The organism is Herbiconiux liukaitaii, from assembly GCF_041927495.1.
GTDB classification, from domain to species: domain Bacteria; phylum Actinomycetota; class Actinomycetes; order Actinomycetales; family Microbacteriaceae; genus Herbiconiux; species Herbiconiux liukaitaii.
The window spans coordinates 167,339-280,240 of record NZ_JBHFHG010000008.1 but is presented as its reverse complement, the minus strand read 5'-3'; the positions used below and the strand labels follow the sequence as shown (position 1 = coordinate 280,240).

The 112,902-nt window shown below is 66.3% G+C and carries 107 protein-coding genes (2 of these 107 only partly in view); 53 read left to right on the top strand and 54 right to left on the bottom strand.

The window, feature by feature from the left end:
- On the top strand, positions 1-774 hold the 3' portion of the coding sequence (aztD, locus tag ACEXQC_RS17870) for a zinc metallochaperone AztD (RefSeq protein WP_374825462.1). Its footprint begins 474 nt before the window's first position; only the last 774 of its 1,248 coding nucleotides appear in the window; the start codon falls outside the window, past its left edge; it ends in the stop codon at positions 772-774.
- Between the two features lie 73 nt (positions 775-847).
- On the opposite strand, the gene ACEXQC_RS17865 is transcribed toward aztD, so the two are convergent.
- Both ACEXQC_RS17865 and nirD read right to left on the bottom strand, forming a co-directional pair.
- Positions 848-1,633, bottom strand: coding sequence for a sirohydrochlorin chelatase (locus tag ACEXQC_RS17865; RefSeq protein WP_374825460.1), 786 nt, complete (start codon positions 1,631-1,633; stop codon positions 848-850).
- Positions 1,630-2,034 (bottom strand): nitrite reductase small subunit NirD, encoded by a 405-nt coding sequence (nirD, locus tag ACEXQC_RS17860; protein WP_374825727.1) that lies wholly within the window; start codon positions 2,032-2,034, stop codon positions 1,630-1,632. Before nirD ends, ACEXQC_RS17865 begins: the two co-directional genes overlap by 4 nt.
- 183 nt (positions 2,035-2,217) lie before the next feature.
- On the opposite strand from nirD, the gene nirB reads away from it, so the two are divergent.
- The 3 genes from nirB to ACEXQC_RS17845 are packed head-to-tail and all read left to right on the top strand — an operon-like array spanning position 2,218 to position 6,786.
- Positions 2,218-4,848, top strand: coding sequence for a nitrite reductase large subunit NirB (nirB, locus tag ACEXQC_RS17855; RefSeq protein ID WP_374825458.1), 2,631 nt, complete (start codon positions 2,218-2,220; stop codon positions 4,846-4,848).
- A complete protein-coding gene (gene cobA, locus ACEXQC_RS17850; protein ID WP_374825456.1) occupies positions 4,845-5,642 on the top strand; it encodes a uroporphyrinogen-III C-methyltransferase in 798 nt (265 codons plus the stop codon). The genes nirB and cobA overlap by 4 nt, the downstream gene beginning before the upstream one ends.
- Before the next feature lies 1 nt (position 5,643).
- On the top strand, positions 5,644-6,786 hold the full coding sequence (locus tag ACEXQC_RS17845; protein ID WP_374825454.1) for a uroporphyrinogen-III synthase: 1,143 nt from the start codon (positions 5,644-5,646) through the stop codon (positions 6,784-6,786).
- 46 nt (positions 6,787-6,832) lie between these two features.
- On the opposite strand, the gene ACEXQC_RS17840 is transcribed toward ACEXQC_RS17845, so the two are convergent.
- Positions 6,833-7,771: a formate/nitrite transporter family protein gene (locus ACEXQC_RS17840; protein ID WP_374825452.1), complete on the bottom strand. Its 939-nt coding sequence runs from the start codon at positions 7,769-7,771 to the stop codon at positions 6,833-6,835.
- Positions 7,772-7,974: 203 nt separating this feature from the next.
- On the opposite strand from ACEXQC_RS17840, the gene ACEXQC_RS17835 reads away from it, so the two are divergent.
- A complete protein-coding gene (locus tag ACEXQC_RS17835; RefSeq protein ID WP_374825450.1) occupies positions 7,975-8,550 on the top strand; it encodes a Chromate resistance protein ChrB in 576 nt (191 codons plus the stop codon).
- Between the two features lie 75 nt (positions 8,551-8,625).
- Here ACEXQC_RS17835 and ACEXQC_RS17830 read toward each other — a convergent pair whose 3' ends face one another.
- The 3 genes from ACEXQC_RS17830 to ACEXQC_RS17820 all read right to left on the bottom strand — a co-directional run bounded on the left by ACEXQC_RS17830 (position 8,626) and on the right by ACEXQC_RS17820 (position 15,475).
- Entirely contained in the window at positions 8,626-13,458 is a 4,833-nt protein-coding gene (locus ACEXQC_RS17830) for a glycoside hydrolase family 3 N-terminal domain-containing protein (protein WP_374825448.1), read from the bottom strand.
- Between the two features lie 92 nt (positions 13,459-13,550).
- Positions 13,551-14,774 (bottom strand): ROK family transcriptional regulator, encoded by a 1,224-nt coding sequence (locus tag ACEXQC_RS17825; RefSeq protein ID WP_374825446.1) that lies wholly within the window; start codon positions 14,772-14,774, stop codon positions 13,551-13,553.
- A gap of 98 nt (positions 14,775-14,872) precedes the next feature.
- A complete protein-coding gene (locus ACEXQC_RS17820) occupies positions 14,873-15,475 on the bottom strand; it encodes a TetR/AcrR family transcriptional regulator (RefSeq protein WP_374825444.1) in 603 nt (200 codons plus the stop codon).
- Between the two features lie 58 nt (positions 15,476-15,533).
- On the opposite strand from ACEXQC_RS17820, the gene ACEXQC_RS17815 reads away from it, so the two are divergent.
- The 4 genes from ACEXQC_RS17815 to ACEXQC_RS17800 are packed head-to-tail and all read left to right on the top strand — an operon-like array spanning position 15,534 to position 17,431.
- The gene (locus ACEXQC_RS17815; protein ID WP_374825442.1) at positions 15,534-16,262 is read left to right on the top strand and encodes a CPBP family intramembrane glutamic endopeptidase; all 729 of its coding nucleotides are present in this window, start codon (positions 15,534-15,536) and stop codon (positions 16,260-16,262) included.
- A 39-nt stretch (positions 16,263-16,301) separates the two neighbouring features.
- Positions 16,302-16,613, top strand: a complete 312-nt coding sequence (locus tag ACEXQC_RS17810) for a hypothetical protein (protein ID WP_374825440.1) — start codon at positions 16,302-16,304, stop codon at positions 16,611-16,613.
- Between the two features lie 47 nt (positions 16,614-16,660).
- The gene (locus tag ACEXQC_RS17805; protein ID WP_374825438.1) at positions 16,661-17,008 is read left to right on the top strand and encodes a hypothetical protein; all 348 of its coding nucleotides are present in this window, start codon (positions 16,661-16,663) and stop codon (positions 17,006-17,008) included.
- Between the two features lie 9 nt (positions 17,009-17,017).
- Positions 17,018-17,431 (top strand): hypothetical protein, encoded by a 414-nt coding sequence (locus ACEXQC_RS17800; protein ID WP_374825436.1) that lies wholly within the window; start codon positions 17,018-17,020, stop codon positions 17,429-17,431.
- A 27-nt stretch (positions 17,432-17,458) separates the two neighbouring features.
- On the opposite strand, the gene ACEXQC_RS17795 is transcribed toward ACEXQC_RS17800, so the two are convergent.
- Positions 17,459-18,367: an alpha/beta hydrolase gene (locus ACEXQC_RS17795; RefSeq protein WP_374825434.1), complete on the bottom strand. Its 909-nt coding sequence runs from the start codon at positions 18,365-18,367 to the stop codon at positions 17,459-17,461.
- Positions 18,368-18,553: 186 nt separating this feature from the next.
- On the opposite strand from ACEXQC_RS17795, the gene ACEXQC_RS17790 reads away from it, so the two are divergent.
- Positions 18,554-18,955 (top strand): hypothetical protein, encoded by a 402-nt coding sequence (locus ACEXQC_RS17790; protein WP_374825432.1) that lies wholly within the window; start codon positions 18,554-18,556, stop codon positions 18,953-18,955.
- Here ACEXQC_RS17790 and ACEXQC_RS17785 read toward each other — a convergent pair.
- Together ACEXQC_RS17785 and ACEXQC_RS17780 are read right to left on the bottom strand one after the other, a co-directional pair.
- Complete coding sequence (locus tag ACEXQC_RS17785) at positions 18,925-19,545, bottom strand: CPBP family intramembrane glutamic endopeptidase (protein ID WP_374825430.1); 621 nt, start codon at positions 19,543-19,545, stop codon at positions 18,925-18,927. The two genes, ACEXQC_RS17790 and ACEXQC_RS17785, sit on opposite strands and share 31 nt — an antisense overlap.
- Positions 19,542-20,090 (bottom strand): TetR/AcrR family transcriptional regulator, encoded by a 549-nt coding sequence (locus tag ACEXQC_RS17780; protein WP_374825428.1) that lies wholly within the window; start codon positions 20,088-20,090, stop codon positions 19,542-19,544. The genes ACEXQC_RS17785 and ACEXQC_RS17780 overlap by 4 nt, the downstream gene beginning before the upstream one ends.
- 215 nt (positions 20,091-20,305) lie before the next feature.
- On the opposite strand from ACEXQC_RS17780, the gene ACEXQC_RS17775 reads away from it, so the two are divergent.
- Together ACEXQC_RS17775 and ACEXQC_RS17770 are read left to right on the top strand one after the other, a co-directional pair.
- Positions 20,306-20,818 (top strand): cupin domain-containing protein, encoded by a 513-nt coding sequence (locus ACEXQC_RS17775; protein ID WP_374825426.1) that lies wholly within the window; start codon positions 20,306-20,308, stop codon positions 20,816-20,818.
- The gene (locus ACEXQC_RS17770) at positions 20,815-21,567 is read left to right on the top strand and encodes an alpha/beta hydrolase family protein (RefSeq protein WP_374825424.1); all 753 of its coding nucleotides are present in this window, start codon (positions 20,815-20,817) and stop codon (positions 21,565-21,567) included. The genes ACEXQC_RS17775 and ACEXQC_RS17770 overlap by 4 nt, the downstream gene beginning before the upstream one ends.
- A gap of 14 nt (positions 21,568-21,581) precedes the next feature.
- Here the strand turns inward: ACEXQC_RS17770 and ACEXQC_RS17765 are convergent, their stop codons facing one another.
- Positions 21,582-22,250 carry a TetR/AcrR family transcriptional regulator gene (locus tag ACEXQC_RS17765; protein ID WP_374825422.1) on the bottom strand — a complete coding sequence of 223 codons (669 nt, stop codon included), beginning with the start codon at positions 22,248-22,250 and terminating at the stop codon, positions 21,582-21,584.
- 119 nt (positions 22,251-22,369) lie between these two features.
- On the opposite strand from ACEXQC_RS17765, the gene ACEXQC_RS17760 reads away from it, so the two are divergent.
- Positions 22,370-23,872 carry a DHA2 family efflux MFS transporter permease subunit gene (locus ACEXQC_RS17760; protein WP_374825420.1) on the top strand — a complete coding sequence of 501 codons (1,503 nt, stop codon included), beginning with the start codon at positions 22,370-22,372 and terminating at the stop codon, positions 23,870-23,872.
- A 16-nt stretch (positions 23,873-23,888) separates the two neighbouring features.
- On the opposite strand, the gene ACEXQC_RS17755 is transcribed toward ACEXQC_RS17760, so the two are convergent.
- From ACEXQC_RS17755 to ACEXQC_RS17720, 8 genes are all read right to left on the bottom strand, one after another.
- Entirely contained in the window at positions 23,889-24,842 is a 954-nt protein-coding gene (locus tag ACEXQC_RS17755; protein WP_374825418.1) for a MerR family transcriptional regulator, read from the bottom strand.
- Positions 24,843-25,022: 180 nt separating this feature from the next.
- Positions 25,023-26,312 carry an ROK family transcriptional regulator gene (locus ACEXQC_RS17750; RefSeq protein WP_374825416.1) on the bottom strand — a complete coding sequence of 430 codons (1,290 nt, stop codon included), beginning with the start codon at positions 26,310-26,312 and terminating at the stop codon, positions 25,023-25,025.
- A complete protein-coding gene (locus ACEXQC_RS17745) occupies positions 26,309-27,739 on the bottom strand; it encodes a glycoside hydrolase family 5 protein (protein WP_374825414.1) in 1,431 nt (476 codons plus the stop codon). The genes ACEXQC_RS17750 and ACEXQC_RS17745 overlap by 4 nt, the downstream gene beginning before the upstream one ends.
- Before the next feature lie 10 nt (positions 27,740-27,749).
- A complete protein-coding gene (locus ACEXQC_RS17740) occupies positions 27,750-28,649 on the bottom strand; it encodes a carbohydrate ABC transporter permease (protein WP_374825412.1) in 900 nt (299 codons plus the stop codon).
- The gene (locus ACEXQC_RS17735; protein WP_374825410.1) at positions 28,636-29,514 is read right to left on the bottom strand and encodes a carbohydrate ABC transporter permease; all 879 of its coding nucleotides are present in this window, start codon (positions 29,512-29,514) and stop codon (positions 28,636-28,638) included. The genes ACEXQC_RS17740 and ACEXQC_RS17735 overlap by 14 nt, the downstream gene beginning before the upstream one ends.
- 64 nt (positions 29,515-29,578) lie before the next feature.
- Positions 29,579-30,826, bottom strand: coding sequence for an extracellular solute-binding protein (locus ACEXQC_RS17730; protein ID WP_374825408.1), 1,248 nt, complete (start codon positions 30,824-30,826; stop codon positions 29,579-29,581).
- 28 nt (positions 30,827-30,854) lie between these two features.
- Positions 30,855-32,249 carry a GH1 family beta-glucosidase gene (locus ACEXQC_RS17725; protein ID WP_374825406.1) on the bottom strand — a complete coding sequence of 465 codons (1,395 nt, stop codon included), beginning with the start codon at positions 32,247-32,249 and terminating at the stop codon, positions 30,855-30,857.
- A gap of 86 nt (positions 32,250-32,335) precedes the next feature.
- Entirely contained in the window at positions 32,336-35,173 is a 2,838-nt protein-coding gene (locus tag ACEXQC_RS17720; protein ID WP_374825404.1) for a discoidin domain-containing protein, read from the bottom strand.
- Between the two features lie 184 nt (positions 35,174-35,357).
- Here ACEXQC_RS17720 and ACEXQC_RS17715 point away from each other — a divergent pair, with 184 nt between their 5' ends.
- Positions 35,358-35,756: a TetR/AcrR family transcriptional regulator gene (locus ACEXQC_RS17715; RefSeq protein WP_374825402.1), complete on the top strand. Its 399-nt coding sequence runs from the start codon at positions 35,358-35,360 to the stop codon at positions 35,754-35,756.
- Positions 35,753-36,109, top strand: a complete 357-nt coding sequence (locus ACEXQC_RS17710; RefSeq protein WP_374825400.1) for a hypothetical protein — start codon at positions 35,753-35,755, stop codon at positions 36,107-36,109. The genes ACEXQC_RS17715 and ACEXQC_RS17710 overlap by 4 nt, the downstream gene beginning before the upstream one ends.
- A 21-nt stretch (positions 36,110-36,130) precedes the next feature.
- Here ACEXQC_RS17710 and ACEXQC_RS17705 read toward each other — a convergent pair whose 3' ends face one another.
- Positions 36,131-36,826: an EAL domain-containing protein gene (locus tag ACEXQC_RS17705; RefSeq protein WP_374825398.1), complete on the bottom strand. Its 696-nt coding sequence runs from the start codon at positions 36,824-36,826 to the stop codon at positions 36,131-36,133.
- A 184-nt stretch (positions 36,827-37,010) separates the two neighbouring features.
- Here ACEXQC_RS17705 and ACEXQC_RS17700 point away from each other — a divergent pair, with 184 nt between their 5' ends.
- The 4 genes from ACEXQC_RS17700 to ACEXQC_RS17685 all read left to right on the top strand — a co-directional run bounded on the left by ACEXQC_RS17700 (position 37,011) and on the right by ACEXQC_RS17685 (position 38,682).
- Positions 37,011-37,469 (top strand): hypothetical protein, encoded by a 459-nt coding sequence (locus ACEXQC_RS17700; RefSeq protein WP_374825396.1) that lies wholly within the window; start codon positions 37,011-37,013, stop codon positions 37,467-37,469.
- Positions 37,459-37,800, top strand: coding sequence for a transcriptional regulator (locus tag ACEXQC_RS17695; protein ID WP_374825394.1), 342 nt, complete (start codon positions 37,459-37,461; stop codon positions 37,798-37,800). The genes ACEXQC_RS17700 and ACEXQC_RS17695 overlap by 11 nt, the downstream gene beginning before the upstream one ends.
- A gap of 248 nt (positions 37,801-38,048) precedes the next feature.
- On the top strand, positions 38,049-38,258 hold the full coding sequence (locus ACEXQC_RS17690) for a type II toxin-antitoxin system HicA family toxin (protein WP_374825392.1): 210 nt from the start codon (positions 38,049-38,051) through the stop codon (positions 38,256-38,258).
- Positions 38,259-38,274: 16 nt separating this feature from the next.
- Positions 38,275-38,682 carry a hypothetical protein gene (locus ACEXQC_RS17685; protein ID WP_374825390.1) on the top strand — a complete coding sequence of 136 codons (408 nt, stop codon included), beginning with the start codon at positions 38,275-38,277 and terminating at the stop codon, positions 38,680-38,682.
- Between the two features lie 55 nt (positions 38,683-38,737).
- On the opposite strand, the gene ACEXQC_RS17680 is transcribed toward ACEXQC_RS17685, so the two are convergent.
- A complete protein-coding gene (locus ACEXQC_RS17680; RefSeq protein ID WP_374825388.1) occupies positions 38,738-39,661 on the bottom strand; it encodes a phosphotriesterase family protein in 924 nt (307 codons plus the stop codon).
- On the bottom strand, positions 39,658-40,077 hold the full coding sequence (locus tag ACEXQC_RS17675; RefSeq protein ID WP_374825386.1) for a carboxymuconolactone decarboxylase family protein: 420 nt from the start codon (positions 40,075-40,077) through the stop codon (positions 39,658-39,660). Before ACEXQC_RS17675 ends, ACEXQC_RS17680 begins: the two co-directional genes overlap by 4 nt.
- A gap of 50 nt (positions 40,078-40,127) precedes the next feature.
- Between ACEXQC_RS17675 and ACEXQC_RS17670 the strand changes: the two genes are divergently transcribed.
- Positions 40,128-40,712, top strand: a complete 585-nt coding sequence (locus ACEXQC_RS17670; protein WP_374825384.1) for a CGNR zinc finger domain-containing protein — start codon at positions 40,128-40,130, stop codon at positions 40,710-40,712.
- Positions 40,713-40,719: 7 nt separating this feature from the next.
- Here the strand turns inward: ACEXQC_RS17670 and ACEXQC_RS17665 are convergent, their stop codons facing one another.
- Positions 40,720-41,034 carry an immunity protein CdiI family protein gene (locus ACEXQC_RS17665; protein WP_374825382.1) on the bottom strand — a complete coding sequence of 105 codons (315 nt, stop codon included), beginning with the start codon at positions 41,032-41,034 and terminating at the stop codon, positions 40,720-40,722.
- 59 nt (positions 41,035-41,093) lie between these two features.
- Positions 41,094-41,912, bottom strand: a complete 819-nt coding sequence (locus ACEXQC_RS17660; protein ID WP_374825380.1) for an alpha/beta hydrolase — start codon at positions 41,910-41,912, stop codon at positions 41,094-41,096.
- Positions 41,913-42,039: 127 nt separating this feature from the next.
- Between ACEXQC_RS17660 and ACEXQC_RS17655 the strand changes: the two genes are divergently transcribed.
- The gene (locus ACEXQC_RS17655) at positions 42,040-42,861 is read left to right on the top strand and encodes a hypothetical protein (RefSeq protein WP_374825378.1); all 822 of its coding nucleotides are present in this window, start codon (positions 42,040-42,042) and stop codon (positions 42,859-42,861) included.
- An 80-nt stretch (positions 42,862-42,941) separates the two neighbouring features.
- Here the strand turns inward: ACEXQC_RS17655 and ACEXQC_RS17650 are convergent, their stop codons facing one another.
- The 3 genes from ACEXQC_RS17650 to ACEXQC_RS17640 all read right to left on the bottom strand — a co-directional run bounded on the left by ACEXQC_RS17650 (position 42,942) and on the right by ACEXQC_RS17640 (position 44,188).
- The gene (locus ACEXQC_RS17650; protein WP_374825376.1) at positions 42,942-43,157 is read right to left on the bottom strand and encodes a hypothetical protein; all 216 of its coding nucleotides are present in this window, start codon (positions 43,155-43,157) and stop codon (positions 42,942-42,944) included.
- A 67-nt stretch (positions 43,158-43,224) separates the two neighbouring features.
- Positions 43,225-43,476 carry a hypothetical protein gene (locus ACEXQC_RS17645; RefSeq protein WP_374825374.1) on the bottom strand — a complete coding sequence of 84 codons (252 nt, stop codon included), beginning with the start codon at positions 43,474-43,476 and terminating at the stop codon, positions 43,225-43,227.
- 148 nt (positions 43,477-43,624) lie between these two features.
- A complete protein-coding gene (locus tag ACEXQC_RS17640) occupies positions 43,625-44,188 on the bottom strand; it encodes a TetR/AcrR family transcriptional regulator (protein WP_374825372.1) in 564 nt (187 codons plus the stop codon).
- An 80-nt stretch (positions 44,189-44,268) separates the two neighbouring features.
- On the opposite strand from ACEXQC_RS17640, the gene ACEXQC_RS17635 reads away from it, so the two are divergent.
- Positions 44,269-45,069 (top strand): alpha/beta fold hydrolase, encoded by an 801-nt coding sequence (locus ACEXQC_RS17635; protein ID WP_374825370.1) that lies wholly within the window; start codon positions 44,269-44,271, stop codon positions 45,067-45,069.
- A 178-nt stretch (positions 45,070-45,247) separates the two neighbouring features.
- Here the strand turns inward: ACEXQC_RS17635 and ACEXQC_RS17630 are convergent, their stop codons facing one another.
- The 6 genes from ACEXQC_RS17630 to ACEXQC_RS17605 all read right to left on the bottom strand — a co-directional run bounded on the left by ACEXQC_RS17630 (position 45,248) and on the right by ACEXQC_RS17605 (position 50,810).
- Positions 45,248-45,706, bottom strand: coding sequence for a putative immunity protein (locus ACEXQC_RS17630; RefSeq protein WP_374825368.1), 459 nt, complete (start codon positions 45,704-45,706; stop codon positions 45,248-45,250).
- Positions 45,669-47,372 (bottom strand): ABC-F family ATP-binding cassette domain-containing protein, encoded by a 1,704-nt coding sequence (locus ACEXQC_RS17625; protein WP_374825366.1) that lies wholly within the window; start codon positions 47,370-47,372, stop codon positions 45,669-45,671. Before ACEXQC_RS17625 ends, ACEXQC_RS17630 begins: the two co-directional genes overlap by 38 nt.
- A gap of 320 nt (positions 47,373-47,692) precedes the next feature.
- A complete protein-coding gene (locus ACEXQC_RS17620; RefSeq protein ID WP_374825364.1) occupies positions 47,693-48,358 on the bottom strand; it encodes a PIN domain-containing protein in 666 nt (221 codons plus the stop codon).
- A gap of 47 nt (positions 48,359-48,405) precedes the next feature.
- Positions 48,406-48,843 (bottom strand): helix-turn-helix domain-containing protein, encoded by a 438-nt coding sequence (locus ACEXQC_RS17615; RefSeq protein ID WP_374825362.1) that lies wholly within the window; start codon positions 48,841-48,843, stop codon positions 48,406-48,408.
- 160 nt (positions 48,844-49,003) lie between these two features.
- On the bottom strand, positions 49,004-49,729 hold the full coding sequence (locus ACEXQC_RS17610) for a hypothetical protein (RefSeq protein WP_374825360.1): 726 nt from the start codon (positions 49,727-49,729) through the stop codon (positions 49,004-49,006).
- 73 nt (positions 49,730-49,802) lie between these two features.
- Positions 49,803-50,810, bottom strand: a complete 1,008-nt coding sequence (locus ACEXQC_RS17605) for an endonuclease/exonuclease/phosphatase family protein (protein WP_374825358.1) — start codon at positions 50,808-50,810, stop codon at positions 49,803-49,805.
- Positions 50,811-51,116: 306 nt separating this feature from the next.
- On the opposite strand from ACEXQC_RS17605, the gene ACEXQC_RS17600 reads away from it, so the two are divergent.
- Positions 51,117-51,542, top strand: a complete 426-nt coding sequence (locus ACEXQC_RS17600; RefSeq protein ID WP_374825356.1) for a hypothetical protein — start codon at positions 51,117-51,119, stop codon at positions 51,540-51,542.
- 297 nt (positions 51,543-51,839) lie between these two features.
- On the opposite strand, the gene ACEXQC_RS17595 is transcribed toward ACEXQC_RS17600, so the two are convergent.
- Positions 51,840-52,043 carry a hypothetical protein gene (locus tag ACEXQC_RS17595; protein ID WP_374825354.1) on the bottom strand — a complete coding sequence of 68 codons (204 nt, stop codon included), beginning with the start codon at positions 52,041-52,043 and terminating at the stop codon, positions 51,840-51,842.
- 582 nt (positions 52,044-52,625) lie between these two features.
- Between ACEXQC_RS17595 and ACEXQC_RS17590 the strand changes: the two genes are divergently transcribed.
- The 3 genes from ACEXQC_RS17590 to ACEXQC_RS17580 all read left to right on the top strand — a co-directional run bounded on the left by ACEXQC_RS17590 (position 52,626) and on the right by ACEXQC_RS17580 (position 53,814).
- The gene (locus tag ACEXQC_RS17590) at positions 52,626-52,838 is read left to right on the top strand and encodes a hypothetical protein (RefSeq protein ID WP_374825352.1); all 213 of its coding nucleotides are present in this window, start codon (positions 52,626-52,628) and stop codon (positions 52,836-52,838) included.
- Entirely contained in the window at positions 52,835-53,170 is a 336-nt protein-coding gene (locus tag ACEXQC_RS17585; protein WP_374825350.1) for a hypothetical protein, read from the top strand. Before ACEXQC_RS17590 ends, ACEXQC_RS17585 begins: the two co-directional genes overlap by 4 nt.
- Positions 53,171-53,322: 152 nt before the next feature.
- A complete protein-coding gene (locus ACEXQC_RS17580) occupies positions 53,323-53,814 on the top strand; it encodes a hypothetical protein (protein ID WP_374825348.1) in 492 nt (163 codons plus the stop codon).
- Positions 53,815-53,915: 101 nt separating this feature from the next.
- Here ACEXQC_RS17580 and ACEXQC_RS17575 read toward each other — a convergent pair whose 3' ends face one another.
- The 5 genes from ACEXQC_RS17575 to ACEXQC_RS17555 all read right to left on the bottom strand — a co-directional run bounded on the left by ACEXQC_RS17575 (position 53,916) and on the right by ACEXQC_RS17555 (position 59,047).
- Positions 53,916-54,767, bottom strand: a complete 852-nt coding sequence (locus ACEXQC_RS17575; protein WP_374825346.1) for a GGDEF domain-containing protein — start codon at positions 54,765-54,767, stop codon at positions 53,916-53,918.
- An 80-nt stretch (positions 54,768-54,847) separates the two neighbouring features.
- Complete coding sequence (locus ACEXQC_RS17570) at positions 54,848-55,513, bottom strand: hypothetical protein (RefSeq protein WP_374825344.1); 666 nt, start codon at positions 55,511-55,513, stop codon at positions 54,848-54,850.
- A 455-nt stretch (positions 55,514-55,968) separates the two neighbouring features.
- Positions 55,969-56,250 carry a helix-turn-helix transcriptional regulator gene (locus tag ACEXQC_RS17565; protein WP_374825725.1) on the bottom strand — a complete coding sequence of 94 codons (282 nt, stop codon included), beginning with the start codon at positions 56,248-56,250 and terminating at the stop codon, positions 55,969-55,971.
- 407 nt (positions 56,251-56,657) lie between these two features.
- Positions 56,658-57,203 (bottom strand): LPXTG cell wall anchor domain-containing protein, encoded by a 546-nt coding sequence (locus tag ACEXQC_RS17560; RefSeq protein ID WP_374825342.1) that lies wholly within the window; start codon positions 57,201-57,203, stop codon positions 56,658-56,660.
- 104 nt (positions 57,204-57,307) lie between these two features.
- Positions 57,308-59,047 (bottom strand): DUF4012 domain-containing protein, encoded by a 1,740-nt coding sequence (locus ACEXQC_RS17555; protein ID WP_374825340.1) that lies wholly within the window; start codon positions 59,045-59,047, stop codon positions 57,308-57,310.
- 37 nt (positions 59,048-59,084) lie between these two features.
- Between ACEXQC_RS17555 and ACEXQC_RS17550 the strand changes: the two genes are divergently transcribed.
- Complete coding sequence (locus tag ACEXQC_RS17550; protein WP_374825338.1) at positions 59,085-59,426, top strand: hypothetical protein; 342 nt, start codon at positions 59,085-59,087, stop codon at positions 59,424-59,426.
- Between the two features lie 3 nt (positions 59,427-59,429).
- Here ACEXQC_RS17550 and ACEXQC_RS17545 read toward each other — a convergent pair whose 3' ends face one another.
- The gene (locus tag ACEXQC_RS17545) at positions 59,430-60,743 is read right to left on the bottom strand and encodes a UDP-glucose dehydrogenase family protein (RefSeq protein ID WP_374825336.1); all 1,314 of its coding nucleotides are present in this window, start codon (positions 60,741-60,743) and stop codon (positions 59,430-59,432) included.
- 402 nt (positions 60,744-61,145) lie between these two features.
- Between ACEXQC_RS17545 and ACEXQC_RS17540 the strand changes: the two genes are divergently transcribed.
- The 8 genes from ACEXQC_RS17540 (at position 61,146) to ACEXQC_RS17505 (ending at position 71,507) form a co-directional block, all read left to right on the top strand.
- Positions 61,146-62,624 carry a lipopolysaccharide biosynthesis protein gene (locus tag ACEXQC_RS17540; RefSeq protein WP_374825334.1) on the top strand — a complete coding sequence of 493 codons (1,479 nt, stop codon included), beginning with the start codon at positions 61,146-61,148 and terminating at the stop codon, positions 62,622-62,624.
- Between the two features lie 198 nt (positions 62,625-62,822).
- On the top strand, positions 62,823-64,109 hold the full coding sequence (locus tag ACEXQC_RS17535) for an O-antigen ligase family protein (protein WP_374825332.1): 1,287 nt from the start codon (positions 62,823-62,825) through the stop codon (positions 64,107-64,109).
- A complete protein-coding gene (locus ACEXQC_RS17530) occupies positions 64,106-65,080 on the top strand; it encodes a glycosyltransferase (protein ID WP_374825330.1) in 975 nt (324 codons plus the stop codon). The genes ACEXQC_RS17535 and ACEXQC_RS17530 overlap by 4 nt, the downstream gene beginning before the upstream one ends.
- Entirely contained in the window at positions 65,080-66,198 is a 1,119-nt protein-coding gene (locus ACEXQC_RS17525; RefSeq protein WP_374825328.1) for a glycosyltransferase, read from the top strand. The genes ACEXQC_RS17530 and ACEXQC_RS17525 overlap by 1 nt, the downstream gene beginning before the upstream one ends.
- Before the next feature lie 19 nt (positions 66,199-66,217).
- On the top strand, positions 66,218-67,180 hold the full coding sequence (locus tag ACEXQC_RS17520; protein ID WP_374825326.1) for an NAD-dependent epimerase/dehydratase family protein: 963 nt from the start codon (positions 66,218-66,220) through the stop codon (positions 67,178-67,180).
- Positions 67,173-68,039 (top strand): glycosyltransferase family 2 protein, encoded by an 867-nt coding sequence (locus ACEXQC_RS17515; protein WP_374825324.1) that lies wholly within the window; start codon positions 67,173-67,175, stop codon positions 68,037-68,039. Before ACEXQC_RS17520 ends, ACEXQC_RS17515 begins: the two co-directional genes overlap by 8 nt.
- Positions 68,036-70,096 carry a glycosyltransferase gene (locus ACEXQC_RS17510; protein ID WP_374825322.1) on the top strand — a complete coding sequence of 687 codons (2,061 nt, stop codon included), beginning with the start codon at positions 68,036-68,038 and terminating at the stop codon, positions 70,094-70,096. Before ACEXQC_RS17515 ends, ACEXQC_RS17510 begins: the two co-directional genes overlap by 4 nt.
- 10 nt (positions 70,097-70,106) lie before the next feature.
- Positions 70,107-71,507 carry a right-handed parallel beta-helix repeat-containing protein gene (locus ACEXQC_RS17505; RefSeq protein ID WP_374825320.1) on the top strand — a complete coding sequence of 467 codons (1,401 nt, stop codon included), beginning with the start codon at positions 70,107-70,109 and terminating at the stop codon, positions 71,505-71,507.
- A gap of 13 nt (positions 71,508-71,520) precedes the next feature.
- Here the strand turns inward: ACEXQC_RS17505 and ACEXQC_RS17500 are convergent, their stop codons facing one another.
- The 3 genes from ACEXQC_RS17500 to ACEXQC_RS17490 form a co-directional block, all read right to left on the bottom strand.
- A complete protein-coding gene (locus ACEXQC_RS17500; protein ID WP_374825318.1) occupies positions 71,521-73,014 on the bottom strand; it encodes a sugar transferase in 1,494 nt (497 codons plus the stop codon).
- Positions 73,015-74,027: 1,013 nt separating this feature from the next.
- Positions 74,028-75,449, bottom strand: a complete 1,422-nt coding sequence (locus ACEXQC_RS17495; RefSeq protein ID WP_374825316.1) for a tyrosine-protein kinase domain-containing protein — start codon at positions 75,447-75,449, stop codon at positions 74,028-74,030.
- Between the two features lie 139 nt (positions 75,450-75,588).
- Entirely contained in the window at positions 75,589-76,656 is a 1,068-nt protein-coding gene (locus ACEXQC_RS17490) for a polysaccharide pyruvyl transferase family protein (RefSeq protein ID WP_374825314.1), read from the bottom strand.
- A gap of 733 nt (positions 76,657-77,389) precedes the next feature.
- Between ACEXQC_RS17490 and ACEXQC_RS17485 the strand changes: the two genes are divergently transcribed.
- Together ACEXQC_RS17485 and ACEXQC_RS17480 are read left to right on the top strand one after the other, a co-directional pair.
- A complete protein-coding gene (locus ACEXQC_RS17485) occupies positions 77,390-78,547 on the top strand; it encodes a Coenzyme F420 hydrogenase/dehydrogenase, beta subunit C-terminal domain (RefSeq protein ID WP_374825312.1) in 1,158 nt (385 codons plus the stop codon).
- A 194-nt stretch (positions 78,548-78,741) separates the two neighbouring features.
- Positions 78,742-81,129, top strand: a complete 2,388-nt coding sequence (locus tag ACEXQC_RS17480; RefSeq protein ID WP_374825310.1) for a cell wall-binding repeat-containing protein — start codon at positions 78,742-78,744, stop codon at positions 81,127-81,129.
- 173 nt (positions 81,130-81,302) lie between these two features.
- Here the strand turns inward: ACEXQC_RS17480 and ACEXQC_RS17475 are convergent, their stop codons facing one another.
- The 4 genes from ACEXQC_RS17475 to ACEXQC_RS17460 all read right to left on the bottom strand — a co-directional run bounded on the left by ACEXQC_RS17475 (position 81,303) and on the right by ACEXQC_RS17460 (position 87,721).
- Complete coding sequence (locus tag ACEXQC_RS17475) at positions 81,303-82,460, bottom strand: acyltransferase family protein (protein WP_374825308.1); 1,158 nt, start codon at positions 82,458-82,460, stop codon at positions 81,303-81,305.
- Between the two features lie 261 nt (positions 82,461-82,721).
- Positions 82,722-83,765, bottom strand: a complete 1,044-nt coding sequence (locus ACEXQC_RS17470; protein WP_374825306.1) for an acyltransferase family protein — start codon at positions 83,763-83,765, stop codon at positions 82,722-82,724.
- Between the two features lie 212 nt (positions 83,766-83,977).
- Positions 83,978-86,167 (bottom strand): acyltransferase family protein, encoded by a 2,190-nt coding sequence (locus ACEXQC_RS17465; RefSeq protein WP_374825304.1) that lies wholly within the window; start codon positions 86,165-86,167, stop codon positions 83,978-83,980.
- 963 nt (positions 86,168-87,130) lie between these two features.
- Positions 87,131-87,721: a gamma carbonic anhydrase family protein gene (locus tag ACEXQC_RS17460; RefSeq protein ID WP_374825302.1), complete on the bottom strand. Its 591-nt coding sequence runs from the start codon at positions 87,719-87,721 to the stop codon at positions 87,131-87,133.
- Positions 87,722-88,002: 281 nt separating this feature from the next.
- Between ACEXQC_RS17460 and ACEXQC_RS17455 the strand changes: the two genes are divergently transcribed.
- The 4 genes from ACEXQC_RS17455 (at position 88,003) to ACEXQC_RS17440 (ending at position 93,891) form a co-directional block, all read left to right on the top strand.
- Positions 88,003-89,820 carry an O-antigen ligase family protein gene (locus ACEXQC_RS17455; RefSeq protein ID WP_374825300.1) on the top strand — a complete coding sequence of 606 codons (1,818 nt, stop codon included), beginning with the start codon at positions 88,003-88,005 and terminating at the stop codon, positions 89,818-89,820.
- A gap of 143 nt (positions 89,821-89,963) precedes the next feature.
- Positions 89,964-91,037: a cell wall-binding repeat-containing protein gene (locus ACEXQC_RS17450; protein ID WP_374825298.1), complete on the top strand. Its 1,074-nt coding sequence runs from the start codon at positions 89,964-89,966 to the stop codon at positions 91,035-91,037.
- Between the two features lie 167 nt (positions 91,038-91,204).
- The gene (locus ACEXQC_RS17445) at positions 91,205-93,412 is read left to right on the top strand and encodes a cell wall-binding repeat-containing protein (RefSeq protein WP_374825296.1); all 2,208 of its coding nucleotides are present in this window, start codon (positions 91,205-91,207) and stop codon (positions 93,410-93,412) included.
- Positions 93,413-93,528: 116 nt separating this feature from the next.
- On the top strand, positions 93,529-93,891 hold the full coding sequence (locus ACEXQC_RS17440; RefSeq protein WP_374825294.1) for an SMI1/KNR4 family protein: 363 nt from the start codon (positions 93,529-93,531) through the stop codon (positions 93,889-93,891).
- Positions 93,892-94,029: 138 nt separating this feature from the next.
- On the opposite strand, the gene ACEXQC_RS17435 is transcribed toward ACEXQC_RS17440, so the two are convergent.
- Both ACEXQC_RS17435 and ACEXQC_RS17430 read right to left on the bottom strand, forming a co-directional pair.
- Complete coding sequence (locus ACEXQC_RS17435) at positions 94,030-94,671, bottom strand: hypothetical protein (protein WP_374825292.1); 642 nt, start codon at positions 94,669-94,671, stop codon at positions 94,030-94,032.
- A gap of 175 nt (positions 94,672-94,846) precedes the next feature.
- Positions 94,847-95,347, bottom strand: coding sequence for a GNAT family N-acetyltransferase (locus ACEXQC_RS17430; RefSeq protein WP_374825290.1), 501 nt, complete (start codon positions 95,345-95,347; stop codon positions 94,847-94,849).
- Positions 95,348-95,409: 62 nt separating this feature from the next.
- Between ACEXQC_RS17430 and ACEXQC_RS17425 the strand changes: the two genes are divergently transcribed.
- The gene (locus ACEXQC_RS17425; RefSeq protein ID WP_374825288.1) at positions 95,410-98,388 is read left to right on the top strand and encodes a DUF2207 domain-containing protein; all 2,979 of its coding nucleotides are present in this window, start codon (positions 95,410-95,412) and stop codon (positions 98,386-98,388) included.
- Here the strand turns inward: ACEXQC_RS17425 and ACEXQC_RS17420 are convergent.
- Together ACEXQC_RS17420 and ACEXQC_RS17415 are read right to left on the bottom strand one after the other, a co-directional pair.
- Positions 98,385-98,819, bottom strand: a complete 435-nt coding sequence (locus ACEXQC_RS17420; RefSeq protein ID WP_374825286.1) for a hypothetical protein — start codon at positions 98,817-98,819, stop codon at positions 98,385-98,387. The genes ACEXQC_RS17425 and ACEXQC_RS17420 overlap by 4 nt on opposite strands.
- Positions 98,820-98,954: 135 nt before the next feature.
- On the bottom strand, positions 98,955-99,155 hold the full coding sequence (locus tag ACEXQC_RS17415; protein WP_374825284.1) for a hypothetical protein: 201 nt from the start codon (positions 99,153-99,155) through the stop codon (positions 98,955-98,957).
- 128 nt (positions 99,156-99,283) lie between these two features.
- Between ACEXQC_RS17415 and ACEXQC_RS17410 the strand changes: the two genes are divergently transcribed.
- From ACEXQC_RS17410 to ACEXQC_RS17400, 3 genes are all read left to right on the top strand, one after another.
- Positions 99,284-99,727, top strand: coding sequence for a DUF805 domain-containing protein (locus ACEXQC_RS17410; protein WP_374825282.1), 444 nt, complete (start codon positions 99,284-99,286; stop codon positions 99,725-99,727).
- A gap of 206 nt (positions 99,728-99,933) precedes the next feature.
- Positions 99,934-100,218 carry a hypothetical protein gene (locus ACEXQC_RS17405; protein WP_374825280.1) on the top strand — a complete coding sequence of 95 codons (285 nt, stop codon included), beginning with the start codon at positions 99,934-99,936 and terminating at the stop codon, positions 100,216-100,218.
- 271 nt (positions 100,219-100,489) lie between these two features.
- Positions 100,490-102,010, top strand: a complete 1,521-nt coding sequence (locus ACEXQC_RS17400) for a cell wall-binding repeat-containing protein (protein ID WP_374825278.1) — start codon at positions 100,490-100,492, stop codon at positions 102,008-102,010.
- A 120-nt stretch (positions 102,011-102,130) separates the two neighbouring features.
- Here ACEXQC_RS17400 and add read toward each other — a convergent pair whose 3' ends face one another.
- A complete protein-coding gene (gene add, locus ACEXQC_RS17395) occupies positions 102,131-103,090 on the bottom strand; it encodes an adenosine deaminase (protein ID WP_374825276.1) in 960 nt (319 codons plus the stop codon).
- A gap of 240 nt (positions 103,091-103,330) precedes the next feature.
- On the opposite strand from add, the gene ACEXQC_RS17390 reads away from it, so the two are divergent.
- The 5 genes from ACEXQC_RS17390 (at position 103,331) to ACEXQC_RS17370 (ending at position 106,288) form a co-directional block, all read left to right on the top strand.
- Entirely contained in the window at positions 103,331-103,666 is a 336-nt protein-coding gene (locus ACEXQC_RS17390) for a PadR family transcriptional regulator (protein WP_374825274.1), read from the top strand.
- Positions 103,663-104,292 (top strand): HAAS signaling domain-containing protein, encoded by a 630-nt coding sequence (locus tag ACEXQC_RS17385; RefSeq protein ID WP_374825272.1) that lies wholly within the window; start codon positions 103,663-103,665, stop codon positions 104,290-104,292. Before ACEXQC_RS17390 ends, ACEXQC_RS17385 begins: the two co-directional genes overlap by 4 nt.
- A complete protein-coding gene (locus ACEXQC_RS17380; protein ID WP_374825270.1) occupies positions 104,289-104,744 on the top strand; it encodes a nuclear transport factor 2 family protein in 456 nt (151 codons plus the stop codon). Before ACEXQC_RS17385 ends, ACEXQC_RS17380 begins: the two co-directional genes overlap by 4 nt.
- Before the next feature lie 207 nt (positions 104,745-104,951).
- Positions 104,952-105,947, top strand: a complete 996-nt coding sequence (locus tag ACEXQC_RS17375) for an acyltransferase family protein (protein WP_374825268.1) — start codon at positions 104,952-104,954, stop codon at positions 105,945-105,947.
- Between the two features lie 152 nt (positions 105,948-106,099).
- A complete protein-coding gene (locus ACEXQC_RS17370) occupies positions 106,100-106,288 on the top strand; it encodes a hypothetical protein (protein WP_374825266.1) in 189 nt (62 codons plus the stop codon).
- A 10-nt stretch (positions 106,289-106,298) separates the two neighbouring features.
- On the opposite strand, the gene ACEXQC_RS17365 is transcribed toward ACEXQC_RS17370, so the two are convergent.
- The 3 genes from ACEXQC_RS17365 to ACEXQC_RS17355 all read right to left on the bottom strand — a co-directional run bounded on the left by ACEXQC_RS17365 (position 106,299) and on the right by ACEXQC_RS17355 (position 110,109).
- Entirely contained in the window at positions 106,299-106,667 is a 369-nt protein-coding gene (locus ACEXQC_RS17365) for a hypothetical protein (RefSeq protein WP_374825264.1), read from the bottom strand.
- 82 nt (positions 106,668-106,749) lie between these two features.
- Entirely contained in the window at positions 106,750-107,247 is a 498-nt protein-coding gene (locus ACEXQC_RS17360; RefSeq protein ID WP_374825262.1) for a helix-turn-helix domain-containing protein, read from the bottom strand.
- A gap of 156 nt (positions 107,248-107,403) precedes the next feature.
- Positions 107,404-110,109 carry an Ig domain-containing protein gene (locus ACEXQC_RS17355; RefSeq protein WP_374825260.1) on the bottom strand — a complete coding sequence of 902 codons (2,706 nt, stop codon included), beginning with the start codon at positions 110,107-110,109 and terminating at the stop codon, positions 107,404-107,406.
- Positions 110,110-110,430: 321 nt separating this feature from the next.
- Here ACEXQC_RS17355 and ACEXQC_RS17350 point away from each other — a divergent pair, with 321 nt between their 5' ends.
- The 3 genes in view from ACEXQC_RS17350 to ACEXQC_RS17340 are tightly spaced (each overlapping or abutting the next) and all read left to right on the top strand, a layout consistent with a single transcriptional unit that may run on beyond the window.
- Entirely contained in the window at positions 110,431-111,837 is a 1,407-nt protein-coding gene (locus tag ACEXQC_RS17350) for an MFS transporter (RefSeq protein ID WP_374825258.1), read from the top strand.
- Positions 111,834-112,856, top strand: coding sequence for a LacI family DNA-binding transcriptional regulator (locus tag ACEXQC_RS17345; protein ID WP_374825256.1), 1,023 nt, complete (start codon positions 111,834-111,836; stop codon positions 112,854-112,856). Before ACEXQC_RS17350 ends, ACEXQC_RS17345 begins: the two co-directional genes overlap by 4 nt.
- On the top strand, positions 112,853-112,902 hold the 5' end (the start) of the coding sequence (locus ACEXQC_RS17340; protein ID WP_374825254.1) for a nucleoside hydrolase. 988 nt of this gene lie beyond the right edge of the window; the window shows 50 of its 1,038 coding nt (coding positions 1-50); its start codon is at positions 112,853-112,855; the stop codon falls past the right edge of the window. Before ACEXQC_RS17345 ends, ACEXQC_RS17340 begins: the two co-directional genes overlap by 4 nt.

The window sequence follows — 112,902 nt, the reverse complement described above, 5'->3', positions numbered from 1 at the left end:
GCGGCCGATCTCACTGCGGCCGGCGGGTTGCCCGACGTGCAGACCATCAAGGGTGTCGAGGCGCACCACGGCGTCTCGGTGGTGCTCGAGGACGGCACCTTCCTCACCACCGTGGGCGACGCCGACGGCCGCACCGGCATCTCGGTGCAGGATGCCTCGGGCGCTGAGATCACCCGCAGCGACGACTGCCCCGGCGTGCACGGCGAGGGCACCGCCGAGAACGAGGCGGTCGTGTTCGGCTGCGAGAACGGCGCGCTCGTCTACAGCGACGGCGAGATCACCAAGCTCGATGCGCCCGACCAGCCCTACGGCCGCATGGGCAACGCCTACGTGAGCGAGACCAGCCCGATCGTCGTCGGCGACTACAAGAACGACCCCGACGCCGAGGGCTACCTGCTCGACGCCGTCACGCTCATCGACACCGCCGCGAAGACCCTCGAGGTGGTGCAGCTGCCCGAGGGTGTCGAGTACACCTTCCGCGACGTCGCTCGCGGCCCCGGCGACCTCGCCTACATCATCGGCACCGACGGCGCGATCCACGTGCTCGACCCCGCGACGGGTGAGATCACCGAGAGCTTCCCGGTGATCGAGGCGTGGGAGGGCCCCGTCGAGTGGCAGGATGCGCACCCCGCCATCGTGGTCGCGGGCGACATCGCATACGTCACCGAGCCCGCGGCGAACAGCATCCACGCGGTCGACCTCACCACGGGCGACATCGTGACCACGGGAGACCTCGAGGTCACCCCCAACGAGATCGCCGTCGCAAGCGACTAGTGATCCGCGAGGGGTCGCCCGATGCCGGGCGACCCCTCGCGCTCCGACCCCTCCGCGGGGCGCCCCTCCTGGTTCAGCGGTGCGCTGTCGCGGGCAGACCCTCCGGCGCCGACTCCGCTCGCACCCCGGCGGGCACGATCGAGAACGACCAGCTGCGACGTTGATCGAGATACCTGTCGACGACGATCTCGACGAGTTCGGACGCCGCGGCCTCGCCGTCCAGGAGAGGACGTGTGGTGCGGTCCCCCCCTGCCGCCTCCACCCGGTCACTGAAGTGCCCAGGGGCGAGGAGGTAGTTGGCCACGATCACCCGGCCCCGGGGACGCAGCTCGCGCCGAGCTGCGTCTACCGCTGACCCAAGCTCCGGGTGCGCAGCCGAGACGAAGCCGAGCGTCACCGGGTTGGCGATCTCAGCGGCCAGGAGCCGGCGCATCCGCTCGCAGTCGGCGACCGCGCGGGGGTCGGTCGACCCGGCTGCCGCCAGCACGACGCTGTCGGCCCGTGTCAACCCGACTTCGGCGAGTCGGCGTGCGAGCAGCACCGCGAGCCGCACGTCGGGTCCGAGAGCCGGCGTCGCAGCGGCGGGGATGCGCGACCGGACATCGGCGACCGCCTCGGCGAGGTCGACGTACACGTGGAAGCCTGCGGAGAGCAGCAAGGGCACGACGATCGCCGCGGAGTCGTCGGCGATGCGGTCGAGAGTGGTGGCGACATCCGGATCCTGCACGTCGACGTGGCAGCCGAGCACGCTCACCCGGGGCAGAGCCTCGGCCACGCTCGCCACCAGCTGTGCGACGGCGGCCTGCCCGAGGGGCGAGGAGGTGCCGTGCGACGCCAGCACGAGGTGCGGTGCATTCACACCTCGACCTCGATGAAACCGCCCACGATGCGCGTGCGATAGGTGCCGAGAGTGAGGCCGGGGTGACTGAAGCACTCCCCCGTGCCGAGGTCGTAGACCTGCTTGTGCAGCGGTGAGGCGATGGTGGGGCGATCGCCCTTCGACCCCACGATGCCGCGGGCCATCACATACGAGCCGGTGTCGGGGTCCCGGTGGGCCACCGCGTAGATCTCCCGCGCAGAGAGCAGCACCAGGGCGATCTGCTTCGTGCGGAGCAGCACGGCCTCGCCCCACGAGGGCTCGAGGTCACCGACCGAGCAGGCTCGCTGCCACGCGGGAGCCGAGGTACCGGCGGTGTCGGCGGTGTCGGCGGCACGGTCTGGCTCCGCGGCTTCGACGCCGGTGCTTCGTTCGATCAACATGCTCATGGCATCTCTCCCTCGTCTCCTCCGACGCTAGGAACCGGATGTTTCGCCCGCCGCAATCCTGTGTTTCCACCTCGTGAAACCTCCCTCACACCTGTTGACGACGCGTGTGCGGTGGATGTAACCGGCTGTTACACACGGGTAATCGCGACGAAATCGCGGCTGCCTAGGCTCGGTCCCATGACGTCGACACCTGTCTCCCCTCGCCGCCGCGTCGTCGTGATCGGCGGAGGACCGGCCGCCCATCGGCTCGTCGACTCGATCATGGCGCGCGACGGCGGCCGCACCATCGAGCTCGTGGTGGTCTCCGAGGAGCAGCACCTCCCCTACGACCGGGTGGCACTGACCCGCCGTCTCGACGACCCGGCCGATACGCTCGTGCTCCAGCCGACGTCGCACTGGGCGGCGGAGTCGGTCGTGCTGCGGCGCAACGAGCGTGCTGCAGCGATCGACACCGCGGCCAGGAGCATCACGCTGGCCGACGGCGAGCAGCTGCCCTACGATCAGCTCGTCCTGGCGACCGGATCGAGCGCGCCTGTCCCCGCCATCCCCGGCAGCGAGCACGTGCGCGTCTACCGCACCATCGACGACGTCGATGCGCTGCGCGCCGAGGTGGCGATGCTGACCGAGCGATTGGGTCGGGCGCCCAAGGCCGTGGTCGCAGGCGGCGGATTGCTCGGCCTCGAAGCGGCGGGAGGGCTGCAGCGTCTCGGCGCCGAAGCGACCGTGGTGCACTCCGGATCGTGGCTGATGTCGGCGCAGCTCGACGAGGGGGCAGGGCAGGCGCTGGGACGTCTCATCGCGGCCCAGCACATCGCACTCGAGCTCGGAACACGCCCGCGCGCCATCACGGTGGAGCGCGGCGGGGTCGAGGGCGTCACTCTGGCCAACGGTCGGAAGCTCCCTGCCGACCTGGTGGTCTTCGCCATCGGCATCACGCCGCGCGACGAGCTGGCTCGCGACGCCCGGCTCGAGCTCGGGCCGCGCGGAGGTGTGGCCGTCGACGCCGCATGCCGTTCCAGCGATCCCGACATCTTCGCCATCGGCGAGGTCGCGGCGGTCGACGGCCGCTGCGTGGGCCTCGTGGCCCCCGCCAATGCGATGGCCGAGACGGTCGCCGATCGGCTCCTCGGCGGCGTCGCCGAGTTCACCGCGGTCGACGATGCCACCAAGCTCAAGCTCTCCGGCGTCGAGGTCGCGGCCTTCGGCGATGCGATGGCCACGGGCGAGGGCGCGCTCGAGATCGTCTACGCCGATCCGGCTCGCGGGCTCTACCAGAAGATCGTCGTGAGCGACGACGCGCGCACACTGCTCGGCGGCATGTTCGTCGGCGATGCGAGCCCGTACTCCTCCCTCCGCCCACTCGTCGGCCGCACTCTCGACGCCGAGCCGGCCGCCTACCTCTCCGCGGCGGGGGCCGAACCCCCGGCCGGCAACGGCCTGCCCGACGATGCCCTCATCTGCTCGTGCAACAACGTGACTGCCGGCAGCGTGCGCGCTGCCGTGCGCGGCGACGACCACACGCCAGGATGCACCGAGCTCGGCGCCCTCAAGACCTGCACTCGCGCCGGCACCCAGTGCGGCTCCTGCGTTCCTCTGGTCAAGAAGATCCTCGAGACCGAGCTCGAGAAGAGCGGCATCTCGGTCTCGCGGGCCCTCTGCGAGCACTTCCCCGTCTCCCGGCAGGAGCTCTTCGACTCGGTGCGCGTACTGGGGCTCTCGAGCTTCGACGAGATCGTGTCCCGCTTCGGCACGGGCCGCGGCTGCGACGTCTGCAAACCGGTGGTGGCGTCGGTGCTGGCCAGTCAGCGCGGCGAATACGTGCTCGACGCCGGTCGCGGAACCCTGCAGGACACGAACGACCGGGCCCTCGCGAACATGCAGAAGGACGGCACCTACTCGGTCGTACCGCGCATCCCGGGCGGTGAGATCACCCCTGAGAAGCTCGGTGTGATCGCTCGGGTCGCCAGCGAGTACAAGCTCTACACGAAGATCACCGGCGGGCAGCGCATCGATCTGTTCGGGGCCCGCCTCGAGCAGTTGCCCGAGATCTGGCGGCAGCTCGTCGATGCCGGGTTCGAGTCCGGCCAGGCGTACGGCAAGTCGCTCCGCACCGTGAAGAGCTGCGTCGGATCGACCTGGTGCCGGTTCGGGGTGCAGGACTCGGTGGGCATGGCCGTGCAGCTCGAGCTCCGCTACCGGGGTCTCCGAGCCCCGCACAAGTTCAAGCTGGGGGTCTCCGGCTGCGCTCGAGAGTGCGCCGAAGCGCGGAGCAAGGACGTGGGCATCATCGCGACCGACCAGGGCTGGAACCTCTACGTGGGAGGCAACGGCGGCTTCCAGCCGGCGCACGCGCAGCTGCTCGCGAGTGATCTGGACGACGACACGCTCATCCGCTACATCGACCGCTACCTCATGTACTACATCCGCACCGCCGACAGGCTGCAACGCACGGCACGCTGGATGGACGAGCTCGACGGCGGGCTCGATCACGTGCGGGAGGTCGTGGTGGAGGACTCCCTTGGGCTCGCCGACGAGCTCGAAGCCGCGATGGCGAGGCACGTCGACGGCTACGAGGACGAATGGGCGGCCACCCTCGCCGACCCCGACCGGCTGCGGCGGTTCCGCTCGTTCGTGAACGCCCCGGACGAGGGCGACCCCTCCCTCGCCCGGGTGGAGGAGCGCGGGCAGCTGCGCCCCGCCACCGACGCCGAGAGGGCGGCGGGCACCGTGCTCGTGGCGGGCACGCGCATACCCGTGGGGCAGCCGACGGGCCATCCAGCAATCCACCGACCGGAGGAGATCGTATGACCAGGGCACGAGCACTCAAGACCTGCACCGGACATGTCGCGATCGTGGGCGGTGGCCCCGGCGACGAAGAGCTGCTCACCCTCGCCGCCGTTCGAGAACTGGAGCGGGCCGACGTCGTGCTCTACGACCGCCTCGCGCCGCACGCGAACCTCGATCGGTTGGCGCCGCACGCCCTGCTGATCGACGTGGGCAAGCGCCCCCACCACCACCCTGTGAGCCAGACCGAGATCGAGCAGCTGATGGTCGACCACGCGCTGGCGGGTCGGCGCGTGGTGCGCCTGAAGGGCGGCGATCCCTTCGTCTTCGGCCGCGGCGGCGAAGAGCTGCTGGCCTGCCGCCGCGCGGGGGTCCCGGCCCTGGTGGTGCCGGGCGTCTCGAGCGCGCTGGCCGTGCCCGCCTCTGCCGGCATCCCGCTCACCCATCGCGGCATCAGCCACGCCTTCACCGTGATCTCGGGTCACGCACCGTTCACCGAGATCGAGTTCGAGCACCTCGCCGGTCTCGGGGGGACCATCGTGGTGCTCATGGGCGTCACGAACCTGCCCTCGATCACCGCGGGCCTGATGCGGCACGGGATGCGCACCGACATGCCGGTCGCCGCGATCGAGCGCGGTTTCAGCCCAAGCTCGCGCACGACGGTGAGCTCGCTCGAGGACATCCTGCACGACTCGCACACGGTGGGCATCACCTCGCCCGCGGTGCTCGTCATCGGCGAGGTCGTGACCGTCGCTCAAGCCTGCGGCGACGCGGCCCTCGCGCACATCGACTCGCTCGCGGCGCTGACCGGCGTCTGAGGTGGGAGACGACAGGGCGCACGACCGGGCGGACGTGCCGGGGTTCCGACCCACCCAGCTGACCGGCTTCCGGATCGGGGTGACGAGCGATCGCCGCTCGCAGGATCTGATCGACGCGTTCGAGCGCCGCGGAGCCGCGGTCGTGCACGCCCCCACGATCCGCATCACCCACTCCCCGCACGACGAGGTGATCATCGTCGACACCCGCGCCATCATCGCCGCGCGCCCAGCGCTCCTGCTCGCCACGACGAGCTACGGGCTGCGGCGCTGGTTCGAGATCGCGGATTCGACCGGGCTCGGCCAGCCGCTGCTGGACACGCTGGAGGCCGCCGACATCCTCGTGCGGGGTCCGAAGGCGCGAGGCGCCATCCGGGCCGCCGATCTCGACGACGCGGGCATGAGCGACGAGGAGACCACGGCATCCCTCGTCTCGAAAGTGCTCGACGAGCATCCGCCGGGCATCACCGTGGCCGTGCAGCTGCACGGCTCCACCGACGAGCAGCAGCTCGACCGCTTGCGGGATGCCGGCTACACCGTGCTCACGGTGGCGCCTTACCAGTGGTCGGCCCCGAAGAACGACGACCACCGGGTGACCCGCCTGATCGACGCGATCTGCGCCGGCCAGCTGGACTGCGTGACCTTCACGAGCGCCCCCGCGGTCGACGCGCTGCTCGGCGCCGCGGAGGTGCTCGGTCAGCTGGAGCCATTGCTCGCGGCTTTCCGCGGCCCGGTCGTGGCCGCGGTGGTGGGTCCGGTGACCGCGGCCCCGCTGCTCGCGCACGGCGTGCAACCCATTCAGCCTCATCGCTTCAGGATGGGTGCGCTCATCCGGCTCGTCTGCGAGTGGCTCGAGCAGAACCAGGTGGCACGGGTCGAGACCAGGCACGGCCTCGTCGAGCTGCGCGGCAGCACGGCCTCGGTGAACGGCGAGTCCGTCACCCTGCCACCGACCGCGCTGGCACTGCTCCGTTCGCTCGTCTCGGCGAAGGGCGCTGTGGTGTCGCGGGCGACTCTCGCCGAGACGCTCGCCGCGGGCGGCGACGAGCACGCCCTCGAGATGGCGCTCAGCCGGCTGCGACAGGCGCTGCCCGTTCCCAAGATCGTGGCCACCGTGGTGAAGCGGGGCTACCGTCTCGACGTGTAGCCCCGCTCCGCCTGTCGTGCTCGAGATCACTCGACCCTCCCGGTCGTCACTCGGTCGCGAGGGCCGCGTCGTTGGTGAGCACCGCATCCTGCGAACGCACCACCGACCGGCGACGTGAGGCCACGGGGCGACGGGTGCCGGTGGCGGCCTTCCCTGCGGCGATCAGTCGTCGATCGCCGGGTGTGCGCGGGGACTTCGTGCGCGCATAGGTGAGGTAGAGCGGGATGGCAGTGAAGACCAGGCCACCCACCAGGTTGCCGAGCACCGTGGGGATCTCGTTCCAGATCAGATAATCGGCGATCGTGAAGTCGCCCCCGAGCAGGAGACCCGCCGGGAACAGGAACATGTTCACGATGGAGTGCTCGAAGCCCATGAAGAAGAACAGCATGATCGGCATCCACATGGCGATCACCTTGCCGGGCACATCCTTGGCGATCATCGACATCGCGATGCCGGTCGACACCATCCAGTTGCACAGCACGCCCCGGATGAAGAGGGTGAGCATTCCGGCCGCGCCGTGCTCCGCGTACCCGACCGTGCGGCCTTCGCCGATGTGGCCGATGGCCTCGCCGACCTCGTTCGGCGGCACCGAGAACCCGTAGGTCACGACGATCGCCATCAGCAGCGCCACGGTGAACGCACCGATGAAGTTGCCGACGAAGACGAGCCCCCAGTTGCGCAGCACACCCCCGATCGTGACGCCCGGTCGCTTGTCGAGCCAGGCCAGCGGCCCCAGCACGAAGACCCCCGTGAGCAGGTCGTAGCCGAGCAGGTACAGCATGATGAACCCCACAGGGAAGAGCACCGCCCCGAGAAGCGGCACGCCCGTGCTGACGCTCACCGTGATCGCGAACGCCGCGGCGATGGTGAGGAGCGCCCCACCCATGATGGAACGGACGATCGTGTCGCGGGTCGAGAGGAAGATCTTCGTCTCCCCCGCATCGATCATGGTCGAGACGAGCTCGACGGGCTTGACGTAGGACATGGAACGGCCTCCCCATTCGCGTGCAACGGATCCCGCCCGCGGCGGGTGTCTTCGACGCTATTCGGCTGCCGTTTCACCGCCGTGTCGGCTCGTGTGCAGTTGCGTTACCGTCCACTCACAGGCGCGGCGCAGCATTGTGAGGTCAGCGCAGAGGATTTCGGCCTGTGTTACATCTCGACTGTGACATCTGTTACATTCAGGATGTGACTGACTCGAAGATGTTCTCCTGGTTGCTGCTCGTCCCTCGCGTGCCGGCGCAGCCGTCGCGCCATCGCGTCGCGGTGTGGCGGGAACTGCGTCGCGCGGGCGCCGTGCCGGCGACCGCCGGCGCGTGGGCGGTACCCAACCTCCCCGCCTTCGCGGAGCAGGTGCCAGCGGTCCGCGAGCTCGCGGAACGCGGTGGCGGAACCCTCGTGGTCTGGGAGGCCGCCGGTCAGAACGATTCGGACACCGCCGTTCTCAGAGACGCCTTCGTGGCAGCGCGCATCGACGAGTGGAACGAGTTCGTCGCGGACTGCGGCAAGTTCGACGCCGAGATCGATCGCGAGTTCGCCAAGGAGAAGTTCACGTTCGGGGAGCTCGAGGAGGAGGAGCAGAGCCTCGAGCGGCTGCGCCGGTGGCACCGCGACCTCCTGCGTCGCGATGCGTTCTCGCTGCCGGAGGCCGTCGAAGGCACCGAACGCCTGGGCATCAGCACCGAGAAGCTCGCCTCGTACTCCGAGCGGGTCTTCGAGGTCAACCTGCCGCCGGAGGACACCGACTCCGGTCATTCGGTCTGACGGCAGGCCGGGAGGAGACGACGGAGCCCCGGTCGCTCGCACGGAAGGTGCGGGCGGCCGGGGCTCCGTGCTGACTCAGGCGGTGGGGATCCGGCGGCGGCGGCGTGCCACCACGAATCCCGTTCCGGCTGCGAGCAGCAGGAGGGCCGCCAGGGCCACGAGCGCCGCCTGGGTGCCCGTGTTCGCCAGGTCGCCGGCGTTGGAGGAACCGCCGTCGGAACCTGCGCCGCCGTTGCCGTTGCCGCCGTTGCCGTTGCCCGTGCCGTCTCCGCCGCCGGGGCCGGGGTCGGGGCTGGGGGTCGGGTCGGGCGTGGGGGTCGGTCCGGGGCCGGGGCCGGGCACGGGCTCCACCACCGTCGCCCCGAACACCGAGGCGAGCAGCTCAACGGCGGTGACGGCGTCCCCGCTCAGCAGAGCGTGCTCCGCATCCGCCGTGATCGCCGACGACTCGTCGCCCGTCGCCGTGGTGCCCGCGACCATCGCCGCCTGGGCGAGATCGCGCACCACCGAGACGAGCTCGTCGGTGGCCGCGAGCGTCGGCGCATCCATACCGGTGAGCGTCACCGACGAGGCGAGCGACGCCGATCCGGCATCAGCAGCACCGGCGGCACCAGAGGCACCCGCGAAGTCCCACGACCCCACGAGCGCCGCAGCGGCCTCGGCCGCCAGCTGCGCCACCGTGGCCCGGGCCTCAGCGGTGTCGAGCACCGCACCCGACCCGTCCCACACCGCAGCCGACACGAGCGCGTCGACCGCCGCCCGCGACTCCGACCCCTCGGGGAGGCTCGACGACAGCGCCGTCAGCCGCGCCAGCGGAGCATCCGTGCGCTCGCCCCACCCGTAGGCGTACAGCGGCTGGTAGTCGTCGTCGCCCACGTTGATCGGCACCTGCTCGGCGGTCGCCGGCCAGGTCAGCGGCAGTCGCCCGGTGAAGGGCTCGTCGCCGAACAGGGTGTCGGCCACGCCGGCGCCCTCGCTGCCGGGCAGGAACGAGGCCACGAGCCCCGAGATGCCGCCGAGCTGGTCGGTCACGAGCTGCGTGCGCCCGGCGACCACCACCACGACGCACTCCATGGCCGCGCAGACCGTGTCGACCGTCGACTGGTCGGCCGCCGTGAGCGACAGGCTGTGGCCGTTGTTGCCCACGTCGCCCTGTCCCTCCGCGTAGGGCGTCTCGCCCACGACCACCACACCCACGGTGCTGTCGCCCACGGGCGCCGAGGCGTCCTCCGAGTACGTGATCGTCGCATCCGGGGCCACCTGCTGCATGCCCGCGAGGATCGTGGTGCCCGTCGTGGTGGTGCCCGATCCGCCCTGCCACGAGATCGTCCAGCCGCCCATCTGGTTGCCCAGATCGTCGGCGTTCGACCCGGCGACGTACACCGAGGCGTCCTTCGCGAGCGGCAGCACACCGTCGTTCTTCAGCAGCACCTGCGACTCGGCCACGGCCTGACGCGCATCCGCCCGGTGGTCGTCGCCGCCGAACTGGTCGGCGAGGCTCCGGTCGGCGAAGGGCTGCTCGAACAGGCCGAGCTCGAACTTCTGGGTGAGGATGCGGCGCACCGCGTCATCCACCCGGCTCTCCGAGATCTTCGAGGTGCCCACCGCATCCGTGACGCTCGTGATGAACGCCGTGAAGTTGTAGGGCGCCATCGCCATGTCGAGACCGGAGTTCACCGAGCGCACGACCTTGTCGGCGTAGGTGCCGCCCGGCAGCTTGTCGATGCCCTCCCAGTCGCTGATGAGGAAGCCCTCGAACCCGAGCTCGTCCTTCAGCAGGGTGGTGTTGAGCGCGGTGTTCTCGTGCATGCGCACATCCCCTGTGCCGCCGATGTCGACTCCCGAGTACGACGGCATGATGCTGCCGACCCCGGCGTCGATCGAGGGGATGTACGGATCGACGTGCGTCGTGGTGAACTCCTCGAGCGAGGGCGACTCGGTGAGCCCCTGGTCGATCGGGTAGCCGTTGCCGGCCTTCGAAGGGTCGTAGGTGGTGCCGCCGTCTCCCGCCCAGTGCTTGGCGGTGGCGAGCACCTCGTCGGCGGCCGACTTGTCGCCGGCCTCGTCGCCCTGCAGACCCAATGTGTTCGCGGCTGCGAAGTTGGTGACCAGAGCGGGATCCTCACCGAACGACTCGTAGGCGCGGCCCCAGCGCTCGTCGCGACTCACGCAGAGGCACGGAGCGAACGCCCAGTTGACACCCGTGGTCTTGGTCTCGATGGCGGTGTCCTCGGCGAGCTGCTGCACGAGGGCCGGGTTGCGTGTGGCGCCCAGCCCGATGTTGTGCGGGAAGATCGTGGCGTCGAGCACATTGCTGTGACCGTGCACCGCGTCCGCTCCGTAGAGCAGCGGGATCTGCAGCGAGGTCGAGAGCGCCTGCCGCTGGAACCCGTCGACCATGTCGGCCCACGCCTCAGGGGTGTTCTCGGCCGGTGTGGATCCGCCGCCCGAGAGGATCGAGCCGAGCCCGAGGTCGGCGATCTGCGTGGGCGAGGTGAGTCCGAGGCGCTCGGCCTGGGCCATCTGGCCGGCCTTCTCGTCGAGGCTCATCCTGCTCATCAGGTCGTCGACCCGCTCCTCGGTGGAGAGCGACGAGTCGAGGTACGGCAGACCGTGCGCGTTCACCACCACGCGGGGGGCGGATGCGGGCAGCTGCGCGCCCTGGGCGTCGAGCACCACGGGGATGCTGCGCGCCTGGTCGCCCTCCGAGGCCGCCGCGAGAGCGGTGACGTCGAAGGTCAGCGTCGTGTCCGACTCGGTGCCGGCCGCGAAGGCGAGCGTTCCGCCGAACTCCGCGAGGTGCGTGCCGATCTCGGCGGTCCCCGTTCCCGGGCTGTAGGTCACGTCGACCGCCTGGTCGAGCGGGTCGCCGTTCGAGGTGGTGAGCGTGACGCCCACCTGCGTGGTGTCGCCCGGATTCAGCAGGTAGACGTCCTGCGTCGTGGTGACCGTGAGGTTGGCGGCCTGCTCCGGCGTGCCGTAGAGCTGCACGTCGTCGACGGCCCACCCGGTGCTCGTGGGCTTGCCGGGGGCGAAGGTGATGGCGAAGCCCCACGCGCTCGTGAGATCGAGGGTGCCGTTCTGGGTCTCGGCGCTGCCCGGCTGGTAGGCACCGATGGAGAAGGCGCTGAACGGCAGCTCCACGAGCTTCCAGCGGCTGGTCGAGCTGCCCCAGTTGTCCTTGAAGGTGGCCGACCACAGCTCGGAGTGCTCGCCGTCGGGCCCGCCGTCCTTGACCTCGACCTTGATGTCGTCGCCCGCCGTGGGCGAGGCCGGGTTCGAGGCCTGCGAGGCGTACCACCAGAAGCGGAGGCCCTGGTAGGAGCTCCAGTCCTGCGACGACGCGAGGTTGTCGCTGAAGCCCGCGTAGCCGCCGGCCGGAATGAGGTAGTCGCCCGAGAGCACCTTGTTGTCGGGCACGTCGCCGCGCTCCTGGGGGGTGACCTCCATGGTGGCCAGGTCGTCGGCCGAGCCCCAGGTGAAGAACCCGACGGGGTTGGTGGAGCTGCCGATCGGCACCTCGCCCTGGAAGTCCTCGAGGGTGGTGGCCCGCTCGAAGGTGGCGAAGTCGTCGAACGACCAGGTGCCCGCTCCGAGGCCCGTGAGGGTCACGGCGAAACCGGTGGAGGCCGACGGCAGGAAGCGCGCCGGGTTGGAGGGGTCGTTCTTGAGGCGCAGGTCGGTGAAGAGCACGCTGACCTGGCGCCATCCGGTGGAGTCGTCCACGACGTTGCGGTCGAAGAGCTGGCCGCCCGACTTGACCTCGAAGCTCAGCGTCTTGCCGCTGCCGGTGCCGAGGAACCAGAAGCTGAAGCCGTCCGAATCCGACCAGTCCTGCGCGGCGGTGTCGTTGGTGAAGCCGAACCAGTCGGAGGCGCCCGGGGTGCCGCCGACGGTCGCCACGAGCACGTGGTTGTCGGTGGGGGCGCCGGGGATGGTGTCGTCGACCACGGTGCTGAGCACGGGCTTGACGGTGTCGTTGCTGCCCCAGGTGGAGTAGTCGGCGGGAACACCCGACTCGAAGCCCTGCAGCACGGTGGTGGCGCCGTCGTTCGGCAGCTCGCCGGTGGGGCGGATGCTGACCACGGCACTGCTGCGGGTGCCGATGGTGATGCCGTCGGAGGGGTCGGTGAGGTTCAGCGTGAAGGTGCGCACGGGGGCGAGGGCGCCGTGCGAGACGGTCGGCATCGTGACGGTGGCCGAGGTCTGTCCGGCCGGGATGGTGACGGTCTCGTCCACGGCGGTGTAGTCGGCGCCCGCGATGGCGGTGCCGTCTGCGCTCGTGACCCGCACGGTCTGGTCGGCATCCGCTGCGCTGTTGAGCGAGACGGTCGCGGTGGCGTCGGAACCGGCGCCCACCTCGATGGCCTGCGAGGCGAAGCCCGCAGTCGGCACGGCGACCGTGCCGTGCACCGCGAAGGTGAAGACGGAGTAGCCGTAGTAGTGAAGGATGGGGGCCTCCCACGTGGCCGCCGCGCGCTTGAGCATGGCCAGGCGCACGTAGCGGGCCTCGACGGGGGCGGTGAAGGTCACGGCTTCGGTGGCGCCGGCGCCCGCGGTCTGCGAGTAGGCGGTGCTCCAACTGGCCGCGTCGTCGGGGTTCGCCGTGGCGACCTGCACGTCGTAGGCCACCGCGTAGGCGGCCTCCCAGCTGATGGAGACGCCCGTGACGGTGGCCACCGAGCCGAGGTCGCTCGTGAGCGAGGCGGTGAAGGTGGTGTCGGAATCCGGACCGTTGCCGCTCGCCCAGCGGGTGGTGGCGTTGCCGTCGGTGGCGTTCGAGGCCGGGAAGCTGCCGTCCTGGTCGTTCTGCGAGGCGGAGGCCGTGGTGATGCCGGTAAGGGCGAGGTCGGGTTCTGCCGCCGTTGCTGTGGTGGCGGTCTGACCGACGACGAGCACGGCACCCATCAGGGCGGTGATGACTCCGGCGGCGAGGAGGCTGCGAAGAGGCCTCCTGGTGGAACGTGTTTCTGATGACCTCAGGCCTGGTGCGGGCACTGTCACTCCTTCATGACGAACCGTTCTGCGTCGAACGGAACCTCCAGTACACCTCCCGAATTCGTCCGGCCCCAGGACGAATGGGCTTTCTGCGTGGCCCACGCCGCGGTGAGGGTGCGGTCGATGATGCCCACGAGCTCGGAGCGCTCGCCGAGCGAGGCGGAGCGGATGTCGACCCGCAGGGCGCCGGCCTCGGCCGATCCGTCTTCGCCTCCCGGAGTGAAGCGGGCGAAGGCCTCGCGCACGCCCTCCACGAGCGGGCCGCCCGACGAGCCGAACTGGCCGCCGAGAATGAGCACCTCGGCGTCGACGAACGAGCACAGCTGGGCGATGGCGCGGCCCACGCGCAGGCCGGCGCGGTGGTAGTCGGGCAGGGAGGCGGCCACGACGGTCTCGAGGCAGCCGCGTCGCCCGCAGCGGCAGAGGGCACCGCCCGGCTCGACCTGCATGTGGCCCATCTCGCCCGCCGTGCCCCTCGCGCCCGAGAGCAGCCTGCCGTCGACGATGAGGCCCGCTCCGACGCCGTGGCTGAGCTTGACGTAGAGCAGGTTGTCGAGCTCGGGCGAGGCGCCGTGGATGCGTTCGCCCCAGGCCCCGAAGTTGGCGTCGTTGTCGTAGACGAGGGGGCCCGTGAAGCCTGCCGGGCGCACGTCGGCGACATTCACGTCGCGCCAGCCGGGGAGGGCCACGGGGGCGCGGAGGGCGCCGCTCGGCATGATCACGGGGAAGGGGAACGAGATGCCGAACGCGGTGACGTCGGCGAGGGTCGACCGTGCCCTGCGGAGGGATGCCGCCACGAGGTCGTGCACGGCCCGGAAGGTCTCCGCGGCTCCCTCGTCGACGGGGAAGACGGAGCGGGTCTCGGTGAGCACGTGCGACTGGAGGTCGCTGATGGCGACGGTGATGTGGTGGTGGCCGAGGTCGCAGGCCACCACGACGCCGGGCTGGTGGGCGAGCTCGAGCACGGCAGTGGGGCGGCCGCGGCGGGCGGTGGTGGGGGCTAGTTTGCGCTCGACCACCAGGCCCTGGGCGATGAGTTCGGCGACCGACTGGGCTACGACGCTGCGGGAGAGGCCCGTGTGCTCGGCGATGGCGCGGCGGGTGGTGCGGCCGGCGCGACGGATGTATTCGAGGTGGTCGCGGTCGCTCTGTGCTGAATGGCCGTGGGCCGATCCACCGTGGGCCGATCCACCGTGGGCCGATCCGCCCGTCGCTGGTCCTGCCACCGCTCATCCCCTTCGATGACTGTGCACTGCTGCTGCACATTTCATTCAAACACATCGAGAGAATTCCGCTCGTCGCGGTCGGCGTGTGCGCGTGGGCCTCAGCGCGGGTCGAGGAGGGCGCGAAGGCCGCCGCGGAGGAGCGACTCCACCGTCGCCGGCATCTGCATCGGCGCTGGCGCGGCCGCTGCGGCCTGTGCAGCGCCGTCGAGCAGCCACGAGACCCACCTGGCGAGGTCGCTCGCCGGAGCATCTCGCCGGATCTCGCCCGCCTGCTGGCCCGCCTCCACGTGGCGGGCCAGGAAGTCGTCGACGAGCGCCGATTCGGCGTTCAGCGCCGCCGCCACCCGCGGATCCGACTCGACCCCCGCGAGGCCCGCGACGAAGACGCGGTACGACTCCTCGCTCACCTCGGCCCCGAGCGCGGTGGCGTAGCGCAGAACCGCCTCGAGGCCGGATGCGTTCTGCTCGATGCGAGCGAGGTGGTCGCGGAGGTCGTCGCATCCGGATTCCAGGACGGCGACGAGCGCATCGAGCTTGGTGGGGAAGTAGTGGAAGAACGTGCCCGACGAGATGCCCGCCTCGCGGCAGATGCCCGCGGTGGTCGAGGCCTGGTAGCCGTGGGTCGCGAACTCGGTGGAGGCGGCGGTGACGATGGCGGCGCGGCGCGACTCATACTTCTCGGGGTCGATGGGACGGGGCACAGGGGTGAGTCTACCGATTTCCTAGAGTGAATGCTCTAGAGCAGCTACTCTAGGAAACATGAGCGCATCCGACTCCCCCGGGCCGCAGCCGACGGGCACAGCCACCACCCCTGGCCGACGGGCGCCGTGGGTGCTCTGGGTGGTCGCGCTGGGGGGAATCGCGCTCGCCTACTCGCCGATGTGGCTGCCGAGGCTGCTCGATGCGGTCGGTCTCGAGAGAGGGGTGAGGAGCCCGGCATCGTCGATCGTGTGGAACGTGATCGCCGTCGCCGCCCTGCTCGCGTACGTGTTCGCCGTCGAGCGCCGTCCTCTCCGGTCGATCGGCCTGCGCCGGCCGCGTGCGAAGGATCTGGAGTGGGCGCTGTATCTGTTCGGCATCGTCATGGTGTGGCAGTGGATCGTGCTCACGTTCTTCCCGCCCGCCGCGGGCTCCGGCACGGCGGACTCCGGCACCGCGACCATCGCCGCGCTGCCCATCGCCGCGGTGCTCGGCCTCATCGTGTCATCGGCGGTGTGCGAGGAGATCCTGTTCCGCGGCTACCCGATCGAGCGCTTGAGCGAGCTCACCGGGCGGCGATGGGTCGCCTACGCCCTCACGGTCCCGCTCTTCGTCGCGCCGCACCTCGTGTTCTTCGGCCCGCAGTGGCTCTGGACGTCAGGCGTCGGCGCCCTAGCCCTCTACGTGCTCTACGCCAGAACCCGCAACCTCCCCGCCGGCATGCTCCTCCACCTCGCCCTCAACCTCCCCATCCTCATCCCGACCCTCGCCCACCACACCGCGCAGTGACCCCGCGCCACTCCCCCGCCCTGCCGATAGCCTTCGGGTGTGCAGAAGGATCCGGAGGAGTCGAAGTCGCGCACCTACCGCATCATGCTCTGGTGGTGGGTCGCCGCGCTGCTGCCACTCGGCGCGTGCGGTGTGGCCCTCTTCGTCCTGGTGGTCACGGATCGCCAGTGGTCGTTCGTGGGCGGCGCAGCGGCCGTGCTGGTCGCGCTGCAGATGCCGCCCGCGGTCTACTTCGGGTGGCTCGATGGGACTCGGCACACCCGCGCGGCCGCGATCCGCGCCCGCCGCCGCGAGCTCGGCCTGAAGCCGAGAGCCCACGCCAGAGATCCCGACGACCCGAAACCCTTCTGACGCACCGACTCCCGGCTACCCGAGCGTCGGACTTCTACGATGGCCACATGGGCATCGGGTTCGGACGGGTGGTGGTGAACGGAGCCATCCTCGCCGACCCGTACACCGCGGGGGTGGAGACGCTCCCGAGGTTCGAGGTCATCTCCGACTCAGGACCCCGCTACCGTATCGAGCAGATCGACCGGCGCAGGTGGAGTGGGCGTCGGTCGGACTCGGCACCGAATGAATCAGGAGGAACGGTCCTTCGCGGCGGCAACGTCCTCAATCGGTGGTACTCCTACACACGAAAAGGCCACTTCTTCTCCGGGGGTCACCAGAGGATGTTCATCAACGCCGTCTTCGGACTCATCGGCGAGCTCGACGGCGACCGTCTTCGGCCCTCACCCACCCCCTAGGCTTTCGGCATGGATGGCACGCAGGCCCCGCCGCGGTTCGCGCGGTACGTGTGGGACTTCGCGCTCGTGTCGTGCTGGGCCGCGATCGGGGTCCTGGCCTCGTCGCTGAGCGCGGAGGACTGGAAATGGCTCGGGTTCGTCCTCCCGGTCGCCGTGGTCTTCGGCCTGGCCGGATGGCTGGGCGGGTTCGCCCTCGCCGTCGCCACGCACTGGCTCGCCACGAAGGTCGCCCAGCGCACAGCGGACCCGCGGTCGCGTCGCGCGCGATCCACGGTAGTCGCTGCGGGCACCACCGCCGCGGCAGCCACCCTCGTCTCGCTCTTCGCGGAGAGGGCAATGGGCGCCCCCACCTGGCTGCTCATCGCCCTTCCACTGACCCTCGCCGCACTCTCCGCCCTCCTCTGGAAAACAGATCCGGAGTAGGCCCGCCGCCCCGGGCCACCCCACGGCCTAAAGGACGCGGTCGAAGAACTCCGCGGTGACGCTCCCGAAGTCGCCCCGTGCGTCGGGGTCGGCCTCGGTCTGGGCCTGGGCCTGCGCCCCGGGGCCCACTCTGGTGGCCCCACCGGCGTCGGCGGCCGACGGCTTGTCCGCCCACTCGTGGCTGCCCCCGGGGATCGCGACGAACTCGACGGGCCCGCCCACCTCCTGCAGAGCATCGCGGAGCGCCACGCCCTGCGCGAAGTCCACGATCTGATCGTCGGTGCCGTGCACGATCAGTGTGGGAGCAGCCCCCGCGGTGACCCAGGTGATCGGGCTCGCCTCGGCGAGCGCCTCAGCCGACGCCTCCGCACCGATGCCCGCTCCAGCTCCCGATCCCGCTCCGGCACCGGCGCCCGCCGCCGCGGCTCCCAGCAGCCACCGCACCTCGTCGGCCTCGGCCACCTCCGTCTCGCGCAGATCAGCAGGGCACGCCGCCAGCGAAGCGGCCTTCACGACCCCGGGCAGACGCAGCGCCAGATGAGCAGCGATGTGCGCGCCCGCAGAGAACCCCCACACCCCCACCCGCGCAGGGTCTCCCCCGAACGAAGCGATGTTCTCGACCACCCACCCCACCGCATCCCGAGCATCATCGAACTGCGCAGGCCACGCCGCACGCTTGCTCAGCCGATACGTCACAGACACGGTCACGTACCCCCGAGTGGCGAGCAGCGGATTCATCCACGGATGCATCCCCGCCCCACGATCCCCCTCATGCCACCCACCCCCATGGAAGAACACCGCCACAGGCAGCAGCCCGTCCCCCACCCCGCGGGCCGGCGCCAGCACGTCGAGCCGCAAGGCCTCCCCCGCCCGCTCGCAGTACGCCACCCCAGCAAAGAACGCCATAGGCGTCGGATCCATCACGGTCTCAGTCACCCCTCCATCTCACCTCATCGCACACCCGTTCTGCGACCTCGAACTCGCACTCGGACCGGCACCGCACCGCGAGATCCCCCGGGGCGAGGTCGTCTTCGCGCCCTGACGCCCCGTGAGGCGGCGAAGAGGGCGCGACACGTGCCGCCGCTAGGCTCAGCCACGTCAGCCACGACCCGGGGAGCCTCCATGACGATGAATCCGTATACGCCCGCCACCCCGCCGCCCGCGAGCGGCCAGCCCCTCGTGCGCTTCGGTGACGTCGGGATGACCGACCACTGGCTCATCACCCCCCAGGGCACGATCCCCCTGGCCAACACCCAGATCTACATCACCGACCAGACCCGCACCGAGCGCTACACCCCCACCTGGGCCATAGTCCTCGCCGTCCTCGGCTTCTTCTTCCTCTTCCTCGGCCTGCTCTTCCTCTTCGTGCGCGAGACCAGGGTCACAGGTTTCATGCAGATCACCGTCACCAACGGCACCTTCACCCATCAGACGGGCGAACCCGCCGGCTACGACACCGCAGCCCAGCTCTTCGAGCTCCAGAACCGCGCCAACTACGCCCAAGCCCTCATCGCCCGCGCCTGACCCCCAGCCCGCAGCGAGGCGCTGTGGAGCAGTCCCGGTTCGATCACGAGGTTGATCGCGACGTGCGCGAGCATGGCGGGGATGACCACCCGGTCGGACGCCACGTAGACCAGCGACAGCATCACCCCGAGGGCGAAGGTGGAGCCGAGAACCGGCACGGCGATCCGCCAGCTCCTCGCGAACAGCACCCACACGCCGTGGACGACCGCGAAGAGCGCCGCCGAGAGCACGATCTGCAGCAGAAGCGGAACCTCGTGCAACGCGAGAGCATCCATGACGACCCGCCGGAAGAACATCTCCTCCAGCACGCCGGACAGCAGCGCGAGCGGAATCGCGAGGAGGCGGAACCACGACCGTTCGACCGCGATGAGGCGAACGGTCGGAACCGCCCACAGCGTGTACGCGCTGTAGACGATCGCGACCACGATCGCGAGCACCCACCCCAGCGCGGGAACCGCGGACACCTCCCCCATCGCAGCCACGAACCGCGCCGGATCAGGCAGGATCCAGATCGAGAGCGCCACCACGAAGGAGCCGATGACACCTCCCGCCAGCAGGGTCGTCCGTCGCCGCGCACCCGCGTCGTTCACGAGGGATCCCTCTCGGATCGAGATCCGGCCGCCGTGTCGGATGGAGCCACCGAAGCATGCCGCGCCCGCAGATCATGGAGATACCCGTGTACGTGTTCACGCAGTGCCCGGGGCGAGAACAGCGCGGGCCGGGAGAGGGCGTTCAGCGCGAGTCCGTCCACGAAGGCGCGCAACCTCACCGCCTCGCCGGGGCGATCGCGGCCGGTGAACACCTCGACGCTCCAGCGGGCGAGGTGATCGAGCCCCTCCTCGGCGTCGTCGAGCACCTTGCGGTTGGCTGCACCCCGCACACTCACGAGGGCACTGAACCAGACGTGCGCCTCGACCCGTCGGACATCGTCGAGCGGCAGAACGCTGCACCACGCGTCCTCGACCTGCTCCTCGAGGCTGCCCTTCACGTCGGCGGCGTCGATCCTGACGCGCTGCTCCTTGATGGCCAGCTGCAGAGCGTGGGAGATGAGGTCCTCCCGCGTCGCGAAGAAGTACTGCAGGGTCGACGCAGGGATGCCCGCACGCCCCGCGACGGATCGAATGCTGAGCCCCATGACACCGTGCTCCTCGAGCACCGCCCAGACCGCACGCCCGATTGCGTCCCGCCGTTCCTCATGATCCACCCGTTTCGGCATCCGCACTCCCCTTCACCATACGTTCGTACGGCAAAGAGTAGTACCGATTCGTGACGGCGGAAAGTTTTGCGTGCAAAAGGGCGGCGCCTCGGCCACACTGGCTCCACCACATCATGGAGCGAGGGGAATCACACATGAGCACGGAATCACCGATCGGCACGGGATCACCTAGGGGCACCGAGGAGATCATCCTGGGCGACCTGCCCGCCGGCATCGTGCGCGCCGATGAGGCCTACGCAGGCCGCGTCTGGAACGTCCTGGGCCACACCTACGTCACCAAGATCGAGAGCGCCTCCACGTACTCCTGGCTCTCGCTCGACCCCGCCGGCACGGGCGTGCCCCCGCACGTGCACCCCACGCAAGACGAGTTCATCTACGTCTTCGAGGGCGTCTACACGCTCTACCTCGACGGCGAGTGGACCACCGCCGGCCCCGGCGACCTCGTGCAGATGCCCCGCAACCTGCCGCACGCCTACTACAACAAGCAGGAGTCCGACGCGAAGTCGCTCTTCTGGGTGAGCCCCGGCGGCAAGCTCGCCAACCTCTTCAGCCTGCTGCACAACGTCACCGACCCCGAGGAGGTCGTGCGGCTCTCCGCCGCCAACGGCGTCGACTTCCTGGCGCCGGGCACCGTCGAAGGCGCGTGACCACCGCCACCGCCGGGGACCCCGCAGGCCCTGACCGCCTGCTCCGCTACGGCCCGCACGACGACCAGCGGATCGAGCTCTCGCACCCGCGCGGGCAGCCGCGGGGCACGGTGGTGCTGATCCACGGCGGCTATTGGCGCGAGCCCTTCACCGCCGCCCTCATGCGCCCCCTCGTGCCCGAGTTCACGGCGCGGGGGTGGGCGGTGGCGAACCTCGAGTACCGCCGGGGCGCGGCCGGCTGGGCGGCGATGCACGACGACCTCGTCGCGGGCTTGGCCGCGGTGAGATCGACGGCCCCCACCCCTGCTCCGGATGCGCGCCTGGCTCTCGTCGGCCACTCCGTCGGCGGCCAGCTGGCCCTGCTCGGCGGGCAGGAGGGCGATGCGGTGGTGGCCCTGGCCCCGGTCACCGACATCGCCCGCGGCTACCACGAGTCCATCGGTGACGGCGCGGTCGCCGAGTTCTTCGGAGACGACCCCACCACCATCCCCGACGCCTACGCAGAGGCCTCCCCGCTGGCCCATCTCCCACCCAGCGCCGAGGTCCTCCTCGTCCACGGAGCAGACGACACCCGGGTCCCCCTTCCCCACACCCGCGCCTACCTGCAAGCCGCCCAAGCCGCCGGCGCGACCCCCACCCTCCTCGAACTCCCCCACCTCTCCCACCTGGACGCGATTGCCCCGGATGCCCCCCACTGGCCCCGAGTCCACACCTGGCTGGACCACTGGCAGCACCCACCCCGCATGTAGACGGCGAGCTGTTCTCACACGGTGAGTGCGGCGATCTCCGCGAGGCGGCGCCGGGTGGCGGCGTAGGCCTCCACGAGGGTGGCGGTGAAGCCCGCGTCGACCGACTCGGCCCAGCTGTCGAAGGCCTGCCGCAGGGCGACGCCGGCGTACTCGGTGATCAGTCGCGCCTGTTCCGGCAGCAGCCGACCGTCGAATGCGGCGTCGATCTGCCGCGCGAGCTCCCACGAGCGTGTCGCGTCGAGCGAGACGGCCGCGGCGCGCAGGGCGGGCTCGGTGAACATCAGGCGTCGCACCCTCAGCTGCTGGCGGGCGACCGGAGCCAGGGGGCCGTCGAGGTCCTGCAGAACGCTCGCGTAGACCGCCTCGAGCTGCGGCAGCACCGGTTCGTCGACCGCCACATCGGCGAGCCAGCCGGCGAGCGGCTCCTCGAACTCGGTGTGCAGGGTGAGCACCGACTCCTCTTTGCTCGGCAGGTAGCGAAAGCAGGTGCGGTCGGAGATCCCCGCCGCGGCGGCGATGTCGTGCACGGTGGTGGCGGCCAGGCCGTTCTGCTCGAAGAGCGTGACGGCGGCCTCGGTGATCTCGGCCAGGGTCGCGCGTCGTCGACGCTCACGCAGATCGACAGCACGCTCAACAACCGTGCGCTGAACAACCGTGCGCTGAACAACGGATGACTCGCTCATGGCGGCTCCTTCCATCATCAGGCCGTCTAGGTCATTATCTGCCTAAATGGCATAGACTGCCAATCAGCGTCGATGTCGCCGCTCTCCACCCATGCCGCCCCACCCCTCCCGGAGAACGAATGACCACGCACTCGACCGACGTCGCCGCCACCCGCTCCGCCGCGCCCGCCACGCCCGCCACGCCCGCCGACGAGCGGTTGGCCAAGGGCGCCCCTCTGGTGATCGGCCTGCTCGTGGTGGCCGCCTTCGTGGTCATCCTGAACGAGACCATCATGAGCGTCGCGCTGCCGAGCCTCATGGTCGACCTCGACATCCCCACCTCGACGGCCCAGTGGCTGACCACAGGGTTCCTGCTCACGATGTCGGTGGTCATCCCCACGACCGGCTTCATCCTGCGCCGGTTCACCATGCGCCAGGTGTTCGGCGCCGCGATGGTGCTGTTCTCCCTCGGCACCGCCATCGCTGCAATCGCCCCCGGCTTCGGAGTGCTGCTGCTCGGCCGGATCGTGCAGGCCAGTGGTACCGCGATCATGATGCCGCTGCTGATCACCACCGTGCTCACCCTCGTGCCCGCCGCACGCCGGGGGCGCATGATGGGTGTCATCTCGATCGTGATCGCCGTGGCCCCGGCCATCGGCCCCACCGTGTCGGGCCTCATCCTGAGCACCCTCACCTGGCGCTGGATGTTCATCATCGTGCTGCCCATCGCGGTCATCGCGCTCCTGCTCGGACTCTGGAAGATCACCAACCTCACCGAGACCGCGAAGGTGCGGCTCGACATCGTCTCCGTGGCGCTCTCGACCCTCGCCTTCGGCGGGATCATCTACGGCCTCAGCAGCATCGGCGAGTCGGCCGAGGGTGCGGCCCTCGTGCCGGCCTGGGTTCCACTCGTCGTCGGCGGCCTGGCCCTGGCCGGGTTCATCGCCAGGCAGATCGTGCTGCAGCGCGATGACCGCGCACTGCTCGACCTGCGCACCTTCAAGACCCGCAGCTTCGTGGTGGCGGTCGTGATGGTGTCGGTGAGCATGATGGCACTGTTCGGCAGCCTCATCATCCTGCCGCTGTACCTGCAGAACGTGCTGCAGCTCGACACGCTCGAGACCGGTCTGCTGCTGCTGCCCGGGGGCGTGCTGATGGGCGTGCTCTCGCCGATCGTGGGCCGGGTGTTCGACCGGGTCGGCCCCCGCCCCCTCGTCATCCCGGGGGCGTTCATCGTGAGCGCCGCGCTCTGGGGCATGGCCACCCTGCTGCACGAGGGCAGTTCGATCGGCTGGGTGATCGCGGTGCACCTGCTGCTGAACGCCGGATTCGCGTTCATGTTCACCCCGCTGCTCACCTCGGCGCTCGGTTCGCTCAAGCCCTCGCTCTACGCACACGGCAGCGCGACCACCTCGACGCTTCAGCAGCTCGCCGGCGCCGCCGGAACCGCCCTGTTCGTCACGGTTCTCTCGACCACGACGGCGGCGGGACTCACCGAGGGCCTCTCCGAGGTCTCGGCCACGGCCGCCGGGGTGCAGGCCGCGTTCCTGGTCGGCGGGTTCATCTCGCTCGCGGCGATCGTGGCGTCGTTCTTCGTCCGTCGCCCGTCAGGTGGGCTGCCCGCGGGCGTCGTCGCCCACTGAGTCGCGATCACGCCCTCTAGGTGCGCTGGTGGCCCGCGTAGGCCACCGACGCGCCGAGTCGCGCCGCGAGCTCCATGCTGCGCCGGCGGGCCGGGGAGAGGTCGTAGGGCATGCTCCGGATGATCTCCGCCGCGCTCCTCCCGCGGGAGCCCGTCGCGGGGTCGGAGTCGGTGTCGGTGTCGGCATCAGGTGCCGGGTCAGCGTCCTCGGGCGGGTGCAGCTCGTCCCAGGCATCGAAGAGGGCGTCGTCGTCCTCCAGCTGACCGGACTCCTCGATGACGCGCATCAGCGTGGTCTCGAAGGCGTGCCGCTCGGCCGCCACCTCCGCCACCCGGGGGTCGTCCACCGCGACCGTGTCGTCAAGAGCCTCCTCGGCGGCGTCGACGCGATCGGACTCCGCCCGCAGTGCCGGATCGGCGGCAAGGGCGAGGAAACGGCCGGCCTGGACGGCGGCGCCGAGCGGGCCGAAGATCCGCTCGGTGACCAGCAGGACGTCGAGATCGTCCTGGCGCAGCGACCCCTCGGGTGCGCCCTCGAGGCGGCCGGAGACGAGATCGTCGAGCAGTCCCAGCCGGCTGCCGAGGGCCCGCATGCGCTGCACCGAGGCCCGCTTCTGCTGCAGCTCGGCCTCCTGCGCGGCGAGGGTGTCCTCCAGCCGCGCCAGGACGCCCGCGACCTCGTCCTCGCCGCCGCCCTCGCTCTCATCCCCGCCGCCGGCGCCGCCCGGTGCCGCACCGTCGAAGGCGTCGCGGATGTCGTCGAGGGCGATCCCGGCGTCGGCCATCCGTCGGATCCAGAGCAGCCGGATGATCTCCGCGTAGCCGTACCGGCGGCGGCCGTCACTGCCCCGCTCGCGCTCGGGGAGCAGGCCGACCTGGTGATAGTGGCGGATCGCCCGGGGAGTGATGCCGACGAACGCCGCCGCGTCGCCGATCGGGACATGACGGGGCGGGGTCGGGAACGGGTGCATGGCGGGCCTCTCGGAGCGGGACGGGACGTGCTTCGATCACAACACATGACGCTGCGGCAGGTGCAACCCGCACTCACGAGCTGGCAGGTCGAGCACAGCCCCGCACCGCGAGGCCTGGCAGCACCCAGGTGACATCGGCGGCTGCGGCAGCGGCACCGACGTGGACACCGACGGCCGAGCTCAGGTGGCGCTCGACACCGTCCAGCCGAGGGTGATGAGGGCGTCGAGCGGCAGCAGACCCGCACCGACGGCGACGGCGTCACCCGCGAACCGCGTGCCCATCAGCGTGTACTGCGAGGCCGGCCGGCGGAGTGCGTGCGCGGTGATGGCCGCGTCGATCTCGTCGGGGAACGCCGCCAGAAGACGCTCGCCCACCCACCCCCCGATCAGCACCCGCTCGGGGTTGTTGAGGTTGACCATGCTGCCGAGGGCGGCCCCGAGCTCATCGATCACCTCGGTGATCAGGGCCCTGGCCGCCGGATCCTCCGCCTGGGCGTCGATCAGCGCGCCGAGTGCCGACCATCCGGATCCGGGAACGTCGGCGCCGGTCAGCGCCCACCGACTGAGGATCGCATCGGCACCGAGGTAGGCCTCCACGCACCCCCGGTTGCCGCAGCGGCAGAGGGCTCCGCCGAGCTTGATCGTCGTGTGCCCCCATTCGGTGGCGCTCGACCGGCTCCCCGTGGCGATCTCACCGTTGATCACGAGCCCCATTCCGACACCGCGTCCCATCTGGGCGACGATGGCGTGCTGGGCGTGCTTCGCGTTGCCGAACCACAGCTCGGCCCGTGCCTGCAGCGTGGCGCCGTTCTCGGCGAGCACCGGCACCGCGTCGACCGCGCACAGCTGCTTCACCGCCACCGGATCCCAGCCGAGGCTCTGCGCGTAGACCGTCTGCACGCCGTCCGCGTCTGTCTCCACGATGCCGGGCAGTCCAAGCCCGACGCCGATCAAGGTGCTCCAGCGATCCGGATGGCGGGAGCGGAGCGCGTCGAGCGCCGCGGCGATGTCGGCCGCGAGGTGCTCCGCCGACTCCGCCTCCTTGCCGCCCCGGAACTCCCGGTCGATCCTGTTCATGGAGAGGTCGAAGAGCTCCGCCGCCACCCCACGCTCGCCGACCTCGATGCCCACCGTGACTGCGGTGTCCGTGCGCGGCCCGACGATCGTGATCGGTCGACCGCCGCGCGACGACTTGCTCCCCCGCTCGGTCACGAGGCCCTCGTCGATGAGCTCGACCACGATGTTCGCCGCGGAGGCCGCCGACAGCCCGATCTGCGCGGCGATCTCGGCCCGGGTCGTCTCGCCGCTCAGGATGATGTGCTTCAGCACCACCGCCCGGTTGCGCTGCCGCAGCGACGTGACGGTGGAGGCATCCGCCGGTGACGTCGCGGCCCGGTGCGGGAGGGGACCATTCATGATGAGACGACGATACGGCAGCGGGCCCACCAGGTGGGCGTCGACGGTGGTCATGCCGACACCGTCACTCCCCGGAGCACAGCGGGAGCGGCGGCGCGGATCACCAGGTGTCCGTCGGCCCACCGGCTGACGAAACGATCGGGGGTGTCGCTGTCGAGCGTCCAGGCCCCCGGTCGGCTCTCCAGCGCGAACCGGATCTCCGCGTCCGCCTCCAGGGAGAGTGGAAGCGCCTCCTCGTCGGTGTAGGGCTCTCCCGCCGTGTGATGCCACATCGTCGGAGCGGCGATCGCGGCCAGCTCCGGGCGGCCCGGCGACGCCGTGGGCTCGTGCCCCCAGGCCGGCAGCGAGAGAGGTGCCCGACCGAACATGGCGTTGACGACGTCGGCGCGCTCGTCGCATCGGTCGACCGCGACGGCGGCGAGGTAGTTCTCGAGAACAGCCCACGCCACCTCCGGCTCGGGTGTCGCACCCGGGTCGGCGATGAGCTCCCACCCCGCCGGCGGCCGGATCGACAGCGGCGACGTGAGCGTGTCGAGCTTCTTCCACGGCCAGAAGTTCCAGCCGATGCCGTGCCGCTCGTAGAGCCGGTGCGCGGTGTAGATCCACTCGGTGGTGTTCTCGCCGCCCTCGCCCATGTAGATGGGCAGCCCGAGCCGGTCGCGGGCCTCGAGGTACTCCTGGATGCTCGACTCGTCTGGTGTGCACCAGTAGCGATGGAACTGCAGCATCGAGTTCGCATCCCAGACCTCGGTGAAGATCGACCAGTTGGTGGCCCAGTGGGCACCCTCGTAGACGATCAGGTGGTCGGGATCCACGGCCCGGATGGCGGCGGTGAGGTCGCGGTACAGCTGCGCCAGCTCCGCGGCGTAGGTGTGCTGCCACTCGTTGGGCAGGGGCTCGTTGAGCAGGTCGTAGCCGAGCACCACGGTCTCCTCCCGGTACCGGCGCGCGATCTCCTCCCAGAGCCGGATCGTCAGCGCGCGGTAGCGCTCGTCCATGAAGAGCTCGGGGAGCCCGCGGGGGGAATCGTCGATGTTCGTGCCGGTCTGCCCGCCAGGGGCACCGTGCAGATCCAGCAGCACCCAGATCCCGTGCGCCCGGCACCAGCCGATCAGATCGTCGATCCGCGCGAAGCCTGCCTCGAGCAGCTGCCCGTCGTCGGTGATCAGCGACCGGGAGTTCAACGGCAGTCTCACATGGTCGTATCCGAGCCGGGCGATGCGGGCGATGTCGGCCTCCGTGATGAACGCGTCGCCGAAGCGCTGCCAGAACTCCGCGGCCCGCGCCGACCCGACGAGATCGCGGATCCGGGACTCGATCTGCCGCGGCGCGCTCATCTCGTCGCCGAAGGTCCACATGTAGCCCTCGGGGAGCAACCAGTTGCCCAGTCCCATACCGCGCAGCACCAGCGGACGACCCCGGCCGTCGACCAGGTGCGCGTCTCGGGCGTGCACGAACCCGTCGAAACGTGGCGTTGTCATGTGGTACCTGTCATTTCAGGCCGGACAGGGCGAAACCCTGCACGACGAAGCGTTGGAAGATGACGAAGACGATCAGGATCGGCACGACCATGAGCGTCGCCGCGGCCATCTGCAGCGAGGGATTGGTGGCGATCTGCTGGTTGAGCAGCGACACCCCGACAGAGAGCGTGTAGAGCCGTTCGTCGTTGGCGAGGATGAGCGGCCAGAGGAAGCTGTTCCAGCCGGCGATGAAGGTGAGCACCACCTGCACGGCGAGGATCGGCCTGGACATCGGCAGGATGATCTGCCAGAAGATCCGCGTCTCGGAGGCCCCGTCGATGCGGGCCGCCTCGATCAGCTCGGTGGGGATGGTGACCATGAACTGCCGGAAGAGGAACACGCTGAAGCCGGAGACGAGCGTGGGCAGCGCGATCCCGATCAGGGTGTTGGTGAGTTTGGCGCCGTTCAGGATGAGGTACGTCGGGATCATGGTGACCTGCACCGGGATCATCATCGTGATCAGCACCAGGAAGAACAGCGGTTCGCGGAAGCGGAAGCGGAACTTCGCGAAGCCGTAGCCCGCCATCGCCATCAGGATCAGGCCGACCATGCTGATCGCCACGATCGCGACGGTGTTCACGAGGTAGCGACCGAAGTCGAGCTCCTGGAAGAGCTGCACGAAGAACTCGAACGTGGGGGTCTCCGGCAGCACGACCGGCGGGTAGGCGACGGATTCGCTCCGCGGCTTCACCGACGAGGCGATCATCCAGAGGAAGGGGAAGGCGGTGATGATCGCCCCGATGGCGAGCACGATGCCGATGATCACGGTGGTCACCCGGGCACCGGGCCGCCGCCGACGCCCGCGCGGGGGACGGGAGCGCAGAACGTCCGGTTCGAGCGCGAGCGGCTCGCGGAGGTCAGTGATCGTCATCGGCTCTCCTGGTTCGCAGCTGGATGAGGGTGATCGTGGCGATGATGGCGAACAGGATCACGGAGCCCGCGCTGGCGTAGCCGAACTGGCTGGCCGAGAACCCGGTCTGGTACAGGAAGAGCGAGACGCTCGTCGACTCCCCCAGCGGACCGCCCTTGGTGAGCACGAACGGCTCGTCGAAGAACTGCAGCCACGCGATGATCGTCGTGATGGTCACGAAGAAGATCGCGAACCGGAGCAGCGGGATCACGACCGACACGGCTTTGCGGAGTTCGCTCGCGCCGTCGAGGCTCGCCGCTTCGAGGTACTCCTTCGGCACACCCTGCAGGGCGGCGAGGAAGATGATCACGTTGAGCCCGGTGCCGCGCCAGACCGCGACGAGCACGAGCGAGACCTTGACCATCACCGGGTCGCTGAGCCACTGCACGGGCGGCAGGCCGACCAGTGAGAGGAGGTAGTTGAACAGCCCGAACTGCGTGTTGTAGAGGTAGCCCCAGACCAGCGAGATCGCCACGATGGCGGTGATGGCGGGCACGAAGTAGAACGTGCGCAGTGCCTTGAAGAACCAGTTGCCCGAGCGGTTCAGCAGCAGCGCGATCACCAGCGAGAAGAGCACGACGCAGGGCACGCCGATGATCGCGAAGATGCCGGTGTTGGTGAGCGCCTGCCAGAAGTCGGGGTCGGCGAGCAGTTTCGTGTAGTTCTCCAGGCCGATGAACTCGATCACCGACCAGTTGCCGAGCCCCGCGAGATTCATGTCGGTGAAGCTCACCAGGAGCGCGATCAGGATCGGCAGCACGCCGAAGGCGAGCAGCAGGATCATCGTCGGGGCGATGAAGAGGTACGGCGTGGAGCGGGCTTTCATGGGGTCTCCCGGAGAGGCGGCGGAGTGGGGATCAGGAGCCCCACCCCGCCGACAGCGTGCTCGGTCAGTTGATCGAGGTGCCGCTGGTGGTGTCGAACAGTGTCTGCAGCGCGGTGTCCGTGTCGGTCCCGGTGAGGACGATGGAGTTCAGCGCATCCAGGAGCGCCTTGCCCGTCTCGCCGTCCCAGTTGGGGACGAGGGGCAGCAGCTTCGCGTCCTGCAGCTGCTCGGCGTACACCGCGACGAGCGGGTCGGCGGTGAGGGAGGCATCCTCGAGCGCCGCCTTCACCGTCGGGAGCTGACCGTCGAGCCCGTACCAGGCCGTCTGCGTCTCGGGCTCCGACAGGAAGTCGAGCAGCGACAGCGCGCCCTCCTGGTTGTCGGTGGACCCCCAGACCCCCACGTTCGACCCGGCGAGCAGCGAGGTGCCGGCCGTTCCGGCGGGGATGGGTGACACGGTCCACTGGCCTTCGAGCTCGGGGGCGGCCGCCTCGATCGCACTGGCGAAGTACGGCCCGGAGACGAGCATCGGGGTGGCCCCGGAGGTGAAGCCCTGCGTCTGGTCGAAGTCGGAGTTGGTCGGCACGGAGCCGTCGGCGTACAACCCGGTGTAGAGGTCGACAGCCGACTCGAACTCCGGGGTGTCGAAGTCGATCTCGCCGCTGTCGGTGAGGATGTCACCCCCCTGATCCCAGGTCATGATCACGGGCAGACTCGAATCCCACTGCGGGATGTAGTAGCCGTACTGTCCGTCTCCCCGACCCGCGAGGGTCTTCGCATCCGTGCGCAGCGCCTCCCAGGTCGCGGGAGGTTCGGTGATGCCGTTCTCGGCGAGGATGTCGGTCCGCGTGTACAGCACGCGGGTGTCGCTGACCCACGGGATGCTGACGACGTTGCCCGCGATCGCGGTGGCCTCCCCCGCGACGCCGTCGAGGAACTTCTCGCTCGCCAGGTTCGGATAGTCGGCCAGAACCGCGTCGTCGAGCGTGAGCAGCGCGCCGGACTCCGCGAAGGTGCGCAGTTTCGAGACGCCGATCTGCAGCACGTCGGGACCGTTGCCGGAGGCGACCGCGGTGGTGAACTTCTGGTCGACCGCATCCCAGGGGATGGCGACCGTGTCGACGGTGATGCCGGTCTTCTCGGCGAACGGTGCGACGAGTTCGTCGAAGTGGGCCGAGCTGTCGCCCATCACCCACACGGTGAGCTCCTTCGAGTCACCTGACGCTCCGGAATCGCCGCCGGCGCAGCCTGCGAGTGCGAGGAGGCTGACCAGCGCGACGGGCGTGATGACGGCGAGACGTGATCTCTTCATTGAGGATCCTTTCGGGATGTGATGCAGATTACCGTCGGGCGACGGCGGGCTGGGGTCGGGTGAGAGAGGTGTGCGCGGCGATCAGGGCGCTGTACCAGTGGGCGCTGAGCTTCGGGATGCGCTCCTGCGTGCGGTAGTCGACGTAGACGAGGCCGAAGCGTTTGCTGTACCCCTCGGCCCACTCGAAGTTGTCCAGGAACGACCATGCGAAGTACCCGCGGAGGTCGACACCGTCGGTGATCGCGTCGGCGGCGGCGGCGAAGTAGCCGTCGAGGTAGCTCACCCGCTCGATGTCGATGATCTCCCCGTTGGGGTCGACGTAGTCGTGGTAGCTCGCGCCGCTCTCGGTGACGTACACGGGCAGTGTCGTCCACTCGCGGGCGACGCGGGCGAGCACCGAGCGCAGCGCATCCGGGGTCACCGACCAGCCGAACGAGGTGGTCGCCGGCTCGGCGGGCACCTCACGCACGCCGAACGGCGCATCGTCGTCGGCCGAGGCGATGACCCGCTGGTAGTGGTTGACGCCGGCGAAGTCGACGGGAACGCCGATCAGCGCGAGGTCGCCGTCGTGGATGACCTCCGACAGTCCGTGCGGATCGAGGGCCTCGTGCACGGCGGCACCGTAGGCCCCGAGATAGACCGGGTCCATGAAGACCCGGTTCGTGACCGCGTCGAGCCGATCGGCGGCCGCACGATCGCGGTGTGCGTCGCTGGCCGGAACGATGTCGGTGAGGATGTCGGTCACCCCGACGCTCACCTGCGGTGCGACCTCGCGGATCGCCGCCACGGCGAGGCCGTGGGCCAGGTTGAGGTGGTGGGCGGCTGCGACAGCGGCGCGGAGGTCTCTGCGCCCCGGCGCGTGGGCGCCGTAGCCGTAGCCGAGGAAGGAGGAGCACCACGGCTCGTTCAAGGTGATCCAGTGCGACGCCAGGTCGCCGAGCTGCGTCAGCACCGCGCGAGCGTAGTCCGCGAAGAGCGACGAGGTCGTGCGGGCCGTCCAACCGCCCTCCTGCTCGAGAGGCGCCGGCAGGTCCCAGTGGTAGAGGGTCACGTAGGCGTCGATTCCCCGCGACCGAAGAGCCTGGAGGAGTGTGCGGTAGAACGACACGGCTTCGGGGTTGAGGGGCCCCCGTCCGGTCGGCTGCAACCGTGACCAGGAGACCGACAGACGGTAGCTGGAGATGCCCAGTTCGACCAGGAGATCGACGTCCTCCTCCCACCGGTGGTAGTGGTCGCAGGCGATGTCGCCGGTGTCCCCGTGGAGGGTGAGGCCCTCGGTGTGGGAGAACACGTCCCAGATGCTCGGCCCGCGGCCGCCCTCGGTCGCAGCTCCCTCGATCTGGTACGCGGCCGTCGCGACCCCCCAGGCGAAGCCTGCCGGGAAGACGGTGAGATCCGCCGTGGTGTGCGGGATGGTGTGCACGGTGCTCCTTGGATTTCAGGTCGATGTGAGACAGGTGTCTGCGGGTGGGAGGGCTCCCTCGTGCGGGAGCCCTCCCACCCGGGTGGTCAGTACGAGGAGTAGACGGTGACCTCGTCGATGGTCCACCACTGCGGGGCGACACCGGTCTGGGTGATCCGGATGTACCGCGCCGTGGTGGGCGAGATCGAGATGGGGCGTTTCCAGCCGTAGGCGATGCCGGTCGCCGCTGTCGACCAGGTCGCTCCATCGGTGGAGGTCTCGAGCGTGAAGCCGCGCGGATAGTCCCAGGTGGAACCGGTCGGCGTCTGCACGGTGACCATCGCCACCGTGCGGTTCGCCCCCATGTCGATCCGGTACCACTCGCCGCCCGCCATCGCCTGACCGCTGCTCCAGGTGCCGGAACCGACACCGTCGATGCCACCGGCCGTCGACGTGCCCGAGGCCGTCGACGAGGCCGTCGCCGTCCATCCGCTGTGGCTCACCGCCGTGGGCGCGAAGGAGGTGGCGCCGCCCGCGTACTTGGTGAGGGTCGCCACGAAGCGGTCGTTCTTGGTGAAGTTGGCGGTGCCGAACTGACTCACCTTCGACACGAAGGTGGCCGCGTTGTCGGAGTTGATGATCGGAACGGGCCGTGGATTGCCGTAGTACATGCCCCAGTACGCGAATCCGTCGGTGGCAGACCCCTTCACTTTGTAGGTCCACGCCGACCACGACACGCTCGACGCGTTGAGCCCCGCCATGAAGCGCGCCCAGACGTCGTCGTTGTAGTAGAGCGAGTACTCGCCGTACAGCACGGGGACCCCCGGGTCGGCGAGCTTGGCCGGCAGGGCGGCCAGCTCGTTGGTCACGAGCTGGTTCTGGGCGTTCCAGTCCTTGGAGTTCGGCATGTCGTAGGGGTGGTACTCGTAGACGACGTTCGTCCATCCGTAGGTCGACGGCGCCGCGATGGCGCTCAGGCTGAAGAACGCCCCGAGGAAGATCGTGTGGTCGGGGTCGATGGCGCGCACCGCGTCGTAGAGACGGTCGTAGTAGTCGCTCTTCTGTGCGACGTCGTCGGCATCCTCCCCGTAGTCGATCAGCGGTTCGTTGATGAGGTCGTAGCCGGCCACAGCGGGGTTGCCCTTGTAGCGGGTGGCGATCGCCTTCCAGATGTCCTCGGTCCAGTTCTGGTAGGTGGCGCTGCCCCAGAATCCGTTCGGATTCGGTCCGATACGGCCGCAGCTGCCCCAGGGGCATCCGCCGCCCGGCACGGTGTGCAGGTCGATCAGCACGTACATCCCCCGGGCCGAGGCTTCGCTGATGACCCAGTCGATCTTCTCCCACGGGTCGGTCTTCCAGCTGCCGTCGACGTTCAAGAAGGTGTTCCAGCCGATCGGCACCCGGATGAAGTTCATGCCGGTGGCCGCGATGGCGTCGAGGTCGGTGGAGGTCAGCCAGGTGTCCTGGTGCGCATCGATCACGGTCTGCGCGCCCGACGCGCCGAAGCGGGAGGTGAGCGTGGTGTTGAGCGAGTAGTCGTCGTTGTAGAGGCCGGCCGTCAGCTCGCCGATCGACCACCACGACGATGCGGTGCCCGTCTGGACCAGCCGCAGGTACCTGGCCGATCGGGCGGCGAAGTGGATGGTCGTGGCCTTCTTGGTGCCGGCACCGGTGGCGACCGTCGCCCAGCTGGTGCCGTCCTTGGACAGCTGCAGGCTGAAGCCGCGGGGGTAGTCCCCCTCGTCCGTCGAGTTCTTTGCGGTGTCGGTCGTCACGTTGTTGAGCGTGATGAGCGCGCCCATGTCGACCGTGATCGCCTGCCCGTTGCTCTGCGCCGTCTCCGTCGTCCAGCGGGTGGAGACGGAGTTGTCGATGATGTTCGCCGGCGAGGCTCCGGTCGTGGCCGTGACGGCCCAGCCGCCCCGGTCGAGGTTGTTGCCCGAGGTGATCGCGATCTCAGCGATCGACCACCACTGCGAGGAGGTGCCGTTGGAGACGATCCTCACGTATCGACCACCCTTGGCCCCCTGGAAGTCGGCCTGGATGACGCGGTTCGTCCCGTAGCCGCTCGCCACGGGAGTGAAGTTCACGTTGTCGTAGGAGGTGAAGACATCCCACACGCGGGGGTAGTCGTTCGCCGTCGCGGCGCCGGCGTCGAACAGGATCTTGTCCATGTCGACGTTCCGGCCGAGATCGACCGTGTAGCTCTGACCGGGAACCTGGGAGGCGCCACTCTGCCACGCCGTCGCCACGTCGCCGTCCAGCGCGGAGGCCGAGCTCGTTCCAGGCGCGGAACTCGACGCCACAGACGTGTGCGTGCCGTTGAAGAGCACGGGATCGTTGAAGAGGTTGATCTCGCCGATCGACCACGGGGCCGTGGCGGATCCGGTCTGCGACACCCGGACGTACCGGGCCACCTGGGGGCTGAACTGCGCCGTGCTGACACCGTCGGTCCCGGGCTTGGACGCCACGCTCTTCCAAGTGGCGCCGTCCGACGACGTCTCGACGGTGAGGGCGCGCGGGTACTGGCCTGCGTTGTTCGTGTTGTCGATCGAGAGCCGGTTGAAGAGAGTGGGCGCCGACAGGTCGATGCGGATCCACTCCGAACCGGCCTGGTTGGCGTTCGTGGTCCATCGTGTGGTCGACGATCCGTCGACGGCGTTCGCGGGGGTGCCGGCGGAGGCGGTGACCGACCATCCGGTGCGGTCGACGGCGAACTCGCCGAGGGGCGACATCCAGTCCTCCTGGGTGAGCCAGCCGCCGACGTTGGTGCCGCGGAGGTTGACGGTGGCGCCGGTGCCGGAGCCCTTCTTGAGCACCGCGCCGCTCGCCTTGATGAAGTCGGAGCTGCTCAGGGGGGCCGCCTCAGCGGGAGTCGGAGCGGCCACGACCGAGGACAGCATCGCTGCCAGGGCCATCACCGCCACTGCCATCGTCTTCTTCATGATCCTCCTCGATCACAGGGACGGTCGGACCCGAACGGAGCCCGCCGAACTCATCGTGGCCTAGTCGAGTCGACTTTGTCTACCTCTTGCAATAAGTATTAGCAAAAGGGGCGCGGAGGTGTAGTGGTCTCATTGTTGACCGATCGTTCTTGACTGATCGTTCACCAATCACTACGGTGGAGCCATGGGCAGAAACAGGACCTTCGACGAGGCAGAGGTGGTCGCCGCCTGCGCGTCTGCGTTCCGGTCGACCGGATATGAAGGCACGTCGATCGACGACCTGGTGCGGGCCTCCGGGCTGCATCGAGGCAGCCTGTACAAGGCGTTCGGCAGCAAGCGGGGGCTGTTCCTCCAAGCGCTCGGTCAGATCGCCGACAGCGGGAGTGGAGACGACGACTCCACCGATCTGCTCCTCGTCGCCCTCATGGAACTCGCACCCCGCGACGCGGAGATAGGCGCCATCGTGTCGACGATCCTGGCGCACAGCCGACCGCAGCACACGGCGGCGTCGTTGGGTGCGCGGCTGCTGAACCGCGCCGGTCTCACGACACCCGACCACACCCCACCGAAGGACACGCCATGAACACCATCACCCTTTCCGACGCCACCCTCGAGGTCGAGCCTCGAGGCATGGACAAGCTCTGGTCGCTCACCCGCAAGCTCGTGATCCCCCTCACGCACGTTCGAGGCGCGACCTTCGATCCCGGCGCGAACAACGAACCCAAGGGCGTCCGCGCCCCGGGGCTCGCCATTCCCGGCAAGTGGGCGGGCACGTTCCATCGTGACGGCGACAGAGCGTTCTGGAACGTCAGCGCACCGGGGGAAACGGTCGTCATCGAGCTCGCCGACGAGCACTTCACCCGACTGGTGCTCACGGTCGATGACCCGCGGAAGGTGGTCGACGCCGTCAACGCAGCGGCAGCGGCAGCGGCCTGACGCGCCGGGCCCTCAGCGCATCTAGGCGGAGACGAGGCGCACCGGCGGGAGCTCCTCGAAGGCGGGCTTCGCGAACCAGTAGCCCTGGAACAAGCGGATGCCCACGGACTTCAGGAAGAGGAACTCCGCCTCCGTCTCCACACCCTCCGCGAGCACCGTGATGCCCAGCTGGTTCGCGATGCCCACGACGCCGGTGACGACCGCCTGACGAGCCGGGCTGGAGTCGACTCCGCGCACGAGCTTCATGTCGATCTTGATGAGGTCGGGCTGGAAGTCGACCAGGAGCCCCAGCCCGGCATGCCCGGCGCCGAAGTCATCGACGGCGGTCGTGAACCCGTGCTTGCGGTACTCCGTGATGATGCCCATGAGGAGATCGGTGTCCTCCACCTCCTCGTTCTCCGTGAACTCGAACATGATCGACGTCATCGGAAAGCTGAACCGGCGGGCGGCGACCAGAGTCGCTCGGAGGCAGGCGACCGGGTCGTAGACCGCGTTCGGCATGAAGTTGATCGACAGCTTCAACTCCTCGCCCTCGGGGTACAGGCGTGATGCCAGCTCGATGGCCTTCACCCGGCAGTCCTGGTCGAAGCGGTACTTCTGCTCCGCCGAGACTCGGGACAGCACGTCGAAAGCGCCCTCGCCCGTCAAGCCGCGCACCAGCGCCTCGTACCCCCACACACGATCGTCGACGGCGTCGTAGATCGGTTGAAAGGCCATGCTGAAGTCGAAGTCGAGCTTCGAAGCGGTCGAGCAGCCATTGCATGCCATACGGAAGTTCCCCCACCTCGTTTCGTCCACCATAGGCACCTCTCGAGCCAGCACCGGCAGATTCAGTGCCTTTACAGGCAATCGGATCGGGCGTCTGTTGCTTTCCATGCAGTTAAGTGATTGAGTTAACCGCATGGAAAGCAACGATGCACGGAGCCCCACAGCTGCGCACGACGCCTTGCGCACTCTCGAAGGCGACAGGATCGAACTGGCGCTGCGCACGCGTTCGCCTCACTGGTACTACCCGACCTTGGCGCTGCTCACCGCAGGGATCACCCTCTCCCCCCTCGCCGGAGGCACCTGGGTCTTCGTCCTCATCGCTTTCGCGTGTCTCGGGATCGTCGGCCTCGAGCGGGCCTTCGTGGTCACGACGGGGATCTCGACCAACCGGGTTCCCGGCCCGAGATCGATGCTCGTCCTCATCGTGATGTTCGTCGTCGTGTTCGCGATGGTGGCCGTCTCCGGCATGGCCGCGAACACCGATCAGGTCGGGTGGGCCATCGTCGCCGGCGCGGTGAGCTTCCTCACGATGTTCCCAGGCGGGTTCGTCTACGACCACTTCTACGGCCAGGAACTTCGGCGTGGCCTCTAGAGCACGCTTCGACGAATCGATCCACGCTCCTACGCGGCTGCGACTGTGCGCCCTCCTCCGCCCCGTCGACCACATCGACTTCTCGGTGCTCGCCACGACCCTCGGTCTCAGTGACGCAAACCTCTCCAAGACCGTCCGCGCCCTCGTCGAGCTCGGCTACCTGGCCACCACGAAAGAACCGTCGACGTCGAGACACGACGCCCGCCGAACCACCCGCGTCGCCCTCACCCCGGCAGGCAGATCCGCCATCGACGGCCACCTGGCAGCCCTCCACGACCTAGCAGCCTCCACCAACCCGACCCCAGTGGCCCCCGACGCTCAGCCGCACTGATTCCCCTCCTCTCACTCGCCACCCAGCACTGCCCCCCCTGCCCACCGGGGCAGCCCGCACGTTGTCCACATGTTCGGGCGCGAGGCGGGCGGCCTGACCATTGCGCCCTACGGTGGGGCCGTGATTCGAGTGGCGAAGTTCGGGGTGTGGTCGAGACGATGGCGACCCGAGAGCAGCCCAGAATCGAGTTCACTTGGAGCGTCTATCCCCCCTGGAGCCTTGATATCTAGGGGGGATAGATTAGGATCGTGACGAAGCCACAGAAGTACCGCGACGTCACCAAGTTCCTGCGATCGAAGGGCTGGAAGTTCAAGCGCCAGAAGGGCAGCCACGAAATCTGGGGGCCGTCCGACTCTGGAATGACCTTTCCGCTCGTCGCTCACAAGGGCGAAGTGTCGCCCGGAGTGGTCCGACAGATTCAGCAGATCTTCCCGGATTCGCCTCGTGAATGGAATTGATGTGAAGACCAGCCGGATGCCCCGCACGCTCCATGCCCGCGCCTATCGCGACGCCGGCACGTGGTGGACGATCGAGATCCCCGAACTCACCTCCACCGGCCCCAACGGCTCCACCATCGTCGCGATCGGCGGCGCCGTCGCGCTGAAGGACGTCGACCGGGCCGCCCGCGAACTCGCCGCCGTCTGGCTCGACGTCGACGACAATGAGATCACCGTCGACGTGACCGTCGAGCTCCCCGCGGCAGCCGCCACCTTGTGGGCCGAAGCCCACGAGAACGAGAAGCGCTCTCGTGAGGCCGCCGCAGCCGCCGCGCGCCTCAGGCGCGAGGCAGTGCACACCCTCAAGAAGAGCGGGCTCACCCAGGCCGACGTCGCCCGAGCACTCGGCCTCTCTGCACAGAGGATTAGCCAGCTCTCCCACTGAGGCTCGGCAGGCGCCGAGGGGTCGATCGCTCGCGGTCCGCATCCAGGTCACTCTCTCAGAAGGACCAGGCTCGGGAGGGGTTGGCGGCGAGGATGCGTGAGACGGCTTCGGCGCCGAGCAGGTCTCGCAGACGCGGGGCCACGGTTTCGAGGAGGGCCACCGGCCCGGACGCCCGCGGCTCCGACCTCGACCGCGCAGCGGTCCTGTCGGCCCCGAGGAGGAGCTGCGGCAGGTGACCGCGGTCGACGAGCGTCTCGAGGATAAGCGCGAGGCGGTCCATGCCGTTCGGCTGCTGGGGCGATGGGGTGTCCAGGCAGAGCCAGGCACCCGACTGCGCGGCGGAGACGATCTCGTCGATGCTCGGATTCCGACCCAGGTGCCCGAGCACGATCGACCGCTCGGAGACACCCAGCCCCCGCAGAGCATCCAGCACGAGACCGAACGCCGACCCCTGCTCCAGATGGATCGCGAGAGGCACGCCGGTGGCATGGTGCGCCAGCGCTGCCGCGTGAAGTGCGGAGGCTTCATCCGGCGCGATGGCGTCCACACCGATACCGATCTTGATCAGCCCGCACCCCCGCTCGACGACGTCTCCGAGGAACGCATCGGCCAGCTCGCGCGTCGAGAGCCCGGGGACGACCGCGCCCGAGGAGTAGACGACCCTGCGATGCCGCCCGGTGGCGGCCACGACATGGACCCCGGTGGAGGCACTCAGTCGCCTCAGCGCAGGGAGACCCCGACCGAGCCCTCGGGGCGTCCACTGCACGAGCGTTCCCCCACCCGCCGCCGAGAACGCGCGCAGCTCAGCACCGGCAGCCGCCTCGTCGTCGAGCTCCTCCCCGGGAAGCACCGGCGTGGTGAGGAAGAGGTGGTCGTGGGAGTCCACCACCCCCACCGAGCCCGGCTCGACGTCCCCGAGCACAGTGCGGATCACTCGCGGCACCTGGCCCACCCGATCCGCCCCGCCCACCCACGTCACTGATCCCCCTCCCCGCCACCGGCCAGCCCCGCGGAGGCTGACCCCGCGTAGCCCTCCCCCGGCACGAGCCGCAGTGCCGCCATCACCCGAGGAAGCCCCACATACGGCACGAGATGCACGAACGCCTCGGCCACCTCCTCCCGCCCCATCCCGATCCGAAAGCACGTCTCGACATGGCCGACGAGCTGCGGATCGACACCCCCGAGCGCGGTCAGCGCTCCGAGGATCAGCATCTGCCGATCCCGGGGCGTCAGATCCCCCCGCTGGTACGTCCCCCCGAACACCGCACCCACGATCCACTCGTCGAACCCGGGCGCAGCCGCATCCACCGTCGCGCGCCACGCGGCGGTCGTGGCCTCATCCTGCAACTCGGCCAGACGTTCCTGCCCCGCAGCCATGTCGAACAGCCGATCCATCGTTCCTCCTGAGCTCGATGCCGTAACGCCTAGAACGTTACACTGGGGGAATGGAGAACTCGACGGACTTCCGATTCGACGGCGGAGCCACCTGGTCCAACCTCCTGGCCACGCAGGGCCAGAGCTTCGGCGCCCACCCGATCGAACGACTCCCGACCCCGCACGCCGCGAGCCGCTGGCTCACCCTGGTCGGCTACCCGCCGACCGACCCCATGACCGACACCGACCTCGACAACATGATTCGACTCCGCGAGGCACTCCGAGACCTCGCGATGGCCGCGGTCGCCGGCCGTGCAGCACCACCGCAGGCCCTCACCCACGTCCACGCCGTCGCCTCGGCCCCCACCCGCCTGGCCTTCCCCGCCCACCTGGCCTTCCCCGCCCCACCCGAGCACGGCATCCCGATGCAGACGGCGCTCAGCCTCATCGCCATCCAGGCCCTCGTGAGCCTGCAGGGCCCCGACCGCGACCTCCTGAAGGAGTGCGCAGAGGTCGACTGCAGATGGGTCTTCCTCGACACCTCCGGCCGCCGCACCTGGTGCCCCTCCCCCGCGTGCGCCAGCCGAGGCCGCGTCCGCGCCCACCGCGCCCGCCAGACCCCCGCACCCTCCAGAACGAGACCGAGCAGCAGCTAGGGCCGGTTCATGGCCGAGGCGCGTGTTCTCCGTCCGGGTCGTAGACCCTGAACCTCTCTACGACGCGCACCTGCGGCCCGAGTTCGATCTGCAGGTCACGCCCCAAGCTCTCGCCTTCGGCGATCCACTGCCTGCCGACCTCGGCATCCGGCCACCGGATCTCCGTGACGGGATCGAGCACCGCCTGCCACATGCGATTCCAGTCCCGAAGCCGCAGCCGCAACGATTCGGAAACCGGCAGAGAACCAAGAAGATCTCGCGGACTCCACGCGGGCACAAGCATCAGGACGTTCTGGTGATCGCCTTCGTCAGAAGTGCCCATGACTGCAAGCGTAATGACGCCGCCCTTCCGCCCCCGAGCCCCGCCCGAGGATGCGCCGGTCAGGCGTCGACGGCGGCGGCCACCACTCGCGCCATCGGCTTCCGGATCATGTGGTCGCTCGCGTTCACCGCGTGCGTGGTGACGTTGCGCATCTTCTCGATGATCGTGAGGTTGCCGGGGACCAGGAACTCGTCGAGCCGCCCGTAGATCACCTCGATGGGGTGGTCGACCCGGGCCAGATCGCTGATGACCGTCTGCGACTCGAGGCAGTGCTCCATCGACTTGATGAACGGCACCCAGGTGTCGGCGGTGATCTCCATCACGTGCGGAATCGGCAGCAACCGCCCCACCAGGGCAGCACTGGCCATGGTGAACTTCTGGTTCCCCCGCAGGTAGTGCAGCGCCTGCAGATACCCCGACATCTGCTGCCGCGTGCGGCGGTCGCCGATCTCCTCCGGCGCGAGGTACACGGGCGGGCTCACGAGCACGAGCTTCGAGAGGTGCTCGGCGTGGGTGGCGGCGTAGCGACTGCCGATGAGCGTGCCGAGCGAGTGCCCCACCAGCACGAACGGCCGGGCGAGATGCAGGTGACGGATGGTCGCGGCGAGCGCGGCCACATGCTCCTCGAGCGTGTACTCCGCCTGCGCGGGCCGCGGCGATCCGCCGAAGCCGAGCAGGTCGATGGCGATCACCCGGTGGGTGCTCTGGAGCAGCGGCGTGACGAACGAGAACGTGGCGGAGGAGGAGGCGATGCCGTGGATCATCACCACCACAGGCGCATCCGCCCGCCCCTCGGGAACCCCGGTATCGGTCGCCACGTGCAGCAGCGGGGCGCGCGGGTCGTGCAGACCCTCGATCACATCGTGCAGCCGCGACATGAACCCACTCTGGCCGCTCCCCCGCACCCCGGCAACCGAACGCATCCGGGACTCCACGGTGTTTCACAACTCTATATAGGTAGATTAGGGCCATGCAGGTACCTAGGCGCGTCACGGTGGTCCACACATGAGCTCTCGCAACTGGCTCATCGGCGGTCTCATCGCCTTCGGATGCCTCCTCGTCGGCGTCCCCGCTGCAGCCATAGCCACCTACGCGATCACCGACGCGCGCGGGGTCGTCACAATCGAGTCCGCCCCGGACGGGTCGGAGCGCACGGTGCACTGGCGCGACTATCCCGGATCCGCCGACGTCGACTCGCAGGAGGTCCTGGCCGGCCCCACCCTCGAGGAGGGAATCGACGAGGGCGAGGCCATGGTCAGAGAGATCCGCGAAGCGCTCTCGGCTGAGTTCGGGCTCGAGTGGGCCCCGCCACCCGCCGGTCAGTCCACGGCGGATCAGCTCTTCCCCACAGAGAACCACTACGGCGGGCCCTCGATGCTCTCGGTCGTGAACGCCCCCACGTCGCAGAGCACGACCGTGCCGGAGACGTGGGAGGAGAAGCAGCGCGCGATCGACATCATCGGCGACGTCACCGCGCGCTACGGATACGGCCCTCCTCGGCTGGCCCAGGACAGCTCACCCATGACGGAGCAGGACCGCATCCGCGATCTCGGCGGACCGACCCCCGCCACCCAGGTCATCGTCTCGGGAATGTCGCTCGGGCCCACCGGTCAGTGGCTCGCCTTCACCTTCCAGGACCTCTCCAAAGACTCCGACGGCCGGATGCGTGAACGCTTCGCCGGCTCAACAGCGAACGGCTGGCAGGAGAACACCATCAGCCTCAGCTACGGCGCGAACGGCCTCCTATCCGAGCAGGACCGCGCCGAGTTCCTCGAACGCCTCGAGCCCTACACCGGCCTGCAACGCCCCGAGCCCCAGATCAGCTAGCCGGCGAGCCTGTCCTCGCAGGTCGCAAGACCGCGCCATCGCTCGGTGCCGAAGAAGTCGCGCTCGACAACCTCCGAGCCCTAACTGTCGTCGTCCTTCATCGCTCTGCGGATGGCCCTGATGTTCGACGGCAATCCGTACAGGACGCCGAACAGCGCCACGAGGACACCAGAGAACGTCAGGATGGGGTTCAACTCTCCAGAAACGAACCATCCGACAGAGGCGCCGACGATGAGCAGCGAGCCCGTGACTACCGCAATGCTGCTGACGAGCTGCATCTTTCGATCGGCGTTCACGCCCTGAGTGTGGCACGGCGAGCCACATCTGTCGACGACCCGTTCGGGGATCGTCTGGCGGGCAGCCTCAGCGAGACGCGGTGAGGCCGTCCTGACGCGTCGACACCAGGCCGCGTACCAAGGCGATGATCGCCACAACGCTGACGAAGGCGATGAGTATGGCGCCGGGGAGACCGACGGCGGGCTCCGTGACGCAAGTGGATCGAGCCGACACCGCCGGCGCGTAGTCATCGCATCGGCCCACCCAGGTTCCCCACACCACGAAGTTCACCACGACGATGAGAACGATGCCGACGAGCTTCGGCCAGCGTCGATGCACCCTACTCATCGGATGCCCAGCCGGCCCCGAGGTCGTTGAGTCCCTCGATCACCTCGTGCAGTAGCGACATGCCCCCACTCTGGCCTCAGACCGAGCGTTCCGCCTACAGCCCCTCCCGCCGGTCGACGAGACGAGGTCTGCCCGGACGCTATTGCGGTGCGGCGAGGCGCCGGATCGCGTCTTCGATGACGGAACGCCTGCCCCCGACATCCGGTCCAGTGGATTCAGCCAGTTGCCGGAGGCCTGGCGGGGCGCTGCTCCACGTCGATGCGAGCGCCCGGACGATGGCCAGGAGATCTGCCGGCTCCCATCCGGGATCGATCACTCCCGCTTCTTGACCAGCTCGTATCTGGCCAAGCTTGTTCCGGTATTCGTCGAGGTCGTCGTCTCCGACCTGCAGTGACCCCTCGAGGCGAGCCCACGAAAGGAGTCGCACTACCGGCGGGTTCGAGATGGCGGCATCGAACAGGTCGCCCGCGGCTCTCGGCAACTCTGTTGCAAGATCACTTGTAAGCAGGTTCGCCTGGGCTGCAGCCACTCGCACGGCTGTTCTGAACAGCTCCTGCTTATCGCCGAAGTATGCGTATATCCGCTCTTTGTTCGCCCGCGCCACTGAGGCGATCCGGTCTACGCGGGCACCAGCGAAGCCATACTCGGCGAACTCAGCCACCGCGGCGTCCAAGATTCGTTGTCGAGTTCCCGCAGTATCCACCTGTGGAGCATACCAACCATATAGTTGGGGTACGCTCCAACCATTCGGTTGGCGGGACTCCGAGAGAAAGTGTGATTGCCATGAAAACCACCAGGCGCCTCACCATTCGCGACGTGCAGATCGCCTACACCGACGAAGGAGAAGGGCCCATTGTGATCAATGCACACGGGCTCGCGCAGAGTCGGAACTCGGCTGGGACCTTCGGTGTGATCGAGCCGGGCGGATTGGTCGATGCCGGCTACCGAGTCATCTCCTATGACGCCCGTGGCCACGGGGATTCAACCGGAACGGCCGAGCCGCACACCTATCAATGGGACGAACTCGCGAAGGACTTTCTCGCCATCGCTGACCACTTCTCGCCTCACGAGCCCGTTCGCGCCATGGGAATATCGATGGGGACGGGAACGGTCCTCTCGGCTGCGATGCTCGCGCCTGACCGTTTCGCCGCGATCGTACTCGGCGCTCCACCCACAGCGTGGGAGACCAGAGCGGACCAGGGGATCCTGTACGAGCGTCTCGCGCAGATGGTCGAGCAGGTGACTGGGGATGAGTTCCTCGCGCTTCTCGCAAAGACACCTATCGCGCCGATCTTCGCCGAGACCCTGCACTACCCCGGACGCCCAACGCCACCGTTCTCGCTACTTCCCTCGGTCTTTCGCGGTGCCGGTCGTTCAGATCTGCCTGTCCGTGCCGAGTTGCTCGCGCTTGCCATCCCCACACTCATCCTCGCTTGGACAACCGACGCCGGTCACCCTGTCAGCACCGCACAGAGTCTCCGCGATGCGCTTTCGGCCAGTTCTCTCCATACGTCCACCACCACGAGCGATATCGAGACGTGGGCATCACGAGCAGCCGTATTCTTCACTGATTTTGCGGCCTGAGGGGCGGCTGCGGCAAAGGGCGCAACCAGCGGCTGAGTGGGATCCGCCTCGCCGCGACGCTCCATTGGCTCATGGGCCCAGGAAGCTTGGTTACTCGCTCTCTCTGCCGGTCGCGGCCCAGTGAAATCTTGTCCACGACCACCTGACAATTCTGACATCGCCGGAAGCTGTCCCGAACTCAGCCCTTGGGGAAGCCGATCGAGCGCAGCTCGGGAGCCAGGTTCTCCCACTGCCAGGCGCGCTCAGCTTCCCGCGCGACCTCGCCGCCGCCGTCGAGGCCGATGGCTTTCGCCGCGTAGGCGGCGGCGTGCGGCGAGTGGTCGAACATGTGAGCTACCGCGCACGCCTGACCGGCAGCCCGAGCAGCGGCCACGGCGGCCGCCGTCGACCCCGCCTCGGTCGCGTCGCGCGCAGCCGCGTGAGCGGCGAACGCGGCAGTGCGACAAGCCGTCATCGGAAGCTCCCCGCGTTCCCACGCGCGGAGAGCGGCGATCGCCGCCCGCGGCCGCTCATCCCCCGGTCGCTGCTCCTCGAAGATCGGCAGCACTCGCTCTGCGCACCTCGCCGCCCACAGCGCGATCGCGCGATGGATCGGAGGCTCAGGATTGGCCCACCGGACCTTCGTCTCGCCGCTCACTCCTAGATCGTCTCAGGATCGCCCCACTCTCCGCGATCGGGCCGAGGCGCAGCGCCGGCCAGTCGTTGACGTCACGGAGCAGCTGCCGGTCATGCGTGGAGAGCACCACGGCCGCTTGAGTCGCACCGAGGGCGTCGGTGAGTTCGTCGACGAGCGCTATCGACAGGTGGTTGGTGGGCTCGTCGAGCAGCAGCACGTGCGGTCTCGCCGCGAGCACCAGGGCCAGGTCGAGCCGGCGTTGCTGCCCCATCGACAACTCACCGATGCGTTGACTCGACTCCCGCGCGCGCAGGAGCCCGAGCTGCGAGAGCCCGACCGCCTCCGACGCAGAAAGCGTCCCAGCCGCGACGAGCGCGTCGACGTGCGCGGCGTAGAGCTCGCTTGCCCGCCGATGCGGCGGCAGGTCCGTCTCCTGGCGAAGGAACCCGAGACGAACACTCTGCGGCACCTGCACCGAACCGGTATCGGGGTGCAGCTCGCCCGCGATCACACCGAGCAGCGTCGACTTTCCGGCCCCGTTCGGGCCGGTCACGACGAGCCGGCCGCGGTGCGAGAGCGAGAACGACACGGGGCAGGCCAACCGACCGGCAACGCTGACGCTCTCTGCGCTGAGGAGCACGGCGCCAGTCCGGGTCGGCAGATCAGGGAACCGGAAGTGCAGGGGCGGTTCCGGCACCGTCACGGCGTGCGCCTCGAGCTGCTCCTGCCTGCGGTGCACGCTCTGCACGAGCCCGCCCGCACGGGTCGCACGGCCGTGCTTGTTGGAACCCTTGTCCGGCCGCCATCCTGAAACCAGACGGTTCTGCGCCGAGCTCAGGCTGTCCTGCAGGCGGGCCTGCTCGGCTTGCTGCCGGTCGAACTCCTGTTGCCACCGCTGACGCTCGGCCCGCCGGCCCTCCCGATACCCGGCGTACCCGTTGCCGTACACCCGCACGCGGTCATCGGGTGTCGGGTCAAGATCGACGATGGTCTCCGCCACGTCCGAGAGCAGCGCGCGATCGTGCGTGACGACGACGACTCCGCCGGCACGGGCCCGGAGCTGAGCGCTCAGAAACTCGAGGCCTGATCGGTCGAGGTGGTTCGTCGGCTCGTCCAGCAGCAGGAAGTCGTCGTCGGTGCCGAGCAGACACGCCAGCCGCACGCGGTACCGCTGGCCCACCGAGACCTCAGCGAGCAGCCGAGCCGGATCGGTCTCGGCGTCGAGTGCTTCGAGCGCGATCTGCACCCGACGCTCGGCATCCCACGCGTCGAGCACCTCGGCATGCTCCAACGTGGCAGCGTAACGCTCACCAGCGCCGGCAGCCCCGGCCGACAATGCACGGGCAGCATCATCGAGCGACGCCAGCGCAGCGAGCGGTTCGGCTATCGCTTCTGCAATGGCGTCGCCCACGGTCCGGTCGCCGCTCGAAGGCATCTCCTGTTCCGCGACGCCGAGTGTCCCGGTGCGCTGCACCGTGCCGGCATCAGGAATGAGCGTGCCGTCGAGCACATGGAGCAGGGTGGATTTTCCCCGCCCGTTCTCCCCGACGATCGCCACTCGGGAGGCGGACGTCAGGGTGAGGTCGACGTGGTTCAGGACGCGGACAGCGCCGCGCATCACAGAGATGTCGGAGGCGATGAGTTGGGCGCGCTGGACCGCCGGAAGATGGTTGGTAGGGGTGAGCATGCGAATCCTTCGAGGCGACGCACCAGCGAGCCTGCGACAGGCAAGGGAGGGTGCGCGGATGAAAGCGACCCACGAGGGTCGAGAACGAGCGGCCGCCGCAGGCTCGGATCTACTCAACGAGCGCGGTGGGCCTTACTCAGCCATCAGAGGAAGAACAAGTGCACCCCTCGATCGTACGATGCCGCCTCCGCCGCTCGCAATCGAACGTCCATGAGGCGGCCAGCTTCCCGCCTAGACGACCATCGCAGGCCGCTGGTCCATGTGGACGGCATGTGGTAATCGCAACACGAGCCTCTATCACGGGCCGGCCAGGAGGCAGGCTATGGCTGAAGCGGCAGCACCGTGACGGCTGGCGTCTTGGCTGCATCCTCGATGGAGACGGGCCTCACGCTCGCGGCGATGCCAGCTGTCATGTCGCCTGTGCTCATCGCTTGCAGGTGTCGACGCACAATCCCAGCGAACGTCGGGCAATGCGCGGAGACAAGAGCCTCACTCAGCGTCTTGCTGCCGCTCCGGTTGGCGTAGTAGGCGATCTGCGTTCGGATCACGTTGTCGACGGCCTGCGGGACATTCTCTGCGATCAGCTGTAAGAACGAGTCGGCGGAGTGCACCTCGTAGGGCAACTCATCCGATACGTCGTGAAACCCCGCGTCATCGGTAACCAGGTAGGTGGCTCCGCACGTAATCGATGCGGCATAGACGTGAGTGTCGTGCGTGTCGTCTCCAGGGAAGACCATCCCTGCGGGGAAATCGCGGACAAGCTCGTCTAGAGACGCCTCGATCAACTCCTTCGCGTTGCCCGTGAGGTGCCCCGGACCACCCGAGTTGTTCTTCCGAATCCAGTACAGAACCTCAGCGATGACGTCGTTGGAACTCGCCACCGTGAACATGTCGCCGCAGGTCTCTTTCCGAAGCAGGAATAGCCAGTCCCGAAGGGTCTTCGAATACAGGACGTTCGCGTCCACGAAGACGACAGGTACTCGCATCCGATCACGATAGAGGGATCCGCGGACACCTCGCGATGAGTGATGCGTTACTCTCCGCCGAAGTCAGCCTGGAGCAACTCGTTGATGGCAACCGAACGCTCAGCTTCGCGCGCCTGACGGAATTCTGACAGGTCGCTCCAGCGCACCCGCCGGTGCGTGCCTCGCATAACGGCGGGGAGCTTGCCGTCGGTGATCAGTTTCACCAGCGTGGGGCGAGAGACTCCGAGCACATCAGCAGCGGTTGACGTCGTCAACAGCTCGGGCATCGACTCCAACACCACACGGCCGCCCTGCACCATCCGGTGCACGATCGAGTCGAGGACCTCGGCAAGGCCAGCCGGCACCTGAATGCTCTTGCCGGTCCCCGTTGTGATCGTCACACCGGCGAACATCTCATCGCCGACCTGCTCGACGACTCCTGCAGCCTCGGCGCGTAGCTCATCAGTGATCGTCATCGATGGGCGCGCTGACGTTGCGACAGTCATGATCTTTCCTTCGCTAAGCCGAGGCTCTGCTCTCTTCTGTTGAAGATGCTAACCAATCGGCTTTCGTTTGCAAGTGTAAGCGCAATCCTGCTTGCCGTAAAGATCACGCGACCCAGAGAGGTGTGCGACAGCACAGGGCCGTTTTGAGGGTGCTGGCGCGTTACGGAGCTCCCGGCGGCTCCACTGACACGGACTCCCGCGTCCACGTCACCTGAACATCCTCGTTGGCAAGGCGCAGTCCGGCCTCGGGGAATACAGCAGTGACGGTACAGGTCCAGCTGTAACCGGCGCCTGCTGCACCTCCCGCAAGGATCGCGCAGTACTGGCCACTGACCGAGCGCGCAAGCCAGAAACCTCCGCCAGCAGCATTTCCCGAAGAGTCGAGCCGTCGAGTCGATTCCGGGTCTATGGAGGGCAAAGCCGTTGCCATCTGATCCTCCGGCCGCTGCGGTCCGCTGAAGTAGATGTCCACGCTGGATAGGTCCAATGAAGAGGCCGAGGCAGGAGTCGATGCGCTGGGGGTCACCGGAGTTTCGCGAGATGGCTGCAGACCCATCACCTGAATCGTCCCTACGATCGTCACAGCCACCAGAGCCGCAGCGAACGCACCGGTGCGAAGAATCCTGCGCACCAGCCCGCTCGTCTTCCTGGGTCCGGCACCCGGATCTTCACTCTTCTCCGGGTCCCGTTCGGTCACAGAACTGCCATCCGAGAGAAGCGCTTGCTCGCCAGCTGGAACAAGCGACGACCTCGCCGCAAGTGCATCATCGGAACGATCCCGCCGACGCTTCATCTCGTTCGTCGCTTCTTCGATCATCTGAGCCGAGTGACCACGGTCGAAGACGATCCGCTCGAGTTCAGCGTCGGATGCACGCGAGAGATCCATGGCAGCAGTCTGCCTCATGGGTACATGCCCGTGTGCTGTAGCTCAGACGCTCAGGGCATCGAGCCGGTGCGTTCTAGTCGCGGAGGCTCAGGATCGCGACGACCGGGCGGTGGTCGCTGCCGACGGAGTCCTCGGCGCTGAGCACCTCCGAGGCAACGGCATGCCAGTCGCCCGTCGTCAGCACGTGGTCGATCGGGGCCGCGAGAAGTGGCGGCAGCGACGTGGGCCAGCTGCCCTGGGCACCGGCACCCGCCTCTGTGAGCGCGTCCGAGCATCCGCCCAGGGAGCCGAGGTGATCGAGCGTCGCGTTGAGGTCGCCGCCGAGAACGAGGTCGGGCTCGTCGCAGAGCGACAGCACCCAGTCGAGGTCGCTGCGCCACGACGACATGATCGCCGGCAGCGGGGGCATCGGATGCGCCGCGACGAGCACAGGGCCGGCTCCGTCGGCGGGGCGCGCCACGACGCTCGGCATCCTGCCCGTATCGCCGAGCTCGTCTGTGACCTCGTAGTCGCCGAGCTCCTCCGACACGAGCAGCGCCGTCGGTGGAGTATCCGACGGGTCACCGCGCTCCGCCGCGAACACCTGCATGGGCCGACCCGCGGCATCCATGACCCGGGCAACGGCCTCGGCCGTGGTGCGCGAGGTCTCGGGCAGCGTCAGCACCGTTGAGCTCTGGGCGAGGGCGACGCGGGCGATCTCGTCGGCGGTGACCGTGTCGTAGGTGTTCCAGGTGAGAACACGGATGCTCGTGGCGGGGTCGTCAGACTCGGCGACCGCCGAGGGTTCTGCTCCTGGCCCGAAGCCCCGCCCCGCCAGCACCGCCACGTTCGCGACCCCCGCGAGCAGCGCTATCGCAGCCAGGCCGCCGACGACCGAACGCGCCTTGCGGGCCCGACCCCGCAGCACACAGAACACCACCGCGCCGACCACGCCCAGCGCCACGAACCCCACGGCAAGAAGCCCCCGGAACGCGATGAGCTGCGCGAACACGAGCTGCCGCTCAAGCCCGAACAACCCCGGCGCGCACACGATCAGCGCAGCACCAGCCCCCACAACAAGAACAACAACCCGACCCCACATGCCGCCCGACCCTACCGAAGAGAAGTGGGAGGGACGCCTGACTCCTTCCCGTCTAGTACGGAGTGTGGGCGCGCTGCCCGTCTGTCGTGACGATGGCCCTGCACTGCTGTCCAGCACCTCCGCCGCCTGAGCCACCCCCCATCGGCGCCAGCAGCAAGAACCGGTCTCCACAGCCCGCGTGTTCTCCACACATTCGGGCGCGAGACTCCCGCCCTAGCGTCGACTCCCTAAGTTGGGTCTGTGATTCGAGTGGCGAAGTTCGGGGCGTGGTCGACGCGGCGATGGCCATGCGCCGCGATCGGCGTCGTGGGCGCCGTCATCGGGTTCAGTGTGCGCAGCTTTCTTCCGCCGTTCGTCATCGACGACGACCTGTGGCGAGAGATGCTGGTGGGCCCTCCGCTGGCCGGTGCCTTCGCCGTCGTGGCCGCATCGATCGCCTTCTTCCCCGCCTTCCGATCAGCGCGCATCGCTCAGGACAATGCTGCGCGCGAACAGTGGTGGAAACGAGCGGAATGGGCGCTCGCCCGGGCGGATTCCACTAACCACACCGACCGCGAAGTGGCTAACGATGCCCTCACTGCTCTCTCTGTCGAGGCGACTGAGACCGAGTTCGCCATGGTCGTTCGAACCATCAACAACCTGCAGGATCTTGCCGATGTAGACACCACTACCGAGCCCAGGGAAAATAGTGGATGGAGGAGGTTGGTCCCGTGGGTAAATACAGCAAAATGAGCAAGCCGGCGAGAAGCTTGCAGAGTCGCATCGCCGCAGGGGAAGCCGACCCGATCAGTGATCGAGAACGGGAACAACTCCAGGAACTGCGCGAGCTCTATATCCGTCGGTTCGGTGTGGATCCGATATCGTCGCGGGCCCCGAAGACCTCCTAGAACGTGGACTCGCGGCCTGCTCTACGAGCGCAACGGCTTCGAGCGAGTAGCGGTCTTCAATGGGAGCCTCCGATCGCTGGTATCTGAACGTGCTCGATCAGAACACCCGATAGCCGCTCCATCACCACCAGGCCCGCACAGCTCAGAGAAACCGGCTTATAACCACCAAGGCGCCGGCCACCACCAGCACGATTCCGCCGACAAGCACGAATCGCTCCGACAGATGCCACTGCGAACCCTGCGGCGATCGCGCCGACATGGTCTGACGTCGCAGCACAAGCACGACCCCGACAGCCATGACGACGACGCCGAGCATCAGCCCGGGCCAGATTGTGAACTCCCCCATCTTCTGAACCTACTCGGTGATGACGAGGTGGGCTCCCACGCAGATTCACGCATGCGTCCAGAGGGTCGTCTTATGCGCCCTCGTCGACGTCGACGAGCCAGCCGGTGAGCGAAGGCCGACGTCGCTCCTGCGGCGGATCGATGGACAGATCGATGGCAGACGCGCGTGGATCTGTCTCCTCATCAGAGGTCACCCGCACCCCTCGGGCAGGAATCAGTCTCGCCGTCTCAGGAACCGACACGGTCTCGATCACGTAGCGCCGTGGCCAGATCTCCATGAACACACCTCAGGACTGACGTCTCCGACGGACTCGATGCAGGCGATTGGATCGATGTCCTGCACTCATTCGAAGGCGCACCGCCCATCGGGCAGGACCCGGCTTCGCGGGCAGACCTGGACTACCGATCGCAATGACAGACATGACGTCGATACAGGGGTGGTTCGTTTTTCGTGGCGACGGCGACGTGCACCCCGTGATCCTGCCAGACCCTAGGCTCTGAAGTCTGCTCGGTTAGGGATGGTCATCTCGACGTTGATTACGCTCGACTCTTCCCTCGGAGAGCCGACTTCAGGCAAGCTTCGATGATGATGCTTGCCTGGAAGATCGTCGGCTTGTTCTGGGGAGCGGCTTTCATCATCTGCTTCGCCAGCTACATCGTCGGGCATGCAACGTTCACCAATCCATACCCGTGGCTGCCGGCGGCTCTCATCATCTTGACTGCCGCGACTCTCGTGGTCGCCGGAACCCACGGCTGGAAATGGCTGAAAAGCGTCCGTACTTCGCGAGGCTCGTGACCCACGCGCTCCGGTCACGCCACCGTGGCTGCTCGTTCTCGGCCAAAGAAGCGATCCTCCTGCAAGATTGCACGCTGGACTTGATCTCGATGGACTGGGACAAGAAGACAGCACTCATGAAAACAAGTGGGGCGGACCCTCTGTTCGTTGATGCGGCGGAAGTTCTGTCCTTCAATTTCACACGATTCGAGCCATGGGGTGGCAGTTCTCGCGTGTACCAAGCAGAGTTCTACGCGGAGCACCCACTGGGCAACTGGCTGATGCTGCGCCTGCAGACGGGTGACTACATGGAACTCATCGCGGGGTCGATCTCCATTCGGTCCGGCGAGTAGGCGGAATGCCAGGGGCTATGGGACCCCACCGACCAGAGCCGCACCGAATGCACCAGTGCGAAGAATCCTGCGCACCGGCCCGGCACCAGTGGCCTACTTCCCAACCGGCGTTAACATGCGCGAGCCGCCGCGGGTAGGGCATGCTGTCCCGTATGGAACGACGTACTTTTCTGCACGCGGCCTGGGCTGCGCCGGTGCTCGCCGTGGCCGTAGTCTCGCCCGCGCGGGCCACCGGTACACCACTCGCCCGAGTCGAATGGCTCGGTTCGGACAGCACCCAGTTCGGCGAAACTGTCACACTCCGCCTCACGATCCCGGCCGGATCCTCAGCGATACGCAGGTTCGGTTACCTTGATGTCTCCACGGATGCGGAAGACAATACCGTTGAGCTCACAAGCAGCGGAGAGTGGCGGGGCACAGTCCCGAACGGCGAAGACAACCAGCGTTTCGCTCCCCGCTCAGCGTTCACGGAGAACAGCTATCTGTTCTTCATCACATTCGACAGCGACCAACCCGAGACCGTCACCTACACGGCACAGCTTCGGGAGAGGTACGACGACGAGGCCCTCTCCGACCCCGCCGTCCTGACGGTCAGCGCCCCCCTGGATCGGGCTGGACGACAACTCTCGCCACTGTCCAAGTGAGGTCGTTGACGCAGGTTCGCGACCCGTCGAGCTGATTGCCGATCGTCGAGACGCTCTGTCCCGCGACGCATCCCTCACCCGATCCAGACGCGCCCACGTCGCTACAGGCGCTTGCGGTGCTGCTTCTGGGCGTAGAGGGCACTGTCGGCGCGGTCCCGGATGGAGTGCGCCGTGTCCGAGGCCGTGCCCGTGGCCAGCCCGTACGACCAGCGCTCCGGCACCGCGCTCCGCATGCTCTCCAGCAGCTCCGCCGCCTGCGCCGTATCCATCGCCGGCAGCATCAGCAAGAACTCGTCTCCCCCGATCCGCACCACCGAATCGAACGGCCGAGCCCGCGCCACCAGAGACCCCGCGAACTCCACGAGCAACCGATCCCCGGCCGAGTGCCCCCGCTCGTCGTTGATCCTCTTGAAGTCATCGAGATCCAGGATCGCGATCGTCAACGGCGTCCCGGTGCGCGTAGCCCGCCCCAGCTCCACCTCGATGCGCTCGTCGAGCCCGGTGCGATTGAGCACCCCGGTGAGCGGATCGGTGCTGATCTCCCGGTCGAGCCGCACCCGCAGAAACGATGCCGCCTCGAGGCAGAACACCGACGCCAGCAGAAGGTTCAGCCAGATGATGAAGATCAGATCCTGCGAGTTGACGATCAGCGCGATCCCCGACGCACCGAAGGCCAGCCCGGTCACGAGCCGCGCGAGCACCCGGCGAAAGGACCAGCCGAGGTAGCAGGCCAGCATCGGCCACAGCACGAGGTTGTTCACGACACCGACGGGGGCAGTGGAGATAGCCACCTGCAGCGACGTCACCGCGAAGAACAGACACGCACCCCCGAGCCCGATCACCCGCACAGCCCGCACCCCGAGCAGCAACGGCAGCGGCGCCACCACGAGCGACACCACCAGCCACATCCACGTCCACCCGCTGCCGAACCCGCCGCCGGCGGTCGAGGTCATGGCATCGAGGAACCCACTCCCCGCGATCACGAACCCCAGCGCAGCAGTCACCCACGAAAACGGCGCGATCCCCCGCATGCTCATGCCTTCAGGAGCGTCGCATCGAGCTCCCCCTCAGGCAGAACGCCCTCCCGGAGCGCCGCCTCCAGCATCGACCTGAACGCGGCACGCCCGTTCTCGGTGGTGTAACGCCGCGAGAGAGGCAGAACACCCATGGTGAGCGTCCGCGTCGACTCCCCGTCACGCACCACAGCGTTGAGCGCGATGACGCGACGCCCGCGACCCGCGGGACCATACGAGATCGACTCCACGTCAGCCCCCGAGAACACCCCCACCAGCACGGGCTTCTCCTCGAGCACCCACAGCTCCATCACGTCTTCCCGCAGCAACCACGCAATACCCCGCTCATCCCCCATCACTCCCCCGCTGAGGCTCTCCACCTCCTCCGCTAGACCCTCCGCGCGCAGAGCACTGAAACCGAAGTAACCGGGACGAGAGGCGGTCAACGCGATCAACCGAGCGTCGGCCGTCGCTGCGAGGGCCCGCTGCGCCCGTCCGAACACCACCAACTGCCAGGCGACGACCACAACGGTGCCCACAACGCTCATCACCACCCACAAGCCGAGCACCAACCACCAGTTAGCCGCTTCACCCCTCTCGGCGGCGGTCGCGAAGATTATGGCGTGGATCATCGCCAGCACGAAGCCGCCCACCACCGAGAAGACCAGCCGCTCCCTGCGCCCCATATCGCACCCACCCCCTGGAGTTCAGAGTACGCACTGCGCTCGCGAAATCTCGCACAAGTTGGACACTGAGTCCCAACGCAGAGGGCGGGCCCGGGTCGCTGGCCCTATCTGACGTGCGTGTCCTGGGGCGGGTCAGTGAGGCGGATGTCGATATTCGGCCTCGAGAGCCAGCCGCCGACCATGAACCAACCGATGACGATGAGCAGTGCTAGAAGTCCCATGCGGCCACCGTAGGCACCGGTGTCGGCGCCGGCTCGGGCCTTTCGGGAGTTCGGGCCTCGGCGTAGAGTTCCGCGGGCTTGGCTGCCGCCTTGTTGCCCGGGGGGACGTGGGGTGGGTGATCACTGTGGGCTTCGGTTCGAACCATAGTCCCCCGCCCGCTGCGCGGGCTCCCGCCAGGCCCGATGCCTATGGCTCGAACCGATCACCCACCCCACGTCCGCTTGAGTCCGCACTCACAACGGAGGGGCCTCGCGGAAAGACGAGGCGTCGCCATAAAGCGGTCGAAGCAGATCTCCGAGGTCGACGTCGAAGGCACGGGCAACCCGGTACCAGGACTCGAGGCTGCCGCGAGATGCTGGCTTCTCCGGATTCCGCCGGGGCTTACCTGACTCCATCGAAACCAGCGTCGCCCGGCCTACCCCAGACCGAGCAGCAAGCTGGTCGTATGACCACCCTCGCTCATGTCGAAGTCGAGCAAGCTCCGCCCGCAACGCTTCGAAGTCGGGCTCGGGCACAGGGCTGAGATCAGACACCCACCCAGTGCAGTGGAATTACTCATTGCGGCTGTTATGGCTATCCATCACACTTGGCTAGCCATAACAGTCGAGAGGAATCGCTATGCCGCACATACCTCGCACTCTCACCTCCAACCGCTGCCGCAACTGCGGCGTCCGGCTTCGCGGCGAAGAGTTGCAACGCCCATGGAACGCATGTTCCAACGACTGCTCGGATGAGCTGTGGGTAGCACGCACCCCAAAGCGTCCACCTCTTTGTCGGCGCCCGGGTCCAGCGCGAGCCGCCGCCGATCGCCGACCACGAGTCCGCATTTAGCGACTAAATCGCACGGACTCTTTAAACGCCGAAGCCCCTACCGCAGTGCGGCAGGGGCCCCGGTTACTCGGGCGTTTGCGGGAGATGTTGGTTAGACGGAAGCCTTCTGGCGACGCACGACCGTGAGGACGATCACGAACGCTGCACCGAGGGCGAGCAGTCCGCCACCGGCCCAGAGGCCGAGAGCCGGGTCCATGGCACCCGTGTTGGGCAGGCCACCGGTTGCACCGGTTCCGCCACCGGAACCCGAGCCGGAGCCCGTGACGGTGATGAAGGCGTTGGCGACGGCACCGGAGCTGAGGCCGGTCGCGGTCAGCGTGTAGCTGCCCGAAGCGTTCTTCGGAAGCGTGACCTTGACGGACACGGCGCCGTTGGCGTCGGCGGACTTGACCAGCGCGGGGCCGGTCTCGACTGCGGTGACGACCGAAGCGAGCGTGGCGGAGGCGGCGCTCTCACCCGTGAGGGTGAAGGAGACGTCTTCGCTGGGCTCGAAGCCAGTGAAGTTGACGGTGACGGTGCCACCGGGGCCGACGGTCACGCCAGGCGGCGGCGTCGGGACGTAAGCCTGTGCGGCAGCCGGAACGGCGAAGACCGCGAGTACGGCGAGCACAACGCCCGCGAGAGTCTTTTTGATCATTTTAGAGTTCCCCACCCTTGATATTTTGAAGAGGTTCATCGCATGCAAACCGCGACATGCGACTGACAGACGATGTCGGTGATGCAGATGAATCTTTAGCTATGCTACTCGACTTCGCAGTCTGTGAAAGGCCCCTTTGTTTCTGTTGAGTAAACAGTGGGGTTCACGCCGGGCGTGATGACGGGCGTAACATCCGCCGAATCACCGGTCTGAGCGACGTATTCGACAACGACCGTGCGGCTCTCACCGGGCGCCAATTCGACCGGAAACCCTGCAACCAGGCGGTTCTGATCGCGTGCGCTGAAGAATTCGGCACCCTCGAGGCCGGGGTCGATGTCGCTGATGAGCACGGCCTCGTCGGGGTTCACACCCTCCGGCCCGTACACATAAATAATTGTTTTGACGTTACCGGCGGTTACCCCGTAGCTCCCTCCGCCGGTGACATAGGCCGGCAGAACTGTTCCCGCGTCGGCGGGCGCCGTGCTCGTCAGGGTCACTTCGACTCGGATTACAGGTCGCCCATCCGCTCGGCACTGGGAGCCTTCGATCGCGACGGCTGTGTCGAGGTAGTAGTCCATCTTCGCGCCGGTGGCGTCGTTCAGGTAGACACCGATTCCAGTCGAGCCCGCCTCCGTGCTGGGCAACCCGCCCGCGAGGGACGTGTTCTCCAGCACCTCCTGATCCTCGGGGTGAGAGCTCCAAAGCTTGAAACGCCCCTCCTCACCGGCCCGCACCAGGGCGGCGACTAGCTTCGCCGGGTCAAGGTCGCCCGACGAGACGCGATCGAACACTGCCCTTGCTGCTTCCGCAAAAACAGCGTCCTGAATCTCCGGCTCCTCAAACTGGGCGTACACGTCACTTAGGAGGAACTGCACGGCGTTCTCGCTCGTGAGTTCGATCCCGGTACTCGGGAGGGTGATGGGTCCAGTGGCCTCGAGCAGGTAGCTCAGCGCGACAGGATCGAAGGCGATGGCGCCGTCGGTCTGCACGCCGAAACGATCAGCCCACATGGTGGCCGCGATCTGCCCGCTGAGGTCGAATTGCGGCACGAGAGTGGTGTTCTGCACGAACCTGGCGGCACGATCGCCGTAGAGCGCCTCCGACTCCGCCGGCAGCGGCAGCACGGGATCGGCGTAGCGGAAATCGGATCCCGAGGCCTGCTGCGTGAGACTGACCGATCCGGCTGTGGTGGAGATCTGCGCCAGAGCACTCGTGATGCCGCCGCCGGAGCGGAGCTCGGCTGGGTTCTGGAAGAGCAGGAGGTAGTTGCGGTCTCCATCCTCCCCCAGCATGCTAGGGATGAGCGTGACTGCACGGTCGACCCCCTGGATGAGACCATCGGCCTCGACCACGGAATCGCGCAGTTTGCCGACGGCCTCGGAGATCAGGTCGATGGTGCCGTCAGTCTCGATGGCGCGAGCCTGGGTAGCCGCCTCGGAGAGCACGGTGCGCGCGGACGCGACGGTGGGCTGCGCGGCCACGAGGGGCTCGAGGTTGACCGCTCCGTTCACCGGCTGGAAGCTGTCGACGCCGATGTCGGAGACGTTCGACACCAGCGGATAGACGGCGTCGCTCGCGACGGAGTCGGTGATGGAGGCTGCCTGACGGACGGCGGTGAGGTTGGGCCCGGCCCACGGTACGAGCTCACCGAGTCGCCAGACGGGATCACCCGTGAGGTCGGCTGCCGCTCGGGCGTGATCGACGAGCTGCTGGGATGTGGCTGTCGCCTTCTCGACGTCGCCCGAGGCGAACTCGCTCTGGATGCGTGACGCGAGCGGCACGGCCGCCTGCAGCTCCTCGGCGGCGAGGTAGCCCCGCACGCCGATCCAGGCGACTCCGGCCACCAGGAGGATGGCGAGGCCGCCAATCGACCACCCGACGATGCGACGGGTACGCCGGCGACTGCGGCGCCTCTTCGACGACCCCGATCCCGATCGCGACCGCGATCGCGACGAGCCCGAGCGGGATCCAGACGACGACCCGGATGACCTCGAGCCGGATCCTGAACCCGAGGAACGAGACGACGATCGCGACCTGGCGGAGGAGGACTCGGACGACGAAGACACGGCCGATGAAGACTCGGACGACGAACTTTCACCTGTCTCCGACGACCCCGAGCTACTGCTCCTGCGCCGGGACCTGGGTCGCTCCCCCGGCTCCCAGTGCCGCATCCAGTCGTCGTTGTCGTCGCTCACGCGCCCCATTCAACCAGAGCGAGCCTGAAGGTCAGGGCCGACCCATTCCTCGGTAGGTCCAACCAGCCGCGCGCCAGGCTTCAGCATCAAGGCAGTTTCGACCATCGATCACGAGTTTTGATTTCGTCATCTGTCCGACCAACACTGGATCGAGTTCACGGAATTGCTTCCACTCCGTGAGGATCACGACCGCGTCTGCGTGACGCAAAGCTGATTCGACGTTCTCCGTGAAAAGGAGCTGAGGATGCAGTCGGCGAGAATTCTCGATCGCCTCCGGGTCGGATGCGACAACTTCGGCCCCGAGCCCGTGCAGCTGCACGGCGACATCGAGAGCCGGCGAGTCTCGAACGTCGTCCGAGTCAGGTTTGAACGCCAGTCCTAGAACAGCGACCTTCTTCTGATAGACCTCTCCACCTAGAGACTCGCGCACCATATCGACCACACGCTGGCGGCGACGAAGGTTGATGGCATCTACCTCTTTGAGGAACGCCACGGATTCGCCACGCCCAAGTTCTTCTGCGCGTGCCGAAAAAGCACGAATGTCTTTCGGGAGGCAACCGCCCCCGAAACCAACTCCCGCATTCAGGAATCGCCTTCCGATCCGTGCATCGTGTCCGATTGCGTCGGCCAACTGCGTCACGTCCGCTCCGGCCACTTCGGCAATCTCCGCCATTGCGTTGATGAATGAGATCTTCGTCGCGAGGAATGCGTTTGCGGCAACTTTCACGAGTTCTGCAGTGGCATAGTCCGTTACAACCAGGGGCGTGTTCTCGGAAAGGGCCTTTTCGTAAATGGAGTCGAGAAGCGCCTTGGAACTCTCACCAACCTCCCCGGGCGCGACGCCATAGACGAGCCGGTCCGGGCTGATGGTGTCTTTGACCGCGAAGCCTTCCCGAAGGAACTCCGGGTTCCATGCCAGCATGGCGCCCGAACCTGCATCGGTCACCACCGCAGCGAGACGGGCTGCAGTCCCCACCGGCACGGTCGACTTACCCACGACGAGGTCTCCCTCGGAAAGGTAGGGGAGAAGCGCGTCCACTGCTCCATTGACGTAAGTCAAGTCGGCTGCGTATTCACCCTTTCGCTGTGGGGTACCCACAGCAATGAAGTGGACCTTCGCACCCTTCACTTCTGACATGTCCGAAGTGAACCGCAACCGCCCAGTCTCCCGGGCCGAGGTCAGGATCTCGGGTAGTCCCGGTTCGTAGAATGGGGCTTCGCCCACGGACAGCGAGGCGATCTTCTTCTCATCGACGTCGACGCCAACAACGTCGTGCCCGAGCTCTGCCATTGCTGCCGCGTGGACCGCACCGAGGTACCCACAACCGATCACCGAAATCTTCACAACGTTCCCCATCCGAATGTCGACTAATCCACGGCGTTGTGGCGAACACGTCTATTCATATCACTTGGCCTCATCGGAGGCGGCCACGGATTGTGATTCGCGGGGTGCGTCCCCTGTACCATCGGCAATGTCGAAGTTGACTGCCAGAGCGGGAGTACGAAAGCTCCATGGCGACTCGGCCTCCCGCCGGCTCGCGTGCCGATGTTCGTACAGAATGAAGCGGAGTACGAGTTGCCAGTCAAGTCTGTGATCCGCGCCGCGCCCTCAAGGTCTGTCCAGGAATGCGCTCGCCCGACGCAGCGATCGACTGGACTCCGGTAAGTGAGCCCCATGAGTGGCTCCATCGTCGAGATCCGGCATACGTCGCTCTACGTCATTCGATTCCGAGGGTTGGAGAAATAGGTGAGCATCAATCCTCCGGATGGCAATAAAGGGCTTGGAGCTTCGGCTTCACGTGGGGCTGCGTTCACTATGGGCGGGCAGCTGGCCCGGATTCTTATCCAGCTCCTAACGGTCGTCGTCCTTGCGCGCCTGCTGTCACCCGAGGACTACGGACTCGTCGCCATGGTCACGGCTGTCATTGGAGTGGGTGAGGTCTTCAGGGACTTCGGGTTGTCATCCGCGGCCATCCAAGCCAAAACACTCTCCCATGCTGAGCGAAGCAACCTCTTCTGGCTCAACTCTGCAATCGGAGGACTGCTCGGTCTGATTGTGTTCGCTCTTGCGACGCCCCTTGCAGTCTTCTACGACCAGCCTGAAGTCGAACCGCTGACCCGTGTGCTCGCCATCGCCTTCCTCATCAACGGCGTTGGAACTCAATATCGCGCAGCCCTCACCCGTTCGATGAAACTCGGGAAACTGGCTGTTGCCGAGATTGCAGCACAGGCCGTCGGATTGATCGTTGGCGTGTCGACGGCGCTAGCGGGGGGAGGCTTCTGGGCGCTGGCAGCGATGCAGATCAGCCAAGCTCTTGCTGCACTCGCCCTGACGATCGTGTTCACGCGCTGGTTTCCGACGCGCTACAGCCGTTCGACACCGATGCGTGCCTTCCTCGGCTTCGGAGGCAACCTCGTCGCGGCTCAGTTGCTCACGTACGCCAGCCGCAACGTGGATTCGGTCGTCATCGGCAGCACGCTCGGGCCTGGGCCCCTCGGAATCTATAACCGTGCGTTTCAGCTTCTGGTGCTGCCGTTGAATCAGATCAATGCTCCATCGACTCGAGTGGCGCTTCCGACCCTTGCGAAGCTGCAAGACGAGCCTGAACGGTATGGCCGATTCGTCTTGGCCGGGCAGACGGTGATGCTCCATCTCGTGACCGCTATCTTCGCGCTAGCGGCCGCTCAGGCCCAGCCCTTGGTCACCGTCTTCCTCGGCACGCAATGGACCGCATCGGTCCCTGTCTTTCAAGTCCTAGCTGTAGCCGGTGCCTTCCAAACAGCTAGCTATGCGACTTATTGGGTATTCCTCTCTAAAGGGCTCACGCGCTCCCAGCTGAAGTACGCGATCGCGACCAGGCCGGCGATGATCTTGCTGATTCTCGTAGGTTCGAATTGGGGGGTGATGGGCGTCGCGGCCGCATATTCGCTGGGTGCCCTGCTGTCGTGGCCTGTCGGCCTTCTCTGGATTCGCAAGTCCGGAGCACCTGCTCTGCAGATGTTCACCAACGGCCTTCGCGCGACAATCGTCTACGGGCTGTCCGGAGCTGCCAGTTACATCGCAACTGCGTTGATCGGATTCGATAACGTGTGGTTCAACCTGGTCATTGGTGGCTTGGTGTTCGCCCTGACAGCAGCGCTGTTCGCACTGTGCGTGAAACCGTATCGCCGCGACCTCATCACGATTTTCGCGACGGTCAAGCTTCTGCGTCGGCGCAAACGCTGACAATGGAGATCATGTTAATTCTGTGCAACATCGAGCCAATCGAAGAGTCGCCTTCGATAGAGTGCTCAATGCATACAGGGTCGTTCGCAAAAGACTGCGAGGGGGAATCTGTAGCCGTGACGAGAAGCAAGCACATGACTGTACGTCTAGCGGGTTCTGCCTCGTCGGGCGCCCGAACTTCTTCCTTCTCGGGCGCTAATGTCGGCTGATATCCAGACTGAGCGGGTCTCACTCCTCACCACCTCGACGACTCGGCGCGGTGCGCCAGCGGCCGTCGTCCTAGCGGCACTGCTGATCGCGCGGACTTTCTCGGACACCGCAGCGATCGGCGGAGGGGCGGTCTCCGCACTCAACCTCATCATTACGTTGGGTGCGATCGTGATGGGTTTCGTGTTCTCACTGACTCCCTCCGGCCGCGGGGGGCGTGGCTTCGTGCCGGTGCTGCTGGTGTTCACACTCGTAGGTTGCATCTTCGCTGTAGGTACCTTCGGGGTGCAGTACGCCATCGTCGGCGAGTTGCTGAGGTTTACCTCGATACTCGGCATGGCTGTGATAGCTCGCTCGGCGGTGCAGGAACTCGGTTTCGAACGCCTGAGCGCGCTGGTGCTGGCAAGCGGGCTGCCCGCCGTATTCATTCTGGTCGTCGCGCTGGTAACCAAGTCCCCGCTCATCTACGGGGCTGGCACGTCGCGAGCGTTCGGTACTTTCAATCAGACGAATGGCGCCGCGGCCTTTGTCGCTCTCTATGCCTGTCTGGCGCTCTACATGCTGCTCAGAACTAAGCGTCCTCGCTACCTAATCCCTCTGCTGGTGGCCATGGTGGCGGCGGTAAGTACGCTCAGCTTGGGTGGGCTCAGCGCTCTTCTCGTCGGCGCGCTGGTTCTCCTTTTGGGGTCTGCTGCATCGCGGGGAGTCAAGCTCTTCGCATTGCTTCTCATTGCTGCAGGCGCTGTGGTCGCGTACGCGAGCGGGATTCTGAGCGCACGTCTAGCTGAGCTCGAAACGACCGTCTCCATCGATCAGGTGGCAGCTGGCCAGACGACGAACAGCCTGGATTGGCGCTTCTACAACTGGAAGCGTCTCATGGACATTTGGGCGGAGCAGCCTCTACAGGGCTGGGGTCTGGGTTCCACAAATGCAGCCATTCAACCAATCGGGAAACAGCCGCACAGCGAGTATGTGCGCGCGTTCGTGGAGACCGGTCTCATCGGGGTTTCGATCCTTGTGTGCGTTCTCCTCGTGTTCCTTGTCATGACGTTCGCAAAGTCGAGTGAACTCAGTCGCTGGGGAAAGACAATCGTGGTCACCACTCTGGCGGTTGTCCTGACGAACGCCATCGCTTCCAACACCATCTCCTACGTACCTGCCATGTATCTCGCAGTCATCATGTTCGCGATCGGTTTCGGCGATCGAAGGCCAGCCCTTGCCGGCGATGCCTCGATTACTTCCGAGCGTGGCGCGATTCCCCTGGCGAGGACACCATGAGGGTCGCCAAAGGTCTGCGACTCTCAAGCGCCGATACCCCCGTCTTTCTTGCATCGACCGGGGGCCACCTTGAACAGCTATATCGATGGGCTGATCGATGGGGCATGCTCGGTCGCGGAACGTGGATAACCTTCAAGAACGAACAGTCCACCTCCCTGCTCGAGAAGGAGAATGTGGTCTTTGTGGACTATGTCGCGCCCCGCGACATTCGTGGGGCCATCCGCACGGCCAAGGTGGTGCGCCAAGTCGTTCAGAAAACAGCAGCCGACGTGGTGGTGAGTACGGGCGCCGCTGTGGCCGTCTCAGGAGCCCTGGCAACGACGGGAAGGGCAGAGCGACTCCTCTATATAGAGTCGCTCGCTCGTGTCGACAAGCTATCCCTCACGGGGAAGCTCCTCAAGCGGTGGCCTGGCGTTGATAGGTACACACAGTCACCGTTACTCGAATCAACTCACTTCAAATACGACGGTTCAATCCTCGACGACTTCTCGATCGAAGATGTGCCACCGGTTCCCTCCGAGAAAGCTTTGCGAGTACTTGTCACTCTGGGCACGATCCGGCCGTTCGGCTTCGATCGCGTTCTCAAGGCTCTCGACAAGGAACTGGCAGCGGACGTTGTCACCTGGCAAATCGGCGAGTCCTCGTACATCCCTACGCACGGGCGAGTCGAGAAGTCGCTTGATCGGGCAGAGCTGATCGAAGAGACCAAGGCCGCCGACGTGGTTATCTCGCACGCGGGCGTCGGCTCTATCCTCGCCTCGCTTGGTTCGGGAAAGAGGCCGATCGTTGTGGCCAGGCTGAGCCGGTTCCAAGAACATATCGACGATCACCAGCTCGATATCGCAAACCTCCTCGGAGGCCAGGGGCTTGTCCTGCACCTGAAAGTCGAGGAGCTGACGCGCGAACGTGTAGTGAGCGCAACCGATGCGGTCAGCGTTCATTCGCCCCGACGTGAAGAGAATGGAAACTAGTGCCCACCCGGCTCATCTTTCACAAATTCGATCCCCTGACGCCCGCTCCCGGAGGCATCGATACCTGCATCCGGGGCATCATCAAGTACAGCGACCCCTCAGAAGAACTTCTGATCGTCGGCGTGGCTAGCGATGTCGGGGGAAGCCGTGAACTCGGCGCGTGGGAGGACCACAACCTTGACGGTCGCTCATTCCGATTCCTCCCCGTTGCGCATCTAGACCCAGGCAACCAGGTGCGGCGCGTTCCGCATTCGGTCGAGATCGCGCTGGGACTTCTCAAGTACCGACGCCGAGTGCCGTCTATCGACACGCTTCAGACGCATCGGGCAGATCTTGGTCTTGTCGGACCTCGCCTGATCAAGGCGAAGTCGCATGACTACTTCATTCACACCCAGGAGTCCGGCATTCTCGGGAAGGACTCCGATTCGTTCTGGAAGCGAGCGGGAAACGTCCATCGGAGTATAGAAAAATCCGTGGTGAAGCACGCCACAAGGGTGAGGGTGTTCAATCCAAGCTATGCGCCGGTAGTCGAGCAGTGGAATGCGGCCACCAAGTTCTCCCCGACATGGTGGGATCCCGCTCTCGTGCCTGAGCCGGTAGAACCTCGCGAGAAATCGATCGTCTGGGTCGGCCGACTCGAGCAGCCGAAAGTGCCATCGTTGGCACTGTCGACGCTGAAGCACCTTGCCACGAATCATCCAGCCTCCGAGTGGCGGCTGAGGATGATCGGGGCTGGCAACCTGCTCCCGGAACTCAAGTCGAATTCGAGCTCGTGGGGGTTGGAGGATCGAGTCGATTTCGTGGGTCGCCTACCCCCGACAGGCGTGATGGACGAGATGTCACGCGGGTCGATTCTCATGATGACCTCTGTTCAGGGTTACGAAGGGTTTCCACGTGTGCTAGTTGAAGGACTTGCAAACGGTCTACTCGCCGTCGTCACCAAGGGTGCGGACACGGGCGACCTCGTTGAAGATGGGGTCAATGGGTTCCGGACTGATCCTGACCCCGTACTTTTGGCTGCCGCCATCAGTGCGGCAGCGGAGCTGAACAGCTCGGACGCGCGCGCCTCTGTGAAACACCTCTCGGCGCCACGCGTCGTCGCCGATCTATACGCCTGAAACTCGCAGGGAGAGACCCATGAAAGCGCTCGTTACCGGTGCCGCCGGCTTCGTCGGAAGCAATTTGTCCGGCCGTCTCCTGGCCGACGGACATGACGTCGTCGGGATCGACATCGTCACGGACTACTACGACCCCACCATCAAGGAGGGAAACCTCGAGAAGCTCCACGGTGAGCCGAACTTCACGTTCCTGCGCGAAGACCTCAACGAAGCTGATCTGGACACAATCCTCGATGGAGTCGACGTTGTCTTCCATCAAGCTGGTCAACCCGGCGTCAGGAGCTCATGGGGTCACGAGTTCGACCTGTACACCCGCGCCAACATCGGTGCGACTCAACGCTTGTTGGAAGCTGCGGTGCGGAACGGATCCCTTTCTCGTTTCGTCTACGCGTCTTCCTCCTCCATCTATGGGAACGCCGAATCCTTCCCCACCAGAGAAGATGCGCGACCTCAGCCTGTCAGTCCATATGGCGTGACGAAGCTAGCGGCAGAACACTTGTGCTCGCTCTACGCGCAGAATTTCAACCTCCCCACCGTCTCCCTCCGGTACTTCACCGTCTACGGGCCAGGGCAGCGACCGGACATGGCCTTCACGAGATTCTGCAAAGCAGCGGTCACCGATGGCACGATCACGATTTATGGTCAGGGCAAGCAAATCCGAGACTTCACCTTCATTGATGATGTCGTGGAGGCGAATGTCCGTGCGGGTACAAGGAGCGTCGCTCCGGGAACCGTCTTGAACGTCGCCGGTGGAAGCAATATCTCCGTCAATGAGGTGCTTGAAACCATCGAAGGCATCCACGGCGCTCCGCTCCGGATTGAGTACTTGGACGGCGTGAAGGGTGATGTTTTCCGGACGGGTGGTGACACTACTCAGATTCAGGAGAACCTGGACTGGAGCCCCGCGGTGTCGCTCGTCGATGGGTTGAGATCTCAATACGACTGGGCAAAGCGTGTCTTCGGGGCGCACGGAGGTGCGTGAGGTCAGCTGCGTCATCCCCACCCACGGGCGGCCGGACCTTCTGACGGAATCACTGCAGGCGGTTGCAAACCAAACCGGGGTAACGGGCCTGCAGGTGATCGTGGTCGACGACATGAGCCAGAAGGCCACCGAACACGTGGTTACGAGTTTCGCGGCCCGATACCCTCAGATCGAGTTCGTTTACGCCGCCCGGCCCGCAGGTGGTGGTGCCTCCGCGTCCCGGAACTTCGGGGCCGATCGCTCCGACAGTGAACTTCTGGCATTTCTCGATGACGACGACATGTGGGAACCCGAGTATCTCTCCGCTGCGAGGAAAGCTCTCGAAGAATCTGGCGCCGCGATGGCGGTGGCGTGGATGAAGAGAATCACCAGGGGAGGTGAGGTTCTCCCCCATTACTCCATTGCATCCGAACTCGCCGAGACCGACGTGATTGCGCGCAATCCGGGCATCACGGGCAGCAATTTCGTCATTCGTCGCAAGAGCTTCGACCTCATCCATGGGTTCGATTCGAACCTGCCGGTGTCCAACGACAAGGACTTCTTCGCTAGGTTCCTTGCCGAATCCCTGCCTTACGTGGTCATCGAGAAGCGGTTCGTCTTCCACCGCCAACACAGTGACGATCAACTGACTAGCTGGGACGAGCGGCGAGCAGCCGGACTCGTCTCGTACCTTCACAAGTATCGAACAAAGGCGACTTTGCGAGATCGCCGATATCTGCGGAGACAGATCCACAGCATTCGGTTCAGGACGGCTGGCTCGCCCTTGATGAAGCTCGGCCACGTGGTGGGCTTGGCAGTGAACAGCGATCCTCGTGATCTTGCTCGAAAAGTCGTACAGAAAGTGGGAAGTCGACGATGAGCTCGATTATTCGTGTGCTGCACTCGGTGGCAGGGCCGGATGGAAAGACCCGCTTCATCGATCAGATGGTCGTAGGCGCCCCAGCGGACGTGACCCCGCTCTTCTTCTCCTGGAAGTCCGCGCTGCTCGGCGATTACGATGTGCTGCACGTGCACTGGCCGGAGATGTTGATTCGCGACCAGGCACAGTGGAAAGCCGCAGCGAAGCGCTTCGCGTTGAAGCTGCTCCTGTTGAAATTACGACGACGGTCCATTCCGGTAGTTCGGACTCTTCACAATGTGACACCACATGAGGCCGGACGCAGTTCTGCCGAGCAGCGGGCCCTTGGCGCGCTCGATGCAGCGACGACGCTGTTCATCCGGTTGAACCCAACTACTCCACTCCCGCTGCAACGTCCTGCGATCACGATTCTGCACGGTCACTACATCGAGCGGTTCTCCCACCACCCCGCCGCCGAGAAGGAACCCGGCCGTATTCTCTACTTCGGACTGATTCGCCCGTACAAGGGCGTTGATCGCCTGATCGAACAGTTCACCGCATCTGATCGAAGTGATCTGACCTTGCGTGTCGTCGGCAAACCCACCGCCGAGCTCAGAGATGTGATCCTCAGCGCATCTCGGAACGATCCCCGGATCACCTCGAGGCTCGAGTTCGTTGAAGACGCAGATCTGGTCGAAGAAGTTCGTCGAGCAGAGCTGGTCGTCTTGCCCTACCGTCAGGTTGAGAACTCTGGCGTGGTGCTGGTTGCGTTGTCATTAGGTCGGCCGGTCCTGATCACCGCGAGCCCTTCATCGTTGGCTCTTGCCGACGAAGTGGGCACCGAGTGGGTTTCGACGTTCGACGACACGTTCACCATGGCCTCGCTCGAGCGAGCCTTGTTGGCCGCCAAGGCAATCGATCAGTCTTCAACGCCCAACCTCGCGGGTAGAGAGTGGGATCTCATCGGCGAGCAACATCGTGATGCCTACCGAGACGCGATCACCAAGTGCCGAGCGATGCGCAAGAGGGGGAAACCAGGCAAGTCTTCTGTGTTCGTCTCAGCCGTCGGCCAAGACTCAAACGTCGGAGATTCAGTGCTGAGACGCGCATATCTTGATGCGCTTCGACACGCTGGGACGCTTCACGTCCTTACAGGCGATAACTCATCCTCGTACATCACTGGCCTTGGGTTACAGGACCATGATGTTCCGTATGCTTCCCGTCGAGCGTGGTGGAGGGCCGCGCTCAAGTCAGCGGCATCCGACCGGACAGTGATTGCATACAATGCCGGAGAGATGCAATCCAACCGGAGCTTTGCCATCTCGTATCTTCGACACCTTGCATTGTTTCAGCTGGCACGCCTGCGCGGTGGGCACGGGATCCACATAGGTATGGGAATCCGCCGGCACACGCGACTGAGCAAAGTGATCGGCCTCCTCCTCAAACCGGCAGCAATCGTCTCCTGGCGCGACGATTCGAGTCGACGATGGTCTCGAGTCGGGGAAGTGAACCCGGATTGGGCGTTCGCGACTGGTCCCGTTTTTGGTGCCGCGAGTGTCCGCCCCAGACGCCTTGCTATCTCGCTGCGAGGTGATCGAGGCAAGCCATCAAATGAATGGGTATCGACAGTGAAGAGCTTCGCCGAGGCAGAAGACCTCGACGTGGAGATGATCGTGCAGGTCGAGCGTGACGCGGCGCTAGCGGCAGCTCTGGCGGGAGAAAACGGCTGGGCTGTTGTCGAATGGAACGGCGCGGATCACATCGATCAGGAGCGTCTTGTCCGCGAACGATACTCTCAATGTGCTGCAGTCATCAGCGATCGCCTCCATGCACTGGTGATCGGCGCCACAGAGGGAGCCGTGCCTCTCGGGTACTCGCCATCGTCCACGGAGAAGATTTCAAGGACATTGAGCGCTGCCGGATTCGCTGATTACATGTTCGACCAGGGAGCACACGGTGAATCCGCGGTGATTCGTATGCGCGAACTTCTGGCCCGGTCGTCTGAGACCTCCGATCTGGTTCACGCCGCCCGTGAACGCCTGAACGAAATGTCCGCACGGATCAAGCGACTCCCCTAGGCGCTTCGGCATGAGCGATGAGACTCAGTTGACCGGCAGCACTGGCAGGTCACGTCCACCGCGCATCCAGATGAGCCGTCGGCAAGCGATGATCGCTCTTGGACTTGGCTTGATTGGCGGCGGTGCCGCAGCGGCAATCGTGCTATCAGACGGCCTCAAGCCTGCTCGAATGGTAGGAGCTGTTACTCCACAGGATTACGGCGCGATTGCTGATGGAACGTCTGATTGCACCGATGCCATTAATCAGGCTTTCAAGTCTGGCAGACCTGTGCACTTCCCCAGCGCTCAGGCGAGCACGTACGTCATTTCCGGCACGTTGTTCATCGAGAGCACGAACCGCATCACCTTCGACAGGTCGGTACGCATCGTCGCAACCACGGACGACCCGATGCTGGTTGGAATCGATCCCGCCGGCGACCTCACGATCACCGGACACGGCGCAATCCTGGATCTGAATGCACAGTCCACTGCAGGCCTGATCCTCAAGTCGTCCGGTACTCCAGACAGCAATTCGTCAATGCGCCGAGTCAACTCACTCGCAATCGCGAACAATCGTGACGTGCGGACTGCCGCGGCTGCAGTCGAGATCCGTGGGCTCCAGAATGTCACCCTCGAGGATGTGGAAGTAGCTGACTACCGAACGGACGCGCCTAAAGGCGATGATCTTCAGGTCTACGGCATCGGCTTCTTCTACTGCACCAATGTCGCCGCCGTGGGCTGTTCAATCCGCCGTGGATGCATCGGATTCGAAGTGCAAGCGTGCTCGGGAATACGCCTGGAACGATTCTCCGCGGTGGATCTCGATGACAATGGGATCTACGTGCTCTCCGGCTCGGACGGCGTGGAGATATTCGATGGAGAGCTCATTCGGCCGGAAGAAGGAATAGTGGTTCTCTCTCCTGCCGTCAGTATCTCCAACGTGCTGATAGAAGGATCGACCAATAAGGCGATCAGCCTCAGGAACTCCGATGGCGCTCGCGTCGTCGACTGCACCTTCCGCGACAATGCTGTCGCAATCGGTGATGACGGTTCACTCCGAGAATCCCGCAACGTGAGGATCTCCCGAAACACCTTTGAGACTCCTGTCCACCGTTCCATATATCTCGTCGCTCTGGCTGACTCCGATATCTCGGCGAACAGCTTTTCAGGCGGCGAGGGCATCACTCATATCCGCTTGCAGAACTCGAAGAGAGTCACTGTCCGCGAGAACTCCTTCCGGGGAGGACCTAGCGCAGATTCGACAGGAGTTCGGATCGGCACCGCAACGTCCGACTGTGCAGTAGAGGACAACAAGTTCGACCGACTTGCAATCGGGATCGTAATTGACGATGCTCTGGGCTCTCGCGAGGTGCGAGTCGACTCCAATGACTTTTCCCGCAGCGTTGCGCGAGACGTCGTAGCGGATTCCTGAGGCACCGAACGGGTCAGTACGCTCCGTCGGACCTCAGAACGGCCCGTATGGTTCGCCACATGATGGCCAGGTCGCCGGTGAGAGACCAGTTCTCCACGTAATAGAGGTCCAGCCTGACTGTGTCTTCCCACGAGAGGTTGGACCGGCCACTCACCTGCCACAATCCCGTGATTCCTGGCTTCACAAGGAACCGGCGATGAACGTGCGATTCGTAGAGATCTACTTCGCGTTGGAGTGGCGGTCTAGGACCGACCAGAGACATTGACCCGCCGAACACGTTGAACAACTGGGGCAGCTCATCGAGGCTGAAGCGTCGCAGAAACCTACCGATGGGGGTGACTCGCGGATCGTCCTTCATCTTGAACAGAACGCTGTTGCCGGAATCCCGCTTGAGTGCTTCGAGATCACGTAACCGCTGTTCCGCGTCGATGACCATCGAGCGAAACTTCAACATGTTGAAGGATCTCCCGTCGAGGCCCACGCGCATCTGGCGGAAGAGGATGGGCCCTGGAGTGCTCAGCCTGACCGCGATAGCGATGGCGGCTAGGACTGGCGAGAGCAAGAGGATCGCGACTGCAGATGCAGCCAGATCGAACACCCTCTTCGCGAACTTCTTGCCGCCCTCATACCGAGGTGTCTCGACATGGATGAGTGGCAGGCCTGCAACCGGGCGCGTATGGATGCGTGGGCCGCCGATATCGATCAAGCTCGGCGCGACGACGAGGTGCTGGCGCCCAGGCTCGAGGCTCCAGCTGAGCTTTCGAACGCGATCCGCGGGGAGACCGTCAGCACTAGAGATGAGCACGGTGTCTGCGCCGCTGTACTGCATCGTCTCAACCACGTTGTCGAAGTCGCCCAAAATGGGCACACCGGTGTCGAACAGCTCTGCCCCGGCGGTGTACACCGGGACGCACGCACCTACGACCTGGTAACCGGCCAGCGGCCGCGACGTGAGCTGACGGGCGATCTCAGCCGCAGATTCCGGAGACCCAACAAGAAGGACCATGGAAGAGTACTGGCCATCGATACGCTTCACACCCAGCCACTGGCGCCACATCCACCTCGAGAAGAGAAGCACGACCAGGCCGAGAGGAAAGGCGATCAGAATGTACCCTCGCGCGAGATCGATCTGGAAAAGGAACGCGACGATGGCGACTAGGCCAAACAGACGCAATGTGGCGTCCGCTACGAGGCGATACTCCTGAAGCCCGGTTCCGAGCACACGATATCCGCGAGTTCCGTACACCTGAAGAGAGATGAGCCACAGAATCAAGATCACGACCGAGATCGTCGTGTAGCTCACTGCCAGGTCGCCTGGGCTGTTCCTCCACGCGACATCACTCGCGCTGAATCCGAACCATGCAATCTGGACGCCGAAGATCACCCACACGAGAACAAGAACATCAGTGATGAACATGCGCACGGCGAACTCTCGACGCCAGTCTCCCTGAGGCCCAGGCAGTGCGCTCTTCACTGCTCCCCCAGCGTCAGTCTTGCCCTCAACCATGGTTCCCCTATCATGCGCGAATAGACGAGAACCACGTCGGTCTGGGGAAATCATAACGGGATTGCAGCCTCAAATAACCAGTCATAGTTCAGACCAACTCGCGCCACCGTCAGCGGATGTGAAGACGGCGTCGCCGGCCCATAGCCACAGTGAACCGTTACTGCTCGCGAGACCTGTTGAAGGCTGGTCAGGCAGTTGAAGACACTCGTTTGTGGTGTCCTCTCCTGCTCGCGGCAGTGCCGAAACTGACACGCCTGAGCAGCCGCTCGACGAGACAGTTGCAGAGTAAAAGGCGCCTGTCGAAGCGTCGACCGCAACAGAAGCAGTCGAATCCGTCGACACATTCGACCATGACTTTGTCGACGGGTCGAGAAGGTACTGCCCATCCGCGCACGTCACGATAATCGAACCGCTGCTGCCAACTGGGTTACGGGACTCCGCGCAAGGAGTCGCCACCGACACTCCGTGGTCTTGTATGAGAGCTGGGTCCTTTGGATCGATGAAGAGGGCCTCGTTCAAGCGATCGGGGTACGCCTGCCAGAACTCCCCGCCTGTGTAGCTGGAGATCAGCGTGACATCACAAGTGGCCCCTTGAAGGGCAACTACGTTAATCTGCTCCGCATTCGGAGCCTCAATGGAGATAATCGCGCGAACGTCGATGCCGTCGAAGCTTGCCGGGTTCCACGTCGCGCCGGCGTCTCGAGTGACTTCGAACACCGGAAGCGGATCTCCACACCCACTGGTGGATGAGCGAGCACCCACGGCACCTGCGAAGGCCATCAAGCGCTGCGGCTGCTGTTCGATCGATTCCGTTGCTGACGGGGTGGGCGTTGACGAAGGAGCGCTAGGCACCCCCCACGTTGGGATTGGGCCCGGAGCCTCACCGCGACCCTCGATGTATGGAGCACGCAGGGCAAATATGACCAAGAGCGTTGCTATGACCGCCAACACCACAAGGGCACCAACCATCAGTAATTGGCCCATCAATGCTTGCGATCTCCGGGAGCGCACCGCTACTTCGTCTTCAATTCTGAGGTCTTTTTACCTGCGCGAGGAGCCTTCTGGGGTTCGTCCGAATATCCGTATCCGTACCCGTACCCGTAGCGCCCGTAGCCATAAGAGTCTGGGCCTCTGGTTGGCAGCATCGTCATCACTACTCCGGCAACCTTGGCCCCAACCGTGCTCAACGCTGTTACGGCACCCTTCACCTGATTTCGATGCGCTCGACCTGCAGCGACGATCAGGAGAGCGCCGCCCGTGTTGTTCGCGAGTATCGACGCATCTGTCACCGGCAACAACGGTGGCGCATCGAAGAAGACTATGTCGAAGGTGTTCTCGAGAGACTTGATCAGGGCGATCATTGCCTTTGAACCGAGAAGTTCGCTCGGGTTAGGGGGTACCCGTCCGGCCGGCAATACGTAGAGATTCGTCTCCCCCCATCGTTGCACCACGGTGTTCAGCTCGGCCCGCCCCACGAGAACGTCGGTCAGTCCCGCCCCACCTTCAAGCCCAAGATATTCGGCAAGCTTCGGCTTCCTGAGGTCCGAGTCAACAATGATGACCTTTTGTCCAGACAGCGCAGTCACGATGGCGAGGTTTGCCGCAGATGTGCTCTTGCCTTCCCCTGGGATCGAGGAGGTGATGACAAAGCTCCGCCGCTCACCGATATTGAGGAACTGGAGATTGGTTCTCAGGGTCCTGAAGGATTCCGACCGAGGGCTCCTCGGGTCGTCTTTGACGACCAAGGGGCGTTCAGATGTGCTTGCGTCAAAGGCTATGCCGCCGAGTATCGGTGCATCGGTTATGGCCTCGACATCGTGTTCATTGCGAATCCGGGTGTCCAGGACCTGTCGGAGAAGAGAAAGACCGACTCCTAGGGCGAGCCCGATCAGACCGCCGAGGGCGATGTTGAGTGGCACGTTGGGCGAGAACGATGAACCCGGAATCGTCGCCTGCTGCAGAGTGGTCACCTTGACGGGTGCTATACCATCAGCGTTCTCGGGGACCAGCTTCGATACGACATTACTGAAGCTTGATGCAACTGCGTTCGCAACCTCTGCTGCAAGCCGAGGCTCCTCACTCGTCGCAGTGATCTCGACTATGACGGTGTCAACCGGAGCGGACGCCGTGACGCGCTTTGCCAGATAATTGACGTCGACATCGAGACCAAGCGAAGCGATCACAGGCTGCAAAACAACAGGCGTCGTGACGATATCCGCGTAAGACTGAACCTGATTTTGCGCGAACGCTCCACCCTGAGTTAGTTCGCTCACGGTTCCGGAGGATTGCACCGAGATGAAGACCTTGGACGTCGCCTGATACTCGGGAGTCTTGATTATCGAGTACCCGGCACCTGTGGCCACACCGACAAGGGCAAGACTCAGGATGATTATCCAGCCCTTGCGCAAGGCCCGAATGTAATCGCGTAGCTCCACGCAGTAATTCCCTCTCCCCAGTTTCCTGGTGCGGAACACCAGCCGTGCTTCACCATGGTCTCATACGCCACTGCGCTAAAGACTACGAGGAGGTTTCGGCGAGGAAACATGCTCAATACATTCCTCACTCGCTCGTGGGTCAGATGAGACCCTCGAAGTTCTTGCGCGCCAACTCGCGAACACGCGGCAGAGCTCGACGCACAGCCTCCTGCCGTCGAGCGATCTCCTGAACAGGATCCGGGACAAGCGAGTCGATGACCGCACTGCTGAACCCTAGATTGGGCTCAACACACAGATCCGGCTGCTCGAACATCTTCGCGAGCCCAGCCACCTTGCCCTGGGTAGACAGGACGAACGCAGGAACGCCTTGACCTAAAGCCATCACAGCGAGATGCATCCGCCCGGTCACGACTACCGAAGCACCCGCGGCAATCCCTCGGACCTGGCTTGGCGAAAGCTGTTCCTCAATTAAATGACCCGCAACTCCCGCTTCATCCATGGCCGCCATCACCTTGCGACAGCTGTCGAGGTCGTTAGCGGAAGCCCTCAGCACGTGCGGTACAAGCACAATCGAGAACCCCGCTCCCTCGAAGTATTTCGCTATCTGCAAGTAGTCGGGGACTTGATTGACACGCTTCTGCACCAGGGCGCTGGCGTTGAGGACAACGAATGGGCGTTCACCGCCGAGTCTCTTGCGGACTGCCTCTAGGGCCGATTCATCACGATCATCAGCGCAAAACACGATGTCTGCGGACTCCTGCAGGCCTTGTACGGCTGCACCTTCGAGCCGCCCAAGTGATTCAGGATCGCGGACCAGCAGCTTGACCCCAGCTCGGCCGGCCGCAGCCAGTGCTTTCTGCACCTTTCGAGGTGCGTGCCCGTTCCAACTGAATCCGAGCAAACGTGCGTCGATCCCAGAGCGACTCACATTCGTAAGCATGTGTGCGCGGCGAATTGCCGCCACTTCCCCGTAACCGCCATCCATCATGTCAGCTCCGACGACACTGAACGAGAGTGCGCCGCTACAGAGCTGAGCTAGCTTGCGCACGTCTCGCCAATGGCGTACTGGATTTCGCCCGTAGACGACGTTTGGGAGGGCTACGATCTTCGCGTCCGGGGTCAAACTGTGTGGGAGTTTGAGCGACTTCAACGAACGGGTGACGATGACAACCGGGCCATCGACTCCCGCTACGAAAGTCTCCGTCATCGCCTGGTCGCCAATGTTTCCGTCGGCAGGGGGCGCTAGCAGCACGTGGTGGTCCCCCTGCGCCGCTTTCGAGAACGACCACCTGAAGATGAATCGCCCGACTATCCCCTCGGTTCCCGTCCAGTTCCAAACCCTCGTCAAGCGAGTGCGAACATCCATGTCTGGTAGCTCCCATCTTGTCGAGCTCAACCCGACACATCTGACGAAGAAAAGTCGCCCTCTAGCTCTGATAGCCGGCTTGGGCGCTCCCTTGAACGCGACTTGGGCCAGCCAGAGTCTACGGCTGCGCGGAAGTCGCAAGGTGCCAGCCAAACCCAAATTCACGATGCCGAGACGGACTCTTAACCCGGTCGAAATGCTTGATGGATCGGCAATCGGCGCGCCGCGATGGGCGCTGCCCGCATCCCGTCAACGGCGAGCCATGATCGAGCTCTCCGCGGAATCGGAAGCAGCCCGCCGTTAGGCTAACCGCAAGGACATCGAGCGGTTGGGGGCGCGCATGACACACCGTATACAAGAAGTGGTCGAGCGAGGGATGTGCGTGGGTTGCGGTGGGTGTGGAGTCGCGACCCGGGGCGCAATCCCGATCACGTTGACCCGCCGTGGGGTCTACCAGGCTGATCTCGCGGGGGCCTCACCCGAAGCGCTCGCCGCTGGAAGTGCAGTGTGCCCGTTCTCGGATGACTCTCCGAACGAGGACGATCTGCGAGCCCCCCGGTCGGCGAACCTTCCTATGGCGCACGACAAGCGCCTCGGGGATTACTCCACTGTCGTCGCCGCACGCCGTTCCTCGGAAGACGATCTCTTGAAGAGCAGCTCCGGTGGACTCACCAGTTTTGTCATCGAGAAGCTGCTCGAGCGTGGCGAGATCGACGGCGTGATTCACTCGGCACCAGTAAGCGAGAAGGACGTCCTGTTCGAGTTCGCGGTCTCAACAACAGCTGAGGAACTGGCCGGACGGAAGAAGTCCTATTACTACGCGACGACGTTCGCCGATGCTCTCAACTCGGTGCGAGGGGATGGTCGCCGCTACGCCATCCTCGGTGTGCCCTGCTACATTCGAGCTGCTCGCTCGATATGCGAGGGCGACAACGAGCTCAAGTCGCAGTTGCTCTTCTTCGCGGGCCTAGTCTGCGGGCACATGAAGAGCCAGTTGTTCGCCGAGTCCCTGGCCTGGCAAGACGGCGTGGCGCCCGATGAACTCGCACAGGTAGATTTCCGGTTGAAGGTGCCAGGCAAGGATGCCGGACGGTACGACTTTGGTGCACGAGCCGTAGGCGCCCCAGACCTGCGGCGCAAGCCCACCGCAGAGATGGTGGGTGGAAGTTGGGGCCACGGCGCCTTTCAGCCTGAAGCGTGCAACTTCTGCGACGACATATTCGCGGAAACCGCCGACGTGGCCTTCGGTGACGCGTGGTTACCCGAATACAAAGAGGACTGGCGCGGCACCAATGTCGTAGTCTCGCGCAACCCCATCATCGACGACATCATCGAGACTGGTCGCGAGGACGGTTCCCTGACAGTCGATCAACTCAGTGTCGAAGACGCTGCTCGCACACAAGCGGGGAACTTTCGGCACCGCCGCGACGGACTCGCGGTGCGGCTAGCAGACGATTCTGCGGCCAACCTCTCGGTACCAAAGAAACGGGTTGCCCCGGACGCCGATCGAGTCGATCCTCAGCGGAGGAAGTTGATCCGTCAGCGACGCAAGATGTCTGCCGCCAGCTTCGAGCTGTTTCTTTCAGCTAAGTCTGCCGGCTCACTCGAGATCTTTACGGAAGGCTTCGAGAAGCTCATCAGGGAATACCGCACCATCGAATCCGGCTCGGCGGTCGACCAAGCCAAAAAGAGGGGCAGGGCCGCCATCAAGAAGCTGCTGGGCCGCGGTTGACACGTCGGCGGTCACCGCGCCGCGCGTCCCGCCGGTGAGATCCCGGTGATCAAGATGGCTGCCGAAACCTTTCTTTCAGCTGTCACCCGAGACGGGCGCACGCGCAGAGGAACTGTCCTCCGTACAAGCGATAATTCCAGGGGCGTGCGCATGGTCCTTGTGGGACAATCAGGGCATAGAGCAAGGGGAACTCTGTGCAAGGACGTAGATTCAAGTTCGGCTTCTCTGCTGTAATCCTGACCTTCATTCTTGTAGTCGGGACTGCAGCAGGCGCTTCTGGCGGGGAAGCGATGGTCCTTCAGGGAAGCGAAGCGCCTGAGCCCACATCGGATGTCGTATCGCCTAGTGTCCCGCTCGAGGCCGCGGAAAATGATTCGTACAGCACACCGCCGCCCCCGTCTAGCGAATCCCCCGTCGAAACGGACAAACTCCAGGCCGCCGCCACCGGAGTGGTGGCAGGTCGGATCTCGCTTGCTGCTGGTCTGGATTGGATTGCGGGTGACATTCAGATCAAGATCACGGACCCCACGGGGACGAGGATCAAGACGCTGACGGTTCAACGTCCCGGACAGCCCTTCGAGACGGAGCTAGCTCCAGGCTCGTATCTGATCTGGCCTGTGTACAAGGGCCCCGCCAATTTCGCACGAGACCAACGTCTTCCGTTCTCCATCGCCGCGGGAACCACAACAACGGTCGAACCGGTGCTGGTCACCGGGGGCGTCGTCACGGGCACGGTTACCGAGACCAGTGGCTTAGCCGCAGCAGAAGGGTACGTTTACGCCGCCGAACTGGGCTGGGAACGCACGGAGACATTCAAGGATTTCGGTCGCCAGTACGACCCTGCAACAGGGACCTACGAGATATCGAAGATTCCTACCGGCACTTTCCGCGTGTGTGCCGGATGGGCTACAGGTGCCGGCCAAACGTCGTGCTGGCAGTATCCGGACCGCCCGGCAACCCCACTCGAGATTCTTGCGGGGCAACGAGTCGACGGGATCCACCTGGTGCTTGACTCGAACTTCGGGATAGCAGGGGTCATTACCTACGTCGATGTTCTCGGTGACGTGCGGCCCGCGGAGAAAGTCCGGGTAACCATGACCGCCTACGGCGAAATCCTTCATTCGTCTTTGACTGATCAGAACGGACGCTACAGACTCCGGGTCAACGAGTACGAGTCGGGCGAGATCGTGCTCAGTCGGAGCGACGACGAGAGTGCACCCGACTGGGTTACGGAATCCCGCGGGTCGATCTCGGTACCCGAGGGCCCTGGACCACTGATGCAGGATTTCACAGCAACACTCGGCGGCAGAGTGACCGGCGAGGTCACATCAGCATCATCAACCGGCGGAAACTACGGCAGCTGGGCCGTCTCGGTTAGCAGGTGGGACGAATCCACCTCTGCTTGGGGAGCATATAGCTCGCCTGTCTCTGCCACAGAGCGGTATGGCGTTTACGGTCTCGCTTCTGGGACATATCGAGTGCGATTCGCGGACGCGAAGCTGTCTGACGATGCGAATCCTGCTCTACGATTTCGCACCCAGTACTACAACGATTCGCTCTTTGAAGCGGAAGCAGATTCCGTAGGCGTGCGTGCAGGAGCTGCCGTTGACGGAATCAACGCTCAGATGCGAGCGAACGCAACGGCGACCGAACGTATTGGCGGCCAAGATAGGTACGAGGTCGCCGCGAACATCTCGGAGAAGAACTTCTCCCCACGGATCCCCGTGCTCTATGTCGCGAGCGGGGAGAACTACCCCGATGCCCTAAGCGCCGGGCCGGCCGCTGCTCATCAGCAGGGTGGTCTTCTACTCGTTGCTCGCGATTCGATTCCACGTGCGACTCAGGCAGAGATCCTCCGTTTGCAGCCCGAGAAGATCGTTGTCGTTGGCGGACCTGCCAGCGTGTCCCCCTCTGTTTACGCGGCCCTAAGTTCGTTGGCACCATCGATCCAGCGCATCGGCGGCACCGATCGCTACGAAGTTAGCCGCAACCTCATCTCGTACGCATTCTGTGGCGGGGCCGTACTTTTCACGGATTGCGATGCATCGGGAGTCTCCACGTTGTTCGTAGCCACCGGGGAGAAGTTCCCCGATGCACTAACGGCAGGGCCTGCAGCCGCCCACCTGGGAACAGCGGTCCTGCTTGTACCGGGATCGCACAACGCTCTCGACCCTGTGACACCGTCGTTTCTCGATAATCTGGGCGTGACCAAGACGTACATCGCCGGTGGCAAGAATACGGTCAGTCCCGGCGTCGGACAATCCATCGTCGATTGGGGACTGACCGTAACTCGCCTCGCTGGCACCGACCGCTACGACGTAGCGGCAATTATCAGTCGCGAGATCTTTGCCAGCAGTGATCGGGTTTACGTGGCGTCCGGCGCAGTGTTTGCCGACGCTCTGTCTGGAGGACCAGCTGCTGCCGCAAGCGGCGCACCGATGCTGTTGACAGCCCAGGGTTGCGTGCCTCAGACCACAAGCGCCGCCCTAGCGTCAATGGATCCAGCGAAAGCATGGTTCTTGGGCGGGCCGAACACCATTGCTGAAAGCGTCTTGTCGCTAGAACCGGTTTGCTCCTACTGAATCCAGCGCCTGAAGAATCCGCCTCTTGGCCGCCAAGATGGAAGTCGAGAGCCCGCGGGGCGCAGAGGCTGGGAACGCTAATGCTGACGCCCCTCGGGTGAGGAAGAGAGCGGCGAACATTAGCTTTCATTAGCTGGATGCGGCCCCAGCGCGGAGATACGGGTGGAGTACGGCTAGGTGCTCGTCGGGTGGGTGACCGGGGCGGCGCGCTCTGGTTCCGTTGCCACATTCTCAGTCTCGCCCGCCCGGTTGAGACGCTTCCGAAGCTTACCGATAGGGCGTTCCACCAGCACGAGCATCGCCCAGGAAAGCAGAACAGAAACTCCCACCCCGATCAGAATCTGAATCGGGTGCGGGAGCGGCAGATAGAGCTTGGCAAGTGCAAAAACGGGCTGGTGAACCAGATAGAGGGTGTACGAGATAACGCCGATCCAGGCCACCGGAGCCCAGTTTAGGATGCGTCCGATCCACGATTGTGGCGCAAGGATAAGCGGAATGAAGAGCCCGAAAGCTGCTACTGCCTGGACCGTGAATCCGATCGAGTACGTGAACGTACTGCCGAAGCGGCTCGCAGCAAAGATTGTCAGCGCCGAGACAATCACAAGTGCCGGAGCGAACCATCGCCTATTCGGCAGACGGACCTCACCGAACGCCGGATTGAACCCAATCGCTAGGATCGCACCCCACACGATTGCATCTGCCCGCGTATCCGTTGCGTAGTACAACCGGAGAGGGCTGGCGCCGGAAACCGTCAGGTAGCACCGCCAGATGAGCGCAGCGACACAGATCGCTACTAACAGAACCACCTGATGGCGCCTGTTTGGCAGCCACTTTCGCATCGCGATGTAGATCACCGGAAAGACGAGGTAGAAGTGTTCTTCGACAGCCAGGGACCACAGAACTCCAGTGCCCTCCGGGACGCCCGTGTGCCCGTTGAAGATGGTCCAGTAGTTCGCGAGGAACGTTCCGGAGCTCAGCACCCCGCCCACGCTAAGAGCGCTTGGAAGTATCCCGACTAGCGCAAGAATCAGAGCACCAATGAAGACGATGTACATCGGGGGCAGGATGCGAAGAACGCGCCGCGTGTAGAAGTCCTTCAGCGATATCCGCTCGAACCGATCGAACTCGGCCCGAAGCAGCGTGGTAATGAGGTATCCGCTGAGAAAGAAGAACAGGCCCACTCCCATCGAGCCGGCGATACGCCCGGGGAATTCGCTGTGTGCGTAGATGACGATGAAGACCGCGACGGCTCGCAGACCGTTCAACGAAGGTATCTGCCCAACCTTCTTCGGCGCGATGTTTGCCCCACTTGGCATCTCTGTGTCCCCCACCTTGATCGACGCTCACAGCATAGAGCTTCTGTGTTTCGCCCAGATGAAAACGAGACGCTGTCCCGGTGCGGTGAAGTATTGGCAGATTCCGCCGGGTACTCAGAAGTTCGCGACTTCCCCACTACGGTAATCGACGATGACCCTCAGCCTTACATCGCAGGCTACGCACACTCGACAAAGGGCGGGTCTGTCCCGGGTTCACGGCAGTGCCACTCGACGACACAACTGCGGGCCCTTCCCACTGCCGTGGACCACAGAACCTCAGGAACGAGTGAGGACGTCGTCGTCGAGCCGCGGTTTCCGAGTGGGGCGTAGCCATTTCTCGGCCGGGCGCTCGACTGTCGTGTGCAGCAGCCACGCGGCGCAGATGGTCAGGGGAACTGCCACTGTAACGACGACGATGGCTGGGATGTCGAGGCGTCCCGCGATCGCGTCGCAGACTCCCAGGACAAGCCCGTGGGTGAGGTAGATGCAGTAAGACCACACCCCAAGCTTGACGATCCACGGCCACTGCATGAAGACCCGCTTGCCGGTGAGGTCGACGACGGCTAGCGACACGATGAGAATCGCGAAGGGTATGAGCGTTACCGGGTAGTGCCCGAAGGGGTAGGGCATGAACAATGCGAATACGACAGATGCGCCGGCCAGCGGGATGCTCAGCCATGGGCTGATGGCTGGCCGCCACCCCTTCGCCACGAGCGTTCCAAGCACCACTCCGATAACGAACTCTGGCAAGCGAACCGGAGGGAACACGACGAATGCCCACTGAGCAGTCGCAGCAGGAACGAGCGTACCGACCGCTCCGAGCCCGATCGACACCGCTGCGGCAGCGCCGCCAAGGATGAACAAGCCTCGCTGATCAAGTCGTCGAGTAAGCATCCGGACCAGCGGGAACGCCAGGTAGAAGAACACCTCTACCGAGAGGCTCCAGAAGATTGCCTGTGCCGCGAAGTACACCTCCGGGATCGGCACCCAGCTCTGGAGAAGGGTGAGAGCCGCGAGGTCTTCGATGCGGAAGTCACCGTTTATGAGAATCCAGGCGAATGACAGTAGACAGGTGACCAGGTACGCAGGATAGATCCGAGCGAACCGCTTGCGATAGAAAATGCTGGCGCTGTCCGGACGCTGATCCGTCCATGCCATCACGAACCCGCTAATCAAGTAGAACAGCGAAACGCCAACCATTCCCGAGGAATGCAAGTCCTCGAATCGATTGGTGGCGTGGTGCCAAAACACTAGGAACACGGCGAAGGCGCGCAGGCCGTTCAGCGATTCCAAGCGCATCAGGCTGGTAGTCGTGATCACCCGCCGATCGTATCCGACAGATGTCACCGGCGGGTTACGACGGCGCGAAGATCCGTTGGAGTAGTGCGCCTGAGCAATGCCCCAGAGCCCCTACGTGCCCAATCTCCGGAGTCGGGCATGAGGTTCGTGCTGGTTTACGCGACGAGTCGTAGCGGATAACCATCGGCCCGTTCTGGACGCGTCCGCCGGTTCCGGGGTGCGCGGTCACGAGCTTAGGCAGGCGGCGCCCCGAGGAGGGCGGGCGCCAGAACGGGCTGAAGGTGCTGCACATACTTCGCGGTGAGGTGGGTACCGTCGAACGTGACAGGGGTGGAGCCGACGAAGGCTGGGCAGCGGTCAGCCGCGCAGAACCAGTCCTCCGTGTCGACGAACTCGACGCCCGCGGCCGTCGATGCAAGCCGCATTGCCTCCGTGGTCAAAACGTGCTGGGCGGGCGGGTCGCTGACGCAGCTCTCGGGCGACGCGATCGCGGTGTAACAGTCGATCAAGCCCTTCCCGCGAGGGTTCGGCGACAGCACGACAACTCGAGAGCCGTTCGCCTTTGCGGCTGTGAGCGTCTCCTCGAGCGCGGCCGCTAAGACGCCCTCAGGGTCGGGAGTTCCCTCAGGGAGTACTCGCTCGACCGTGTTCGCTGCCGTCGAGACGATGACGAGTGCCGGCTTAGTCTCTGCGAGCACCTGTCGTACCCACTCATTGTGCGTGCGACATTCGGCCGTGAAGGACTCGTCCTTGCCTCGGCCGCTCACGTCCATGACGGCGGCTGGGCACTGCCCGAGAGTGAGGCTGCTTACCCTGTAACCCGCGGGCTCCAGTGCGGCTCGGACGCCCGGCATCCAGCTGATGCTGACCGAGTCGCCCAGCACCACAGCCGTGTTCGCAGCATCGGCGGGGCCGTATGTGCAGCGTTCGAGCTTGTCCGGGGTGACGTCCAAGCACGAGTCAGTGGTCCATTCAGGCGCGGACGCGGTCTTGTCGAGCTGATCGATCGGCGGGTCGAGAGTGGGCCATGTGTCAGTGTCGAGGGAGGCGCGGATCTCACCCTGCAGTTGCTCGCCTGGAGTTAGCTGCTCCCCTGGGGTTGCCGGCTCCGTCGAGGCCGAAGACGTCGGGCTCAACGTGCCGGGCGTCTGCCCTGCCATGGGGATGCGCGCTGGGGTCAGCGCCCAAGCGCTGAGGACGATCGCGCCGACTGCCAGAACAGAGACGCCGACGAGTGACGCCCGGCCTCCACTTCCTCGCCCGCGAGAGCGTCGAGCGGACGCTTGGAGATCGCCCTTCTTGAATCGGCGGATCGGCTCCTCGACGAGATAGAAGGACCCCACCGACAGCAGCATTATCAGCGCGACGCAAGCGGCGTAGTAAGTCAGGTCGGCGGGCATCAGTGCGGCCAGAATGATGATGACCGGGAAGTGCCAGATATAGAGGGAGTAGGAGATGTCCCCGACCCAGGAGCTGGCACGGTTCGTGATGGGCCACATCCATCGCTGCTCGCCTCCCGTTCCTGCTGCGATGACGAGCGCGGTGGAGAGTACGGGCAGCGCCGCCCATGGTGCGGGGAAACCGCCGGCATTGTCATTCACTATGAACAGTGAGGCGACGATCCCGGCGAGGCCCAGCCAGCCGAGCACAGGTCGTAGTGGGTCAGGAATGCGCGCGAAGGTGGACCCGATCACCGCTAGGAGTGCGCCGACGCCGAGCTCCCAGGCGCGAGTGAAGGTCGAGAAGTAGGCCCATGTGGCGTTGGTTGCGGTGTCCCAGAGCCCCCATCCGAACGACCCCACGGTTATCACCACAATCGCAATGGTGATCGCGCGGTGCGCAGCCTTGCGGCTGTCACCAGATCGGGCGCGGCCGGCGATGATGAAGATGAGCAGCATCACCCATGGCCACACGAAGTAGAACTGTTCCTCGACGGAGAGCGACCAGTAGTGCTGCAGCGGGGACGCGGCGAACTCTGCGTTGAAGTAGTCGGTGCCTTGAATGGCGGAGTGCCAGTTCGCGGCGAAGAACGTCGCCCAGACCCCGTCCCATAGCGTCTGTTCCGCGCGCACCGAAGAGAACACGAGGTAGGCCGTGATGACGGTGGCTATGATCACCAGCATCGCGGCAGGGATGATCCGCTTTACTCGGCGCAGGTAGAACCCTCGGAACGAGATGGTCCCGGTTCTGTCGTGCTCCCGCAGCAGTAGCCCCGTGATCAAGAACCCCGAGATCACAAAGAAGACGTCAACGCCAACGAACCCGCCGGACGGCCAGTGAAAGAGATGGTCGGCTATCACAGCAACAACCGCGATCATCCGCAGACCCTGAATGTCAGGGCGGAACGTCTTCTGCCTACTCGCGCCTTCCGGCGCAATGTCGGCCTTCGCGATTCTTCGCTCGTTCCCGATTGCTGATGGCATTCGTCCCCCTCGGTGCTGAGGGAAGCGTAATCTACGGATGTTTCCGATCCATCACTGCGTCACTCAACCCCGGGACAGTGCACGCGCATGGGTGCTCTGATCTGGTGCTCACCGTTCGCCCACCCGTGCGTTGGGCAGGTTGCGGCCTTTCCTGCGGTCAGTCCCGGCAGTGGGGTAACGCAGTTTCTGTCGAGGCGGCGGGTTAGGCCCGCAGCATCGAGATCACGGAGAGCAGCACCGTGACCGCAAGCAAGCCGCTCGTCGCAGTCAGCGCGAGTTTCAGTTTGGGTGCAAATTGCATGGGGGTTGGATCCTGTCAATCAGGTCAGGTTGGCACGAAAGCCGGGTAGCTGCGTGCAACGGTAGGCCGAAGAGACCACCCACAGAACTCGAAGTGAACGAACTCACCCGTATATTCACCCGCTTGACTTGCCGGTCATGATGTCGACCACGTGGGGTCGGTTACCCTGTGCTCCCGCTACGACGACTGCGGGCAATGCTCGGTACGGTGCCCGGGAGAAGGAATTAGCATTCTGCGACATCCTTTACTGGCACCGCTTGGTCTGGCTAAAGGCGCGAGGCGCGGGGAGACCCGGGTGGTGTGGGGTGGGTCTTGCACTGCCGGGGTCGTCGTGTGGTCAGGCGCAGCCTTCGGGGTAGGAGACCTGGGGCACCCGGGCCGCGGAGAGGCCGACCATGATTCCGGAACCGTCGACGTGTAAACGCATGGCCACGCCCCCTGGGCCGAGGCATCGACGTAGTAGCAGACTCACCCGCATCGCACGAGATCCTTCCGGGGGGCATGTCGGTTGTGTCCTGTCGATCAGGTCAGGTCGTGCGCGAGTCGGTTGGCTGAGTGCAACGGTAGGCCGAGCTGAACAGCCATCGAGCTCGAAGTGAACGAACTCACCCTTCTCTTCACCTGATGAAATATGTCACCCGCTGCACGCGGAGGCCAGTTCCTCAGTGTTCGATCGGTTCGTCGCTCGCGTGGGCGCCGTAGTACTCGGATTGGCGCCGCATCAGCTCAGTCATCGATACATCGCGGCCCACCCCGTAGACCGTTTCGCCGAAGTGGAGCTCCTTCTGGATCGCCCAGATCTCCTCATGGCGATCTGGCGGGAGGATCGAGGCGGGTGATCCGACTGCGACCCATCCGATCGGAACCACATCTCCTGGCTCGAGGACAGTGTTGACCTGGACGACGCCATTGATCCGAACCTCGGCTCCCTTTCCGATGCGGCTGCCGGGGAAGAGCGATGCACCGGTACCGATGAACGACTCGTCTGCCACGAAGCTGCCATTCACGTGGGTGTGCGGTCCGATCATGACGGACGCTCCGATGTGGGCAGGATGACCCGATCGGCCGCGAACCAGGGCCTGTTCCATGACGACAGTGTTCTCGCCAATCGTGACGGCGCCGTCCTCAGCGGTGACCACCGCCCCGTGCAGGATTCGTGCACCCGCCCCGATGTGAACATCGCCGACGATCACGGCAGAGGGCGCAATGTAAGCGGTCTCATGAATCTCGGGTTCACGGTCGCGGTGTCTCATGAGCATTCGCTCGCTCCAATCCTCGCGCTCAGGATATCGAGGCCGCCGGGAGACCCGGGTGGTGTGGGGTGGGTCTTCCGGTCGGGTTGTTGGCTCGGGACTGGCGGGCGGCTGCGTAGCAGACGCGGGAGACAACCCGACCGGAAGACCCACCCCGCACCACCCACCACGTGCAACCCCGCGCGAGGGCCGATGGTGACCGCGAGGCGACCGCTAGCCTGGCTCGGGGAGCGCGGGCGGTGACGTCAGTGGTGCGTTCTCGCTGAGCCAGGAAGGTCGATGTGTCCGCGCAGAAGAAGAGTGAGACGGCGAAGCGGCGTGTGGCCGTCGTGGACGCGGAGACACCGCGGTCGCTGGCGTGGGCGCGTGCGGGGCTGTGGTTGGCCGCCGCTGCGCTGGTGGTGTTTCTGCCGGAGGGGATGATCCGGTGGTTCCTGCCGAAGGAGGCGCTGTTCGCAGTGGCCGTGCTCGCGGCATCCGTGACGATGGCCAGTGGGCGACTCCCCCGGTGGCTGCTCATCGGCATCGGCGGGGTCGTGCTCCTTCTTCTTGTGGGCGTCGCCTTCTCGGCGAGCCCGTGGGCTGCGCTGTGGGGCAGGTGGCCGCGCTACGAGGGGCTCGTCTCGCTTCCCGTGTACATCGCCGCGGCCTTCTTCGGCGCTCGACTGCTCGGGCCCGGCAGCAGTGTGAACCGGGTGAACTCCTGGTGGTCCGCGATCTCCACCGCGAGCATCGCACTCGGCGTGGTGGGGGTGCTCGAGTCGTTCGGCCTCGATCCGATCCCGACCAACCTCGAGCGGCCTGGTGCGCTGCTGGGGAATGCGACCGACCAGGGGATCATCGGTGCCGCGTTCTTCGCCATGCTCCTTGCACCTGCCGTCGAACGGTGGCGAGCACCTCTGCCCGGCCGGCGGCCCTGGTTGCTGACCGTCGGGGCTCTTGCCGGGTTCGTCTCGGTGGTGGCGTCGGCATCGCGGGCTGCGTTCGTGGCGGTCGTCATCGCTGTGATCGTGCTGGCCGCCTTCGCGATCATGCGGGAGCGACGGCGCCGCCGGGCCGCGGGAGCGCGCGCCCCGCTTCGTGAGCGCATCCGCATTCCGCTGATCGCCGTGGCGGGCACCGTTGGTCTCGTCGGAATCGCGCTGGCTGTGCCCCTCACCCGCGACCGACTTCTGGGGCTCAGCCCGCTCTCGTCGCGCACCGTGGCCGACCGGCAGGAGATGTGGGGCGAGACACTGCAGCTGCTCGGTGGCTCCCCTCTCACCGGGGCCGGCCCGAGCGGGTTCGTCGACGCCATACCCCGATTCCATTCCGCAGCCTGGTACGACGTGGTCGGGTCGCAGACCGTGCTCGACTCTCCGCACAACATGCTGCTGCAGGCGGCTGTCGCGGGTGGGGTGCTGCTGCCGCTGGTGCTGCTGGTTGTCGGAGTGCTGGTGATCGTGTTCGGGGTGCGCGCGTGGAACCGCGTCTCGGGGTCCTCGTCGCCCCACGGCCCGCTGCTCGCGGGAAGTGCGGCGGCGCTGCTCGCGATCGCGGGGGCATTGCTCACCACGTTCACCGTCGCGGCGACCGGGATCCTCGCGTGTCTGCTGGTCGGCATCCTCGTGGCTGTTCCGGCGAAGCCCGTGGTCGAGACGGGGCGGCCGGTGGGGCTCGTGAGCGGACGACGGCGGGCGCTGCAGGGTGCGATCGCACTGTGGGCGGTGCTGCTGGTCGTGGCCGCCGCAGCCGAGATCCCGCTTCAGCGCGGCATCGTGGCAGCGCGGGCGGGTGGGATCGCCGACGCTCAGGGATCGTTCGAGCTGGCGCAGGCTCTTCGGCCGTGGGATGCGGATGTGGCCTCGATCGCGGCCCAGACGCTCGCCGCGCAGGCGCTTGAGGGCCGGGTGGAAGCGGGTGAGCTCGCGGAGCGCTGGGCCGAGGAGGCGCTGCGGCGTGTGCCCGACTCGATCGCTGCGCTGAGGGCTCTCGCCGCCGCCCAGGATGCGGCCGGTGACATCGATGCCGAGCTCGCCACCCTCGATCGGATCATCGAGCTGTCGCCGAACGATCCCGAGGCGATCGCGCTCCGAGCCGAGGTCGCTGCGCGGCGCTGATCTCGGTTGCCACCCGCCTGGGTGCCCCCGAAAGAGGGGGCGGCAGCGGGCCTCCTCGTCCAATACCGTGGCAACGGCGGCGGACCCGGGGGAACCGGTCCGGCCAGGGGCAGCGCCGTCCATCGAAGTCGAAGGGGAGATCCATGCTGATCAACGCACATTCCACGGAGTCGCTGAGCGACCAGGTCACGCGTCGGAGGTGGAAGGTGGCCCTCCTCGCGCTGATGGCCTTCCTGCTCGCGTTCGGTTCGCTGCTGGCCCAGGCGCCGGTGCCGGCCTCGGGTGCGGTTCCTGTTCCGGAGGTCACTGTCGACCGGATCTCTGGTGCAGACCGTTATGAGGTGGCGGTCAACATCTCGAAGCAGCAGTACTCCAGCACGTCCCCCTTCGTCTTCGTGGCCTCGGGCCTCAACTACCCCGATGCCCTGAGCGCCGGCCCTGCCGCCGCGAGCCCGACCGGTGGCCCCCTGTTGCTCACCACCACCGACGTGCTGCCCCCGGTCGTGCTCGCCGAGCTCACTCGTCTCGCGCCGGACCAGGTCTTCATCGTCGGCGGGCCCAACTCCGTCTCACCGGCGGTGGAAGCCGTGATCAAGGCTCTGCCCAGCACGCCCGACGTTCTTCGGATCTCGGGTGCCGACCGCTACGAGGTCTCCCGCAGCCTCATGTCGTACGACTGGTACGCGACCTCGTCGTCGACCGCCTACGTGGCGACCGGTCAGAACTTCCCCGATGCTCTCTCGGCGGGCCCGGCGGCTGCGATCTCCCAGGCTCCGGTGCTGCTGGTGAACGGCCTCGACGCCACCGTCGACCCCGGTGCCGAAGCGCTGCTGGAGGAGAAGGAGAAGTCGACCATCAAGATCGCCGGCGGGCCGAACTCCGTGTCCCCCGGCATCGAAGCCGACCTGAAGTCGTTCGGCACGGTGCTGCGTCTGGGTGGGGCCGATCGCTTCGTGGCCTCGCAGACCATCAACAACGATGCGTTCACCTCATCGGATCGCGTCTTCCTGGCGACGGGGCTCAAGTTCCCGGATGCGCTGGCCGGTGGGTCGTGGGCGGGCAAGCTCGCGGCGCCGCTGTTCGTCGTGCCGGGCGACTGTGTGCCGCAGGCAGTGCTCGACTCCATCGCGGGGCTCGGAGCCACGCGGGTGACGCTGCTCGGTGGGGAGGCGACCCTCACCCCAGCAGTGGCGGCGCTGACCCCGTGCGCCACGTGATGAGCTGAGCCCCCATCGGGCGCTCGCGCGCCTGCCTGCGGCCTCGCACTCCCACCGGGTGCGGGGCCGCTGGTGTGAAGAGGTGAGAAGCCGCGGGAGTCGTTATCGACGCTGGGCGTTGGAGGAGTGTTCACTCGGTGGTCGCGGCAGGCGCCTAGGTTCTCACCATGTCACACACGCGCCGGGGGGCGCTTCTGGTCCGGGTTCTCTCTGCCGTCGTCGCCGGTGCGACGATCTTCGCGATCGCCGGCCCGGCACCCGGTGCAGCGGTGGCGGCCGGGTCGTTCGTTCCGATCTCCGGCACGGGGTCGACCTGGTCGCAGGGTCCGCTGGACCGGTGGCGGAAGGATGTCGCCGTCGACTTCGGCATGACCGTCAACTACGCCGGCGTCGGGTCATCTGCCGGCCGCCGGGACTTCGTAGCGCAGACCGTGGACTTCGCCGTGTCGGAGATGCCGTTCCAGAGCACTCCCGAAGACGGGTCCGCTTCCGAGGTCCCGTCGAGCACCTACGCCTACCTCCCGCTCGTGGCCGGTGGCACCGCGCTCGCCTATCACCTCACCGGGAGCGACGGCGTGGCGATCACCACCCTGCGGCTCTCCGAAGCGACCGTGGCCGGGATCTTCACCGGGAGCATCCGGTCGTGGAACGATGCGGCGATCGTGGCCGACAATCCGGGTGCAGCGCTGCCCGCGAAGACGATCACCCCCGTGGTGCGGGCGGACGGCAACGGTTCCACCTGGCAGTTCACCTCCTGGCTGAAAGCACGCCAGCCCGATCGCTGGGCGGCCATCTGCACTTCCGCCGCGTGCGCTCCCCAGTCGCAGTTCCCCGTGCAGGGGGACATGAAGGCGCAGAACGGCTCACTCGGTGTGGCCGGCTACGTGTCGCAGGGCTACGGCGAGGGAGCCATCACCTACGTGGAGAACTCCTACGCGCTCGCCTCCGGACTGCCCGTGGCGAAGGTGCTGAACGCAGGCGGATACTACGTGGCCCCGACTCCGGCGGCGGTCTCCATCGCGCTGCTGGGTGCAGAGATCGACGAGGACACCGCCTCCGAGCGATACGGAACGCTCGAGCTGGGCGCGGTGTACTCCAATCCCGACCCGCGTGCCTATCCGCTGTCCTCGACCTCGTACATGATCGTGCCGACCGAGACCAATCGCGTCTTCAGAGAGGAGAAGGGTGCGAGCCTCACCGCCTTCGGCCAGTACGCCTTGTGCGCCGGGCAGGGTCGAGCAGCCGGGCTCGGTAACGCGGCACTTCCTCTCAACCTCGTTCAGCACGGCATCTCGCAACTCGCCCTCGTTCCGGGCTCGGGCGGAGGCACCGGCACTCCCACACTCGCCGAGTGCGCCAACCCCACGTTCGTCAACGGCGACACCGTGAACGACTCCGTGCTCACCCGCACAACCCCCATGCCTCCGGCGAGCGACCGGGCGGGCGGACCCGTTGCAGACAGCTGGCCCCCCGTCACTGAACGAGTCTCGGGGGCCGACCGCTACGAGGCGGCTGTCAACGCCTCAAGGGCTGCCTTTCCGGGCACCGCCCCCGTGGTCTACGTGGTGACCGGCAGCAACTACCCGGATGCGCTGTCGGCCGGCCCGGCCGCCGCAGTCGACGGCGGTCCGCTGCTCCTCACCGACACGAACACGCTGCTCCCCGCAGTTAGCGCCGAGATCAAGCGGCTGCGGCCGGGCCGGATCGTGGTGGTCGGCGGGCCGAACTCGGTGTCTCCCGCGGTGTTCGATTCTCTGCGTGCGGTGCAGAGTGACACGGTGCGGATCAGCGGGACAGATCGGTACGAGGCCTCGCGCAATCTCGCGATGTACGCGTTCGGGGCGTCCCGAGCGTCCACCGCGTACGTGGCGACCGGCGCCAATTTCCCGGATGCGCTCAGTGCCGGGGCAGCCGCAGCTTCGGCTCGGGGTCCGGTCGTGCTGGTGAACGGCTCGGCGAGTGCGCCCGACACGACGACGTTGGCACTGCTCGGGTCGCTCGGCGTGACGACTGTGAAGGTGGCCGGTGGGCCGGCATCCGTCTCGACGGGGGTCGAGACGGGACTGCGGACAGCTGGATTGTCGGTGACACGACTCGGCGGGGCCGACCGGTTCGCGGCATCCGTCTCGATCAACGCCGACGCTTTCGAGCGAAGCGATCGGGCTTTCCTCGTGACGGGGCTGAAGTTCGCCGATGCGCTTGCGGGTTCGGCATGGGCGGGCAAGCTCTCGGCTCCCCTGTACGTGGCTCACGCGGACTGCGTGCCCGGCGCCGCACTCGCGGCGATGAAGGCGCAGGGCGTGGAACGAGTGACGCTGATCGGCGGGCCGGCTTCGCTCGACGAGAGGGTCGCGGCACTCACTGCGTGCGGATAACGCATGGCGTGCGACTCCCCGGCCCCTAGGAGGGCAGGTCGCGGGACTCCGGTGGGGCGATGAGGATGCCGGTGATCTTGCCGGCGCCGTTAAAGGACGACACGCGAAGGGTTGACATGACCGCCTACGAATCCGCCAGGTCCGCACTTCTCGCCTGCCCCAATTTCAAGCACGGAACAGGGGCCACCGAGCTAGAACTCGACGAGGCGCAAAGGGAGCTCGGTGCGTTCCCTGCTGACTACCTGCAGTTCGTCCGCGAATTCGGGTACGGATACTTCAAGTCGTTCGAGATCTGGGGAATCGGATCCGGGGTGCCCGCCCGTGGAGACCTTCTTGCGCACAATCGACGTGAGCACGACGACTACGGCCTGCCTCAGGATCTGATCGCGATCCACAACAACGGCGCCGGTGACCTCACCGGCTTCAAGCGGGACATGCCATCATCGCTCGAACTGTGGACGTACTGGCATGACGATTAAGCGGCTCAATCCGAGGAGATGAGCTTCAGCGAATACGTGCTCTACCTGCTTGCGGACAACAAGGAGTGATGCAGCCACGGAATAGCGGTCGGCTATCTGTCAGTGCTCTGGCGCGCCCTCCACTCGTCTGTCGACGGGCTACATCGACTGTTCGACCGTGACAGTTCGACCCGTGTCGTCGATGAAGACGTAGAGGTCGGTGACATCGTGGCGGATCTTCGAGATGTCCAGAGCTCCGACGAAGATCAGAGGTCGGCCGTCCACGATTGGCCACTCGGGGCTCTGGATCCACCTGGGTGTCTGGTCGAGGCTGCGGAAACGTTCTTCGATCGCTCGTCGGATCGCATCAGTTCGCTGCTCTGCAGGCAGTCCTGCGGTGCTGGACAGAACTTCAGCGCCAAGTGGGTGGTTATCGATCGACAGCCAACTCGGCTGAGCCTGCACGAGGGCATTGTAGTCGGCCTGCACGCGCTTGTCCGCGGCTTCGGCCCGTGGGTCGGTCACGCCCTGACTCCGCAGATACGCCAGCAGCAGTTCGAACGTGCTCGACCGGCCGAACGGAGTAGACGGGCGCGATCGCCCGCCCATCAGTTCGGCGCGCGCATCCCCGTTGTGAACGTACGCCGGCGGGTCAGCCCAGTCGTTCAGGGGTGCTGCAAGAATCCCGGTGTCGAGCTCTGACAGGTAGCGGTCATCGGACTCCTCACCCCGCAGGAAATCGACGATGAACTCGATGTGTGACTTGTGTCTTTCCATCTCTCCCTCACCGGCGTCGGTCACCCCGACCCCCGAACAGCCTCGGGCATCGAGGATCCGGTCTGAACCACGGTTCGCTGAACAGTCGCCATCCCCTGTCTGAAGCTCCTCCGAGGCCTGCAGCGGTGGACGCGGGGAGACTCGCGGGCATCCGCGCTAGAAGTGGGTGCGTGTTGTGGAGTGCAGCTGGGACGGGCTGCTAGAAGGTCAGGCTCAGGACGGTTCGGCGCGGGCCGCCTTCGGGGGCGTCGTCTTCGACGCGGTGCATGCCGATCTTCTCGGCTACGCGCTCGGAGGCGCGATTGTCCGGGTGGATGATCGCGATCAGGTGCGGTGTCTCGACGTGGTCGGCCGCGAAGTCGCGACATGCTGCAGCCGCCTCTGTCGCGAAACCCTGACCCTGCAATGCAGAGGTGACGTGATATCCCACCTCGAGCGTGCTGACTCCGTTGACGTTCTGCCAGGTGAGGCCGCAGTCGCCTACGAAGTCGCCTGTGTGTGTCTCGACGATCCAGAGTCCGTAGCCGTGTTGCTCGTAGTTCCTCTGGTTCCAGGCGATCCATGCAGCCGCCTCGTCGCGGGTCTTCGGCGCGGGGTAGTACCGCATGACGTCGGGATCGCCCAACAGGTCTGCCATGTGGTCGAGATCCGTCGGCGTCATCTCACGAAAGCGAAGTCGCGCCGTATCTCGAGGAAGCACCTCAGCACGATAGCTGATCGGCGGGGCACTCGGGGTGTCGCGTGATGGGGCAGACTCGATGGGTGACAGCTGTCGATCCGGAGGGGCCCGTCGAGGAGCGCATCCCCGATCCCGGGCCACAGCACACCGCTCTCTGGGTCGTGCTCTCGCGCTGGCTGCTCGGGCTCGAGGCCTGGCTGCGCTCGCACGGCGGGCCCCACCTGCGGGCCGGATTGCGCGCCTTCTGGGGGTTCGTGGCACTGGCCGGCGTGGTGCTGCTGATCGGGCCCGTGATCAACAAACCGCTCACGCTCGACGACATCACCGACTCCACCTCGAGCGTCACCGACACCTGGATCGCCCGCCAGTTCACCGTGGACTACCGCATCGAGCGCACCGCCGACGGGCGGATGGTCGTGCAGGTCGAGGAGAAGATCACCGCCGCGTTCCCGGATGGCGTCGACGAGCCGGGCATCCAGCGGGCCATCGCCACCAACTACCAGGGTCACGCGCTGAACCCCGACGGCATCGAGGCCACCCTCGACGGCGAGCCGATCGAGGTGGGGCGTTCGGAGGACTCCGAACAGCTGCTGCTCACGATGGACGCGCCTGGGGATGGCGGCAGCGGCACCTCACTCCAGGGCGACCACGACTTCGTGCTGCGGTACACGCTGCACGACCTCGCCTTCGCCTCGACCGACGAGGCGACCGGCCGCGACGTCGACCTGCTGCGCTGGGACGTGTTCGGTCCGTCGTGGCCTCAGGGCCTCGCGGGGCTGGATGTCACGGTCACCCTCCCGGAGGACGTCGACGACCAGCTCATCCGGCAGCCCCGGGGCAGTCTCGCCTGGCTCATCATCGGCGCCGGAGAGTGGCTCGATCCGGAGCCGGTCGCGGTGACCGGGTCGCCGGATGACGTCTCCTACCGCTTCACGAACGAGCAGAACATCCCACCGCACGCCAATGCCGGTTTCGTGATGTCGTTCGAGCAGGGCACCTTCGAGATGCCCGCGCCGACACCTCTCTTCTGGGTGCAGACGTTCGGGCCGCTGGCCCCGCTCGCACTCCTGCTGCTGACGCTGCTGTTCGCGCTCGCCGCCCGAGCTGTGGCCTGGGGCGACGCGCGGGGCCGCCCGTGGTTCGTGGCGCAGTTCGAGCCGCCGGAGGGTGTGTCGGCGCGGATGTCGGCTCAGGTGCTGCGCCGGGAGCGGTCTGCCGAGCTGGCCGCAGCGCTCGAAGACGCTCAGAAGGGCGGCGGAGGCGGCGGGACGAGCCGGGAGAAACGACGGGGACGACTGATCGCGGCCGCGAAGGTCGCGCAACGCACCGGTCGGATCGGCGATCTGCCCCGCGCTCTCGCCCGGGCAGCCGCGGCGCCCGATCTGCGCCGACAGCTGCAGGAGGGCCTGCGGCGCATCCCGCACGGCTTCGTGCGCGACTTCTTCATCGCCGCGCCTCTCGCCCTCACGGTCGTGCAGTGGGGCCTGGTGCGGCAGCTGTCGTTCCAGGCGAAGCTCTCGGTGGTGTGGTGGCCGGTGGCCTTCGTGCTGTTGTCTTCGGCGATCTCGATCGTGATCATCGCGATCGCCCTCTCGGCCCGGCCGCTCACCCGCCGGGGTGCACTGCTGAAGCAGCATCTGCGCGGCATCGACGTCTACGCCGAGCGCACGCGCCTGCTCGAGCGTGGCCGCTCGAGCGATCCTCTGCTGCCCTACGCGGTGCTGCTCGCACCGCCGCGCGAGGCCAGCCGACAGGTGGTCGGGCTGATAGAGGGCGAGCTCGGCGAGGTGGGTGCCTCGCGCTCGTGGCGCACGCCGTCGTTCCTGACTGCCCCGCGCATCCTCATCCGGCTGCTCTCGCTGCTGGTCGTGGCCGGTGCGATCGTGGCCGTGGCGACGCTGCCGAACCCCTTCCAGCGCTCGGTCGACTACCAGTCGTACTGGGGCGACATCCCGGGCACGCTGTACACGAAGGTGCAGGCCTTCGACGCCGTGGCCGAGCTCTCTCGCGACGACGAGGGGCGTGCACGCCTGGACGTGACCGAGACGCTCACCGTCTCGTTCGACGCGGAGGAGGAGGGATCGCAGGTTCCGCAGTTCGCGCAGCAGTGGCGCAACAGTCTCGACGGGCAGCCGCTGGGTCTTGCGGTCGATGCGGTGACCATCGACGGCGATGACGTGCCGTACACGACTGCTCCGGATGCTGACACCCTTCTGATGACGACGCAGTTGCCCCGGGTACTCACCGGCTCACACGACCTCCGGATCTCGTACTCGCTGGCGACGCCGGCGGTGGCTGCCGAGGATGCCTCCGGTGCCGTGGTCGATCGGGTGCGCTGGGCGGCCCTGCTGGAGGGCTGGGAGTACGACACCGTGTGGGACGACCCCGCGCCCTCGCCGCTCACGATCGAGCTGCGGGTGCCCGATGCACTCGGCGCCGAACAGCTCACCGGAGGCTGGATCACGCTCGACACCGATTCCTCCGACGAGCCCCGCGGCTGGGCGCCTTCGGTGGTGCCCTTCGGCACGTACGAACCGGGGTCGGCAGCGACCGTGGCGTCGGAGGAGTCGACGTCGGCACAGGGCGGCTTCACGTCGTACGGGCTCGACCTCAAGGAGGACGGCGACTCGGGCTACCCCTTCGAGTTCACGGTCGACGACGTCGGCGCGAGTCTCGACTTCCCGGCCGGAACCTTCACCGGGCCGGACGAGGGTGCCTTGCGTGCCACGCAGCTGAACGGGGTCGTGCCGATCGCCTCGGTGCTGACGCTGGCCGGCATCGCGGTGCTGCTCGGCCTCGCCGGGATCGTGGCCGGCGTGCGCCGGAACCCCCGCGTCTTCGCTGTGGGCGTCCTCCGCGACCTCGCGCGCTGGCTCGCGCCGGCCACCGCGCTCGCCGCCTTCATCCTCTTCGTCTGGATGACGCTCGACATGCCGGGCGACGACCCCACCTTCGCCCCGCTGGGCCTCTCGGCCGTGGCCGGGGCCCTCGCCGCCATCCTCTCCCTCATCTTCACCCGCGCCTCCCGCGCGACCCCGCGCCCACCTGCGAAACGGCGCTAGCGCGTGTCGTGAGCTTCGTCGTTCGCGACGAAGAGGTTGTCTGCCACCTGCGTCCATTCGTCGCTGTTGCCGTCGACCATGGGGCTGAGCATGTAACTGGGCTCTCCGCTCGGGCTGATCGTGACGGGCAGGCCGCCACAGGCACTCTGCCCCTCACCGCCCGTGAAGATCAGCAGGCAGCTGTAACCGTCGCTGTCCCCGCGGCCTCGCGCCGCGTAGAACGAGGTTCCCGCTTCGTCTTCCCAGAGGAGGCGGGTGGTCGCCTCGTCGACGGACTCGATCACGTGCAACGTACCATCGCTCGGCAGCCGGTCGTGTTCTTCCTGAGGCTGCGAGAAGACCGGCAACTCGTCCTGGGCTGCACAGGCGGTGAGTGCTGCGGCGAGCGCCGCACCGAGAATCACCGCGGGGACCAGTGACGAAGCTCTCATGACCCGAAACTAATCGACAACTGTCTGCACTGCAATCCATGGCGGACGCCTGAACACCGCTTCACGCTGGGAGCGCGGGGTCTCGTCAGAGGTGATCGCACCACCCCCACGTGCGACTCCGCCCCAGGCGGCCGGCTAGTGCTTGACGTCGTGCGGGAGGGTGGCCTGCAGGAGGTGTCGCTCGATCTGGTGGTACTGAGGGTGGGATGGAGTCACCTTGAAGTTGCCGCCCGCGGCCTGCGGGAAGACGAGGTGGAAGACGCCTTTGTTGTCGCGCCGGTAGTTCACGCAGAGCAGAAGGTTCCAGAAGCCGCCGTGGGCGCTCTCGATATACATGGGGCTATCCGACCACACCCCGCAGCGGATCGTCACCGCGCGACCGCTTCGTCGGCCCGCTACGATCGACGCATCATCCGCCGCCGGCACCCTGTACTGCAGGGCGAGGCGACACCCTGGGGGGAACCATGACCACAGCAACCGCACCCGTGCCTCTCGAGGCTCCGTACTACGGAGCTCCGTTCGGGGCAGCCGTCGCGCGCTTCTGGAAGAAGTACGCCACCTTCACCGGCCGCGCGAGCCGCAGCGAGTACTGGTGGTGGTATCTCGTCTCGATCGTGGTCGCCCTCGTGTTCAACATCCTGTCGTCGCTCGGCACCGGCGGCTACGGCCTGCAGCCCGATGCGGACTCCGCGGTGCCCCGCATCGCGTTGCTCGCGGTGTGGGTGATCTGGGGCATCTGGGCTCTGGCGACCTTCGTGCCCGGTCTCGCCCTGACCGCCCGACGGCTGCACGACACCGACCACAGCGCCTGGTGGATCCTGATCGTGCTCGTGCCGCTCGTCGGCCCCATCGTGCTCCTCGTGTTCCTGCTGTCAGCCCCGGTACCCGCGGGCAAGCGCTTCGACTAACGCAGCCGCCAGCTGGACGGGCACCTGTGCCAGATGTGAACGCGATCGGGAGGGCGATGCGTGCGGCCGCCGTGATCGCCTCGGCGGGTGCTCTCGCTTCCCTAGGCGGGTGTTCTCAAGGGTGTGCTGCGATTGGGTACTACAACGTAGTGAGTGTCGATCTGGATGGTGCGCCATCCTCGCTTGCTTGGGTGGCGTGGGTCGAGATGTGTGTCGATGACGTGTGCGGGGTCTCTGCCGGTGAGGGTGCGGGCGAGACTCCGGGGGCGAGTCGCCCTGCGGTCATCGACAGCGAAGGCGGCGAGACCGTCTGGCTGGTCGACCTCCCCCTGGAGACGCAAGCCGAGGCGACGGCCACGGCCTACGCGGCTGACGGGTCGGCGCTCGGGTCGACGTCGGCGACCGTCTCGTGGAGCACGAGCGAGCTGACCCACGATTGCCCCGGCGGACCCGTCGAGGGCGGGCCCCTGACGATCAGCCTTCCCGACTGAAGCTCCTGCGAGGCCCGCAAGCGCCCGGCGCGAGCAGACCCGGGTGGTGTGGGGTGGGTCTTCCGGTCGGGTTGTTGGCTCGGGACTGGCGGGCGGCTGCGCAGCAGACGCGGGAGACAACCCGACCGGAAGACCCACCCCACACCGCCCACCACGGGCAACTCCGCGGTGGGCTTTCGGCACTGAAAGCCCCTGAAAGTAGGGGCAGCAGGCGGCGGGATGCACTCGATAGCTTGTGAAGGCTCTGTGTCGCCCTCGAGAGGACCCGTCTGTGTTCAGAACCACCGCATCCGTCGCCGCTTCGGTCATCGCCGTGTTCGCTCTCGCGCTGATCGCGCCCGCTTCGGCGTCGGCCGCCGGGGTCGTCGGGGGCGCCGGGGCCGTCGGCGACAGTGCCACGACAGTCGCAGCGCCGCAGGTCGCCGACTCGAACGGGCCGCTGCCGATCCGGTACGCCACTCCCCCGGAGCAGGGGCCGACCGGCTGGAACGGGCCCGAGGTCACGAACCTGGCGATCACCGCCACGAGCGACGGGTTCACGGTCGCGTTCGACTACGCCTCCGTGCCCAGCCCCACGATCGCGAATCAGTTCTACGGCGGCGGCCTCATCCTCATCGCCGACCACGGCAACGCCGACACCCCGATCCGCGAGCACGTGGTCATCGGTGGCCCGCCCCTGCTCTACGACGAGCCCGCCCTCAGCATCCCGGCCACCTCGACGACCCGCCAGACGGGTCACTTCGAGAAGAGCTACACGATCAACCGCGCCGATCCGCTCGTGGTCGGCCTCTACACGCTCTCCGGATGCGACCCGTCGACCGGGTCCGTCGGATGCGGCGGGAGCGACGACATCTTCGCCACCGCCGTGCTCACCCCGCCTGCCGGGCCCGACCGCGTATCCGGCGCCGACCGCTACGAGGTGGCGGTGAACATCTCGAAGCGCGCCTACCCGAGCGGTGCGTTCACCGTGTTCGTCGCCACCGGCGCGAACTACCCCGACGCCCTCTCCGCCGGGCCGGCTGCTGCGCGGTTGAACGCGCCTCTGCTGCTCACTCCCTCCGACGCGCTCCCGAGCGGCGTGCGCGCCGAGATCGAACGCCTGCAGCCGGTTCGCATCGTGGTGGTCGGCGGCCCCAACTCCGTGTCGGGAGCCGTGCTCGATCAGTTGAAGAGCATCCAACCGAACACTGAGCGCATCGACGGCGCCGACCGCTACGAGGTCTCGCGCTCGCTGAGCGAATACGCCTTCATCTCCCACACCGAGACCGCGTACGTGGCCACCGGCGCGAACTTCCCCGACGCCCTCAGCGCCGGGGCGGCCGCCGCGACCGCGTACGGGCCGGTGCTGCTGGTCAACGGCGGGGCGAGCAGCCTCGATGCGGCCACCATCGACACCCTCACGACCCTCGGCGTGAAGAACGTCGTGATCGCCGGCGGCCCGAACTCGGTCAGCCCGGGGGTCGAGGCCTCCCTCGCCTCCGTCTCCGGCATCACCTCGGTGGTGCGCGACGGTGGCGCCGACCGCTTCGCCGCGTCGGCCAACATCAACCTGCGGGCGTTCCCGACGGCCGGCCGGGCCTTCCTCGCGACCGGCCTGAAGTTCCCGGATGCGCTGGCGGGCTCCGCCTGGGCGGGCGCGATCGGGGCCCCGCTCTACGTGGTGAACAGCAGCTGCGTGCCGCAGGTGACTCTCGCGGCGATGAGCGCACAGGGCGTGACGCACGTCACCCTGCTCGGCGGCCCGGCGACGCTCACCACCCCCGTGGAGTCACTCACCCCCTGCGCGTCGTAGGCAGGGCTGCTAGCGCGTGTGGTCAGCGTCGTCTCCACCGAGATCGTCGGCACGAGCCCCAGCCGATACCGACGCGCACTCACGGTGCCCTAGTGGCCAGGGTGGTGTGCGCCCCGCGTCCTAGTGATGTGGGCGGAATGCTGCCCTCTCGGAGTGCTGCGCCATCAGGGCCACCTGCTCCGGCGTGAGCCCCACTCGGCTCACGGCGATGTCGTGCTCGTGGCTCAGGGTGACGTTGCTGGCCCTGGGATCGTCGGTGTTGAGCGTCACCGGCACTCCGGCCGCCAGGAGCTCCCTCACCGGATGCCGCTCGAAACTCGCCGCCGCGCCGGTGTGCACATTGCTGCTCAAGGCCAGGTCGAGGGTGATTCCGCGAGCCGCGAGGGTCTCCATCAGGCGAGGGTCGTCTGCAGCACGGAGCCCGTGCCCGACGCGCTCCACGCCGAGGTCGTCGATCACACTCCAGACGCTCTCCGGCCCGGCCGCCTCCCCCGCGTGGGCGGTCAGGCGCAGGCCCACCTCCCGCGCGAGCTGGAAGGCCGGGGCGAAGGCGGCGGCGGGGAATCCCGATTCGTTGCCGGCGAGGTCGATCGCGACCAGCTCACGGGTACGCGACGTGAACAGCTCCGCCTGCTCGATCGCGGATTCCGGGCCGAGGTCGCGAACGATGACTCCGATGAGATTCACCGGCAGTCCCGTGAGGCGTGTCCCGGCGATCACTCCATCGCTCACCGCGTCGACGACCTCGTGAGCGTCGATCCCGGACTCGCTCTGGATGAGCCACGGCGCGAAACGGAACTCGACGTAGTCGAGCCCATCCTCGAACGCGTCGAGGGTGGCTTCGTAGGCGGCTCGATTCCAGTCGGCCGCCGTGGTCAGCAGAGGGATGACGCGGTCGACCTTGTGCAGGTAGGGCAGCAGCCCGTCGGGCTCGCCCTGGAAGACCATCTCGTCGCGAGGGCGCTCGAGGGCCGCGAAGGAGTGGCCGTCGCGTCGAGCGACCTCGATCACGGTGCTGGAGCGCACGGATCCCTCCAGGTGGCGGTGGAGATCGATCAGGGCATTGGGTCGGGATTCCATCGATACGTCTTTCGGTCGATCTGCGTGGGTGGAGTGAGGGTCGGCCTGCGACGAGGAGTGTCGACCAGGCGACACCGATCACGCAGACGCCGTCGTCGGTCCCACGATAGAAGACGTCGCCGCCGGGAGACCGTCCACACGCAGCAAGCGCACACCGACCAACCGGAGCAGCGCCGATTCAGGGGGATCTCTCCATCCTAGGTATTGCAATGCCTTGCGTTACAAGGCTATGGTCTGTGCATGGACAGCGAGGAGGAGAAGATCCTCACCAACCTTCGAAAAGGCGCTCTGGAGTTCTGTGTCCTGGCTTCGCTGGCATCGGATCGGGGGTACGGAAGAGACCTCGCGCACATGTTGGCCGCCCGCGGACTGCTGGCCAGCGAGGGCACGCTGTATCCCCTGCTCTCCAGGCTCCGCGAAGCGGGCCTCGTCGATTCCGAACTGACCGACCCCGGCCAGGGCCGGCAGCGCAGGTACTACACGCTGACCCCGACCGGCAGAGCGCGACTGAGCGCTTTCCGACTCGCCTGGTCCCCCTTTCGAGACACCGTCGATGAACTACTGGAGGCGGAATGACGACCGTGAACACTGTGAGTGAGCGACCCACCGAGAAGGCGCAGTACCTCCAACGACTCCGCCGAGAACTCTCGGTGCTGCCGCGGCATCACCGCGAGTCCACGCTGAGAGACGTGTCAGATCATCTCGACGACGCCGCCGCCGATCTGCGGCCGCTCGCCAGCGAGGTGGGAACCCAGGCGGATATCGCTCACGCCGGACTCGAGGGTCTGGACGCGGCCGCGGGGAGATCGGTCCGGCCCAGCTTGGGCATGCTCTCGAAGCGCCTTCAGGTGGTCGCCTCGATGATTTACGCCGTACCGCTGCTGGCGGGGTTCATCGGCCCGGGTGGGCCGAGCCAGTTGGCACTCCTGCAGCTAGCTCCACTGCTCCTCATCGCCCTTCCGCCCCTGCTCTCCACCTGGAGGCTCTGGTGGAGGATCTCCCTGACCTGCACCACGCTCTTCGGTCTCCTCCTCGTGGCGTCGGTGATCGTGTCGGTCAACCCGTCAGGCGTGCCTTTCCTCGGGACGATCTTCCTCGTCTCCTGGGCGTCCGTCGCCATCAGGGGCGTGGCCCTTCTGCTGATGGTCATCGCGCTGGTCCGGGCGCCGGCCGTTCTCCGACGCCGTCGGCTCAACCCATGATCTACTCGCGCCTGGTCGAAGCGAAGGTCCGAGCGGTCTTAGACCAGATCAATGCCGGCAACTACTTGGCGATGGTCGATGGGCTGGGCGACCCCTTCACCTACCAGTTCCACGGAGAGCACGCGCTCGGTGGACGACGGACGTCACGCGACTCGATGGTCCGGTGGTGGCGGAGGGTGGGTGAACTGCTTCCGGGCGCGAAGTTCACGATCCATGAGGTGATCGTCCGCGGCGGTCCGTGGCACACCCGCCTAGCGGTGCGCGCGGATATCCGCGGCCCGTTGCCGGGCGGGGATCTCTACAGCAACACCGTCTTCCAGTTCATGACCCTGAAGTGGGGCAAGGTCACCGACGTCGAGACCATCGAGGACCTCCAAGTGCTCACGCACGCACTCCACGTCGTCGCCGCCAGCGGCAAGGCCGAGGCATCCGCCGACCCGATCGTGGACTAGACGCGCTCGATAGCACCGAGGCTTCGGACGGCGCGGTCCGCTTGCTGGTCGCGCGACGACGTTTGACAACTGTCGGCACCGCAATCCTCGGCGTTGTTGCCTGGGCACGGGATGTTGACCCGATGTTCACGTGCGGCGCCGCCGGCTTCTCCTAGCGTAGGAGGTCTGAGCACACTCACGACTCCTGCACCGCGCCGCTCGCGCTGGATGGACTCCACCCGCGGCATCGCCATCCTGCTCGTGGTGCTCTTCCACTCCACCGGGCTGCCGCAGGCGCACGCCGGTGTGCAAGCGAACCAGTTCGTGCTGGATGCCTCGACCATCTTCGCGCCCTACCGCATGAGCGTGCTCTTCCTGCTCTCCGGCCTGCTGCTCGAGCGCTCGCTGCAGAAGCCGTGGGGCACCTATGCCTGGGGCAAGGTGCGGGCCCTGGTCTGGCCGTTCCTGGTGTGGATGCTCATCGGCCGGTTCATCGAGGGCTACACGGACGTGGGCGATCCGATGTTCTGGTACCCGAACAACTGGCTGTGGTTCATCGCGTACCTGGCCGTGTACTACGCGGTGGCGCCGCTCGTGACGAGGGTTCCCGGGCGGTGGCTGGCCATCGTGCCGGTCGCGTGTTGGCTCGCCAGCGCCGCCGCCCCCACCGAGGACTCGTCGAAGCTGCTGTACTTCGCCGGCTTCTTCTTCCTCGGGCACCTCGCGGCCAGGATGCGGCCCTCGCTGCGCCGCCTGGAGCGCACCCGGTCGATGGTGGGATGCCTCATCGTGGCCGCGGCGCTGAGCGCGGTGCTCGTGGCCCGCGACCACGGGGTGCACGATCTCTGGCGCACCGGTGCGGATGCGCATCGCCCGCTGCTCGCCCCCGTCGTGGTGATCGCGTTGGCGGGGCTCATCATGCTCCTCCGGCGCACGACCGCCCCGGGAGAACGGGCGTCGGCGCCGACCCGGTGGCTCCGCTTCCTCGGGCAGAACGCCGTGGTCTTCTATCTCGTGAACTTCCCGGTGCAGGTCTTCGTCTCGCTGCGGCTGGCCGACGCCGGCATCTCGTCGCAGTGGATCGCGCTCCCCCTGTGCTTCGTCAGCGCCCTGGCCGCCGGTCTCCTCGCATGCGCCCTGCGACGCTTCCGCCTCGTCGACGCGCTCTTCGTGGCACCCGGCCCCACCCGCCGCCCCTCCGCGGCGCTGCAGCGCACGCGGTAGAGGGACTCCCCCGGGAGGCGGAGCTCCTTCCCCACTGAGGTGGATGGCGTCACGCCGGCGATTCCGTAGCGTCGAAGGCGACGAAGGGAGATGACATGAACGACATGCAGCATGACAGCACCCGAGGCGGCCATCCCAACAGGTCGAAGCAGATGAGCGTCGGAATACTGGTCGGTCTCGCCGTGGGAGTCGCCCTGTCGATCATCCTGAACAACTGGGCCCTCGGGCTCGGCATCGGCGTCGTGCTCGGCGCCATCATCGGCCTGGTCTGGTACCGCGCGGCAGGTCGCACTCCCCGCACGAACGACCCTCACACCCCCGATACCGACGGCGAGTCCTGAAGCCGCTCCTTCACCGAGCACCTGCTTCTCTCTTGCGGGAGGTGTACACGCCCAGAAGGAGGCCCGAGGCGAGCAGGACCGCGCTGCTGCCACCCATCACGCTGAAGACGGGTTGCGGCCCGGTGACGATGGGGTCGCCACCGTCCGCCGCGGGGAACGTGCACTCGAGTCCGGGAGGGAACAGTCTCAGCCGACCGGACACCGAGACGCGCTGCTCGTGGCCGGCAGACGGCGAGGCATACTCCGGACCCATACAGGCCAGGGGCAGCCCTTCCTTGGCGAAGGAGTACATCTTCGCGGCCAGAAGGCCGCCGAAGGCCAGCCCGACGACGATCAGAACAGCGGCGAGAACGGTGCAGAGCACAAGGATGGGGCGCATATCGATTCCCTCGGTCGCGGTGCGGTCTACCCCCAGGGGTTTCCGTCGCAGGCAGACATCGCCCGATCGCACACTACGCGGACTAAGACGAAATGAGTTCGTTCTTGTCCAGCTGACTGATTCGACCTCGGCTGACGCCGAGAAGGGCGGCGGCGTCGGTGACGCTGACGCCCTTTGCTCGCAGTTCGCGCACGACCGTTCGGGCTTGGCGAGCGGCGGCCACTTGGCGCTCTTGCGCGGCCGCCGTGGCCTCGCGCGCCTCACGAACGCGCACGGACACACCATCCCCGAAGTCGGGGATGAGGACCACCTCCACAGTGCTGTGATCGGTGCCCGGTTCCGCGGTGTCGAGGTAGTCCCGAACCTGCTGTGCCGCGTGGTCGAGGGTGCGCACCTGAGTGACGGGATCGCCGTCGATCGCGAGTTCCCATCCGCCGACCCATCGGGTGGCGGTGACGTCTATCGCTGTCATGAGTTCTGCTCCTTCACGTGCTCGATCGCCTGCAACGCCTTGCGGGTGAGTCCCGGCGACACTTCCCGCGTCTGGATCGCGGTACTTCATCGGCTTGACCTCCAGCATGGTGTATCCCCTAGATAGCAATGTCTAGGGGGATCTACACTTCGAGAACCCGCAGGCTGCTTGACGGCTCGGCTGCGCAAGTGGCTCGGGTTAGGCGCGGCGGGACCTCCAGGCACCCGCTCAGTAGAAGCGGATGCCCGGAGGTCACGGATCCGCTCAGCTGAGGCGGGTGCGCCGTCGCCGCGTGGCCACCGCGGCCACACCGAGCCCCGCCAGCAGCAGGGCGGCCAGGCCGAGCTCGCCCGCTCCCGAGCCGGTCGCGGCGAGCGTCGTCTTGTCGGGGCCGTTGCCTGCCGGGCTCGACCCGCCGGCGGCCGGCGCGATGACGATCGTCTTCGTCACCGGCGCCACCGACGCATCGCCCAGGTTCGCGACCGTGATGGTGACCGTGCCTGCGGCGGTCGGGGTGCCGGTGATCTGTCCGGTCTCCGAGTGCAGCGACAGACCCAAGGCGCTCAGGTCGGGCGCGGCCAGCTGCCCGGCGGGAGCATCGACCTCGGCGGCCGGCGCCGTGCCGAGCAGTCCGACCAGCACGTTGCTGCCGATGCTCGAGACCGTCTCCGCCGAGTAGGCGACACCCACCGTTCCGCCCGGAAGGGCATCAGGGCTCAGCACCGTCGCCACATCGGAGACGGTCACCGTGAAGGTGGCCGACGCCCAGCTCGACTCCACCGTGAACTGCGTGACACCCGCGGCCACCGGCGTGCCCGTGAGCTCGCCGGTCGCGCCGTCGAAGCTCAAGCCGCGCGGCAGGGTGCCCACGATGCTCAGCGGCTCGCCCGCGGCATCCGAGGTCACCAGGTCTGTCGAGAGAGCCTGGCCGACGGTCGCTGCGATCTCGGTCGAGCTCGCGAAGGCGGTGGGCGGCGCCGAGACGTGCAGCACGTGGCTCACCGTCTGCGCCGGGCCGCCGTCACTGGGCGTGTCGGTGATGCTGAAGGAGTAGTCGCCGCTCGAGCGCGGAGTGCCGGAGAGCACGCCGTCGGCCGAGATGCTCAACCCGTCGAGATCGCCGTTGTCGCTCGACAGCTGCAGGGCGCTGCCCGCATCGGCGACCAGGGCGGCACTGTAGGCCACGCCGGCCATGCCGTCAGGTACCCGGCCGACGAAGTTCGTCGCCGCCGGGGCCGTTCCCGCGAGGGCCGGCTGAAGCTGCGCGGTGTCGAGGGTGGTGGCCGCTTTCGACTCGTTGCGGGTGATCGGGCCGATCTCGGTCACAATCACGCCGAGGTAGCTCACCGCGGGTGAGGGGGGCAGCACCTGCTCGCTCACCGTGTACGAACTCGCGGTGGCACCCGGGATCATGCTGGGCGTGTTGCTGCCCTGCGGGATGGTGTACCACTGGTACGCCCAGCGGGGCTCCGGGTTGATGCCTGGGATGGTCCAGGTGCCGGGGCAGGCGTAGACCTTGGTGCGCACACGCGCCGAGGCCGGTGCACTGCAGTCCGCGGTGCTGCTGAGCGTCGGCGGAGCGGTGTTGATGGCGGGCGGGCCGGCGTCGCAGTCCTTCTTCATGCGCGAGGTCACGGGGGAGAAGGTCAGCGGGTTCGACTTGGTGCTGGTGAGCGAGGCGGGCAGGATGCTCGTCGACGGGAGGAACCAGGTCAGGCTGCCGGGGGATGTCGACGGCGTGTCGACTCCGAGTTTCCAGAGGCCCGTGAACTGCAGCACCTGGCTCTCCCATGAGCCCATCAGCCAGTCGCCCGGCTGGAGTGTGGGCTTGATCGTGGTCTGGTTGCCCTGGGTCGCGGTGTTGACCGTCACTTCCTGGTGCTCCCACGAGAACGACAGGGTGCCGGACACCGACCAGACGTCCTTCACCCCCGACTGGAAGGTGGCGCTGGCGGTCGACGTCTCGGTGTTGCTGACGCTCGTCTGGTGCGCGTACGAACCCGAGGTGGTCAGGTCGACCGGAATGGGGTCGCTGGTGACGTTGTGCATCTCGGGCAACGAGGTGCGGTCGATGGTGCCGCAGCCGGCGCTTCGCGTGGTGAGGACGCCGAGCGACCCCGCCGCCTGGCTGCCGGCGGCCGACCACGACGCTCCGTCGACGCTGGTCGCCGTGCTGACGTAGCAGGGGGAGTTCTCGGGCGGCCCGGAGTACGAGGAGCAGTGATTGGTGGCGTACCCCAGGGCGAGGCCGAGGATGTTCTCCCACTGACGGTGGATACCGAGAACGTCGGGAGCATCGTTGATGATGCGGAACTGCTGCGAGTGGTTGCCCGCCTCGCAGGGCTTGAGGCGCGCGCCCAAGTCGTTCACCGGGGTGAGTCCGTGGTTCGCGCTGCTGAAGCACTGGTTGCCGCTCTGCGAGACGATGTAGAACCAGCGGTCATCGTCGACGATGCCGGCGCCCGCGCTCGGCTGGTTGTTCGCGGGCACGAAATAGTAGGCCTGCGACGGGTTCTCGATGCAGCCCGTGAAGATCCCGACCTCGCGGAAGACCTGGAGTTCGGCTGCGTACCAGGTGTCGAGGCAATTTCCTCCGGAGACGAGCTTGACCCGGCCGTCGGCGTAGACCCCGACATCCATGGTCGGGTAGGTCTGCCTGTCGGCATCGGTGGTCGACGGCGCAACGCGCACCTCGAGCTTCACGCTCTTGCCGGGATCGCCGAGCATCGGGACGTCGAGGCCGAGCGCGGCACTCGGGTCGGCGGCGGTCACGGCTGCGGCGGGCGCAGCGGTGGCGGGCGCGGCGGTGGCGGCGGGCGCCAGCAGCGCACCGGCGACGAGGCTGAGCGCCACGGTCGTCGGCACCACGAGCGCGGCGCGCGCGAGGAACGATCTCTTGGCGACTGCGTGCAGGGCACGTGCCGCACGGCGCATGGGCGTCATCGCCGCCGCGGATGTCTGTCGGGTCATGGGAGAGGGGCCTCTTTCGAAGGGTAGGCCGCCAGAACGGCACGCAGCTCGAGTGACCGCGACCTGTCGAGCATGACGGACCCGCCGTGCGCCCGTAAGCCCCCGATCAGGTGGCGTGGCACGGCGCATCCCGAACCCGACTTCACGAGATGTTGGGCTGCCGCTTGTGCCGTGTTGGGCAACCGGATACCTTCGCGAATCAGAGTCTACGCGCGTAGATATCGACATGGTCTACGCGCGTAGACTCACCAATTCCGGCGAGTTGCGGCGCGTTGATGCATCGCAGTGCTTCGAGCGGCGATGCTCGATCGAGAGGACATCATGAAACCCACCACCCCCGACCTGTCAGCGGCGGATGCTGAGCTGCTGACACCGGAAGGCCGCTCCAACTTCCGCACCGCAACCATCTCGTCATGGCTCGGAACGACCATGGAGTACGTCGACTTCGCTCTCTACGGCCTTGCAACCGCCCTGGTGTTCAACACCCTGTTCTTCCCCGACGCATCCCCCGCAGTGGCGCTCGTGGCAGGGTTCTCGACCTACGCCGTGGGGTTCTTCGCCCGCCCGCTCGGGGCGATCTTCTTCGGCCGGCTCGGCGACCGGCACGGACGAAAACTCGTCCTCGTCACCACGGTCGCGCTGATGGGTGGAGCCACGACCCTCATCGGCGCGCTGCCCACCTTCGAGCAGGTGGGGATCTGGGCACCCATCGGGCTGCTGGTGCTTCGCATCATGCAGGGCTTCGGTGCCGGCGCAGAGCTGTCCGGAGCGGCGATCATCCTCGCGGAGTACGCGCCCCGCAGACGGCGCGGGCTTGTGGCGTCGATCGTCGCCATCGGATCGAACAGCGGAACACTGATCGCCTCGGGCGCCTGGCTGCTCATCGTGCAGCTCCCCGAGGAGGCGCTGTACTCGTGGGGCTGGCGCATCCCGTTCCTCGCCAGCATCATCATCGCGCTGGCGGCACTCATCCTGCGCCGCACGATGAAGGAGACCCCCGTCTTCGCGCAGCAGCGCGACGCCATCAAGGAGCGCACGGCCAGCATCGCCGCCGCGCCGGACGAGCGCTCGTTCTGGCGCCGCAACAAGGCGTTCTTCATCATGCTGGGGCTCCGCATCGGCGAGAACGGCCCGTCCTACATGGCTCAGGGCTTCCTCGTCGGGTACGTCGCGAAGGTGCTGCTCGTCGATGCCTCCGTGCCGACCTCGGCTGTGCTGATCGCATCCATCCTGGGGTTCGCCGTCATCCCCCTCGCCGGCTATCTCTCCGACCGGTTCGGGCGACGGATCACCTACCGCGTCTTCTGCATCCTGCTCGTGCTCTACGCGTTCCCGGCCTTCGCTCTGCTCGAGTCGCGCGATCCCGCCGTGGTGATCACGATTATCGTCGTAGGAATGTGCATCGCCTCTCTCGGCATCTTCGGCGTGCAGGCCGCTTACGGGGTGGAGCTGTTCGGTGCCAGGAACCGGTTCACGAAGATGGCGCTCGGCAAAGAGCTCGGGTCGATCCTCTCCGGCGGAACGGCCCCGGCCATCGCCTCCGCACTCCTCGCCGCGTTCGGTGCGTGGTGGCCGCTGGCCCTGTACTGGGTGATCATGGCCGGAATCGGTGTCTTCACCACGTTCTTCGCTCCCGAGACCCGCGGCCGCGACCTCAACCTCACCCACGACGCCACAGACGACAGACTGTTCGAGGCCAAGACCCCCATCGAAGAAGGAACTGCATGAGTCGAGCCAAAGTCACGCGCTCCGATGTCGCCCGGGTGGCGGGGACATCGGTCGCCGTGGTCAGCTATGTCGTCAACAACGGGCCCAGGCCCGTTGCGGCGGAGACCCGCCTGCGGGTGCTCGCGGCGATCGAGGAGACCGGGTACCGCCCGGACGGGATCGCCCGGGCGCTCGCTTCCGGCTCCACCGAGACCTATGGATTGATCGTTCCGAATGTCGCCAACCCGTTCATCGCGTCGCTGGCCCACGCGATCGAGGATGAATCGTTCCGCCGCGGATTCAGCATTCTGCTCGGCGACTCCGCAGATGACGCTGACCGTGAAGCTGACCTGGTCAGCACCTTCCTGCAGCATCAGATCGACGGTCTGATCTTCTACGGGGTCGACCGGAACCACCCGTGGCTCGACCAGGCCATCGGGCGGGTTCCGGTCGTCATCCTCGACGAACCGGAGCCTGCGTCGGGAACGGCAGGGGTGCGCGTGGACGAGCGAGCGGCCTCTGCGGCCGCCACCAGGCACTTGATCGAGCACGGCCACGTGACGGTGGCCACCATCGCAGGTCCGCTGGATCAGCAGAACTCCCAGGACAGATTGGAGGGGTGGAAGGATGCGCTCCGCGACTCGGGGCTGGACGAGCATCACGATCTGGTCTTCGAGACGCCGTACACCCGACGCGGTGGGTACGAAGCCGCTACGCGGGTGCTGACCCTGCCGCAGCTTCCGGATGCCGTCTTCGTCGCCAACGAGCAGCAGGCTCTCGGCTTCCTGGCGGCCGCCGACGAACACGGCGTCCGAGTGCCCGACCAGGTCGCGATCATGTGCTTCAACGGAACGACGAATGCCGAGTACAGCATCCCCGCACTCTCGACCGTCGAACAGCCTGTCGAGGAGATCGCCGCGCACGCCCTCGCTCTGCTCGCGACCGAGTCGACAGCAGAGCCGACGATGATCGTGTGCGACTTCCGCCTCGTCCCTCGCCGGTCGTGCGGGTGCGTGTTCACGCGCGAGGTGAAGGCGTGAAGCTCATCATCGACTGCGACCCCGGAAACGCCGTCCCCGGTGCCAA

What these genes read in the sequence shown, in the direction of transcription:
- ACEXQC_RS17765 (WP_374825422.1), bottom strand. Translation starts at nt 22,250, where the DNA reads ATGAGCGAGTCATCCGTTGTTCAGCGCACGGTTGTTCAGCGCACGGTT.
- nirD (WP_374825727.1), bottom strand. Translation starts at nt 2,034, where the DNA reads ATGTTGATCGAACGAAGCACCGGCGTCGAAGCCGCGGAGCCAGACCGT.
- ACEXQC_RS17750 (WP_374825416.1), bottom strand. Translation starts at nt 26,312, where the DNA reads ATGACCACCGTCGACGCCCACCTGGTGGGCCCGCTGCCGTATCGTCGT.
- ACEXQC_RS17775 (WP_374825426.1), top strand. Translation starts at nt 20,306, where the DNA reads ATGAGCACGGAATCACCGATCGGCACGGGATCACCTAGGGGCACCGAG.
- ACEXQC_RS17620 (WP_374825364.1), bottom strand. Translation starts at nt 48,358, where the DNA reads ATGCGAGTACCTGTCGTCTTCGTGGACGCGAACGTCCTGTATTCGAAG.
- ACEXQC_RS17800 (WP_374825436.1), top strand. Translation starts at nt 17,018, where the DNA reads ATGGATGGCACGCAGGCCCCGCCGCGGTTCGCGCGGTACGTGTGGGAC.
- ACEXQC_RS17815 (WP_374825442.1), top strand. Translation starts at nt 15,534, where the DNA reads ATGAGCGCATCCGACTCCCCCGGGCCGCAGCCGACGGGCACAGCCACC.
- ACEXQC_RS17830 (WP_374825448.1), bottom strand. Translation starts at nt 13,458, where the DNA reads ATGGGTGCCGTGCTCGTCGTCGGTCAGACCGCCACCACAGCAACGGCG.
- ACEXQC_RS17420 (WP_374825286.1), bottom strand. Translation starts at nt 98,819, where the DNA reads ATGAGAGCTTCGTCACTGGTCCCCGCGGTGATTCTCGGTGCGGCGCTC.
- ACEXQC_RS17375 (WP_374825268.1), top strand. Translation starts at nt 104,952, where the DNA reads ATGGACTCCACCCGCGGCATCGCCATCCTGCTCGTGGTGCTCTTCCAC.
- ACEXQC_RS17535 (WP_374825332.1), top strand. Translation starts at nt 62,823, where the DNA reads ATGTCGGCTGATATCCAGACTGAGCGGGTCTCACTCCTCACCACCTCG.
- ACEXQC_RS17530 (WP_374825330.1), top strand. Translation starts at nt 64,106, where the DNA reads ATGAGGGTCGCCAAAGGTCTGCGACTCTCAAGCGCCGATACCCCCGTC.
- ACEXQC_RS17575 (WP_374825346.1), bottom strand. Translation starts at nt 54,767, where the DNA reads ATGACCTCGACCGCCGGCGGCGGGTTCGGCAGCGGGTGGACGTGGATG.
- ACEXQC_RS17760 (WP_374825420.1), top strand. Translation starts at nt 22,370, where the DNA reads ATGACCACGCACTCGACCGACGTCGCCGCCACCCGCTCCGCCGCGCCC.
- ACEXQC_RS17560 (WP_374825342.1), bottom strand. Translation starts at nt 57,203, where the DNA reads ATGATCAAAAAGACTCTCGCGGGCGTTGTGCTCGCCGTACTCGCGGTC.
- ACEXQC_RS17380 (WP_374825270.1), top strand. Translation starts at nt 104,289, where the DNA reads ATGATCTACTCGCGCCTGGTCGAAGCGAAGGTCCGAGCGGTCTTAGAC.
- ACEXQC_RS17605 (WP_374825358.1), bottom strand. Translation starts at nt 50,810, where the DNA reads ATGTGGGGTCGGGTTGTTGTTCTTGTTGTGGGGGCTGGTGCTGCGCTG.
- ACEXQC_RS17715 (WP_374825402.1), top strand. Translation starts at nt 35,358, where the DNA reads ATGGGCAGAAACAGGACCTTCGACGAGGCAGAGGTGGTCGCCGCCTGC.
- ACEXQC_RS17450 (WP_374825298.1), top strand. Translation starts at nt 89,964, where the DNA reads ATGCTGATCAACGCACATTCCACGGAGTCGCTGAGCGACCAGGTCACG.
- ACEXQC_RS17670 (WP_374825384.1), top strand. Translation starts at nt 40,128, where the DNA reads ATGGAGAACTCGACGGACTTCCGATTCGACGGCGGAGCCACCTGGTCC.
- ACEXQC_RS17365 (WP_374825264.1), bottom strand. Translation starts at nt 106,667, where the DNA reads ATGCGCCCCATCCTTGTGCTCTGCACCGTTCTCGCCGCTGTTCTGATC.
- ACEXQC_RS17735 (WP_374825410.1), bottom strand. Translation starts at nt 29,514, where the DNA reads ATGAAAGCCCGCTCCACGCCGTACCTCTTCATCGCCCCGACGATGATC.
- ACEXQC_RS17700 (WP_374825396.1), top strand. Translation starts at nt 37,011, where the DNA reads ATGGAAAGCAACGATGCACGGAGCCCCACAGCTGCGCACGACGCCTTG.
- ACEXQC_RS17635 (WP_374825370.1), top strand. Translation starts at nt 44,269, where the DNA reads ATGAAAACCACCAGGCGCCTCACCATTCGCGACGTGCAGATCGCCTAC.
- ACEXQC_RS17710 (WP_374825400.1), top strand. Translation starts at nt 35,753, where the DNA reads ATGAACACCATCACCCTTTCCGACGCCACCCTCGAGGTCGAGCCTCGA.
- ACEXQC_RS17345 (WP_374825256.1), top strand. Translation starts at nt 111,834, where the DNA reads ATGAGTCGAGCCAAAGTCACGCGCTCCGATGTCGCCCGGGTGGCGGGG.
- ACEXQC_RS17755 (WP_374825418.1), bottom strand. Translation starts at nt 24,842, where the DNA reads ATGCACCCGTTCCCGACCCCGCCCCGTCATGTCCCGATCGGCGACGCG.
- nirB (WP_374825458.1), top strand. Translation starts at nt 2,218, where the DNA reads ATGACGTCGACACCTGTCTCCCCTCGCCGCCGCGTCGTCGTGATCGGC.
- ACEXQC_RS17460 (WP_374825302.1), bottom strand. Translation starts at nt 87,721, where the DNA reads ATGAGACACCGCGACCGTGAACCCGAGATTCATGAGACCGCTTACATT.
- ACEXQC_RS17790 (WP_374825432.1), top strand. Translation starts at nt 18,554, where the DNA reads ATGACGATGAATCCGTATACGCCCGCCACCCCGCCGCCCGCGAGCGGC.
- ACEXQC_RS17665 (WP_374825382.1), bottom strand. Translation starts at nt 41,034, where the DNA reads ATGGGCACTTCTGACGAAGGCGATCACCAGAACGTCCTGATGCTTGTG.
- ACEXQC_RS17685 (WP_374825390.1), top strand. Translation starts at nt 38,275, where the DNA reads ATGCCCCGCACGCTCCATGCCCGCGCCTATCGCGACGCCGGCACGTGG.
- ACEXQC_RS17705 (WP_374825398.1), bottom strand. Translation starts at nt 36,826, where the DNA reads ATGGCCTTTCAACCGATCTACGACGCCGTCGACGATCGTGTGTGGGGG.
- ACEXQC_RS17410 (WP_374825282.1), top strand. Translation starts at nt 99,284, where the DNA reads ATGACCACAGCAACCGCACCCGTGCCTCTCGAGGCTCCGTACTACGGA.
- ACEXQC_RS17465 (WP_374825304.1), bottom strand. Translation starts at nt 86,167, where the DNA reads ATGCCATCAGCAATCGGGAACGAGCGAAGAATCGCGAAGGCCGACATT.
- ACEXQC_RS17390 (WP_374825274.1), top strand. Translation starts at nt 103,331, where the DNA reads ATGGACAGCGAGGAGGAGAAGATCCTCACCAACCTTCGAAAAGGCGCT.
- ACEXQC_RS17370 (WP_374825266.1), top strand. Translation starts at nt 106,100, where the DNA reads ATGAGCGTCGGAATACTGGTCGGTCTCGCCGTGGGAGTCGCCCTGTCG.
- ACEXQC_RS17610 (WP_374825360.1), bottom strand. Translation starts at nt 49,729, where the DNA reads ATGGATCTCTCGCGTGCATCCGACGCTGAACTCGAGCGGATCGTCTTC.
- ACEXQC_RS17520 (WP_374825326.1), top strand. Translation starts at nt 66,218, where the DNA reads ATGAAAGCGCTCGTTACCGGTGCCGCCGGCTTCGTCGGAAGCAATTTG.
- ACEXQC_RS17625 (WP_374825366.1), bottom strand. Translation starts at nt 47,372, where the DNA reads ATGCTCACCCCTACCAACCATCTTCCGGCGGTCCAGCGCGCCCAACTC.
- ACEXQC_RS17740 (WP_374825412.1), bottom strand. Translation starts at nt 28,649, where the DNA reads ATGACGATCACTGACCTCCGCGAGCCGCTCGCGCTCGAACCGGACGTT.
- ACEXQC_RS17510 (WP_374825322.1), top strand. Translation starts at nt 68,036, where the DNA reads ATGAGCTCGATTATTCGTGTGCTGCACTCGGTGGCAGGGCCGGATGGA.
- ACEXQC_RS17500 (WP_374825318.1), bottom strand. Translation starts at nt 73,014, where the DNA reads ATGGTTGAGGGCAAGACTGACGCTGGGGGAGCAGTGAAGAGCGCACTG.
- ACEXQC_RS17615 (WP_374825362.1), bottom strand. Translation starts at nt 48,843, where the DNA reads ATGACTGTCGCAACGTCAGCGCGCCCATCGATGACGATCACTGATGAG.
- ACEXQC_RS17385 (WP_374825272.1), top strand. Translation starts at nt 103,663, where the DNA reads ATGACGACCGTGAACACTGTGAGTGAGCGACCCACCGAGAAGGCGCAG.
- ACEXQC_RS17355 (WP_374825260.1), bottom strand. Translation starts at nt 110,109, where the DNA reads ATGACCCGACAGACATCCGCGGCGGCGATGACGCCCATGCGCCGTGCG.
- ACEXQC_RS17805 (WP_374825438.1), top strand. Translation starts at nt 16,661, where the DNA reads ATGGGCATCGGGTTCGGACGGGTGGTGGTGAACGGAGCCATCCTCGCC.
- ACEXQC_RS17780 (WP_374825428.1), bottom strand. Translation starts at nt 20,090, where the DNA reads ATGGGGCTCAGCATTCGATCCGTCGCGGGGCGTGCGGGCATCCCTGCG.
- cobA (WP_374825456.1), top strand. Translation starts at nt 4,845, where the DNA reads ATGACCAGGGCACGAGCACTCAAGACCTGCACCGGACATGTCGCGATC.
- ACEXQC_RS17490 (WP_374825314.1), bottom strand. Translation starts at nt 76,656, where the DNA reads ATGACGGAGACTTTCGTAGCGGGAGTCGATGGCCCGGTTGTCATCGTC.
- ACEXQC_RS17655 (WP_374825378.1), top strand. Translation starts at nt 42,040, where the DNA reads ATGAGCTCTCGCAACTGGCTCATCGGCGGTCTCATCGCCTTCGGATGC.
- ACEXQC_RS17350 (WP_374825258.1), top strand. Translation starts at nt 110,431, where the DNA reads ATGAAACCCACCACCCCCGACCTGTCAGCGGCGGATGCTGAGCTGCTG.
- ACEXQC_RS17360 (WP_374825262.1), bottom strand. Translation starts at nt 107,247, where the DNA reads ATGCTGGAGGTCAAGCCGATGAAGTACCGCGATCCAGACGCGGGAAGT.
- ACEXQC_RS17660 (WP_374825380.1), bottom strand. Translation starts at nt 41,912, where the DNA reads ATGTCGCGGCTGCACGATGTGATCGAGGGTCTGCACGACCCGCGCGCC.
- ACEXQC_RS17580 (WP_374825348.1), top strand. Translation starts at nt 53,323, where the DNA reads ATGGAACGACGTACTTTTCTGCACGCGGCCTGGGCTGCGCCGGTGCTC.
- ACEXQC_RS17415 (WP_374825284.1), bottom strand. Translation starts at nt 99,155, where the DNA reads ATGTATATCGAGAGCGCCCACGGCGGCTTCTGGAACCTTCTGCTCTGC.
- ACEXQC_RS17570 (WP_374825344.1), bottom strand. Translation starts at nt 55,513, where the DNA reads ATGGGGCGCAGGGAGCGGCTGGTCTTCTCGGTGGTGGGCGGCTTCGTG.
- ACEXQC_RS17720 (WP_374825404.1), bottom strand. Translation starts at nt 35,173, where the DNA reads ATGAAGAAGACGATGGCAGTGGCGGTGATGGCCCTGGCAGCGATGCTG.
- add (WP_374825276.1), bottom strand. Translation starts at nt 103,090, where the DNA reads ATGGAATCCCGACCCAATGCCCTGATCGATCTCCACCGCCACCTGGAG.
- ACEXQC_RS17745 (WP_374825414.1), bottom strand. Translation starts at nt 27,739, where the DNA reads ATGACAACGCCACGTTTCGACGGGTTCGTGCACGCCCGAGACGCGCAC.
- ACEXQC_RS17405 (WP_374825280.1), top strand. Translation starts at nt 99,934, where the DNA reads ATGTGTGTCGATGACGTGTGCGGGGTCTCTGCCGGTGAGGGTGCGGGC.
- ACEXQC_RS17485 (WP_374825312.1), top strand. Translation starts at nt 77,390, where the DNA reads ATGGCGCACGACAAGCGCCTCGGGGATTACTCCACTGTCGTCGCCGCA.
- ACEXQC_RS17505 (WP_374825320.1), top strand. Translation starts at nt 70,107, where the DNA reads ATGAGCGATGAGACTCAGTTGACCGGCAGCACTGGCAGGTCACGTCCA.
- ACEXQC_RS17595 (WP_374825354.1), bottom strand. Translation starts at nt 52,043, where the DNA reads ATGGGGGAGTTCACAATCTGGCCCGGGCTGATGCTCGGCGTCGTCGTC.
- ACEXQC_RS17840 (WP_374825452.1), bottom strand. Translation starts at nt 7,771, where the DNA reads ATGTCCTACGTCAAGCCCGTCGAGCTCGTCTCGACCATGATCGATGCG.
- ACEXQC_RS17550 (WP_374825338.1), top strand. Translation starts at nt 59,085, where the DNA reads ATGCGACGGGTACGCCGGCGACTGCGGCGCCTCTTCGACGACCCCGAT.
- ACEXQC_RS17440 (WP_374825294.1), top strand. Translation starts at nt 93,529, where the DNA reads ATGACCGCCTACGAATCCGCCAGGTCCGCACTTCTCGCCTGCCCCAAT.
- ACEXQC_RS17730 (WP_374825408.1), bottom strand. Translation starts at nt 30,826, where the DNA reads ATGAAGAGATCACGTCTCGCCGTCATCACGCCCGTCGCGCTGGTCAGC.
- ACEXQC_RS17590 (WP_374825352.1), top strand. Translation starts at nt 52,626, where the DNA reads ATGATGATGCTTGCCTGGAAGATCGTCGGCTTGTTCTGGGGAGCGGCT.
- ACEXQC_RS17445 (WP_374825296.1), top strand. Translation starts at nt 91,205, where the DNA reads ATGTCACACACGCGCCGGGGGGCGCTTCTGGTCCGGGTTCTCTCTGCC.
- ACEXQC_RS17675 (WP_374825386.1), bottom strand. Translation starts at nt 40,077, where the DNA reads ATGGATCGGCTGTTCGACATGGCTGCGGGGCAGGAACGTCTGGCCGAG.